Origin of the sequence: Bowmanella yangjiangensis, from assembly GCF_018531185.1 — a bacterium.
Lineage (GTDB): Bacteria > Pseudomonadota > Gammaproteobacteria > Enterobacterales > Alteromonadaceae > Bowmanella > Bowmanella yangjiangensis.
The window spans coordinates 56919-170713 of the sequence record NZ_JAHDJU010000004.1; the positions used below are offsets into that span (position 1 = coordinate 56919).

The window sequence follows — 113795 nt, forward strand, 5'->3', positions numbered from 1 at the left end:
TGGCAATTTGTCCTTTCGTACGTCGCTTGGGTTTATAAGGCAGATACAGGTCTTCCAGCTCGGTTTTATTGTCGGCTGCGAGTATCTTAGCTTGCAGTTCTGGAGTGAGTTTGTCCTGTTCACCAATAGATTTAAGAATCACCTGGCGACGGTCTTCTAAGTCTCGCAAGTAACCTAAACGTTGCTCTAGGGTACGCAACTGCGCGTCATCCAGCCCGTTTGTGGCTTCTTTACGATAACGGGCAATAAAGGGAACAGTGGCTCCGTCGTCAAGCAGGGTAACAGCGGCTTGGACTTGTTGAGGAGAGACGGAGAGTTCAGAGGCAATTTTTTCTATGATCATGGGGTGCCTTGGTGGCTGATGATAATGTTAAACAGGGCCTTTATAAGGGCTATGCTGGCAAAATTCCAGCCCGATGCCGGTAATTACTGACAAAAACCTTGTCAGTCCTGACCTGGATAGTGAATTTCCACAACAAACCATTGTTTGCGGCCTGTAGGGGTTTGTACCCAAACTTCGTCGTCCACTTCCTTTTTTAGCAGCGCACGGGCCATCGGTGAGTCGATGGAAATATAGTCTTTACGAGCGTAGATTTCATCCGGACCGACAATACGGAACTTGAGGGTCTCACCTTGTTCGTTTTCTACTTCAACCCAGGCACCAAAAAACACTTTGCCTTTTTGTTGTGGCGAATAATCCACCACCTTAATAATTTCCAGGCGCTTGCGCAGATACCTGACGCGTCGGTCAATTTCCCTTAACAACTTTTTGTTGTACTGGTAGTCGGCATTCTCGCTGCGATCTCCCAGACTGGCCGCCCAGGCCACTTTCTTGGTCACCTCAGGGCGTTTCTCGCGCCACAGATGATCTAGCTCCTGTTTTAGGTTGTCGAATCCTTCTCGGGTTATAAGATCTGTTTTCATAGGTAATTGAACCTGCATGGTTGAATGCCCGATATAGCCATATCTTCGAATGCTAGGAATTGTTCTATAACATTGTGCATTGCATCCGCGTGTTGTTATGACAAAAACGTTTCAAAAGGTCGGCGCAATTTGGCCTATTTCTTCTACACTAAAAGTTAGGTAACGGCAGGGGAATAGCGATTGTAGCTGCCCATACTGCTTGAGTTACCTGCCATGCATGTAGCCTATGCTACCGGGTGAAATGCCTAACAATCTTGTCATTGAAACTGAGCTGGGTAGCAAACAACGCGGAAAGAACGTAACCGGTGCAAGCCGGCCCATGTCACCCGTATAACGGGTATTGCGATGAGGGACCCAAGGTTCAGCAAGGAAATAGCTGATTAAGACAAGAAATGCCGGGTACGATTGTACCCGGCTTTTTCTTTATTGGGCTTCGCCTTCACCTTCGATACCCAGTAACTCTACCTCAAATACCAGGGTTGAGTTGGGCGTAATCGCACCGGTGGAACGCTTACCGTAAGCCAGTTCGGATGGGATGAAGAACTTGAACTTTGAACCCACTTTCATCAATTGAACACCTTCGGTCCAACCAGAAATAACGCGATTAAGCGGGAATACTGCGGGTTCACCACGTTTGTAGGAAGAATCGAACTCAGTGCCGTCTAACAGATTGCCCTGATAGTGCACACGAACGGTATCTTCTGCTTTGGGTGACGCGCCTTCGCCTTGAGTCAGCACTTCGTACTGAAGGCCTGACTCAGTCACAGTTACGCCTTCACGCTTAGCATTCTCGGCCAGAAAGGCTTTACCCGTTTCAATATTGCTGGCCGCCATTTCTTCTTGCTTGGCTTGTTGTTTTTCATTAACCAGCGCATCCAGTGCAGTCAGAACCGTTTGGATTTGCTGCTGCTCAAGCTTGGAGTCACCACCTAAGGCATCTTTAAAGCCTTGAATAACCAGCTCGCGGTCCAGCATGATGCTGACATCTTCCTGCATGTCCAGTTTTTGGCCGATGAACTGACCAACGGATACACCCAGTCCGTATGCTTGCTGCTGCTCTTGGCTTTCGAGCTTAACCTCTTGTGCGGTAGGCTGGGTTTGCTCTTGCTGACAGGCTGTCAGGGTTAAGGCCGACAATACGAGGGCGGCAATAGCGGTCTTTTTCATCAACTTCTCCAGTGAGTTTGTTATTTAATATCGCTCTGGTAGGTTTACTGATATCAGCAACCCCAGGTGCTTATGTTTGGAGCACCGTGGCGAATGTCCGAACTTTGAGGCGCAAGGAACCGGAAAGTTTCCTATTCGGCGAAAAGACATGGAATTTGCAGTCAGGATCTTTGCGCTCTCCCTGCTGCTATGGACAGTCAACGGGACAATGGGCTTATACTAAACCCTTAGTGGTAAAAGCGAAACCTAAGGATGTCATGCTTCAGAAAGTGTTTTTGTTACTACTGATAACAGTAACGTCAGCGTGCAGCATACCCGGTAGCACCCCAGATGCCGTTTACGAACATGCACCAGGAGGGGCATTGGCTGCGGCTATCTCGGTAGATAGCAGCCTAGCAGTGGTGTCTTCAGTGGAAAACGGCATTGCCGTATGGGACATGCATACACAAAAGCAGCGTTATCAGTGGCGTCATCAGGGCGAGGGCAACAACTTGGTGGCCAGCACTAGGATTGCTTTCGACAATAGCTATGTGGTGACTTCTGACCGCGACGCTTTTGCCCTGTGGAGTCTGAGCACCGGTGAACCAGAAGGATTCTGGCGCATAGACGAGTCGTCAATTCGGGATATTGCTGTGTCCAATCAGGGGCGGGGTATCCTGGTTGGGCGGGGCAACGGCAAGGTGATGTTTTTTGAACCGCAAAGCGGGCGACGATTGGAGTTCTTAGGTCATCAGGAAAAAATTAATAGTGTCGATCTGTCACCCAATGGCTTTTATGCGCTTACGGGGGGCAGTGATTTTATGGCGTATCTTTGGGATACCCGCAGTGGACAAGTGGTATACAGCTTCACTCACCCGAGCCGGGTAACTAAGGTGGCACTGGATTTCCAAGGACGCTATGCCTTTACGGCCGACAGTAAAAACAACGCGCGAATCTGGGATTTGCGCACAGGACAGCAGATCAGCAAATTGCATTATTTGCAGCGCCAGAAAATTTTTTCAGCTGCCAAATTCTCAGAAGATGGTAAGTACTTGCTAACAGGATCGCCTTCCAGAGGTTTGAGTTTGTGGGATGTGAAAAGTGGCGATGAAGTGAGCAGTTGGATGGTTACACCCAGACGGGGCAGCCAACCACAAAGCGCAGTAGTGTATGATGTGGCCTTTATGCCGGGGCGTCAGATCATGTCTCACAGTAGCAGTGGTCTGACGGAAATCTGGTCTTATTGATTTAGCTGAGGGTAGCCAGATGCAAAATGAAATATTGCAGTCTATAGAAGACCTGCAAACCAAGGTGGCGTTTCAGGACGACACCATAGAGAAGTTAAACCAAGCCCTGGCGGATCAGCAGAAGCAGCTGGATGCACTGCAGTTTCAAATGAAGCATGTGATAGACAGGCTCAGGCAGCAACAGGTATCAAACATTGCCAGTGAGTCGGAAGAAACGCCGCCCCCTCACTACTAAGTAAGGAAAATTGCGAAGGTAACCGCAGGAGCACACAATGCAGGAAAACAAACAGCTGGTATCAAGTCGTGGAGAACCCTTGGGGCGTGATCAGGACACCGGACGCAGTAAGGAACGGCGCCAGGAAAACAGCGAGTTTGTTTCTGTTATTGTTAAGCGCACCGACGAGACCTTCCGCCATCCGGACGATATTCTGGAAAAGGCGATAGGAGAGGGGTTAGAGCAGATCTCAAGGCCCACATTGTCTTTACTGTTATCGGCGGTCGCGGCAGGGATGATCTTGTGTTTTACCGTGCTGGCTGTTGCTGTCATGGCAACCTTAATGACAGAGGGTGAACATCCTTTCAGTCGGGTCATTCTGGCGGCCAGTTATCCGCTCGGTTTTGTGCTTTGTATCCTCAGTCGCACCCAGCTTTTTACCGAACATACCGCGACAGCGGTTTACCCTGTGTTAGACGGCAAAGCTAAGATAAATCGCCTGTTTCGTTTATGGGGCATTGTGATTTTAGGGAATTTGCTGGGAGGTTTATTTTCCACTGGCCTATTAATGGCTGCTGAACCCGTTATTCACGCCAGTGAGGGCTACTTAGTGCTGGCTCGTCATTTATTGGCCTATCCGGTCCAGACCCTATTTGTCAGCGCCATATTGGCCGGTTGGCTAATGGCCTTGGGGGCCTGGATTGTATTGTCTACCTATTCCACCCTGAGTCAGATTGTCAGCATTTACATTGTGACTTTTCTGATTGGGCTGGGCGGTTTCCATCATTCAATTGCAGGCTCCATTGAGCTATTTGTCGGCTATTTCTCGTCTGACAGCATTGGCTTCTGGCAACTGCCACCCGTTATTTTGACCGCTCTGGCGGGTAATCTGGTCGGAGGTAGCGTGTTCGTCGCTATGCTCAATTATGGCCATATCCGCCATTCGCAGCGGGCAGATAATAAAGCCAAGAAGTAATCAGCCCTGATTGTTTAGGGCTTAAATACGCCGATAACAGACTCATTACTGCGGGTGGCTGCGCTAACTTTGTCATCCGGCTGGCTTTGTTTATGCCCACACTGCACGCATTCCACGTGTTCCAGATTGTTCTGCATATACAGCATTAGGGTATCCACGGCCTTACACTGTGGACAAGTCGCGCCGGCGATAAAGCGTTTGCGGGTTTTTTCTGACATCGGATTAGCCCTGGACTGTTGGAGATGGATACCATTTCCCTGAATGGGGCGGGTATAATATCGCGGTTTATTTCACAGTTGTAGCCGAGCCCATGATTCAAATTACCAACCTTAGCCTGATGCGTGGCAGCAAAGAACTGCTGCAGGACGCCAACGCCACTATTTATCCAGGCCATAAGGTTGGGTTAGTAGGTGCCAATGGCTGCGGCAAGTCGAGTTTATTTGCCCTGTTCAAAGGCCAGTTACAGCCCGATCAGGGGGAGTGCGACCTTCCCCGGCAATGGCAAATTGCCTCGGTTGCTCAGGAAACGCCGGCCACAGATCGCAGTGCACTGGACTACGTGATTGATGGCGATCACCGGCTTCGCGCGATTCAGGCGCAATTGGCCGAGGCCGAGCATGCCCATGATGGTGAGCGTATTGCAGCGCTGCATTTGCAACTGGAGCAGGCGGGTGGGTATCAGGTGGAGTCCAAGGCGGCCATTATTCTCGCCGGTTTAGGCTTTTCTCAGCAGCAGATCAGTCTGCCGGTCAGGACCTTTTCCGGTGGCTGGCGCATGCGTCTCAATCTGGCGCAAGCGCTGCTGTGTCATTCCGACTTGCTGTTGCTGGATGAACCCACTAACCACCTGGATTTGGACGCGGTAATCTGGCTTGAGCGATTTCTGCAACGCTACCCTGGTACCCTTATCCTGATATCCCACGATAAGGCGTTTTTGGACGCGGTGGTGGAAGAAATAATCCATGTAGAACAGCAAACCCTGAATTTCTATAAAGGTAACTACAGTGCCTTTGAGGGGCTTAGAGCCGAGAAATTGCGCCAACAAGACTTGCAGTTCCAAAAGCAACAAGCGCAACGGGCGCACTTACAGTCTTTTATTGACCGTTTTAAAGCTAAGGCCAGCAAAGCCAAACAGGCACAAAGCCGGGTTAAGCAACTGGAAAAAATGGAACAGTTGGCACCAGCCCATTACCAAAGCGGCTTCTCTTTCGAATTTATGCCGCCACCCAAGCTACCCAATCCCTTGGTCAGTATGGACCAGGTGCAGGTGGGCTATGGCGATAAGATTATTCTGCAGAAGCTGCAACTCAATTTGGTGCCGGGCAGCCGGATTGGCTTACTGGGTCGTAACGGTGCCGGTAAGTCCACCTTGATCAAACTTTTGGCCGAAGAGAATAAGCCGATACAAGGGCAATATGTTACCTCCGCCGGTTTGCAAATTGGTTACTTTGCCCAGCATCAGTTGGAGTATCTGGATCCTGAAGCATCGGCGCTTACCCACGTGCAGCGGCTGGACAGGCTGGCTACCGAGCAGTCCCTGCGAGATTTTCTGGGCGGCTTTGGCTTTCGCGGCGACGAAGCCCTGAGCCCGGTAGCCCCTATGTCTGGTGGCGAGAAGGCGCGTCTGGTTTTGGCGTTGCTGGTTTACCAGAAGCCCAACCTGTTGTTGCTTGATGAACCTACCAACCACCTAGACCTGGACATGCGCCATGCCTTGAATATGGCGATTCAGGCCTTTGAAGGGGCTCTGGTATTGGTTTCCCACGACCGCTTCCTGCTGACCTCGGTATGTGATGAGTTTTATCTGGTCGACAGTGGCCAGGTGCAGCCTTTCTCCGGCGATTTAGATGACTACAAAAACTGGCTGAGCAGTACCGATCCAACCAAGACCGAGCAAGCCAAACCTCAGGAACCTAAGGTTGACCGTAAAGCGGTAAAGCGCCTGGAAGCCGAATTTCGTCAGCGTACACAGCCGCTGCGCAAAGCCATTGATGCGCAGGAGAAACGCATGGATAAGCTTAATAGCAGCCTGGCAGACATCGAAAACCAGATGTTGGATACGTCCTTATACGAAGATCAGCATAAAGCCAAACTTAAAACCTTGCTGGAGCAACAGGTAACAGTCAAACAAGAGCTTGAAGAACTGGAGCTGAGCTGGCTGGATAATCAGGAACAATTGGAAGGCATGCAACAAGAGTTTGAAGCCAGTGTGGCAGACTGAAGACTTCTGGCAGTTTAGCCTGGCCGTTTATAAAGAGGCAGAGCACCCGTGTCTGCAATTGCAGGACCGCTATGCCATGAATGTCAATCTGGTACTGCTATGCCTGTTTTTGCAGCACCGTGGTTTTGCTTTGTCAGACAAGAATCTCCAGGCGTTGGTCAGCAGTTTGGCTGATACAGAGTGTTTGCTGCAGCCCCTTAGAACCCTGCGCAGACAAACTAAAGCCTTTGACCTTGTAGCTTACCAGCATTTACTTAGTGGAGAACTGGCACTGGAAAAGCGCCAGCAAGCAGACTTGATTGCCTGCCTGAATACGCAAACATTGGCACAAGCTGACGGTAATAATCTTTACTTGTATGCGCTGTCATTGAACCCGGCTATGCCGCATCAACTAAAGACAATACTGAGCACACTGCAAACCGAGACAAAGTTTGACCAGGGTCAAAATGACAACAAGTTTCAGGATTTAAGCTAGTAGCCGAATAAAACGCTAGGAGGCTATCATGCTGGAACTCATTTTTAACGACCCCGTTGCCTGGGGATCATTGCTCGGGCTGGGCGTGGTGTTGGCTATCTGTTTTTACTACGTGTATTTGTTCATTCGTAACAGCGTAGACGGCAAGCCTCACTGATAAGCCTTGTCTTCGTCGCGGCTCTAGTGTCAAATCCCGTTGATTGACAAACGGAGCAGTAGAGTGAGCGGCACAGACTTTGGCCATATTGTAGAAAGCACGTTCAGGCCACCATGGTGGGCCAGAAGTCCCCATGTACAGACGATCTGGCCGAGGTTGCTGCAGAAACGCCGGGCTATCCAATTGCACTGGGAATCGTTGGAACTACCCGACGGTGACTTTGTCGAGCTGGCGTGGACACCGGAGCCCGAACGGCCTAAAGGTATAGTGGCTTGTTTCCATGGCTTGGAAGGGTCAGCTCGCTCTCATTACGCCAATGATATGCTGGCCGTTATGCACAGCCAAGGCTGGCGTGGTGTGATGATGCATTTTCGTGGTTGCGGTAATCATCCTAATCGCACAACCCGCGCCTACCATTCTGGTGACACCCAGGACGCGACCTTCTTTCTCGACACTCTGGCCAGTCGTTTTCCACATGTCCCCAAGGTCGGTATGGGCTTTTCCCTTGGCGCAAACATGTTATTGAAATTGCTGGGAGAGAAGATCAATCAGTCCTGGTTGAATGCGGCGGTTGCCATCTCGCCCCCTTTTCGTCTGGCTAATTGTGCACAAAGCATCAATCAGGGCTTTTCCAGACTCTATCAACGTTATCTGCTGGGCAGCATGTGTAAACGATTGCTGGAGAAAATGAACCGACTGGATTTCTCTGCGCTGTCACTGAGTGAGGAAAAAGTCAGAGGCTTTCAAAGCTTTCGCGATTTCGACCAACATGTGACTGCACCATTGCACGGGTTTGCGAATGCCGATGACTATTATCAGAAATGCAGCGCAGTTTCTTACCTGAATAAAATTTCAACGCCCACATTAGTGCTACATTCAGTGGACGATCCCTTTATGAACCCTGAGGTGGTGCCGCAAGCCCATGAGTTATCCCCCTTTGTGCGATTAGAATTAAGCCAGCAAGGTGGACACGTTGGGTTTATGCAAGGTACGCCTTGGCGGCCGGTTATCTGGACACATGAACGGGTGGTAAACTTTGTTCGCCCTTACTTAGAGGGCCAGGCATGATTATCCCTATTGATCAGCTCGAAGCGCAGACCTTGCATAATATTATCGAGGCGTTTGTGTTGCGGGAAGGAACGGATTACGGCAGTGAAGAAATATCGCTGGCGGAAAAAATCCAGCAAGTGCATCAACAACTGAAGTCAGGTGACGCACTGCTGGTGTATTCTGAACTGCATGAGTCGGTCAATATCGTCCCGGCTGCGCAGTTCAGTGCCGACTAGTTGGCGACGCTGAAAATGACGTTGAAGGTGACAGGAACGGTTTGATCAATACTGGCCAGGCCGGCCAGTTCCTGTAATTTCTTCACGCCATCCGTCAAACCAAACTGAACGGTATTCAGCAAAATTGGTTGAGTTGTGGTGGCCAAAAGCTGCTCGTTTGCCAAGCGAGTAACTTGCAAAGGAATCGACAGAATCTGCGACTTGGTGTTGAGCTCCAGCTGACCCTTGATCTCAAGAGCCATGGATTCGCCTACATCCAAATCCATCACGGTTTTAGGCACTTGCGCTGTCAGGGTCGCATTGGGAAAAAGCTTGAACATATGCTCGCGCATGCGCTCGTTACGAATGGGGATATTGGTCTCAACGGAGTTCAGCTCAATGTTGATATTCAGGCTACCGTCTTCGGCCAGCGTACCGGTGAATGCCGTGAAATGATGAGTTTCGGTAACCAGATTATTCTTGGTTGACAGGAAACTCAGGCTGGACGCGCTTTGATCCAGTTGCCAATCGGCCAGGGCGGCATGTGAACAGAGCAGCAGGGCTGCCAGGCTAAGACTTTTCATGATTTTCCTCTTGTTGATATTTTACGACTTCCTGCCAGTCGACACTGGGGTCTCCCAGCACCACAAAATCCGGGTTAGTCAGGCTGTTGCGTTTATTGTATGTGAGCGGCTCAAAGTTAGCCGCCAAAATTTTCCCACCGGCTTCAGTGACAATACACTGTGACGCGCCTGTATCCCATTCACCCGTGACACCAATGCGCAAGAACACATCGGCCTTACCTTCGGCGATAAAGCAGGCCTTAAGAGAACAGCTACCCAGCGGTAGGGCTTGGTAGGTGCGGCTGTTGCTTAGCCGTGACATCACCTTTTCCCGGGACTGCCTGCGGCTGATGGCAAGGACTACCACACCGTGCGCAGGATCATCCAGTTTGCGCACGCTAATACGCTTGTCTTCCTTGGGGGTTTCTTTAAACGCGCCATTGCCTTTGCTGGCGTAGTACATCGAGTCACCGGCAGGCCAGTAGATTACCCCGACTATGGGTTGGTTGTTCTCTACCAAGGCAATATTAACGGCAAAGTCACCACTACGAGCGACGAATTCCTGGGTACCATCTATGGGGTCAATCAGCCAGTACCTTGTCCAATGCTGTCGAGACTGCAAGTCACCGTTGTTTTGCTCTTCGGACATGATAGGGATGTCAGGGGTGTGCCGGGCCAGCGCGGCCTGAATAATGTCATTGGCCAGATAATCGGCGCTGGTTACCGGCGACTCGTCAGCCTTGCTGTAGTGCTGATAGTCACCGCTATCATAAATTTTTAAAATCTCACGACCAGCTTCTCGGGCCGCTTGTTTGGCTATTGCCAGGTATTGGCTAGTGTCCCCGTTTGGCATTACCTGTTCCTTAGCCACCTCTCTGTTAACAACAAGGCGGCAATACTGCGGGCTTCGGTGAAATCTTCGCGATCAAGTAAGCGATCCAGCTCTCGTATCGACCAGGGAACAACTTCCAAAGGTTCTGGTTCGTCGCCTTCCAGGCGTTTAGGGTATAAGTCTTGGGCAATCAGAATATCCATGCTGGCATTAAAAAAGGCCGGTGCCATACTGACGTTATGCAACTTGTGCAGTGTTTTGGCGCCGTAACCTATTTCTTCCATCAGTTCGCGATTGCCAGCTTGTAAGCTGTCTTCTCCAGGGTCGATCAGACCCTTGGGAAAGCCCAACTGGTAAGAATGTGTTCCCGCTGCATATTCTCTTACCAACAACAAAGTTTCGGCATCTAGAAAGGGCACCAGCATCACAGCGCCGCGTCCCGAGCCTTTCATACGCTCGAACTCACGCCGTGCACCGTTGGAAAACTCCAGATCCAGCTTTTCGATATGGAAGAGGCGGCTGCTTGCCACCAACTGCACCTCATGAATTTGAGGCAGGGCTTTGTCCGACGTGACTTTACTCATCTACCTGTCGCGTTAGAATAACTCGCCCTAACTATAACCCAATAAATGGCGGATAAAACAGCGGATTGCCGTGTAAATGCTAATTTGTTGCGATAACGGAGTGACTGGCTATGTTGCCTTGGAAGCAAATTGATACTGTATTGCTGGATATGGACGGCACACTGCTGGACCTGCATTTTGATAATCACTTCTGGCTGGAGTTGATTCCGGCCAAGTTGGCCGAGCGTGACGGAGTCAGCCTGGAGGCTGCCAAAGCCCGTATGCAAAAGGATTACGATGCAGTAACCGGCACTATTGCCTGGTACTGCCTGGACTACTGGGCTGAGCGTTTGCAGATGGATATTGTCAGTGCCAAGCGTGAAGTGCAGCACCTGATCAGTCTGCGCGATGACACTATTCCTTTTTTAGACGCCTTGCATCAAAGCGGCAGGCAGGTAGTGTTGGTGACCAACGCCCACCCCGGCAGTTTGTCACTAAAGGTGGAACGCACCCAGCTTGATCAACACATTGACCTGTTGATATCTACTCATGAATTTGGTGTGACCAAAGAATCCCAATCCTTATGGCAGCAATTGCAGGCACGCTTGGGCTTTGATCCCGCTCGTACTTTATTTGTGGATGACAGCCTGGTTATCCTGGAAGCCGCCCGCCAGTTTGGCATCGGTCATTTATTGGCGGTTAGCAATCCCGATTCTAAAAAACCGGTGCGGGATATTGACGAGTTTCCTGCCGTACAGGATTACCGCTATCTGCTTGAAGATATTCTGGCCAATCCTGTCTCAGTGTGAATGGGGGCGCAAGACAAGCGCCCCATTTATTTAGAAGCGAATTTGGTAGAAGCCCTGATTGTCCGGTTTACCGAAGAGCCGGGCAGCCTGGTGTACTTCGTCAGGTAAGTCAGCGGACGGTTTAAAGCGACCTTCTACTTTTACTTTGAAGTTTGCCGGTATTTTTGCCTGCGCGCTTAAACCAAAACTGTTGGGTTCTTTAATATCCAGCAGCAGAATTTGCTGCTGGCACCCCAACTCGGCGTCAAAGTTGCCCAATGGAATAAAGCCTTTGGTACCTGAAACCTGGGCATTCAGCCACTGCCCCTGGCCTTTTACGGCCTGACAACCGGCTTGCTGGTACGCCAGCTCATCCAGTCTGATCTTAAAGCGGCCACTGGCCTTAACCGGCAATGGCAGCGGTAGCTGGGCAATGATCAGGTCGGTAGGCAGATACAGGTCCAATCCATCACTGGCAATCTGGTCGCTGCTCAAACGAATATGCCCGTTGAGTGCAATCTGTTCTGCATCACGGTTGTTTCCGGCATCCAGCTGCAGGGAGAGTTTTCCAGTCAGTAAAGCCCAGGGATTGAGTTGCCAGGCAGCATTGTGAACAGGAATACCCTGATACATCACTAGGGCGGCCTTGCCATTCCAGATGCTGCCTTGCAGGCCTTGTATCTGCATTTGCTTGGGTAATGGCAAACGCGGAATAACCTGCGCGGCTGGCAGACTAACAATCAGCATTAACAGATATGCACAAAGCGCCAGTGCAATAATTTTAACGGGCTTCATGCTTATCCTTTACTTAACTGCAAGCGGCGAATGCGGATCTGACCCGGCTTGGCGGTTTCGGCAAAATCCGCATCCTGAATAACTATGCCCATTTGTTCCAGGCTTTGCAGCCAGGCCACCACTTGGTTGAATGGCGCTTCATCTACCCACACCTGTAGCTCATCACCTTGCGGCTGCATACGGGCGATGCTGATACTCAAGCGGCTGGCCGTTTGGTTGACCGCCTGGGGCAGGGAGCCGTTAAACTTAGCCCCCTGGCTGGCACTGCCCTTTAGCTGTTGCACGCGATTGGCATTCTTTTGTACCCAGCTAAGCAGCTCCTGCTGGCTGGCGACTGCGGCTTGATTACGCGCGATGGACTGATTCAGCGGCGACCAGACCAATAAATAAAACAACAAAATGGCCGTGACCAGCGCGGCTACTATTACCAGACGCTGCTCGCGCTCCGACAGGGCATTAAATCTTTCCAGCAATTGCTTCACCTTAGCTCCTCACCGACAGTGAACCGACCACTTTACTGTCGGTATTGTTGATAGCCCCTTGTTCAACGGTAAAACCCTGACCTTCTGCCAGGCGCCGGAACTGCTCAAGTGCTTCAAAATTGTCGGCCATGGCCTGCATACGTAATTCTGCTCGCTTACCATCAAATTTGAGCGTTTGCGGCAACACTTTGCTTTGTGCGAATGCGGGGCTTAGCTGTGACAGCATCACCAGCATGGAGGCACCGCCTCCGCCTTGCTGCAGCTCGTTGAGCTTCTGATTCATTTGCGAGCGGACATTAACGATGCGTTTTACTTCGGGAAAGGCACGTTTGAATTCTGCCTCTATCTGCGCATCAAGCTGCTCTCGCTGACTGGCCAGTTGGCTGGCCTGAATCCCTTTATCAATCAAGCTGGTGGACAGGGCAATACCGGCCAAAATAGCGGCCAGACGCCACTTTTGCCATTGCCCCTGCTGCTGGCGCTTGGGTTTAAATTCACCCTGTAACAGGTTCATCTGACTGGCCAGCGCCCCCTGTGCCAGCACTTTCATGGGCATTTCCAGCGGCTCAGCTTGTTGTAACAGGTTGGGTGAGTCTGGCAGCGTCAGGGACGAATAGTTGGCAATGGACAGTGGCTCACTTAACTGTTTGGCGTGATGCAGCAGCGCATCCAGCATCCAACTGGTTTCGCCTTGCAGGCCTTTCCACTGATCTTGGCGAATCAGTAACTGTTCGCCAATTTGCAGCAATGACCAGCCATTTTCCTGCACAGGTAGGGCCAGCACATCCGGTAGCAGCTTATGACAGCTGAGTCCGGCCTGTTGTAAGGTTGATAACCACTGTTGCAGGCTGTCGCGATTGACCACAGCGACTGCTTGTTGGTTGCCCTGGCGTGGGCCCATGGCAAAAAACTGGCTATCGATATCACTGCACAGTTCATCTTCCAGCATATAGGGAATGGCGGTCAGGGCTTTACGACTGGCCTTGGCCGGCATGGTTACCCAATGCAGCAGTACGTCGCTGGCTGGCACTAACACCGTCACGGGCCTGGACCCGGCACGGTCTTTCAGGCTGGTTAACTGTTCAGCATCAGAAAATTCGCCGGAGGCGATAATATCCTGTTCGGCATTAGACCAAACCAGCCATTGCACGGGCTCCTGAGGCGTTGCCCCCAGCCTGACGATCAGCTGTTCTGTCATTGAAATCCTCCAAATTGCCGACGTATTACGCTGGCCTCATTGCTGTTACCAATCTTAAGCAGAGAAGACATGGTGAAACTGGCGTTATTGTAGCGGCTTCGGGTCTGTAAAAGAAAATACCCTGTGCTGACATTGAACCAGGCCTTTTGTTCATCTTCCATATTCAGATTGGTGATCTCCGGCAAATTCAAAAAATCCTCAATACGTTCAAAGCCTGTGGGTTTGCGCGAGGAGATAATGCCTTTGGCGTCTTGTAGACTGATATTGTTGCCTAATAGCGCATGTAGCAAAGGGGCTTTTGATTCATCCAGGGTGTTAACGTTAACTTTGAGTTCCATTGAACCAGGAATAACGCACAACATGGGCAGTACTTTATTCAGCCACTTGGGGTTAGCGCCGTTGACCATGCGTAATTCACTAATGTCACTCATCAGGCCATTAGCCGGTAAGTAGGGAGGCTGCATGGCTTCATAATCACTGTCTTCGGCGCCAAAAGGGCTGAGATTATCGTCTTCATCCAGCCAATCCAGCACAGAATCGCTGAAAACATCCACGTCATAAGAGGGGATATCAAACTCTTCCGATTGCAGCAGGCGTTTAAATGCCTCAGCTAAGGGGCGCTTGTTGTTGCTGCTTTGTAGCGCGTTAACGTTGAAGCAGCTTTGCATATCGGACAATTTGGCTTCAATGCTACCGCCTTCCAGCGGAAACTGAATGTCGCTCGCGGCCCAGGGTTGGTTAAGGTTTATCACGCCATTAGCATTTTGCATCTGTTCGCTAATGGCTTTGATAGCGTATTGCTCAGCCCCCATGGCATTCCAATAAGCTTGATTGCTGTCTTTGATATTGCCGGCTCGTTTGGCCTGTAGCTGCAAGCGTGAACCCATTTGTGTGGCCAGTACGCTAACCAGTGCCACTATCATCAGCACCAGCACTAACGCCACGCCCTGCTGTTTAAATTGGGGCATTTGGGTTAACCCCCTCTGATGCAAGCAAGAACTCTCTGCGAATCAGGCCAAAGTCCAGGCTGTCAATTTCTACGGCTATGGCTCTGGGCAGCACCGAACCTATGTAATCATCCTGCCAGTCCAGATTGCGGCTATTGTTATCGTTACTGTTAACCAGAAACTGCACGCGAAAGTCCTGTACATCCTCGAGCAGCACCACCACTTTGGGCTCTGCACCTATAACATTGTCGGGACGTAGCGTGTACAAGCGCTGCAACTGACCTTCCTGTAATCGGTAACCTACCGCCTGTAAGGTACTCCTGGGTAACATCAACAGCGGGTTTTGCCAGCCGGTACGGACGAACGCCAGGCCGTCGGCTTCACTTTGTATCTGGTCGCGCCCACCACTGATCACTTTGCCGCTACTGTCTCCCTCAATTCGCACCGCTCTGGGAACCGCTTGTAAAATATCGCGCTCCATATACAGCATGGCGCGCTGCAGGGCTTCCAGTTTGGCAATACGCTGTTTGGACAAACTGTTAGAGTCGGTAGTCGTCGTTAGTACTGAATAGGACGCCAGGCCGATCATGGTAAAAATGGCCATGGCGATAAGGATTTCCAGTAAGGTGAAGCCTCTGAATGCCATTAATTTACCCTCTCGGGCTTGGTGAAATAGGTGCTGACCGAGGTAATGGCTTGAGAGGCCTGCTCGTCGAGTCGCACTTCTACTTCTATCTGACGCAGTTGCTTGTCAGCGGTTTCTTTAACGATTTGCTTCCAATACCAAGTGCGGTGGGCCATTTCCACATGACCGCGCTGGTTGTTTTGGGGGGGCCAGCGACCTTCCAGATGCACTTGGGTCAGACGGTTATTGGCAACCCAGGTGGCCAACGTGACTTCCTCTATCATGCCGATGTTGTGCAGGTGTTCGCCAGCGGCTTTCATGATGGCGGTACCTGCCATCGCGAAGATCAGCAAAGCTGCCATGACTTCCAAAAGTGTCATGCCGGAAACATAAAAAGGGCGGGCGCAGGTCTTGGTCATGGATTATCCAGCGCGTCGCTAACTCGCAGTGGTGGCATATCCATGGCGTCTACCTTGAAGGCCACGGGCTGTTCATTGCCAAAGGTCGGCTCAAACTGGAAAGTCAGACTAAAAGGGGTGATTTCACCGCTGGAAAGCAGCAAAACTTGTGGTGGCGGCAGCTTTTCTTCTTCCTCGCCGATTTCCACCCCATCTTCACTTACCGATAAGGTTTCGTCGAACAGCTGCTGGTCAAACAAACTTTCTTCATCCTGCCAAGGCAGGTTATCCAGTTCCAGCGCCAGACTGACATTCTCGTCCAGCTCGCGTTGCTCGAATATCTTGTCCTGCTCAATGCGTTGCCACTGCTGTTCATCATCAAGACGTACAAAATAGTAGCGGTCTTCCTCTATACGCAGCCCCAGCTCTTGTTGATTTAGCACGGCGAAATCAGAGGCCATATTGACCACAACAGCAAAACGCCGGGCTTGCTCTTCCAGTTGTTGCTCCGCGCTTTTACCCAATGCCGTAAAGGTTACCGTGCTGACAATCAGGCCCATCAGCAGCAACACCAGCATAACTTCGAGCAAAGTAAAACCCTGCATAAAGCGTGATGAGTGTGGGTGCGGGCCTGGCATCAATGCGTCCAATAGGCGGTGGGGCTGACCCGCCGCGATTAATTCAGGAAGTCGTTTAAGTTCCAGTTACCAATATCGTCATCAGTACCTGGCTGCATATCGGGTCCGGCACTGAAGACATCAAAGGTGCCCATTTCACCTGGGCTCAGCAGGTAATAGTCGTTACCCCAGGGATCCTGCGGTAAGCGATTGATAAAACCTTCAGCCGGAAAGTTGCGCGGAATAGGCTCGATAGTCGGTGCGCTGACCAGGGCTTCCAGTCCTTGCTCTGTGGTAGGTAGCAGATTGGTGCGTACTTTGTACATCTGAATGGCACTTTCCAACTGCTGAATATCAATGGCAGCTTTCTTCAGCTGCGCACTTTCCTGGTTACCCAGAATAGCCGGGGCAACCAAGGCCGCCATCATGCCTATTATCAGCAATACCACCATAACTTCGATAAGGCTGAAGCCGGACTGTCTGCGAGTGAGAGTTTTCATTACAAGTTCACCATATTATTTAGGGCCAAAATGGGTTGCAAAATGGCCATGACAATAAACATTACAATAGCGGCCATGCTGACGATCAGCAGGGGCTCAAAGACTTTAAGAGCAACACTAACCTGGGCTTCAAATTCTCTGTCCTGATTGTCAGCTGCCCGTCCCAGCATTTGTTGCAACTCGCCACTGCGTTCTCCCGAAGCAATCATGTGCATCATCATCGGTGGGAACATGCGGGTTTTTTCCAGCGCCGCACGCAGACTGGAACCTTCTTTTACCCGTTCTGCTGCATCGGCGATTTGGTTGCGAATATGCAGATTTTCCAGCACGCCACCGGCAATTCGCATACTTTCAAGCAAAGGCACGGCACTGGAGGTAAGAATACTCAGCGTGCGGGCAAAACGGGCAGTGTTGAGCCCGCGGGATACTTTACCCAGTACCGGCAGACGCAATATCAGTTGATGGTAACGCAGCTTGAGGGCAGGCTGTTGCAGTAGGCGCTGGGCGAGTATCGCCAGCAGCAGAATTACCACCCCGGCAATCAATACATAGTCACGCAGCCAGTCACTGATACCTATCATAATCTTGGTAATAGTCGGCAGGTCTTGGCCCATGCTGTCAAACTGGCCGACAATTTTTGGCACCACTTGGGTTAGCAGCGCGATCACCACCAACATGGCAATCACCAGCATCAGGCTTGGGTAGATCAGTGCCTGAACAACTTGACTGCGAGTTTGATTGCGTTTTTCTGTGTAGTCCGCCAAACGATTCAGTACGGTATCCAGATGGCCGGATTTTTCTCCCGCTGCCACCATGGCACGGTATAGTTGGTCGAACACCTGCGGGTATTCTGACATGGCGTCTGCCAGGCTATGGCCTTCCACTACCTTGCTGCGTACCGCCATCATCATATTTTTATGACGGGGCTTTTCGCATTGCTCGGCAACGGCCTGCAAGGCTTCTTCAATGGGCAGCGCAGACTCAACCAGCGTGGCAATCTGGCGGGTCAGCAAAGCCAGATCGGCGGCTGATATACCCTGGCGGAACAGCGTGACTTTGCCGCCTTTTGCCTGAGTGCGTTCTGATACCTGTTCCACTTCAATGGGAATCAGCTGCTGTTCTCGAAGCTGGGCACGCACCTGGCGGGCATTATCTGCCTCCATCACGCCGGATTTGTTACGTCCACCCTGGTCCAGGGCCTTATAAGCAAAGGCGCCCATTAACGCAGCCTGCTATTCAAATGGAAAGTGAAACGGTATCCGGTCATCATATTAATCTTCCCTGGTAACCCGCAACACTTCTTCCAATGAAGTCATACCGAGCAGCACCTTACTACAGCCATCATCACGAATGCTGGGTACGGACTGGCGTACATATTTTTCGATGGCTTGCTCACCGTGGCCATTGTGGATCATTTCGCGAATTTGCTCATCGACAATCAGCATTTCATGGATGCCGGTTCTACCGCGATACCCTGTCTGGTTACAGCTGGCGCAGCCTTTAGGAGCAAAGATTTTAAACTCGCTGACTTGCTGTGGAGCAATACCGAGAATCTGACACTCACGTTCAGACGGGGAATGCGCTACTTTGCAGTCTGGACACAAGGTTCTTACCAAACGCTGTGACAGCACCGCCAGCAAACTGGACGAGAGCAGGAAAGGCTCTATACCCATATCTTCCAGGCGGGTGATGGCACCGGCGGCAGTATTGGTGTGCAGGGTGGATAGTACCAAGTGGCCGGTTAAACTGGCCTGCACGCCAATCTGGGCGGTTTCCAGGTCACGAATTTCCCCGACCATCACCACATCCGGATCCTGACGCAAAATGGCGCGCAAGCCGCGGGCAAAGGTCATGTCCACACGGGGATTTACCTGGGTTTGACCGATACCCTCTAAGTCGTATTCAATGGGGTCTTCCACCGTCAGGATGTTACGGTCCTTGGTGTTGATTTCGGACAATCCAGCATACAAGGTGGTACTTTTACCTGACCCTGTAGGGCCGGTGACCAGAATAATGCCGTGTGGCTTGCGGATAAGCTCAGAGAAGTGAACCCGAATATGCTCGGTCATGCCCAAATCCTGCAAATCCAGATGGGCGGTATTCTTGTCCAGCAAACGTAATACCACCCGTTCACCGTGGCTGGACGGCATGGTACTGACCCGCACATCCACGGCTCGGCCAGCAATACGCAAGGTAATACGGCCATCCTGAGGCACGCGTTTTTCAGCGATATCCAGCTTGGCCATCACCTTGATACGTGAGACCAACATGGAGGCCATCTTGCGATTAGGGCGGAGGATTTCCCTTAACACACCATCAACCCGAAAACGCACCACCAACTGCTTCTCGAAGGTTTCAATATGAATGTCCGATGCACCTTCTTTGATAGCTTCGCCCAGCATGGCGTTGATCAGTTTGATGATTGGCGCATCGTCTTCGGAATCCAGTAAGTCCTCGGTTTCCGGCAATTCTTCGGCCAGTGCAAACAGGTCACCTTCGTTACCTATATCTTCCATCAATTGCTTGGCTTCAGAGGAGTCGCGCTGAAAGGCCTTGGTCAGCAGGTTTTCAAATTTTTCCGGGGCAATTTCATGTAGCTGAAATTCTCGCCCCAAAAAGCGCCTGACCTCAGCAAAGACCGCAAAAGAGGTCTCAGCGGTATGGTAAAGCAAAGCCGGTTGCTGGCCGGTATCCAGCAACACCTTATTGCGTTTGGCAAAGCCAAAGGCTAATTGCTTATGGCTTGGCGCCTGCTCGTCAGCCTGCATTTGCTCTGTGCTTTGCAGCCTATCCATTAGTCTTTCCCGTTACCTTGCTCGGCTTTACGCTTTTGCTCCATCACTTCATCGAAGGTCGGGGGCAAGCTAAGGGCGTCGTTCCATTCGGGTAATACCGGGGTATCGGTGTACGGCATCAAAGGTACACCTTCGGACTGGCGCTTCAGCTGTTCGGCGCGGATAAAGTTGTATTTGCGGTGGCTGATAGTATTCATAGTCACGCCGTCCTTAATAATGGTCGGACGCAAAAACACCATGAGGTTACGCTTACGTTTGGATGTAGAGGTGGATTTAAACAGGTTGCCCAGAATCGGGATGTCACCCAGTAGCGGTACCTTGGAGACACTTTCCTGCACATCTTCATCGATCAGACCGCCCAGCACTACTGTGCCGCCGTCTTCCACTAATACCGTGGTCTTCAGCTCGCGTTTATTGATGGAAATGTCTACCCCTGTGGTACCACTGACGCTGGATACTTCCTGTTCAATGGTCATTTGTACGCCGGAGCCTTCATTGATCTGTGGGGTGACCTTAAGCTTAATCCCCACTTCCTTGCGATCCACCGTGGTAAAGGGGTTATTGTTATTGGAACTAGCGGAAGAGCCGGTAATGATAGGTACTTCCTGACCCACGATAAAGAAGGCTTCTTCGTTATCCATGGTGGTGATATGCGGGGTCGCCAGCACATTGGAATTAGTGTCGGTGCTGACCGCCTGCACTATAGCGCCCCAACCGTCTTTAACTACGCCGTACATGGCACCGTTGAGACCGCCCAGCAGGCCGGCCAGGGCAGTAAGGTCGCCTTCAATAGTTTCTCTTGTTTCAACCGGCACACCATTGGCACTGGTGGTACTGCGAATAACTTCTCTGTCTTCAGCCTGACGCAGAGCTACACCCAGCGCACCTATAGGCACGGTGCCATTGGTAAACTGCTGGCCGCCGCCATTTTCGCTGATCCACTGCACCCCCAGTTGTGTGCCGTCACCCTCAAAGACCTCGACAATAATAGCTTCCACTTGTACCTGAGCACGGCGGATATCGAGCTGACGAATCACTTCTTCCAGCGAGCGCATCATGTCCGGCTCGGCGGTGATGACCAGGGCGTTGGAATCTGGATGTGACTCAATGCTGATATCGCGTTTGCCGCTGGTTCGTCTGGCATTTGGCTGAGCGGCGCCTTGTTCTTCAGACTGAATGCTGGCGCTGACGCCTTGCAGTACCTTAACTAAATCGTCGGCCTTGGCGTATTTCAGATAGATAACCCGGGTGTTGCCGCTGCTTTCCAGTTCTTTATCCAGTCGTTCAATCAGGTTGATCAGTCGCTGTCTGGCCTTGATATCACCACTGATAATGACGCTATTGGTTCTATCGTCGGCGACCACACGAGGTTCAAGCACATCCACACCGCCTTGCTTGGCACCTTGATTTTTATTGATGCTGTCGACGATCCGCACCATTTCGGAAGCCGAGGCATATCTAAGTTTGATGATATCCACTTCTTTATCGCCGGCTTTATCCACCCGTTCGATAATCTCAACTAAACGGTTAACCACCGCAGCCCGGCCAGTTAACAGCATAACGTTAGACTGATCGTAGGCGACCACGTTACCACCCCCTGCCTGGTCATTGAGCTGGCGGAGTAGGGGGGCGAGCTCTCGCACCGAGCCGTTATAAAGTGGCACTACGCGGGTGATCATTTCATCGCCGTCGAAGGAGGTACCCTCTATCACCGGAATGTTGGAGGATTTGGCATCTTTGTCGCGCACTACCTTCAATACCCCACTGGGCATCTCTACCACAGCAAAACCATATACCTGCAGGACATTGAGGAAGAACTGGTAGTATTGCTGTTCGGTCAGCAAGTCGTAGCTACGTACCGTAATTTTACCCCTTACATTAGGGTCGACAATGATGGTTTTCTTCAGATTCTTACCAACAATATTGATGAATTCATCAATCTCGGTGCCTTTGAAATTCGGCGAATACTCTGCTGCGCTAATAGATGACGCCGCACAAAACAAAGCCGCGCTGGCGGCGAGACTAAATTGGCTGAGCAGGCGACGGCTGAATAGCCTCATGGTGATTATCCTTATAATTCGCTGTCGTCGGATGGAAGATCCAAATACAAGGTCAGCAAATCGCCGTCCCTGTTTACTGTCAGCTGCAGTGATTCGGTTTCGCGCAACATGGACATGGCTTCCATCGATTGCTGGATATCAGTTAGATCCAGACCATTGATTTCTGTTACGACGTCATTAGCTTGCAGACCAGCGGCCTGGAACAATGCTGGCTTTTTGCCCGGGCTGACGCGATAGCCCTTCAATTCTCCGTCAACCATATGCTGGCTGATAGCTATGTAATCGGTAAAGTTGGCCGGGGATGACTGTAGTGCATGGGTCGCCTGCGCCGCTTCGCGGCTGAGTGAACGACGCTGTGCGGCCGGCGCTGGAGACGGGCCGGAGCTACGTTGGTTAGTGAGTTGTTTGCCTTTATTAAACTCAATGCCATCCAGCATCAGGGTTTCCATGCGCGGCCCATTCTTAATAATAATCCGGTCGGCAAACACCTCATTGACGGTAGCATTAGTGCCATCAATCTTTTCGCCAATACCGTAGGTGTTTTGTTTACCCTGATTTTCAATAATGGCGGCACCCTGTTCAGCATTATTACTTGCCACAACACCTGTCAGGGTTAAGTTCAAATTGGTTTGTGGCGCATCTTCCACCACAACCGGCTGATTGACCTGCGCTTGTGGTTTTCCAAATAAATCCAGACGTTGTATATCACTGATATTGACACGAGCGCGCTGATTGCCTGATTGGCTGGTTGCCATAGGCTGATTAGGTAAGGCATCCTGGTCGGGGCTTGGTAGCAAGCGCCAGGTAAGGTCGGCAGCAAAGGCCAGCAAATAAAGGCTGAGCAGAATCACCAGTGCTTGCGCGATACGGTGCTGGTGTCTTGTCAGACTTGACCAAGCTTGTTGAAAATTGTCAGATTTTAGCGTTATCACTTTGCTGCCATATTATCGGTCTGGTTTTGGTGGCTCGGTAGCCGGAGAAACGGCATGCTGAAGGGGAAACCTGACCTGTGCTAAACTATCCAGCCCATCATAGCCAGTCGCTAAAAGGGTCACAACTTTAATCCTGTAAAGTTACTAAAAAATTACATTCCCACACATATGAACACAGTTACCCAAAAAACTAACGAAAACACCGCGGTACGCCTTGACAAGTGGTTGTGGGCAGCCCGTTTTTTCAAAACTCGCGCATTAGCCAGGGAGATGGTTCAGGGCGGAAAAGTACAATATAACGGGCAGCGGAGCAAACCGAGTAAAGTAGTGGAGCTCGGTGCGACCCTAAAAGTTCCCCAAGGCCATGACATTAAAGAAGTGGTGGTACGGGAGATTCATGACAAGCGCAGGGCTGCGCCAGCGGCGCAGGCCATGTATGAAGAAACCTCTGAGAGTATTACAGCCCGCGCTGCCAATGCCGAAGCACGTCAGGCTGGTGCGCTTTATAGTCCGCGCCCAGAACATAAACCTGACAAGAAGCAACGCCGTGATATTATCAGGTTTAAACATCAATAGTTGCCCCCTGCCGTTATTTGACGGTATTAAATAGAGAAGCAAAGCATGTCTGACAACAATGACCATCTATACCGCTACCTGTTTGAAAAAGCACATGTCAGGGGCGAATTAGTTCGTTTGCAGAACAGTTATGCGGCAGTGTTGGCTGCGCAAGACTACCCGGCGCCGATTCGTCGTCTGATGGGGGAGTTAATGGCGGCCACCTCACTTTTGACCGCGACTTTGAAGTTTGAAGGGGATATTGCTGTGCAACTGCAAAGTGAAGGTCCCATCAAATATGCGGTCATCAATGGCACGCACCAGCAGGAATTAAGGGGCGTTGCGCGCTGGGACGGTGATGTACCAGAAGACTTCGCGGCCATGTTCCACAAAGGCGTCATGGCAATTACCATCACCCCTAAAGACGGCGAACGTTACCAGGGTATGGTGGCATTGGACAAAGACAGTCTGGCGGCGTGTCTGGAAAGCTATTTCAGTCAGTCCGAACAGTTAGCCACTCGGGTTATCTTAAAAACCCGTTTGGAAGCTGAAACACCTCTGGCCGCAGGTATGTTATTGCAAGTGTTGCCGGTTGCTGAATCTGCCCATGAAGAGTTTGAACATCTGACCCAGATTACCGACACCATTACCACTCAGGAGCTGATGGAATTACCGGTACGGGAGATATTACATCGTCTCTATCATCAGGAAGAGATTGAGCTGTTCACGCCGCAACCTGTGATGTTTAAATGCAGTTGCAGTCGCCAGCGTAGTGCGATGGCTCTGGCCTCGGTGGATAAGCAGGATTTACTTGAGATAGCTGCCAAAGATGGTGAAGTGACGATCAATTGTCAGTATTGCCACGCGGAATACCGCTTTGATGCCATCGACATCGAAGCCATCCACGCCGGACAGTTCGATCAACCTGCATCTCTAAGCTAACGCTGGCATTAATTTACGTTAAGAAGGCAGTTCAGTTTGACAGGGTTTGAGGTCAGTTAAACTTTACTGCCAACTGCCAACTGCCAACTGCCAACTGCCAACTGCCAACTGCCAACTGCCAACTGCCAACTGCCAACTGCCAACTGCCAACTGCCAACTGCCAACTGCCAACTGCCAACTGCCAACTGCCAACCGTTATAAAATTCCAGAAAATCGCTTTTCTTTACTCAGCTGTAGGCATAACTGAAAGTTATGGATCAAATTTATGAAAGTCTTTCAGGTTAGGCGAAAAAATATCCGTTTGCCCTACCGCTGAACTGCAGGTTTCCTGTATGATGCGCGCCAAAAATAATATTGAAAGAACATCTGAAAGCTTTACATCTGGAGTACCCGCAAATGACCTCTGTTCCCCCGAATCTTTTAGTGGATTTGACCTCTGCTGAGTTAATTGAGCAAGCCTTGTCACGTGGTGAAGGCCATCTGGCAGCTAATGGTGCCTTGGTGGTTGAAACTGGTGTGCGCACTGGTCGTTCACCTAAAGACCGTTTTATCGTCAAGGAAGCGTCTACCGAGCAAGAGATCGAATGGGGCGCAGTTAACCGTCCGTTTGATGCTGAGAAATTCGACGCACTGTGGGACAAGGTAGACGCTTATCTGGCGGGTAAAAATCACTTTATGTCGCATTTGGAGGTTGGTGCGGATCCAGCACATTACCTACCGCTACAAGTGCGTACAGAGACTGCCTGGCATCAGCTGTTTGCCCGCAACTTGTTTATTCGCCCCAAAAACTGGAACCATGCGGGTAAAGAAGCATGGCAGATCCTCAATGCACCAGGTTTTGTTTGTGAACCAGAGCGTGACGGTACCAATTCTGATGGCGTGGTGATCATTAACTTTGCTAAGCGCAAAGTGTTGTTGGCGGGTATGCGCTATGCCGGGGAAATGAAGAAATCCATGTTCTCGGTACAAAACTTCCTGTTACCTGCACAAGATGTTCTGCCTATGCACTGCAGTGCTAACGTTGGCGAACAAGGCGATGTAACACTGTTCTTTGGCTTGTCCGGTACAGGTAAAACCACCTTGTCAGCAGATCCCTCGCGTTTCCTGATTGGTGATGACGAACATGGTTGGGCGCCGGGTTCAGTATTCAATATCGAAGGCGGTTGTTATGCCAAGTGTATTGACCTTTCCCAAGCCAATGAGCCGGTTATTTGGGATGCCATTCGTTTCGGTACTGTTCTGGAAAACGTGGTATTGGATGAAAAACGGGCACCCGATTACAGAGACAGTAGCCTGACCCAAAACAGCCGTGCTGCTTATCCTCTGGAGCACGTCGAAAAACGTGAAGTGGCAAACCGTGCCGGTGAGCCGCGTGCCGTGGTCTTCCTGACTTGTGATGTGAGCGGTGTATTGCCTCCAGTGTCTGTGTTGTCTGAGCAGGCGGCGGCTTATCACTTCCTGTCAGGCTATACCGCCAAAGTTGGGTCTACTGAGATTGGCTCCACAGCGGCTATCGAGTCGACCTTCTCAACCTGCTTTGGCGCACCATTCTTCCCTCGTCCGGCTGGCGTATATGCCGAGCTGCTGATGAAGCGCGTACGTGAGTTTGGCGCCAAGGTTTATTTGGTGAATACCGGCTGGACCGGTGGCCCTTATGGTGTCGGTAGCCGTTTTGATATTCCTACTACCCGTGCGGTAGTCGATGCCATCGTGAACAACAAGCTTGAAGGTGTGGCCACAGAGCATCTGCCGCAGTTGAACCTGGATGTACCTGTGGCTGTACCCGGCGTCGACAGCAAGCTGCTGAACCCACGCAATACCTGGGCTGATCCAGCTAAGTACGACGAGTACGCTGCTAACCTGGCTAAAGAATTCAGCCAGAATTTTGCTAAGTACGAAGTGTCTGAGGAAATCCGTCAAGCCGGTCCGCAGGCCTAAGTCCAAGCGCACAAAAAAGGGTTGCCATGGCAACCCTTTTTTATGTCTGGCTAGCAGCGTTAATGATGTTGTAAGGCTTCGATGGGATCCAACTGCGAGGCCTTGATCGCCGGGTAAATACCAAATCCCAGGCCAATGGCGGTACAGATGCTAAATGACAGTAGAATGGCAGTCATAGACCAGCTAACTGCCCAGCCGCTGAACAACGCAATCACTTCCGACAGACCAATACCAAACAGAATTCCCAGTAGGCCGCCGACTATGGATATGGTCAGACTCTCCGCCACAAACTGGATGCGAATATCTTTACAGGTGGCGCCAATAGCCCGCAACAGACCTATCTCTGTGGTGCGTTCCAAAACGGTAGCCAGCATAATATTCATAATACCTATGCCTCCGACCAACAACGAGATACCGGCAACACAAGACATGACGATATTGAAGATCTGCTGGGTTTGCTTTTGCTGAGCCAGCAAGGCCGCCGGTACTACCATATCGAAATCGTCTATCTGGTTATGGCGCTGCTCCAGCAAACGGTTGATGGCTTTGGCGGCAACCAGCGGGTCGGTATCCTCACTGATCTCCAGTTTAAGACTTGTTAACTCACTATCCAGCTGCTCAGCAGGGAACTTACGCAGCGCCGTTTGCAGGGGGATAAATACCTGGTTTTGCTCACCCCCCAGCTTGATGCCCTGAAATTCTTCTTTGCTCAAGTAAGGTGCCTGCAGTACCCCTACAACTTTGAACCATAGATGGTTAATCTTGATGTTCTGCCCCAATGCATCCCCAAGAGGAAATAACTGAGCGGCAGTATTGGCACCCAGCAAGGTAACCTGATTGAGATGGCGTTCATCGTCCTCATTCAGCACCCGTCCCTCGGCAAGTGCCAGTTTGCTCAGGGTAAAATAGCTGGCACTAACACCAACGGCTTCGCCGTCACTGCGACCTGCGTGGCTGAATAATTCAAAAGTATCCAGAGTTTTCATGGCAGCAAAAGCGCTGACAAAAGGCAAACTGCTGGTGGCGACTTCGCCGTCGCGAAGGCTCAAGCCACGTGAATGCTTGCGCTGTTCCTGCAGGGTTTCCTGATCAAACTCTTGTGCGTTAATAATCAGATTGCGCAGGCCCATGCTGTCTATCATGCGCAGTGCTTCGCGTTCAGCTCCGGTACCAATATTCAGCATGGCAATCACTGCGCCGACGCCAAAGATCATACCCAGCAAGGTTAAAAAGGTCCGTAAGGTGTGCTGGCGCAATTCGTCCAGGGTATCGAGTAACAACAACAGATACTTCATGACTTGTCCTCGATATTGATGAGTGCCACTTCATCACCCTCTTCCAGGCCACTGAGGATTTGCGCATGGGACAAACTGGTGCGGCCGACTTGCACAGGTACGGCAGTAAAATCACTGCCCTCTTTACGAAACACCTGATAACTATTTTGCTGATTGAACAGACTTTGTAGCGGTACAACCAGGCTGTCGGGCTGGTTCAATACATTAATCCTTGCCTCTACCTTACGTCCTGGTACCAGTAGCTCGGGGTCTTGCTTGGCCAGGTTCACTGTGACTTCGTAGTACTTTTGCGGATCATTGCGCCGAATACTGGACGGCATGGGGGCTACGGCTTCTACCTCGCCCAGCAATTCTGTTTGTGGTCTGGCGACCAGATACAAACTTACCGATTGGCCTGCTGCCAAATCCAAGGCTTCGGACTCCAGCACAAACAGCTTAGCTTTTACCAGGCTCAGGTCTGGTAGGGTGGCGATTTTCGAGCCCGGCCACATAGTCTGACCGACGCTGGGCTTTTGCCCGGACCAGTCGGCGTAGTAAACCAGGGTGCCGTCATGGGGGGCGCGTACTTCCAACAGCTCAAGACTGCTGGTAAAGGAGCTCAGGCGTTGCTGGTGTTGGGATTTTTGCATGGATAGCAGTCCCAACTCACCGGCGGAACTTTGCTTGAAACTATCGTCTTTCCAATGCAGGTAACCTTGCTTGGCGGTGAGGTATTCTTTGTTTTGCAAGGATTCGAGAATTTCCAGTTTGGAGCGGATTTGCACGTCATCAATAGCAAATTGCTCGGCAAATTCCTTCTCTTCGCCAACCAGCTCAATGTCCTGACCTATGGCTTCGCCCTCGGTCGTGAGTTCGGCATCTTTCTCGTGGATATCCAGATTGCTCAGGGCAATTTTGTGCTCAAATTGCTGGGCTCTGACCGACAGGCTTTCGCCATCAAATCGGGCTATCACATCGCCTTTTTTTACCTGGCTGAATTCCGGTGCCAGCCACGCCAGGCTCTGCGGGCCGTTGCGGAAGGCCGGTGCAGTAAGAGCTTCGGATTTAGCGGCAAACAATTCGCCACTGGCGGGCACTATTACCGATAAGGTTTGGCGCTGCGCTTCATACAAGGGGATCTGATTACTTTCTTCGCTGCAGGCAACCAGCAGTAAACTCGTCAGACAAATCAGTGTTCTCATGGCAATACCCTCTCACCTTCGTCTAGCCCGGCCTTGATAACAGCACGTCCCTGGGTAAGTGAGCTTAACTGCACATCCCGTTCGGTACCGTCGGCTAACAAGACCCAGTGACGTTGACCATCGGTTTTAACCAGATGTTGGGGCAGGGTCAGGGCCTGATCAAACTGCTGGGCATGGATTTTCACCCGGGCCGTCATACCCGGACGCATGGTATTCAGGTCGACGTTATCCAGTGTTATAGCTGCATCAATGATGCGACGTTTGTCCTGGCGGGACATATTGCGAAACACCTGGCCAAGGGATTCAACTGTACCGCTTAAGGCTATGTCCTGACTGCCTGACAATAAAATATCGACTTTCTGGCCGGGTTTAACCTGACCGCTGTCGGCTTCACGTATCTGTGCAATCACTTGTAGCTGATCGGGCTTGGCGATTTCCATCACCGCCTGGCCAAAATTAACCGACTCGCCCACCACGGGTTTCTCGCCGTTCCAGTCGGCTTTGTACAGGGCTATACCGTCAAAAGGGGCATGCACTTGCAGTTTGTCGATGGACTGTTTGAGCTCCCGCACTTCCCCTTGTAGGCGCTCCACTTTGGCACTGGCAAGTTTAATGTTGCGCTGCTTGGATTGCTGGTGATGGGTAAGTTTTTCATTGGCCAGGTGCAAATCAATCTGGGCAATCTTGAAATCCAGTACGCTTTTTTGTCTTTCCAATTCCGAACGTGAGTTGTCAACGATCTCGGCACGGCGCTTGGCCTTGTCATAGTTCATTTGCATCTCGGCCAAACTTAGCTTCAGTTCTTCTTCATTGGCTTCTTGCTTTAGGGTTTGGTTCTCCAGCTCTTTCTTGGCGGTGGCCAGCTCAGCCTGCTTATCCAGCATACGATCCCGCACCTGCTTGTCGTCAAAGGCCAGTACCAGTTCACCCTGTTTGACCTGGGTGTTTTCGCCTGCCATTTGCTTAATCTGGAATTGCCACATGCGCTCCACGGCTGGAGGTGCCAGCAAAACACTTTGCAACGGCTTCAATTCTCCGCTGGCTTCAACTAGTGTTGTCAGGCTTTCACGTTTGGTCTGATGGGTGTTTTCTGTGCTGCAGGCACTTAATAAAGTAAAAAATACTACAAGCCAAATGCGGTACATTCTATTCATCTCCGTTAAGCTCCAACTGCGCGCTCATACCTGGCAGCAATTGCAGGTCATCCTTAATGTCGAATGCAAAAGTGCAGCGAAAATACGCATCATTACCCCATTCGCGGCGTTGTTCAGGTTGCTGAGAGATGTCTTCCAAGGTCGCACTGACCTGATATTCCGGATAGGCGTCAAAACGCAACATGGCGCTCTGCCCAGGTTTCAATTTTGCCTGGTCAGCCTCGTGAACCCAGGCTTCCACATACAATCCGGAGATAGCGGGAATTTCGGCAATCCGCCAACCCGGCTGGGCCGTCATGCCGGTAAACATTTTTTCACCCGTCCAGGGATGGTCGGCATAAATAACCGGGCCACTGCGCTCAGCCGTCTGACTCATCAGGGAAAGTTTATGGCGGTGATAAGCTAATTGTTTCTCGTGATTATCAATTTTCAGTTGTTGCTTGTTGATCGCTGTCTGGTGGCTGAGCTTGGCCTGAGCCAGCTTGTCTTGCGCTTTGGTTCTGGCAACCAGGGCCTTTTCCAGCTCCAGTTGGTATTTTTCAAAGTCAAATGCACTGTGGGTGCCTTTGGGTACTGATGCATCGAGCCGTGCTTTTTGTACCAATAGCTCCGCGCGCTCGAGCCCGGATTGGGCTTCAAGCACTTTTAACTCACCATCAGACTGCTGTCTGACCAACTCTTCTTTAGCAGTAACCAGACTGTTTTCTTCCTGATCAATACTGCTTTGAATACTGGCACCGTCAAACACCACCACAGGTTCGCCCACCTCGGCTACCTGGCCTTCTTTCATTAACCAGTCTACCTGGACTCGCCAGTTGTCGGTTCGCGGCGCATAAAAGGCCTGGCTTTCGGCGGCACGTACCTGACCACTGAGTAACAAGGGAGAGGCATGAATCTGCCCGGTCAAGAGCAGCAGTGCGAGAAATCTCAATTGCATTTGCTGTCCTCCACAACCAGGCCGTCTTTCATACGGATAACACGCTGTGCATGAGCCGCGATATCTTCTTCGTGGGTGACCATCACAATGGTCTGTCCTTGTTTATGCAATCCACACAACAGCGCCATAATTTCCTCTGAGGTGCGGGTGTCGAGGTTACCGGTCGGTTCATCGGCAAAAATGACTTTCGGGTTGTTGATCAGGGCTCTGGCAATGGCCACCCGTTGGCGTTGCCCCCCCGACATTTCGAAGGGTTTATGATGGCTGCGATGACCCAAACCGACTTTTTCCAGCATAGCTGCCGCGCGTTGTTGCGCCTCCTGTAACGGCACATCAGAATAACGCAAAGGCAGCATGACATTTTGTAAGGCCGACAGTCTGGGCAACAGGTGGAAGGTTTGGAATATGAAGCCGATTTGTTGGTTGCGGATACGAGATAACGACTCATCATCCATACTAGCAATATCCTGTCCAGCCAGGCGATAGTTGCCATTAGACGGTGAGTCCAGACAACCGAGAATATTCATCAGCGTCGACTTGCCAGATCCAGATGTGCCCATAATGGCGACAAACTCGTTTTCATCAATCTGCAATGACACTTCATTGAGGGCTACAACGCGGGTCTCACCGGTGCCGTAATGGCGACTTAATGCTTTTACTTCAATCATCCCTGTCACTTGCACGTTAGGCTGGATGGCTAGTCGCCAGTGTCTGGCGACTAGTATGGATAAGGAAGTCGACGCCTTGCAGCGTCGACCTAACCGCGTTTAGAGCTTATAAATTGCTTTTAGTTCAGGAACTTCGGCTAATTGCGAGCGAACTGAAGGGTCACCCACGACCACCAGTGTCATCTTCTCCAGCGGCAGATACTTAGCTGCTAATGCGGAGATTTGCTCTGGAGTCAGGGCATTCACGCTTTGCAGATAGGTTTCCAGGCGTGACAAGGGCAGGCCATGGCTCTTTAAGTTCCATAGCTGGTTGATGATGGCGGTACGCGAGGAGTTTTGCAGCACATAGATGCCCGACATGTAGTTTTTGAAACCATCCAGCTCCGCTGTGGCTGGCGCCTCAGTTTGTAGGCGTTTAATTTCTTTGATGATTTCGGCAATGGCTGGGCCGGTGGATTCCGCCGTCACATCGGCGGCTTCATACCAAATGGCAGCGCCAACCCTGGGTGACACACTGCTGCCTGGTGAGTAAGTGTAGCCTTTATCCTCGCGAATATTGCTGGTAATACGGCTACTAAAGGCACCGCCAAGCAAAGTATTCATAGCGGCCAGACCTATGTAGTCAGGATGTGAAGGGTCGACCACAGGTAAGCCGATGCGAATGGTAGACTGTGGCGCTTGCGGGCGGTCAATAAATACCAGGCTGGGGTCAGCTTGCATGACTGGCTTGTCCAAGGTTCTGGTTTGTCCTGCACGCATTGCAGCAAATGCCTGACGGATAGCTTGTTCAGCCTGCCCTTCATCAAATTGCCCGGATACATACAAGTGGCTGCGTTTGGCGACCAGATTGGTATCGATATAAGCGTTAACATCCTCAAGTGTCAGCGCTTGTACTTTGGCTTCATCAGCAAAAACCTTAGCGTAAGGGTGCTGTCCGTAAACCACTTGGTAGAAGGCTTCGGTTGCCTGGCTCTGCGCCTGAGATTTGCTGACCTTCAGGTCACGAACAAAGTTAGTCACGGCGCGTTCCAGGTCCCCTTGAGCAAACTTGGGATGCATAGCCAAGTCAGCCAGTAAGCGTGCCGCATCCGGAGCAAATTCACTCAGCACGTCCATTTGCAGGAAACTGCTGTTAGGCCCGACAGAGGTGTTAACCTGTCCGCCCATTTCTGCGGCTGCTTCGGCAATTTGCTTACCACTAAGGGTCTGTGTGCCTTCAGTTAGCAACTGATAGCTAATATCGGAGACCGCATCCTTACCATTATCATCAACGTTTCCCGTATCGGTAACCAGACGCAGCGTAACCTTCGGGGTTTTCCCGTAGTGAATAAAAGTCACGGTCAGGCCGTTATCCAACTGAATGTCGCGGGTTTGAGTCAGTTTGAAATCTTTGGCTTGGCCGCCACTTGGAGGGGCTTCCTTGGCGGCAGCCGGACCACTTAACAGAAGAGCGCACAGGGCGATAGCAATGTGTTTCATGGTTATTCTCCTTGTGGCTTCTGCGACGGGTCTTCACCCGGTGTCAGGGTAAGAATGGTGCGGTTGCCTGGACGCAGATATTCCTTAACTGTGGCTTTAATCAGCTCTGGGGTCACAGCCTTGAAGTTGGCTTCCAGGTCGTTGATGCGGGCCGGATTGTCGTCAAACAAGGCAAAGCTGGCGAGCAAATCCAATTTGCCGAAACCATAAAAACCATCGATGTTGTCAAACAAGTCTGAACGCAGTTTGACCAGCGCGCGTTGCACATCTTTCTCGTCAATCGGCTGCTCGGCCAGCCTGGCGATAACGGCATCCACCGCGGCCAGTAGTTCTTTCTCGCTGTGCTGTTCATCGTGAGTAAACGAACTCATCCACAACATGGGGCCGTTGTAATTAAACATGTTGCCGAGCAAGTAATTGATGCCACCGCCCACATCGCCGGTCATTTGCTTGTCTTTGACTAACTCCTGATGCAACAGGCTGTCATCACCTTGCACCAGCAACTGATCTATGATGCCCATAGCGTAATACTCAGGGGTATTGCGCGGCGGCATTTTGTAGGCAAATGCGAAGGCCGGCTTAGGTGCCAGGCGATCAAACTTGTTAAAGCGTTTCTCCTGTTCCTGACGCAACTCGGTCAGGTCTGGCTGGGCTGCTAATTCGGATGCCGGCAGATTACCAAAGTACTTGGTTATCATGGCCAGTGTTTCTTCCACATTAACGTCGCCAACTACCACTACAACGGCATTGTTGGGGGCGTAATACATATCGAAGAAAGCCTGCACGTCTTCCAGAGTGGCGGCGTCAAGATCGGCCAGGTCGCCGTAGAAGTTGTGAGCGTTATACCAGTTATTAAAGGCATACTGGGGCATATCCAGCCAGGGGAATCCACCATAGGGCTGGTTAAGCACGTTAACTTTCACTTCATTCTTGACCACCCCTTGCTGGTTGGTCAGGTTTTCCTGTGTGATGGCCAGGCCTTTCATACGATCGGCTTCCGCCCAAAGCATGGTTTCCAACTTATGGGCTGGCACGATCTCAAAATAGTTGGTGTAGTCAAAGCGGGTGGAGCCATTCAGTACACCACCGTTGTTTTGCACCAGACTGATAAACTCCATCTTGCCGAGGTTTTCAGAGCCTTGAAACATCATGTGTTCAAACAGGTGAGCAAAACCGGTTCTGTCTTTGGGTTCTATACGAAAACCGATGTTGTAGTAAACGCCGACGGTGGCGATGGGGGCGGTATCATCGGGTGAGATAACTACTTTAAGGCCGTTGTCCAATTTGCTGTAGTGGACCGGCACGTTGAAACTGACTGGACTTGATGCTTCCGGGGCCTGTTTGGCCAGCTTATCAGCCAGTGCCTCGGTGCCGGTATCGGCGGGCTTGGGGCTGCAGCCGAGCATCGTCAATGCCGCAGCCAGTGCGACGACTTTGTATGACATGTTATTTCCCTTGCTTTAGTTGTTGTTGTCACACCGGTGTGGCGGGTGCCTTCCCACTATAACCAGCCATAGAAGGCCTAGCAATTGGCGAGGTAGTTAACAGGGGGGAGGGCAGTGAAAAAATTGTAAAAAAATTTTTTCTTTAAGAATCAAAGCTTATTACTGTCCAACTTGCAGGGGAGGGTGACGGTAGCAATCAAGCCACCTTGAGCGTGATTGACCAGACTAATGCTGCCCAGGTGCATATCTACAATACGTTTGATAATGGCCAGGCCTAACCCTGAGCCCAGGCTGCCTCGGGCTTTATCGCCCTGGGTGAAAGGTTGGAACAAGTTCTCTATTTGATCCTCAGGGATACCCGGGCCATGGTCGCGAACACTGAAACTCACTAATTTACGCTTTTTGTCGTAGCTGGAAGTGATTTCTATGTGTGGGCTGCCATATCGAAAGGCGTTTTCTATAAGGTTATCCATCACCCGTTTTATTGCCACTTTGCGCAGCTTCATGTCCGGTAACTCTGCCAGGCTCAGTGTTATGTGATGATTTTCTTCAATGTTCCGAACGCGCACCACATCATCAATCAAACTGTTAAGGTTTACTTTTTCCAGCTTTTCCTGCCGGTCTTGTCGTACGTAGTTAATAAACTGGTCAATGATATCGTTCATGTCCTCAATATCATGATTTATGCCGTCACGGATCCACTCCTGGTCGTCGGGCAACATTTCAGTGGCCAATCTGATGCGGGTCAGCGGGGTACGAAGATCGTGAGATATACCGGCAGTCAATAAAGCGCGGTCATCTTCCAGTTGCTTGATACCCCGTGACATCTGGTTAAATGCCCGGGTTACCGCCATGATTTCGCTGGAACCCTCTTCTTTCAGCGGTGGGGGGAAATTACCTCTGGCTACTGCCATAGCCGCTTGTTGCAATGCTTGCAGTGGCTTATTCAAACGTCGCACAAAAAGCCATCCACCGGCCACGCTCAACACGCCTATCACCATCAGATAAATAGTCAGCGGGGAGATATCCGTTTCACCCAGCCCCTGCATGGGGATGGTTATCCATAAGTTGCGATCCTGCGGGGGATTTATCCAAAACAGGTAGGGAGCTCCCGGAGTAATACGTACATCGGCACTGCCCCCTAGTCGTTCCGACATCTGTCTCGACAAGGACAAATAGTGTCTGGCTTGCTCCAATCCTTGTTGGCGCGCTTCTGTCTCGCTCAGTATCTGAATGCCCGTCGCGGCAAAAAACTCTTCATGCAGGTTGGGATCCTGATGATCCAGGCCTTCCAGAAAGATAACATTCACCTGATTGGCCAGTAAGTGGTTGATCTGCTGATAGGTTGGACGAATAAAGTAATAGGTAACCGACAGGTAGGAGACAACCTGGTTGATAAGCAGAAGCAAACCAATCAGTAAGACAGTCTGACCGAAGGCGCTTTTGGGCAGTAGACGCATGATTAAGATACTAGATTAATTATTCTTCTTCTCACCGTCTGGCACGAACACGTAACCTAGCCCCCACACGGTTTGAATATAACGGGGATTAGCCGGATCTTCTTCCAACATGCGACGCAGTCGTGACACCTGCACGTCAATGCTTCGCTCTAAGGCACTGTAGTCACGTCCACGCGCGAGGTTCATGAGTTTATCCCGCGACAGCGGTGTTCTGGGATGAGTTACCAGCGACTTCAGCACGGCAAATTCACCACTGGTTAGAGTCATAGGCTGATCGCCAGATTTCATTTCGCGGGTGGCCAGATTCAAGCTGTATCTGCCAAATGTCACTATCTGTTCTTCTTGAGATGGTGCGCCCGGTGCTTCTGTGGTGCGGCGTCGTAGCACGGCTTTGATGCGCGCCAGCAGTTCCCTGGGATTGAAAGGCTTAGGCAGGTAGTCGTCGGCACCCATCTCCAAGCCGATAATACGATCAACTTCATCGCCTTTAGCGGTCAGCATAATAATGGGAATTTCATTTTCTTTCTGGCGTAAGCGTCGGCAAATCGATAAGCCGTCTTCACCAGGTAGCATCAGGTCCAACACCATCAGATGAAAGTTTTCCCGCTCTAATAAGCGGTCCATTTGTTCAGCATTGGCTGCGGTTCTGACCTGGTAACCTTGTTCTACCAGATAGCGCTCCAGCAGGCTGCGCAATCGCATATCATCATCTACTACCAGAACTTTCGGTGTTTCCTGTCCCATTTTTCTTTACCTAAGCAAGTCGGTCTGGTCAGCACATAGCGCAAAGCTAACTGGGCCAACCTGACGTAATAACTGTCACTATAAGGTAAAGCATAAATAAATTAAAAGCTTGCATGCACTACAGGGACAGTTGTTACAAAGTTTGTGCTCGCAATCAGGCTGGCGCCTGATGATGGCTTTAGGCAGAATAGTGGCATAGCAACAGAGATCGCCGCCAGGGCGGTCAGATTTGGAGTAAAACATGCAAGCATCGGTTAAGTGGCTGGACGGCTATCGTTTTGTTGGTACCTCTGACAGCGGTCACGCAGTGGTAATGGATGGTGACAAACAAAGCGCCGCCAGCCCCATGGAAATGGTAATGATGGCGGCGGGTAGCTGTGCATCTGTTGACGTGGTTAGCATTCTTAAAAAGGCTAAGCAGAAAGTCAGTGGTGTAGAAGTTAAGCTCAGTGGCGAGCGTGCTGACGCCGTGCCTGCGGTATTCACCAAATTGCATCTGCATTTTGTGGTTAGCGGCCAGGGCGTGAGTGAGAAGCATGTGGAGCGTGCGGTGAATTTGTCCGCCGAAAAATACTGCTCAGTGTCTATTATGCTGGGTAAGTCTGTTGAAGTGGGTCACAGCTTCGAAGTGGTGGAAGCAGAGTTCTGAGGAAGTAGGGCAGATGCAAAGACCTCGCATCTGCCTGCCTGATTTACTTTTCTGCCACCCAGTCCATTTGGAAACTGGCGCGGCGTTTTTTATCCATCAGCTCTTCAATCAGCGGGGATAGGATCAACTCCATGGCCAGGCCCATCTTGCCGCCGGGCACCACAATTGTGTTGATTCTTGACATAAAGGCGCCGTCAATCATCTGCAACAGATAGGGATAATTGACGTTTCTCATCTCGCGGCGGAACCTTACTACTACATAACTTTCATCATGGGATGGAATTTCTCTGGCGCTGAATGGATTAGATGTATCCACTGTGGGAACGCGCTGAAAATTCACGTGGGTACGTGAAAACTGTGGGGTAATGTACTGAAAGTAGTCGTCCATACTACGCACAATGCTGCTCATAACCGCTTCGCGGGAATGGCCTCGATCAGTAGTATCCCGCACTATTTTTTGAATCCACTCCAGATTCACTATGGGCACCATACCTACCAATAAATCCACATGTTTGGCAGCATCGGCCTCATCGGTGACAACCCCACCATGCAGTCCTTCATAGAACAGCAAATCGGTACTCTTGGGCAAGTCTTGCCAGGGGGTGAAAGTCCCCGGCATCTGGTTAAAAGGTACCGCATCGTCAAAGCTGTGCAGATAATGGCGGTATTTACCGGCACCGGTTTCGCCATATTCTTTAAACAGGCTTTCCAACAGCACAAAATCGTTGGCGCGGGGGCCGAAATAGCTGATATGTCGCCCCTGTTCTTGCGCTTTGCGAATCTCGACTTCCATTTCCGGGCGGGTAAAACGGTGAAAACTGTCACCTTCTACAAACGCCGCGTTCAATCCCAGGTTTCGGAATATATGACGTATGGCATTAGTGGTGGTGGTGGTGCCAGCGCCGGATGAACCCGTAATGGCAATAATAGGGTGCTTTGCAGACATGATTCTGTTGGTTTGGAAACCGAACGCTATTTATAAGCAAGCTGGCATAGAGGGTCAAGGAGTTCCATAGACATAAGGATATGTGCAGCCGAGCTTCTTTCTCTTGAAAATTCCCTGACCACCCCCAAATACGGACTAATCTCATAGCATCGTCCGAGGGGCGGCTACAAATTCTTAAGGAGTCCGAGTGACTACGATAGTTTCAGTAAGACGCAATAATCAGGTGGTTATCGCTGGTGACGGGCAGGTTTCGCTGGGTAATACCGTGATGAAAGGCAATGCGCGCAAGGTGCGTCGTCTTTACCACAATAAAGTGCTGGCCGGTTTTGCCGGTGGTACGGCAGATGCGTTCACCTTGTTTGAACGTTTCGAGTCCAAGTTGGAACTTCACCAGGGGCATCTGATGCGTGCAGCCGTGGAGCTGGCCAAAGACTGGCGTACCGACCGTATGCTGCGGAAACTTGAAGCCCTGTTGGCAGTCGCAGATGAAACCGCTTCGTTGATCATCACGGGTAATGGTGATGTCTTACAACCAGAGATGGACTTGATTGCTATCGGTTCAGGTGGCCCCTTTGCGCAAGCTGCAGCAACGGCGCTGCTACAGAATACCGAGCTGAGTGCCCGAGATATAGCTGAGAAAAGTCTGACCATTGCCGGTGATATCTGTGTGTTTACTAACCACAATCACACCATTGAGCAGTTGGACTACTGATTTACCGGCATAACGGCCTTGAAAAAGGTCTTTATACCTCCGCGCCTGTCGGCGTAAAGAATGTTTAGATTAAAAAGGTTTATCCATGTCGGAAATGACCCCCAGAGAGATAGTCCACGAGCTGGACCGCCATATTATCGGCCAACAAGGTGCCAAACGCGCCGTGGCTATTGCCTTGCGTAATCGCTGGCGTCGTATGCAGCTGAATGAAGAGCTGCGCCATGAAGTGACCCCCAAGAATATCCTAATGATAGGTCCAACCGGTGTGGGTAAGACCGAAATTGCCCGCCGTCTGGCAAAACTTGCTAATGCGCCCTTTATCAAAGTGGAAGCGACCAAGTTTACCGAGGTGGGCTATGTAGGTAAGGAAGTGGAAACCATTATCCGTGACCTGGCCGATATCGCAGTGAAGATGACCAAGGAACAGGAAATGTCCAAGGTTCGTTATCGCGCTGAAGAAGCTGCCGAAGAACGTATTCTGGATGCCTTGTTGCCGCGCCCCGAAAATGTCTGGGGTGAGCGAGAAGAAGGTCAGGATAAAGGCACGCGTCAGGCCTTCCGCAAGAAACTGCGCGAAGGGCAACTGGACGACAAAGAAATTGATATTGATGTCGCATTGCCGCAGATGGGCGTGGAAATCATGGCACCGCCGGGAATGGAAGAAATGACCAACCAGCTGCAGAGCATGTTCCAGAATTTGTCTGGCACCCAGAAAAAGAAGAAGAAGCTTAAGGTTAAAGAAGCATACAAGCTGCTGATTGAAGAAGAGGCGGCCCGCCTGGTGAATCAGGAGGATTTGAAAGAAAAGGCCTTATTTAATGTAGAGCAGCACGGCATAGTGTTTATCGACGAGATAGACAAGATTTGTAAGCGTGAGAATACCAGTGGTGCCGACGTGTCCCGCGAGGGTGTTCAGCGTGACTTGCTACCTTTGGTGGAAGGCTCAACGGTCAGCACTAAGCATGGCATGGTGAAAACCGACCATATCCTGTTTATTGCCTCTGGCGCATTTCAGATGGCTAAGCCATCTGATTTGATTCCTGAACTACAAGGGCGTTTGCCTATCCGCGTTGAGCTAAGTGCACTGACAGCCAATGACTTTATTCGCATCCTGACCGAGCCAAACGCCTCTTTGACCGAGCAATATGTAGAGCTGATGCGAACTGAAGGCGTGGATGTTGAATTCACCCAGGATGGTATCGAGCGCATTGCCCAGGCTGCATGGCAAGTTAATGAGCGAACTGAAAACATTGGCGCAAGACGTTTGCATACCGTGATGGAAAAGCTGATGGAGGAAATTTCCTTCTCAGCCTCCGAAAAGCAGGGTGAGAAGCTGCTGATTGATGCGGACTACGTTAAAGGCCATCTGGATAGTCTGGTGGAAGACGAAGATCTCAGTCGCTTTATTCTCTGATAAATAGGGCCTGCGGGCCCTTTTTTATTGGTGCCGTAATGTGACTCGTAAGTCGACCTTACGCCATACCCCCACAATAAATAGTGCATGCAGGTTAATTAACAGGATTAGCCCCCACTCTACGGCGTTTTCCAGTCGTTTGTATTGTGCTCCCAGCGCAGCATCTAGTGCCAGTGATATCAGGGCTAACACCAGTGTCAGGGTGCTGAGCATAAGTAAATGGCGGCCTTGGACCTGGGTTGCGGCCTTTCTTTGCAAGCTGGCTGAAAGCAGTAACTGGCAGATAAACGTCAGGCCAAGGTAGCTGATAACGCCAATACGTCTCAAAAGGTAAGGTATGTTGCCGTCATGACCAAGGCTCAGCGTATAGATTACCAAGGCCAGGCTAGCCAGACTGCCGAGCCAGCCGATCAAAACTGATGCTTCAGTTGTCTGGCTGTTTAGCCACCACTGATTTATCCACCAGAATAAGGCCAGCAAGACCATGGCGGTCAGCATTCCACCTTTGAACACAAAATAGGCCAAGCCATGCTGGCCTGTGGCACTAATACTGTGACAATCCAGCCAATATGGATTGCACCATTCCAGCTTGTTTTCGCTGAAGCTGAGCAGTAAACAAAGATGTATGGTGAATAGGGGTAGCAGGGCTATCAGCAAACCCAATGGGTAAAGCCGGTTTGTCGTCGGCTTAGACGCACACACGATTGCGACCAAGATCCTTGGCCTGATACAAACGATTGTCGGCTTCTACCAGCATGCTGTGCCCCAAGTCGCTGTCGAGTTTGTCGCTGATGCCAAAGCTGATGGTGACTTGTAGGTCTTTGGCCAGCTTTTCCCAAGGCCAGGCCTCAACCTTAGCACGCACACGGTCCACTAAGCCTTCGGCTTGATGTTTGTCGGTATGGGCCATCAGAATGACAAATTCTTCACCGCCGTAGCGCGCAAGAATATCGGCTTCGCGAATCTCTTCCTGCATCAGTGCTGCAACCTGCTTAAGTACGGCATCGCCAATTTGATGGGAATATCTGTCATTAATCTGTTTGAAGTTGTCGATATCGCCAAGTGCCAGGGCCAGGGTGTCCTGGTAGCGAATGGCCTGATGGTGGAGCATGCGAAACTGCTGATTGAAGTAGCGACGGTTATGCAGACCCGTCAGTTCATCGCGTAGGGACAACTCTTGTAAGGCTTCCGCCTGTGCTTTGATCGTCTCATTGGATGCTTTGAGCTCAGCGTAAGTATTGCTTAGCTCCTGGGCCATACGATTAAACTCTCTGGCCAGTAACGCTACTTCATCTTTTCCAGCCACTTGCACCCGCTGGTTGAGGTTACCTTTACTCATTTCTATGGCTGCGCGTGTCAATGCCCGCATATGCTTTACCAATTGGCTACCCATAGTCAAACTGAGTAGCAAGGTGACAGCTAAGCCTGCCGCAGCACCAATCAGCATACTGCGACTTTGAATCATCAGATAAGATTTATCCTGCTCGGTAAGGGGCATCTCGCCGCCACTTAGGGCATAGCCAACCAGTTCGCCGCCGGACCACAAGGGTGTAGCTTGCTGCAATTGTTCAGTAGTGAGCTGCTGGCCTAACTCATATTCAAAAAAAGGTAGAAAGATGTAGCCTTGTTGATCGGCTAACACAAAGCGAAAGTTATCTGCCAGAGAACTGGCTGGTGGGTTTGGATGCGGCGGACGTCTTCCTGGCGGTGGTAAATTACGTGCTGGACGACTGCTCAGATACTGATTAATCAGCAAAGCTGATTGCAAGCCTCCCCATTCACCATGTTCCTGACGAAATTCTTCAATGGCGCGCACAAAACGTTTGAAATGTACGTCCTTTGCTTCGCTGATAAAGCGTTGTTCCAGTAACCAGGGAGTAATAAGAGCCATAACACTAATAGCTGCCAAACTGGTGATCAGCATGGATAACGTCAACTTAGTGCGTAATGAATTCAGCAATGGCTTCTCCTGAAAATCCTTGTCCTGACGATGTTTGTCCCTTGGGCTTTCACCCCATCGCCCCTGGCTATGGCTGCTAGCTGGCATGATAGAACAATTTTCTGGCAAATACAGCGCAAAGGTCTCACCGCCCGTTTAATTCATCTTGTAAATGCATTTTTTTTTGGAAACTTTTGCCAATCGTGCTATATCGCAGCACAATTTAAGCAAGCACAAAGCCTTTGGCTTAAATCCAGGATAAACACATGATTACACTAGGCTGGAGGGAGTGGGGCGGTTTACCCCAACTGGGCATCGAACAAATTAAAATGAAAGTAGACACTGGCGCTAAAACGTCTTGTCTGCATGCCTTTGCGTTAACACCCTTTGAGCGGGATGGCGAGACGTGGATTCGCATCCATTTGCACCCCGTTCAGGACAATAACGACATTGAGCATGTCTGTGAAGCCAAGCTGATCGACAGGCGTAAGGTGCGTGATTCCGGTGGCCATGAAGAAGAACGCTTCGTGGTGGAAACTGAGCTGGAAATGGCAGGGCAGCGATTCCCCATAGAACTGACGCTGACCAACCGTGACTCCATGCGTTTTCGTATGCTACTGGGGCGACAGGCCATGTGTTCACGCTTCCTGGTTGATCCCCAGGCTTCATATTTGCTCGGCCAGCCACAAAGCTGAAGATCATCACAGGGAACATCATCTCATTCATTTGAAAAAGGAACTCGTGGCTGCCACACTGATGCCTTTGTCGGGCTAGGCGCCTGTTCCTGGTGATTGGGATTTAAACAGCATTTAAGGTCCGGGCCTGTGACCATGCGCAGGTACGGATCATATTCACTTTACAAGGTTTCGTACCATGAGAATCGCCGTTCTTTCGCGTAACAACAGTCTGTATTCCACCAGGCGCCTAAAAGAAGCCGGTGAAGCAAGGGGGCACGAGGTGCACGTTATCGACCCCCTGAAATGCTACATGAACATCAATATGCAAAGTTCCTCAGTACATATCAAAGGCAAGGAGCTGCCAGAATTTGATGCCATCATTCCACGCATCGGTGCTTCCATCACTTTCTATGGAACGGCGGTGTTACGCCAGTTTGAAATGATGGGTGTATACCCGGTCAACGAATCAGTTGCTATCAGCCGCAGCCGTGACAAGCTGCGTTCTTTGCAATTGCTTTCGCGCAAAGGTATCGGCCTGCCTATAACCGGTTTTGCTAACCAGGCCAGTAATATCCCTGACCTAATTGAAATGGTGGGCGGTGCACCGCTGGTTATCAAGTTGCTCGAAGGTACACAAGGTATAGGTGTGGTGCTGGCAGAGACTCGTAAGGCTGCCGAGAGTGTTATCGAAGCCTTTATGGGTCTCAAAGCCGACATTATGGTGCAGGAATACATCAAAGAAGCGGGCGGTGCCGACATTCGTTGCTTTGTGATTGGCGATAAAGTCATTGCTGCAATGAAGCGTCAGGCTAAGCCGGGTGAGTTTCGCTCCAATCTGCACCGGGGTGGAAGTGCTTCTATAATTCGTCTGACGCCAGAGGAGCGCAGTACTGCGGTTCGTGCCGCCAGAACTATGGGCTTGAATGTGGCCGGTGTTGATATTCTGCGCTCCAATCATGGCCCTGTGGTGATGGAAGTGAACTCTTCTCCTGGTTTGGAAGGTATAGAAACAGCCACGGGTAAGAATGTCGCTGACAAAATTATCGAGTTTATTGAAAAGAACGCCAAAGCTCACGCCACTCGTACCCGAGGTAAGGGTTAATGGCCAGACAGGCGGCATTTGAGCTGGCTGAGCAACGCATTCCCGCTGGCACGCAGCGGGCGATTAAGTTACCGGCTGCCCGTTTATATAACGATACCCCCATGGATCTGCATGTGGAAGTGTTACACGGGCTTAAACCCGGGCCAACGCTTTTAGTCTGTGCAGCTATTCATGGGGATGAGTTGAACGGCATAGATATCTGCCGCCGTCTGATTAAGAAAGTTAACCCCAAGCGTCTCAATGGCACCCTGATGGTGGTGCCCATAGTGAATGTCTTTGGCTTTATCCAGCAAACTCGCTATTTGCCGGATAGGCGCGATCTAAACCGCTGTTTTCCCGGTTCTCAGCGCGGTGCACTAGGTAGCAGGCTGGCGCATTTGTTTTATAGCCAATTATTGCAGCGAGCTACCCATCTGATTGATTTACACACCGGGGCGATTCATCGAAGTAATTTGCCACAAGTGCGCACCGATATTCAGGATCCCATTGCCCTGCAAATGGCCGAGGAGTTTCATGCACCGCTGATTCTGCATGCCAGAGAAAGAGATGGTTCGCTGCGCTCTTGTGCCTCTGAACTTGGGGTCCATTCTATTTTGTATGAGGCAGGTGAGGCGCTGCGTTTCGATGAGGCATCCATCCGAACTGGGTTGAATGGCATTCTCAATGTGATGAAGTATTTAGGTATGTCGACCCGTCGCGGCAGCCGTAAGAAGTTTGAACCCATGGTGGGCAACAGCAGCCAATGGGTGCGCAACGAGATGGATGGCCTGATTATTACTAAGGTGCGATTAGGCGAGTTGGTTAGCAAGAACCAGGTATTGGCCTATTCCACTAGCCCTTATGGTGATACTGAGGTTGCGATACGTTCCCCCCATGACGGTGTGATTATTGGTATGTCTAATATCCCTATTGCCAATGAGGGGGAGGCACTATTCCATGTTGCCAAGTTTGATCCTGACCTGATTGACCAGGCTGGCGAAATAGTTGATGCCTTTATCGAAGATTTTGAGCCTCGGGTGTTATAAGTAGTCAGGTAAATTTTCTCGCCAGTTTAGCGGCAGGTTCAGTTTGATAACTATTTAAGCGCTGCTGCAACCGTTCTGGAAAACTGACCTGCTGCCAAAGCTGTGCGCAAATTGAGTGGGTGTCGTGCCATTTTCCTGCCAGCAACCAGTCGACTAATAATTGCGGATCGCTTGGAAAAGCAATTGGCTCGGCAGGGGGCAATTCCAACCAACTTTCCACCTCTTCGACATCCAGACTGGACATACTTTGGCATAAGCCCAATTGTTCCAGGGTCAGTATGTTTGATAGTTGTTCAAATTGACCGTGCAGTGGTTTGAGAAGCAACTTCTTGCCCAGTTTCAGACACTCGCTGGACAATTCAAAACCACCATTGGCAATGACACCGCTGGCTACGCGTAAGGCCTGATGAAAGCCTTGCTTGCTGGTGCGTCGCCATTTGATATGGCCCTGCTCACTGTCTTCGTTAAGATCAGGGTGGAAGCAGACAAAATTCACCTCGCTGAGAGGATCGAGAAATTGCGCGATGTCCTGCAAAGATTCAAACGGCAGATAAACCAATACATGCTCCGCCCCTGAGTCAGGTATATATTCGTCTTCAATAAAGGGCGGCATGATGGCATGGCCAAAATGGTGCCAATGCACTCCCAACTGCACATCAGAGGGGGCGAAGTATTTGAGTACCTGACGATTCATCCAATTATCACCCTGTGTGGGTATGGGATAACGAAAGGCATCCTGGTGACTGATGGAAATACAGGGTACTTTCTGACGTCGCGCTGCCCAGGCGCTGATAGGTTCAAAATCGTTGATGACCAGATCGTAACCGTTGAGATCCAAGGACATCACATCCCGAATAAAGCGAGCCGGGCGGAAAGCTTTGATGGTTTGCCATATATCAACCGCACCCTGCTGATGGACAAAGGTAAAACCATGGCGGGTTTGATATTGTCCAAACACCTGCATATCAAAATAGCGATCCTGCTCCCGCCCGGAAAACAAGTAATCAACCTGGACATCATCTCGTTGGTTAAAGGCTTTCGCCATCACTCGGGCTCGGGTGGTATGTCCGTTACCTGTGCCTTGCACACCATAAAGTATTTTCATGTTGGCTTCCTTTTTTCTGACGGCAGTAAGCCAAGGAACAAATTGTACTTGTGCATTAATCTCTCAGGCAGGTTAATTCGCAAAACAGCGTGAATCAATTCTAGGCTAGCAAAGACAAGCTAAACACGGAGATGGTCATGCCCAGGCAAATACCGGCGAGTATGTCACTGGGGTAATGAACTCCCAGCAATACCCGAGACAAGCCGATAGTGCTGGCCCAGGCATACACAGGCAATGCAAAGAGCGGGTAATAGTGAGCAATTAGAGACGCCATCAAAAAAGCCGCAGCTGTATGACCGGATGGCAGACTGAACTTATCTGATGGAGATATGTGTGCATTAAAATTGCGCAGCAAATCGCAAGGCCGGGTGCGTTTGAACAGCTTTTTCAATACCACGTAAATGGGTAATTCAAGCGCATAAGCAAGCAACGCCGTATATAAAAACAAATCACCATGAGTAGGTTCGAAGAACCACAGCACTAAACCTAGCAGCAGATATAAGTGTCCGTCTCCGGTGCGGGATATCCAGCGAATCGGCGCACAGTTTCTGCCGGCCGTTTTATTGAACAGCCAGTAGAATAGTTGGGTGTCAGCGCGGGCAAATAAGTTCATAACCATAAACCTTGCTCATTTGCCAGCCAATCCTAAGAACCATATGTGAATAAAAGGTGACATTTGCAAGAAGACTTGATGACATAAGCCAAAGCTGGCCATTTTAGCCTTTCCACCCCTTACTGTTCCATCCCGCCGCTTTCGGATGGACAGCCCCGAAACAGTCTTAGTATACTGGGCTGCAACCCACTCAATGCAGATGGAACCCTCATGGAATACAACACTTCTGAGCTATGTGACCTGTTCGCCGATAATGTCGACGTAGTAGAGCCCATGTTCGTTAATTACGGTGGTCGCCGTTCATATGGCGGAGCCATTACCACTATCAAGTGTTTCGAGGACAAAGGGCTGATTGAAAAAGTCCTGCAGCAGCCTGGCAAAGGTAAAGTGCTGCTGGTGGATGGCGGTGGCTCGCTGCGTCGTGCGCTAATTGATGCCAATACCGCTCAGCTGGCCCTGGAAAACGAATGGGAAGGCATCGTTTGTTACGGCAGTGTGCGTGATGTCGACACCCTGGAAGATCTGGATATCGGTGTGCATGCATTGGCATCTATGCCGGTTTCAGCGGATTACGAGCAAATCGGTGAAGTGGATATCGCAGTTAATTTTGGCGGTGTGACCTTTTTGCCAGAAGATCATCTGTATGCCGATAGCACCGGCATCATCCTCTCTCCTGAGCCACTGGACATAGAATAATTCGACCATGCCTGTTCGCTATCTGAGTGCTGAGAGTATCGCTCAACTGACTCATGCCAGACCGGGAGAAGCCAAGCTTGGTCAGGTGGTTCGTAGCATGGATGACTTGGCAGATTATGACCAGGCTAACGCCGCTGGTTGCCGATTTGCACTGATTGGTGTGCCCGAGCAAATCGGGCCAATGGCTAATTGCGGTAAAGGCGGTGCCCATCAAGGTTGGCAGGCATTTTTGTCCATTTTTTTGAACCTACAGGCCAATACCTATCTGCCCGGCGATGATATTTTGCTGGTGGGTGAATTGGATTGCTGCGATTTACCCGTAAGCGAAGATATCGCCACATTAAGAGCCCAGTGCGAAGAGGTGGATAAACGCCTGGTTGCAGCGCTCAAACCGATTTTTGCTGCGGGTCTTATTCCCATACTCATAGGGGGTGGGCACAACAATGCTTACGGTTTGATTCGCGCCTGTAGTGAAACGCGTGGTGAACCGCTGGCGGTGGCCAATCTTGATCCACACAGTGATTTTCGCCGCATGGAAGGTCGACACAGTGGCAATCCTTTTCGCTATGCCCATCACCAAGGCTATTTATCGCATTACACGGTATTAGGATTGCATGAGCAGAAGAACTCCCGTGACGCTCTGGATGCGCTGCAAGCTTTGGGATTCCCCTGGTTCAGTATCCAGCAGTTACGTTGGCGTCGGGAACTTAGTATTGAACAGGCTCTGTCGCAGGTAGGCGATTATCTGCAAACCTCAGGGCAACCTGTTGGACTGGAGCTGGATCTGGATGCGATTAGCGAGCTTCCCACCAGTGCGGTCACCTTTGCCGGTATGTCTTTGGATGATGCGTTATATTACGTGCATCGTCTGGCGTTACTACCGCGCTTGCAGTATCTGCACCTGGCGGAAGGCGCGCCGCAACGTCATCCTGCCGGTCTGGAGGCGGGAAGTCGTGTGGTAGGTCAGGCCTTGAGTGAATTGGTTTGTACCTTTATCAAAGCCCGCTACCGCGCCTGATTTTTCTCTTCAGCGGTTATGCTGGCCGCCGCACCTTAAAAAATGCCGCATAGAGCACCGGCACCACGCCTAGAGTAAGAATGGTGCCGATACCCAACCCAAAAGCAATTACACTGGCCATACCGTGAAACAGCGGGTCTTTGCCGATAATCAGCGGCAGCAAACCCATAATGGTGGTAATAGTGGTCATGGCGATGGGACGCAGGCGGGTCAAACTGGCATCCACTATGGCCTGATAGTCCGACTTGCCCTCGGCCTTCTCAATCTCAATCCGGTCAATCAGTACAATGGCATTGTTGATCACTATACCTGCCAGACTGTACAGACCCAATGTGACCATAAAGCCAAAGGGAGCGCTGGTGACAAACAAACCCAGCACAGCGCCAATAAAGGCCAGAGGAATGGTCAATACAATCACCAACGAACGACGGAACGAATTAAACTGCATCACCAGCAGAATCAGGATCAGCCCCAGCACCATGGGCATATTGGCTTTCAGGGCCTTTTGCGCATCGGCCGACTCGGTAATGACGCCGTCATACTCAATATGGTGGTTAATCGGCAAATCGCCCGCCAGTGCCTGTAATTTCGGGTCAACAATACGTTTTAGGTCTTCCGCGGCCATGTGAATATTGCGGGCTTCGATGCTCACCGTACGGAACATATCTTCCCGATGAATAATAGAATACTGATTGACCGGGGCGAAGTCGGCCACCTGAAATAGCGGTACGGCCAAGCCGGTTTTTTCCGAAAACACATTCAGGGTGCGCAGTCTGTCCAGATTGCTACGCTCGGCATCGGCGGCTCGCAGCATCACCGGGATAATATCGTCACCTTCGCGAAACTCTGTGACGACGGCGCCGGAAAAATAGCCCTGTAATGCCGTGGCGATATCGCTTGAGGTTAGACCGGCACGCCTCGCCCGGTGCTGGTCTACCTGCACTTCAATCTTAATAATACGGTTTTCCCAGTTGCTGCGTACGTCAATGGTATTGGGGATGTCGCTGAGCAAGGCCATGATTTGTTCGGCCTTGGCATAAATGATGTCTTCATCCGGCCCTTTTACCTGAATCTTGATAATGCTGGAGTCCGATGGGCCAAGGAACATCTTTTTAACCCGCGCCGACACATTCGGAAAGGCCATCTCCAGGGCTTTGTCCATTTCAAGTGTGAAGCTCGACAGATCTACGCCCTCATGTACATTGAGCACGATAAAGCCTTTGTTTTCCGCAGGATCTTCAGGGTTGAGGGACAACACAAACCGGGGCCCACTGAAACCTACATAACCAGAATAACTGTCTATAACGGATTGATATTGCTCTTGTTCCAGCCAGGTAAAGATCTCCCGCATCTGTCGGTCGGTTTCCCGTGAGGAGGTGCCCTTAGGTAAATCAATGTTCACCAGAATCTGGGTGCGGTCTGAATCAGGGAAAAATTGCTTTGGCACCAATTTCATACTGATAATCGCCAGAATTAGCAGGGCAAACATACTGGCCATAAACACCAGTTTGTGTGCCATTACCCAATGCAGAAAGTACTCATAACGGAGCATCCATTTACTCTTCTCTGCTACCGTCCGGTTTAGTGGCACTTTGACAAAAAAGTAGCACAGGGTCGGAGTCACGCAGAGGGCCAGTATCCAACTGCTGAGCAAGGTGATCAGAATGACCAGAGAGATAGAGCGGGTGTATTCGCCGGCGACATGATCGGCCAGCATCAGCGGCAGGAAGAAAAAAACCGTAGTGGCGGACGAGCTAAGCAGCGGCAGGGCCAATTCCTTACCGCCCTGGCACATGGCATCAAAGCGGGCCACGCCTTCTTCCAGGCGGCGTTTGAAGTCTTCGGCGATAACTATGCCGTTATCTACCAGCAAGCCTAGGGCAATAATCAGGGTGGCCAGACTCATTCTTTCCAGTTTAATCCCGGAAAATTGCATTACCGACAGTGTAATTAGCATCACAAAGGGCACAATAGTGCCAACGATAAGGCCTGTGCGGACACCCAAAAATAGAACCACTACTACCAGCACAATGGCTAGGGTTTGCAGTACGTTAATTGACACGCCATGCACGGTCTTTTCCACCTGCTCGGCCTGATAGGTGGCAATATCCAGTTCATAGCCAATCGGCAAACTGGCTTCCAGAGCATGAATACGCTCCAGCATGCGCGGCGCATAGTCGAGGATGTTGTAGCCAGGTAGCATGGAGATGGCAAAGAAAATGGCAGGGGTACCGTTAAAGTAAGCCAGCTTATCCGGTGGGTCGATGTAGCCACGCTGGAGTTCCACAATGTCGGTCAGGGCAATGTAGTCCTCGGTGCCTGGAATGCTCAGATGGGTATTGGCAATATCCTCCAACGAACTGAAGTTACCCGAAGGTTCGATCACAAAGCTGCTGCGACCGGTATCCACCTGGCCACCGGGGCTGATTATGTTTTGATTTTGCAGCTCGGCAATTAAGGCGCGCGGGGAGATGCCCAGCTGGGAGAGCTTGGCATTGGAGACCTGTAGGTAAACCCGTTCTTCCTGATGACCAAGAATCTCCACCTTCTTGGTGCCTTCTTCGCCGTACAAGGTGTCACGGATATGTTTGGCTGCATCGTACATTTCGCCCATGCCAAACCCATCGGCGGTCAGTGCCAGGGTAATAACCGACACGTCACCGAATTCATCATTGATGTGTGAAGGGTAGGTACCATCTGGCAGATGGCGCTGCGCTTGCTGAACCTTATTACGCAAATCCTGCCAGATATTGTCCAGATTGAAGTACCTGTCGTAAATCTTTACGTGAATAATTGACAGGCCAGTGGATGACGACGAGCTGAGTTTTTTCACCTCCGGAATTTTGCGGATTTCTTCCTCGAGTCGTTTGGTGATCAGCTGTTCAACCCGTTCCGGTGCCATACCCGGATACGCTGTGCTGACAATGGCCTCACGAATGGTGATGGTCGGGTCTTCCTGTGCCGGTAGGGTAAAATAGGCCATCAGGCCGTTTATCAGCAGCAGCACCAACACCATCATCACGGATTTGCGATAGGTAAAGGAAACAGACGTCAGGTTCATACCATAAGCCTCAGTTGAACTGACGAATTTGCTTGTCCAGCAGGCTGACCTGCTGACCATCCCGCAAGAAAGCTACCCCGGCGGTGGCAACGATTTCGCCTTCCTTAACCCCCTTGGAAATATACACCTCGTTATTGATGATATTTTCCGTTTGCACGATGCGCTTGAAGACTTTTTGTTGGGTAGGGTCATACACAAACAGATAAACTTGTTTTCCGGTGTCAGCAGCAATGGCCGACACCGGTACCCTCAGGCTGGGGCCGGTGAATCCGCTGCGGCCGCTGCCAAGAAAGGTAATATCTACCTCAGCAGTCATACCGGCACGTAGTCGGCTATCGTGTTCATTAAGCAGAATGACAGTGGGAAATGCGTTGGCGGCTTCGGCTCTGGTGCCTATTTCACTGACCTTGCCGGATAAGGTCAGGCCGGGTAATACCGGAAAACGTACCGGCAGCGACATACCATTGTGTAGCTCTTGAATTATGGTTTCCGGTACCATCAGTCTGACTTCCAAACCGTGTTCGCCTTCAATTTCAAACACGGTTTGTCCGGCACTGATCTGTTGAGAGGGTTCAATTAGACGCTTGGTAATTATGCCGTCGTAGGGGGCAAGCAACACACTGTCGTGGAGGTTTTTCCGGGCGATATCCAACTGGGCCTGGGCAACACCAACGGCACTGCGGGTGGACTCAAATGCCGCTTTAGCGTTGTCGAAACCTGACTTGGATACTACACCTTGCTCCACTAGTTCAGCATAACGTCTGTACTCATTTTCCGCTTCGGTCAGGTTTGCGTTGGCCTGCTCGAGGGTAGCCTGTGCCGATTGACGGCTGAGGTTAAAACTGCGTTGATTCAGTCTGGCCAGTTCCTGGCCTTGTTTAACGCTTTCGCCCAGATTGACCTGCACGGCTTCTATCTTGCCGCTTACTTCAAAACTCAGACTGGCTGCTTCTACGGGTGCCATAGTGCCGGACAATCTGCGCACTTGCTCTAGGGGAGAGGCGGATACCTCGGTCCAGGCAATTGGACGAATTAAGCTGTGCTCGCTTTTGTCATTATCTTTACAAGCAAACAGAGTTAACAGGGGCAACAGTAAAACAAAAAATCGCAGCATAGCGGCATCCTATAGTCCAATGCGTGCAAATGATAAAGAATCTTAATTAAATCTAAATGAATTTCGGGTCAGTAAGAAATTTAGTCTTATTTTGCTCACCTAGCCAAGGATGGAGAATGTAGAGCGAATCAGGAGATAAAGTCGAGGAGCACCATAGCGTCAGGAACGCTATGGAACAGCTTTAGCTTATAGTTTTCAGCCCGTTCATCCTTGAACATCGCCGACGAATATTCCCTATAACGTCGGCATACCATCCATCCCTGGATATAAAAAACCCGCACTAGGCGGGTTTTTCTGATTAGTCGGCGCTTCTGGAAGCACGCTTACGGTCATTTTCCGTCAGCAGTTTCTTACGCAGACGGATATGGTTGGGGGTTACTTCAACCAGCTCGTCGTCGTCGATAAATTCCAGTGCCCTTTCCAGCGTCATGCGTACTGGTGGCGTCAGGGTCAGCGCTTCATCGGTACCAGCGGCACGGATGTTGGTCAGCTGCTTACCTTTCAGACAGTTAACTGTCAGGTCGTTATCGCGGCTGTGAATACCGATGATCTGGCCTTCGTACACTTCCACACCATGACCGATAAACAAACGACCACGTTCCTGCAGGTTAAACAGGGCATAGGCCAGGGCCTTACCTTTACCGTTGGAGATCAGTACACCGTTGTTACGCTGACCGATACGACCACCGGCATGCGGGCCATATTCCAGGAAGGTGTGATACATCAGACCAGTACCTGAGGTCAGGGTCATAAAGTCGGTCTGGAAGCCGATCAAACCGCGGCTGGGTACCACGAAGTCGATACGTACACGGCCTTTACCATCGGGGTTCATGTCGCGCATTTCAGCTTTGCGCAAACCCAGTTGCTCCATAATGGAACCCTGGTTTTCTTCCTCGATATCTACAGTCAGCGTCTCGTAGGGCTCAAGTAGCTGCTCGCCTTCCTTACGCAGAATAACTTCGGGGCGAGATACGGCCAGCTCATAGCCTTCACGACGCATGTTCTCGATCAAAACGCCCAAGTGCAGTTCGCCACGACCAGATACACGGAACTTGTCCGGGTCAGCGGTTTCTTCCACACGCAGGGCAACGTTGTGCTTCAGCTCGGTTTGCAGTCTTTCCAGAATCTGGCGTGAGGTAACAAATTTACCGTCCTGACCGGCAAACGGTGAGGTGTTGACCTGGAAGGTCATGGTTACCGTTGGCTCATCTACCGTCAGAGGTGGCAGGGCTTCAACCGTATCGGCGGCACAGATAGTGTCAGAGATCTTAAGCTCACCTAAGCCACTGATAGCGACAATGTCACCGGCACTGGCGGTCTCAGTTTCATAACGGTCCAGACCCAGATAACCGAATACCTGGCCAACTTTGCCGTTACGCTTCTTACCATCAGCACCCACTACAGTGACTTGCTGGTTAACTTTAACCTGACCGCGCTTGATACGGCCAATACCGATAATGCCCAGGTAGCTGGAGTAATCCAACTGGGAAATCTGCATCTGCAAAGCGCCTTCTGGGTCGGCTTTGGGCGGAGATACTTTGTCAACGATGGCCTGATACAGTGCTTCCATGTCTGTAGCTTGCTCGTTCTCATCCAAGCTTGCCCAGCCTTGTAAGGCAGACGCATACACAACAGGGAAATCCAGCTGCTCGTCGGTCGCACCCAGGTTATCAAACAGGTCAAAAACCTGATCCATAACCCAGTCAGGGCGCGCACCAGGACGGTCAATCTTGTTGATAACCAGAATCGGGTTTAGTCCGTGGGCGAAAGCCTTTTGGGTTACAAAGCGCGTTTGCGGCATGGGGCCGTCAACGGCGTCAACCAGCAATAAAACTGAATCGGCCATAGACAGAACTCGCTCAACTTCACCACCAAAGTCGGCGTGTCCAGGGGTGTCCAGGATGTTGATACGGTAGTCTTTCCAATTAATGGCAGTGTTTTTCGCCAGAATAGTGATGCCACGCTCTTTTTCCAGGGCGTTGGAATCCATGACGCGTTCGTCAGTGCCCTTGCGGTTGTCCAGCGTACCGGATTGTTGCAAAAGTTTGTCAACCAGGGTGGTTTTCCCGTGGTCAACGTGGGCAATAATGGCAATGTTCCTCAATTTATCCAGTGAGGTTTGTTGTGAACTCATCTGATTCTCTCTTGGTGGCGTGGAGCGGATGTGGTCATCCTATACGGGCAGTGTCCTCTGAGTTTATTTCATCCAGACGACACTAGCTGGGTTTTTAAGCCGGTTTTGCCGGTTTTTTCACCCAATGCCTTTTTTCAGGCGGCGGATTGTACAGTTTTCTCAAGGATTTTGCGATGACACATTGAGATTTTTCGCTAGCCAACTGGATTTGAGCTACTTTTAGGTGCATCTTGCTGGAGTGCTCTGCGCACATTTGGTGCGTCAATGCACCAAGTTGGTGCTTTTGATGCGCTAAGTTGGCTCGATTTCATGGCAATATGCCTCAAAGGCTGCATAACTACTGAGGGCTGCAACTTGGCATGAAACTGGCTTTTGTTGCATCAACAAAGTTCGACTTATCCGCAGACTACTGAATCTGCGTTTTGAATATCAACCTGGAGGACATAATGTCAGTAGAAAAGGCACTGGACCTGATCAAAGAAAGTGAAGCCAAGTTTGTTGACCTGCGTTTTACCGATACCAAAGGAAAAGAGCAGCACGTTACTATTCCTGCTGCCCTGGTGGACGAGGAGTTCTTCGAAGAAGGTAAGATGTTCGACGGCTCATCTATTGCCGGTTGGAAAGGCATTAATGACTCCGACATGGTGTTGATGCCGGATGCTGCCAGCGCAGTATTAGATCCTTTCGCTGAAGAAACACAAATCAACATCCGCTGCGACATTTATGAGCCAGCTACCATGCAAGGCTATGATCGTGACCCACGCTCTATTGCCCGTCGTGCGGAAGAATACCTGAAATCTACTGGCATCGGTGACACCGTTCTGATGGGTCCTGAGCCAGAGTTCTTCATGTTTGACGATATCCGTTTCCACACTGACATGGCCGGTTCTTTCTATGAAATCGACTCTATGGAAGCCAAGTGGAACTCAGGTGTTGAGTTTGAAGGCGGTAACAAAGGTCACCGTCCTGGCGTGAAAGGCGGTTATTTCCCTGTTCCTCCTGTCGACTCTGCACATGATATCCGTGCAGCCATGTGTTTGGTCATGGAAGAAATGGGTCTGTCTATCGAAGCGCACCACCATGAAGTGGCAACCGCTGGTCAGAACGAAATCGCCTGTCGTTTCAATACCATGGTGTTGAAAGCTGACGAAGTGCAAATCTACAAGTACGTAGTACACAACGTTGCTGACGCTTACGGCAAAACCGCTACCTTTATGCCTAAGCCACTGGTAGGTGACAATGGTTCTGGTATGCACGTACACCAGTCAATTGCTAAAGATGGCAAGAACATCTTCGCCGGCGACAAGTACGCAGGTCTGTCTGAAGAAGCGCTGTTCTACATTGGCGGTATCATCAAGCACGCCCGCGCACTGAATGCGTTCACTAACCCAACTACCAACTCTTACAAGCGTTTGGTACCAGGATATGAAGCGCCTGTTATGCTGGCTTACTCTGCACGTAACCGCAGTGCGTCTATCCGTATCCCTCACGTACCAAGCGTGAAAGGTCGTCGTATCGAAGTGCGTTTCCCTGACCCGGCTGCGAACCCTTACCTGTCCTTTGCGGCTATGCTGATGGCCGGCTTGGACGGTATCAAGAACAAGATCCACCCTGGCGACGCCATGGACAAAGACTTGTACGATCTGCCGCCAGAAGAAGCGAAAGACATCCCAACCGTCGCTCACAGCCTGGAGATGGCCTTGGATGCGCTGGACGCTGACCGTGACTTCCTGAAAGAAGGCGGCGTAATGTCTGACGACATGATCGATGCTTATATCGCTATCAAGCGCCTGGAAGTGGAAAAGCTGGCCATGACCACGCACCCGGTAGAGTTCGATATGTACTACAGCGTGTAAGTCTTACTTACCATAACAAGCCCGCCTTTGTGCGGGCTTTTTTGTTGCCGCTGCTCGGGCTAAACTGGAGAAGTATGCTCTAGATGAATGGCAACTATTTTGGGGATCTAATGAGACTAAGCTGGCTATTCACCATATTTGCCCTGTCGGCACAAAGTGCCACTTTGTATAAAGTGGTGCAAGCTGACGGTACCGTTGTGTATACCGACCGACCTGTTGCGGGTGCGGTACCCGTTGCACTGCCAAATGCCAACACTTCACAGTCCCTTGCGCCGAAACAGGTCACCAAACCCACTGCCCCATCTAAACCGGATGTAAATTACAACATCAGTATCCTATCCCCCGCTCATGAGGAGACCATTCGTAACAATCAGGGTGAAGTTAAGGTCAGCGCCAGCATTGAGCCAAAGGCGGTCGGTCTGTTCCAGTTGGTCTTAAACGGCCAAGTTTTGGCAACTGGGGCCTCACCGCAATTTGTTGTGCAGGGGGTGCCGCGTGGTGAACATCAACTTGAAGTTCGTTTAGTGTCGAAATCGGGCAAGATCCTTGCATCATCTCCTACCAGAGTCTTTTACCTGCACCAGGCGTCTGTCTTGAACCGGTCAGGTTAAGGCATCCAAATCACGCTGCGGCCACTAACGCATTAAAATAATGCGTGTCTTTGATGTTTTGCACTATATTGGTGCATGAGCAGAAAATCGGCCGACGCAGATAAAAAATGAGGTATGGGTGACAACAGCATTTCCAGAAGGCTTGATCAGCCAATTATCGCTGGCACTGGTGTTGCTGGATAGCGAGCTTAAAGTCAGATATGCCAATCCGGCGGCTGAATCTTTTTTAGAGCAGAGCTTAAACCAGCTACAAGGGCAAGAGCTGCGTAAGTTGTTTTTGCAATCCAGTATCGAAACACAGCGTTTGGTCAATGCGCTGCGCGATCGGGACAGCTTCTCCGACAGTGAAGTTCAGGTAATCTTTGCTGATGGACGTCATTCACTGGCGGATGTCACGGTTTCCAGTATTGAGCAGCAGGGCCAACCCATGTTGTTACTGGAAATCAAAAAAATTGATCATCTTCGCCGCATCAGTCAGGAAAATCAGCAATGGGCACAGCAGCAAGCTGCCCGGGAGCTGGTGCGTGGTCTGGCCCATGAGATTAAAAACCCACTTGGTGGACTGCGCGGTGCCGCTCAACTGTTAGAGAAGCAGCTCGATGATCCTGAGCTGCGGGAATTTACCGGTCTGATTATTGAGCAAGCAGACCGTTTACGAAATTTGGTGGACAGGCTACTAGGCCCCAATAAGCCGCCCAATTTCCAATGGCATAACCTGCACAAAGTGCTGGAAAAAATCCGAACCCTGTTGAGCCTTGATGAAATTGCCGATGTGCAATTGGTCAGGGATTACGACCCCAGTATCCCTGAACTATGGATAGACGAAGAGAAGATCCAGCAAGCGGTGCTGAACATCGCCCGCAATGCGGTGCAGGTGCTGGAAGGCAAAGGGGTTATACGTTTTATCACCCGCATAGAACGGCAGGTGACCATCCACGGTAAACGCTATCCTCTGTGCGCACAAATTAAGATTATTGATAACGGCCCGGGCATTCCCGAACGGCTGAAAGACACCTTATTCTACCCTATGGTGACCGGCAAACAAGATGGTACAGGGTTGGGGTTATCTATTGCCCAGAACCTGATTGACCATCACCGCGGCAAGATTGAAGTGGAAAGCTGGCCAGGTCATACCGAATTTACCATTTATCTGCCTATTGATAAGAAGGAGCCAAACCTATGAGCGCTGCACCGGTTTGGATTGTAGATGACGACAGTTCGATTCGTTGGGTACTACAAAAGGCCCTGCAAACTGCAGATATTCAGTGTTACTGCTTCGACAACCCGCAAGACTTATTGCGCCAGCTTGAAGCCGGACAACAGCCAGAGGTGATAGTATCAGACATCCGCATGCCGCAAATGGACGGTATGCAGTTGCTTGAAGAAGTGCATCGCCAGTTCGCCAATCTGCCGGTCATTATCATGACCGCGCATTCGGATTTGGACAGCGCGGTTAATGCTTATCAGGGCGGCGCCTTTGAGTACCTGCCCAAACCTTTTGATATCGATGAGGCGGTGAATCTGGTTAAGCGTGCTTTGGCGCACTCCAGAGAACAGCTGCGGTTGCAGCAACGGCAGGCGCCGCGACTGGAAACCGAGATTATCGGTGAAGCCCCGGCCATGCAGGAAGTGTTCAGGGCCATAGGGCGATTATCCCGCTCCAGTATCAGTGTGCTGATTAACGGTGAGTCTGGAACGGGAAAAGAGCTGGTTGCCAAGGCTTTGCATCGTCACAGCCCTAGAGCCAAGGCACCATTTATCGCGCTGAATATGGCAGCTATTCCCACAGATTTGATTGAATCAGAACTCTTTGGTCATGAGAAGGGCGCTTTTACTGGTGCACAAAATGCCAGACAAGGGCGCTTTGAACAGGCAGACGGCGGTACACTGTTTTTAGACGAGATTGGCGATATGCCGCTGGATGTGCAAACCCGCTTGCTGAGGGTATTGGCTGACGGCCAGTTCTATCGGGTGGGTGGACATAATCCGGTGTCGGTAGATGTGCGTATTATCGCGGCGACTCACCAGAATCTGGAGCAACGTGTTGCTCAGGGTAAGTTTAGGGAAGACTTGTTCCACCGCCTGAACGTAATACGTATCCATATACCCAGGCTGGCGGAGCGAAGAGAGGATATTGCCCCCTTGGCCGAGCATTTTTTGCTTAAGGCTGCCAAAGAGCTGGAAGTGGAGGCTAAAACCCTCGGCAAGGATACCGCTAAGATCCTGGCCAATTTGCCCTGGCCGGGTAATGTGCGACAACTGGAAAACCTATGCCGTTGGCTAACGGTGATGGCCAGCGGCAAAGAAGTTATCCCCGCCGATTTGCCGCCGGAGCTGCATCAGCAGCCGCTAATCGCCGAAGCCAGTGTTTCTGCCAATGGTGACTGGCAAAGCTTGCTGGCATCCTGGGCCGACAAACAGTTGCAATCGGGGCAGCAGAACATTCTCAATGATGCCGCTGTCAGCTTTGAACGTATTTTGCTGGAAAGAGCCTTGCATTACACCCATGGCCACAAACAGGAAGCGGCACGTAAATTGGGATGGGGACGCAATACCTTAACCCGCAAACTTAAAGAGCTGGGCATCGACTAGTCAAAGTAACGCGGCCTGCTATTCAGGCCGCTTTAATAAGGGGGTTAATCCTCAATGGGTTCCCAAACGCCAGCATTGATCAGCGGCAAAATGGCCTGGCATAACTGCATTAAGGTCTCGCCTGTCATCGATGAGGGTTTTACCCAACTGGCATGAGCCAGCATGGGCTCAAGGTGGGGCAGTAGGTTCTTATTCAGTTGGATATTCAGCTCGCCAAGGTGTAACTGAACCTGCGGGCTGTCACTTTCTAACCATATTCCTTTGAAGTCCAATCGACGCTGCAAGGCGTTGCCGTTTTGCAGGTACTCAAATACCTCGTCCAGTGCGACTTCGGCATCCTCAATAGATTCTTCTTGCGGCCCGCGGCTTAGAAAGCTGCCAAGCCATTGGGTAAATGCTGGCCCTTGCAAACTGGCTTGCAGCAACTCTCGGATTCTTTCCACTTCGCTGCCAAGCACTTCGCCACTAAGAGTTCGCGACTTCAGGTCTGGGTCTTGGTAGCGCTGAGTAAGCCCTTCCTGCTGTAAGGCAAAGTCGGCCAGTGAGGATAGTAAGTCCTGCTGATTGGGGGCGCGAAAGCCAACGGAATAGTTCAGGCTTGGCTCTATCGCCTCGCCACAGTGTGGAAAACCGGGAGGAATATACAAAATGTCGCCGGGCTCCAATACCGCATCAATAATAGGTTCGAAGGGCTCTACTTGACCAAGCATGGGATGCGGACGGTGCTCTGTGTACTGACCTTTGTTACCCACCTGCCAGTGACGACGCCCCTTACCCTGGATAATAAACACATCATATTGATCCAGATGCGGACCAACCCCGGCACCGGGTACGGAGTAGCTCACCATCAGGTCGTCTATGCGCCAGCGCGGAATAAAATTAAAGGCATTTAGCAGTTCGGTGGCTTCGTCCAGGTATAGGTCAACACCCTGCACCAATAAGCTCCATTGCCCATGACAATGAGGTGCAAAGTCGTCAAACGGGCCTTGCGCAACCTGCCAGTTGTTGCCGTTTCTGGATACGATGCGGGCGTCTATGTCGGGTTCCTGAGCCAGCCCCGCCAAGTCGTGCTCATCGAGCAAATCAACAAAACCGGGGAAACCGCCACGAATCAGCAGCGGCTGTTTTTGCCAATGTTGTTGTAAGAACTGTTGTGGATTAAATGCGTTAAGTTGGTACATAAATCTCTGCACTATGAGCGGTTGGGCAAGTGAATGGCGCCACTATACCTCTTTTAGTCGGCCAGGTTTGTGAAACCTTGCTGTTGCCATTGTGCTAGCAGAAATTGCCACACCGCCTGTGCGGCTTTGCTGCGTTGGCCCAGGCAAAGCAAATGGATCGGGCTGCTGTCGGGGTGTTGCCATTCGGTTAACACCGGCACAAGCTTCCCTTCCCGGCATTCTGTGGCAATAAACATGGGGTCAACCATCACAATGCCCAGGCCGGCACAAGCCATATCCACCAGTACCCGGCTGTTGTCTGTTTGTATGGCGGGTTTCACCTCAATAGTTTCGGTATGGCCTGTTGGGTGCTGAAACGGCCAGAAGTTAAAACGGTAGGTGCTGCCCGCGAATACCAGGCATTCATGCTGTTCCAATTCTGCCGGGCTTAAAGGTGTGCCGTGCATCGCGAGGTAGTCTGGCGACGCAAACCATCCCCAGCGTTTGGTGCCTATCTGGCGGGCTATCAATGAAGAATCTGGGAGCTGACCTATGCGTATGGCGATATCGACTTTTTGTTCAAGCAAGTCGACGGTACGGTCATCCAGACTCAGTTCCAATTCAATCTCTGGGTAGGTCTGCCGCAGCGCAGCGAGCAAGGGCACCAGAAAACGCTGTCCCATCAAAACACTGGCACTGATCTTCACTTTACCTTTGGGTGAATCCAGTGCTTCTTCCTTCAAGCTGTGCAGGTTAGTAAGCACAGCATGCAACTCACCAGTGCCACTTAGCAGATTACGGCCGATGTCGGTCAGGTGCAGATGCCGGGTAGAGCGTTTTAGTAAAGGCTGACCAACAAATTCCTCTAATTGACGAATCTTCTTACTTACCGATGAGCGTGGCAGGTTCAGTTCATTTGCCGCCGCCTGAAAACTGCCGTGCTCAGCCACCAGATGAAATACATGCAATAGCGGCAAATTTAGGTAAGACATAATTTAATTGTTTCTACTTTGGCATCATTCTGTGTCCATATTGGTGCCTTATTGGCGTCAAAGCAAGTTGGTAATCTAGCTAGCGTTGAATCACTCCATCGCAAAGGAATCACTAATGAGCACTAAGACCATATTAATTACTGGTGGCACCGCTGGCATCGGACTGGCGCTGGCAAAACACCTGCTGGCGCAGGGTAACCGGGTGATTATCACTGGCCGCAACCGTTCCAGAATTGATGAAGCTTGCTCTGCCCTTGGGTGTACAGGTTATGTGGCAGACAGTGCTGATATTGCGCAACTGAAGGCCCTGGCAGACGGCTTGCAAAAAGACGGCGTGAAGCTGGACGGTTTGGTGTTAAATGCCGGTGTATTTCACCCGCAAAGCCTGCTAAACAGCTCGGCAGAGGACTTTGATCTGACCATGGCGATAAACACCAAGGGGCCATTTATTACTTTGCAGAAATTGCTGCCGGTACTGAATAACCCTGCCAGTGTGGTATTTGTTTCCAGCGTTGCGGTCACCCGAGCCTTCGCCGGGGCGGCAGTGTATTCCGCCAGTAAAGCCGCCTTTGAGGCTATTGCCAGAGTGGCCAACCTTGAGCTGGCACCTTTGGGCATTCGCATTAACTCGGTACGCCCTGGTGTTACGGCAACCGAAATTCAGGGTAAAGCCGGGATGACAGAAGAACAGCAAAGTGCATTTTTCGCCACCTTGGAAAGTACCCCTTTAGGCCGTGTTATGACCCCGGCTGACCAACTTGGCGCCATTGAATTCTTGCTGTCAGAGCATTCACTAGCCATGCGAAATGCTGTACTTGAGGTGGACGGCGGTTATTTGCTGTGAGGCAAATGCCTAACCACGTGTAGCCAGCACAGCGCCCAAAAACCCTATAGCCTTTGAGCAGACTTTTAGATACCCGTGCGGCGAATACGTTTAACGTTGTAGTTGATCAGATGCCTAAGCATATAGCGGTACAGCAGCTTTTTCAGGCCGCGTAAGTTACTGCCGTGTTTGGCATAAAATTCATCCGGCTGGGTGAACAGGCCGAAGTCGTCGGCAATGCCTTCGGCCTGAATATAGGTATTTCCGCCGTTAAACTCATTTTGTGGTTTTTGCAGGCAAGTCACCGCAATGCCATAGCCGCTAAAACCTCCGCAGTCACCATAGGCCTGCTGCACCCGGCGTAAAAACGGCTGGTCGATAATAAAGCCTTCAATATCCAGCCACTTGTCGGCCAGTTGCACTTCTACCCAGCTGTGCAAAATGCGTTTGGGCGCCAGTGGCATTAAAAAGGCCGGAATCGCCCCACGTTGCAGCGCATTAAAAATACTAAAGCCATGCAGGCGGCAAGGAATGCCAAGGGCCCTGAGCAGCGCCATAAATAGGGTGCTCTTGGTATTGCACTGACCGTAACCGTCGGCCAGCACCTGACTGGCGGGAATACTGTCATCGGCGTTATAGCCAAACAGGATGTCGTCGCGTACAAAGTTGTACACGGCGGCGATTGCGTCCTGAGTGGGCAGGGCACGCCAATGTTTGTCGGATATCAGTTGTTGAATACTGTTGTGGCTGAAATCGAGCAGGCTGGTTTCCTGCAAATAGGCTGTGGTCATTTGTGCCTCCGTCTTGAATTGAAGGCAGAATAGCCCCTATGTCGGCGTATAAATTGAATAAACTGGCTAACCTTGATTTTGAAAGCTCTGCAGTAATTGTTTGCTGGTCATGCCAAAAGTAGCCTTAACAGTACGACTTAAATGGGCACTGTCGCTAAAACCCGCTAGATGGGCTGCTTGGGTAGACGACATTCCTTTCCGAATCGCTTGCATGGCACAAATCAGTCGTCGCCACAGCAGGTAGGGCCGCCAGGCCATGCCCAATTCAGCTTTTACCAGGTGTAAAAAACGGCTTTCAGACAGTGCCAGCCAATCAGCTACCTGACTGGCGCGCCATTGCTCCGGTTTTAAGCATTCACCACCAAAGCAAGCGTCCAGCTTGGCCAATAATTTTTGTAACCTTGGATCCTGGCAAAGATAGGGGTTGTATTGCAAAGCCTCTGTTAGTTTTGGGTAAATATGTAGTTGTTGCAATAGAGTTAGCCAATTGCTTGCATCAATTATCGGCGGGAGCGTTGTGGGAAGCTGGCTGATCGCTTCACCCAGCAGACTTTGGGGCTCTGCCAAAATCACCCAGCCGTTTGGCATGACCAACTTATGGGGGATCTTGGGGGCGATCACCGCCCCGGCAGATAACGGCTGACCATCAAGCAAGCTGGCTTCACTGGGCAGACAGAGTTGCCATAACGGGTGATGGTGGGTGATGGCATCAATCGCCTGACCGTAAGCCACCACCATACCAGGGGCAAACTGTACGATGCTTTGCGGCTTCTCTGTAAGTAACATAAACCCCTGGGGCGGATCAGTATCAGCTAGGTATGCTTAATGACTTTATTACGCAAATAAGCAGATTTTATTCTGGTCAAGATCACGAAAATAAGCTGAAAACCGCCCTGACCTGACGGCGGGCTCACCTTCGCTCTGGCCACCCAATGTCAGAGCTTTTTGGTGTAACCGCTCCACTTCCTGCTTAGAGCCTAGATTCAGACCAAGCATAGTGCCATTGCCGTTAGTGGCCGGTTCGCCGTTAAAAGGCTCGGCGACGGCAAACATAAAATCGCCGTTTGTCCATAATGTCATGCGCCCCATTGCCTGGCCTTTGTGGACGCCGGTATCTTGAAAAAAGGCATCATAAAAGCCAATGGCTTTAGACATATCGTTGGTGCCAAAGACAAAGTAATTCATTTTCATAGTGCAGTTCCTTTGTTGAGCAGGGCAATGGAAGAAAGAGGAGTTAACCCTGAAACACATAGCCTTAGCGTTTGGCTAGAACCGCCATTTATATTTCTCTTTTAGTTTTTTGTACAACATAAAGTCATCAGAAAGCGAGTATTGATCCCACCCCTGGCCAAACACCCCAACATAAACACACATGATAAGTAGCAAAGAAAACAGGCCAATTGGAAATGCTTTCTCTTTCCACGGAGTGTCTAGAAGTAAGAATATGCCAATGGCAAAAAGGCAGAATATTGCTCCGAGTAAACACACTGCGCGGCGAAATAACAACCAAGTTGTAGCGACTACACGCTGAGCTTTTGTGACTTCGCGTCTTCGATAAGGTGATACATACCAGCAGAAACCGAGCATGCACACCACTGCGGCTAAATATATCCATATTTCCATATCTTAGCTCTTACCCTGTCTCGCTGGGTCAATCCGCTGTGCTATAGACAAACATCATAGTAATTGCTGACGCCATCGAGTACATAAAGGCCCCCTCCATAGAACCCGTGCCGACTTGGGTTTGCCACATCTGGAAGAATGCCGCCCCAAAGGTCATAAAAAGCCCAAACCAGACCAGTAATGCAAGCGCCGCTGCGATCACGCCGCTGGTTTTGGCGGCATGAAATTGCTCAGCGGAGCCTGTTCGAGCTGCCAGCATGCTCAGCGCACCTTTGATACCAAAGAAGCCAACCGCTGACTCGCCGAGAATCACCAGCCACAGGGCACACCAATGCAGCATGGGATGGGTTACAGAGAAAAACATACTGTCTGGGTAAACCTCATGCCCCTGATTTGATAGCACATAACCTAGTGCAGCGTGGGCTGGGCCCAGATTTGCGATGTTTTGCACTGCGTATATCAACGCGTGCAGACCAATAAAAAGAACCAGCAAGATTTTAAGCATTCTAAGCATCAGTTCCCCCAACCATGCTCTAACTGATTCCAACAGTTAAGCAGTTTCCTGGACAATTGCTTTCTTTCGCGCCCTTCTTTTGAGAATAAACGGGGCAAGATCAGACCCTGCATCGCAAGCTATGGGGGAGATAGGGTCTTGGGGGATGAGTGTTTTTGAATTTTACCCGGGAATAGGCAGGTTATGGGCTCTTAAAAAACTCAGTTTGTCCCAGTACCCGCGCTGAAAGGTGATTAAACCCTTTTCCACTTTAAAAAAGCCACAGCCTCGTAGCCCGATGGGGTCTTTCCACTCCAGGATGGCCCAGTCGCCATCTTCGAAAATATTCTCGACTATGCAGACCATCTTGGCATTGGCAAACTCGTTCCTGAACATAGCGCGGATGGCCTCTTTACCTTCGACAGGCGCATTGGCTACCTGATGGTTAATAGCGTCACTGGCATAGAATTCGGCAATCTTATCTGCATTGCCTTGGTTAAAAATATCAACCCACGCACTTATCAGCTGTTTTGGTGTCATCATGTGGCTCCTTTTCCGTTAGGCTTATCACTTGCCGTGCAAGCAAGCCCGCCATAGCTAGGCGGCTAATCTGCAAGTTAGTTTTAAAGCGGTTTACTCGACTGGTTTGGGCAATAAATATCGCGGCTTTTGCCGTCATTAAAGGTTTGGCGCCTGGCTATTGTCCCTCCCAGCTTCTCAACCAATGCGCGGGCCGCAACATTTTCATCATTCATGTAGGTTTCTACAGTGTTCCATTTAAATTCATTGTACGCATGTAAAATTACCGCTTGGGATGCTTCGGTTGCTATGCCTTTCCCTCGTGCTTCGGGCAATATCCACCAGGTCAGTTCTCTCGGCCAATCTCTTCCCTGCCAATAGCCACAGGTTCCAAGTAATCGGTTATCAGACTTTAATTGCACAACCCAAATACCAAAACCCAGCAAATGCCAGGAACCAAGATCTGCCTTTAATCTAGCCCACACTTGTTCTATGCCCAAAGGGCCTCCATACATGGAAGACGCTTCTGCATCCATATAAAATTCCTCATACATAGCGATACTATGCACGCTGGGCGGGATTAGCCTGAGTCTGGTTGTTTCTATTGTTGGAATCATGTTGCTACTGCATTTTCCTGAAGAATATGGATTTCCCAATCTGTTATTAAGAAAGCCTGATGGTAAATAACATTGCTTATCTGGCTTTTGCTGCTTGCCGAATTTCGCATGCCCGGGTGTGACCTTTTTGAGCCGGGTGACGCACCGCATGCCGGATTAACCATTTCAACTCTTTGGATGCCCCAGTGCTTAACCAACTCTCGCATAACGAAAATACTGTGTCGGGATGATCTTTGGCAATATCGCCAAGGTGGTTTGCTACGCTGCGGCGCACATACAGCGACTCGTCATCTTTGAGTAATTCGAGAATCGGCAGGGTCGGGCTGGGGTCGGCGATAAATGCGGGTATGCGTTTCCCCCAGGGCAGCTTAGGCCGCGTTCCTTCGGTGCAAAGCCGCCTTATATGTGGGTTAGGATGGGTGACCCATTCTAGGATTTTCGTCAGCGTACGCCCTTGTTGCCCAATTAAATAAGGACGAATAGCAAATTCGGCAGTAAATCGGGTGGTTAGCGCCTGCATGGCGTCCATCGACAAATCAAAAGGGTCGTGGCCGCCGTTATACTGCGTATCTTGTCCGAACTCTGATATAAAAAAACTATGTGGAAGATAGAAAAAACCAGCCAGCCCAGAAGAGTCGGTGTCTGTCTTTTCCGGGGTTAATGAGCCACAAAGGATCGTGATCGCGTCTGTATAGTTTTGTGGCAAAAACTCTTTCAGTGCCAGGGCAATGTGTTGAGCGCGTTGCATAAGCTCCAATGGCTCCAGACCCGATTGCGCAAAATCGCAAAAGGCTTTGACCGCAAAATCCCGGTGAACATACTGAATATTCTGCGCCAGGCATTGAATGGCCTGCGGATTAAGTAAAACTTTTAGCGGCGTACCTTTTTGAATGGACGCAGGCGCATCGGGAATAAGAGGCGGGCGTAATGTCATTGAATTAACCGAATCCTTAACTCATCTTTCACAGGCAGAGGCTGAACCCCGCTCTTTAACCGCCACATATTTTGCAACTGTAGGAGGGGAGTTCAGCGGAGGTATAAGGGAGCCTTACTTATGGGGATCATTTTCCAATTGTCTTCTTTCCGATGCCAGTTTGACTGCCCTGAACATGCACCACAATACAACAGGAACACTGACGATAAACATACCATTGACGATGGTTTCATCTTTTAGAAACGCAAATACAGGTTCGCTGTCGTTGGCAAACTTGGCATAAAGCCCCAGGCCGATCATGACCATAGGAATGGCATCAATTATGCCCAGCATCATAAATTCTTTCTCTATTTCTCTAATCCGTTGTTCTTTTGTCAATTGTCTTACTCCATCAAGGTTAATTGGTGTCTAAATATTCATTTATCCTGATTGATTGCATTAAATTTTTAAGAGTTTTTTCTTCTCAATATTTTAATGATACGGTTAATTGTAATTTCAGATAAATTCCATTCATATCCGTTAAAATCAGTTGTGTTTATAAACTGAACTACTATCGCATCCAGATCTTTGTCGTATTTTGCGAGACTCTGGTAGCCGACAACCAAGCCCCCATGCTCGTAAACGTAAGGATAGATTTCCGCTTCTCCTTCTTCAAATACTGAGCCATCGTTTAAGGCTCGCAAGAAGATGCCCACATCCTCTGCTGTTGCTAGCATTCCATACTCACGAACTTTGAAATCTTCCTCATATCCGACGTAATACCCACTCATTACATCATCCAGGTTAACTTCGTTTAGTGAAAAATATGTGTTATTCAGTTCTAGGGGGAACAATATTTTTTCTTTAATATATTGATGGTGGCTATATCCTAATACCTTATCCATAATATTTCGAAGTAGTAAATAATTCGTATTGGAATATTGATAACCTTTGTCGGGCTCAAAACTGGGAGGTAAGTCGAGCGCAAAATCAAGGGCTGTATGACTATTTTCCTGTTCGTTTTGCCAATAAGCAGGATTATCTGTGAAATTGGGAATACCTGACCTATGCTGTACCATCATTTTCAAGGTGATTTTTTCTGAATTTACGATTCTACCTTTAAGTTCTGGAAGGTAGTCGGTAAGCGTTGCGTCTAGTGATAATCGCTTTTCTTTGACCATTTTAGTTACAGCAACAGCTGTATATAACTTGCTAATACTGGCAATTTTAAATAAAGAATTTGAGTCGGCTGATTTTCTGTTTTTTCGATCTTTCCAGCCACCGGTGTAGAATGCTGGAGGTTTCCCTGCTTCGTCCACATAAACAATCATGCCATCAAAACCCTGTCCAATGGCCTCATCTACTTGCTCTTGAACTGTATCGGGTAATGGCAAAATCCAAGCCTTTACTAAAATCCATGGCACGAAAAAGAGTGAAATGATAGTTCCAACAAGCAATGTGATTCTGATGATTAGTATTCTTCGTTTCATCGTTATTTCTATTAGATCCGTGGGATGGTTCTCATAACGAATGATTTGGACTCCCCCTTTACCGGGGTTATGCCACGCTAACTTGGCAATCATTGAGGAGAACTGTCCATGTCTGATTTCAACTATGTTTATGGCATTGATTTAGCCAAACTGAGTTTCAGTATCCACGGCGAAGACCACCAGCGCAAGGCTGGAGTGTCTTAACTTCCCTGTTGGATATGACTCGCGGTTCCTCGCGCGCCAGTCACTTTTACAACAGTGCTGCCCTGCGGGTCAGCTAAAGCTGTTCAAGCTAGTTCCAGACCGCCCCACTAATGGAAATTAAATATGTTTCACCACAAAGGACGCGAAGTGCACGAAGTACAATACCGGTTTTCCACTCTTCGTGTTCTTCTGATCTTCGTGGTAGAGAAATAAATACTTGTGAATGCAGGGGAGCGAAGCGGCTCGGGCCGCTTAGGGGAAAATCTTTGGCTCAGTTGGCCATATCAATGAACCTGACTGATTCTACCAACACCTAAAAGCAGCAGGAAAGCCCCTTAACAAAGCTGATTGTCATAATAAATACCATGCTAGAAAACGAGGAGATATGGCGTGAAAATATCGATTAATTTATTGACTTGGGACCACAGTCACTTGTTAGCTTTCATTCTCAAAACTTCGTCCAATTTTTTTCTAGCCAGAAGGGATAATATATAGGGAACGCTAAATTTTGTGGAGGAGGAATGTACGGTAATACATCTGACAGTAGAGCCCCTATCCTTGCTAACTCAATGTCTTCTTGAGACATAAAACCTTTAACCATCCAATGATTTTGCGAATCTAACCACGATATGCCGCTGGGATATTTAATGGTCAGCTTATTGTCTGCCACTAACGACTTAAATCTTTCATGATACTCAATCCTCAATCCAAACACATGGATACCTCCAATAAGCCCGCTCAGTAAATAGGCAGCTAGAAAGATAAACCAGATAGTAGAAAGAAATTCCAATTCATATCCCTGAAAGCTAACGCTAAGCTTTGGGGCGCAGGCACGTAGGGCATAATAGCGAAGCGGCCCTGCGTGTTTGCGTCCCAGCGAACGAAGTGAGTGACAATAGCGTTTTGTTATGTGTTTTCACGCTATCTAATCTGACAATCTGATACTTTCCACATTTTCAATTGCTCCGTCCCACATACCAAGGTGACCGAAGTTCAAAGCGTTAAAAGTGCCTTCAATTTGAACAGTGCGAGAATCATATTGAGCATATTTTTTAAAATCTCCTACCTGTACCCAAATTTGATGCTCGCCATACTTTAAGCCGGTGACCTCAAACTGCATGCGAAGTTTACCGATTACTCGCACTAGCTTACCGTTGAAGCGCTCAGGTGTTATCGCAAGCTGGGTAATCGATACAATACAATATTCTTTCTCGCCACCTTGACACTTAGGCATACACTTAGTGCCCATACGGCCGTCTTTTGTATGCTCTGGAATATCCGCTTTAGCCTGAATGCAAATAAATAACGCTAGAGCCAGCGGAAAAAATAGCCTCATAATTCACCTAGACACATAACGCCCGCCACAAACGCGAGCAACGTGTTGCGAGTCGAGCCGCGAAGCGGTGATGTTCCCCCGATAAATCGGACACGCTTTGTTATTAAGCGGCATGTTCAAACTGTACCGGAGAAAGATAATTCAGACTACTGTGTAATCGCTTCCGGTTATAGAACGTGCCAATGTAATGTTTCACTTTTGCTTCCAACTGTGCCTTATTGGCAAAGTGACTCTGGTGAATCAGCTCGGCTTTCAGGCTCTTAAAAAAGGACTCGACTTCAGCATTATCGGTGCAACGACCAGGGCGATGCAGCCTTTGCTTGTTAACCGCCATTTAACTTATCAATAAATGTTTGACCTAAAGGGTCGGACTTATCCAAAAACTTGTAGTTTAGTAAATGATCCAAACCATTGAAGTTTAGGTGTTGACATTGACCATCCTGTCTCTTGTTCATTCTTTCGCAAATCAACTTTGCCATTTGGGGCGATGGCCATATTTCATCGTTCTCGCCAGTCATGAGCACAACGTTACCTTTGATATTTTCAACCAAGATATCCGCTTCTCCATTCTCTGAACGATTTTCCAATGATTGAGTATATAAATCCAACAATCCGCTAACAGCTCCTGACGGCTTAAACTCAACATGAGTTAGTTCTTGTCCTTGTTCTGTCCAGCTAGACGCTGGTACTTTTGTCCAGTCCTTTAAAATTCCAGCCCACACAACTGAACTAGGTGCTATGGCAATAATTTGCTGTATTTTTTCGTCGCGAGAGGCAAGCAATAGTGCTAATTCCGCACCTTTTGACCAACCTACGATGATTAATTTACCTGAATCAACATTTTTCTGTGCTTGCAGCCAAGACTTAGCACTATCAAAATATTCAAGCGGGATTTTTTCTAGCTCTTGCGGTAAGCCTTTAGCATTGAAATAAGCTAAGGCTAAAGTTGGGTAACCTGCATCAACAACAGCCTTCGCTAGTTTCTCAGGTATACCTCCCTCGGCACCACCTAAAACTAAAACACCAACGCTTTTTTCCAGCGATGACGGTGGATAATACTTACCTACAAACTTTTCGTTTTTGACATCCAGAATACCTTCTGAAGCACAAGAACCAAAAGCGATACAAGACAAAATCAGCAGGCTGGCTTTAGTAACTTTTTCCAACATCATTTAAATTTTTTCCTATGGTGCAGCAATACTAGAAATACGGCTAACGCCCGCATTTTCGGCTGGTTTGGAGCGCAACGGAAAACAAGTCCAACAACATGCGCTTGTTATGCATTTTCTCGATCTCCGTGACTTGGCGGAGTTGATACCACCAAGAATTCGAGAGGCTGCTCGTGTTGATTACTTAAAGTATGTGGTACGCCAGCCGGTACGAGGAAACCTTGGTTTGGCTTTAGTTCGTGAATTGCACCCGCAACTTCGAGACTCGCTACGCCACTAAGCACGTAAAAGAACTGCTCAGCTTTGTTGTGAAGGTGGCGTACTTCTGAGGAACCACTAGGCACTCGCTCTTGAATCACACTCAAATTCGTAGACGCTGCCAAGTGCCAGCCATCGCAGTTGCCACCCCAGACATAATGTTTTCCGGTTTCAGTTGATGCTACGGACATGGACTACCTTTGTTACACAACGCAAAGCTTTGGGGCGACAATAGCGCCTTGTTAGAGCTCTTCATACCGCCTGTCGTTCTAAAATAACCACCATAGAGTCCGATTCACCAAACCCCGATGCAGGAATCACTATTTGCTTTAATTGCCAGCCTTGTTGACCTTCCGCGTTTAATAGTGATTCGACGTCTGGAGTGCCAGATTTAAAGAATCGAAGCTTGAAAGGTAGCTCTACTGTTTTATATTCATATTTACTCACTGTCTCGATTTCCTCATATTCTAAACTGGTAATATCAATGTTAAACGTAGCTGCCAATGCCTTTTTAGTTTCCAAAGAAGCATTTGCTTCACTTTCTACCCTTTGAATGGTTCTTTGGCTTAACCCAGACGCAATAGCTAACTGCTCTTGCGTCCATGCTTTAAGCATTCTGTTTTGAATAACTAAAGCAGCATTAATTTTCACTTTTGATTCCTGTTTCCACCGAATACTAAAGATAATCGAATATTTTTTGTACCTTTCATACGACAAACCGCCGACAGTTAACCGCCAAAATAACGACTGACGTTAACGAGAGCTCTAACGCCGCCACAAACGCGAGCAACGTGTTGCGAGTCGAGCGCCCAACGGGCGCGTTTTGGGTGGCGCTTGTTAGAAGCCATGTTACTTGAAACCTAAATAAATCACGAAGCAAAGCATGCCGAAAGGTATGAGTAAAAAATTTATAACTGTTTCAAACTCTTTTTTAATTAGTGCATGTATTCCAATAAGCAAATGCACAAATGAGATAATGATGCATATAAAGCCAGAAACGATCAGTAACGCTGTATATTCGATATCTGGAAAAAACAAATACGCCGTGATAGCTGGTGGCAAAAGTAAAACTAAGCCCGAAGCATGGATTGAAGAGTCATTTATCAATTGAACGTACTTTTTCACGAGACTCATTCAATGGCCTTCTAACGCCTTACTAATGGGCGCATAAATGCTTGGCTAAAATTAGCGACGAAGGAGCACAAGCCAAGCGTTTTGCGTCCTTTTGAGTAACTTTTTTGCTAGTTTCTACATTGAGCTTCAAATTCTGATTTCTTTAATGTAGCAAGTTTTAGGCTTACCATTGAATTCATGAATGCGATTCCAAGACCTGCTAGATACCAAGGTGTAAATATAGGGTTAGACGCTGTTTGTAATATTACTCCCCACGATTCTATTACCAAACCTTCAATATTGTCTAAAGATATTGCGGGGAAATTACCCCCCTTTGTCATAGCGTAAGAAGCAAAAGCTAAAAATATATAAGTGAATACTATATTGAACGTAATTGATGGAATGCTTATGAAGGATAGACCCGGCCACGACCAATTAGACTTCAGTTTGTGGATTAACGATGCAAGTATTAACGCCATGATTAAAGCGATGGCTAAATAAGCTTGGTGAATAGGATTTTCAATGGGTCTAAAACCAAATAAGATCATCATCACTATGTGGTAAGCAAACATAAGCTTAAAATCCAAAGACATATTCTTAGGATCATTATCTTTATTTTGCTCATCCAGTTTTCTTTTTATTGATTCGAACATCCATACTCCGAAAAATAGCTAACGAATGATATGGACTCCCCCTTTACCGGGGTTATGCCACGCTTACTTGGCAATCATTGAGGAGAACTGTCCATGTCTGATTTCAACTATGTTTATGGCATTGATTTAGCCAAACTGAGTTTCAGTATCCACGGCGAAGAGCGCCAGCGCAAGACAGGAATTTTAAGCTTTGCCCTGAGTGCCTTACTGGCCACGCTGGTGCTTTGGTGGATTGGCTTGTTTGCCTTAAAAGTCGGGTGGCAGCGGAAGTTCCAGGCAAATACCGTATCTCATCGTCTGGTGTTATCGGTGGTCAGACTCGGTAAAGAAGTCAGGAAACGCGCCAACTACCCCATTCCTGAACAACGATTGCACTGGGCACTGCAGGAATATTCCCGACTTGTACATTCGTTGGGGAGACCTGAATTATGAGGGGATCCCCCAGCGCCCGCGTAATAGGCGCGAGCTTGCGAGCGTCCTAATTGACGCGTTTGTTATACGGCTATTCATCAATAATGAATTCTTCGATAGCTTTCTTTACTGTTTTTGGGCCCACTCCACTAATTTTTGCAAGGGTGTCACAGTCCAAGGAGCCCTCTTTAACTCTATACTTAAAAATTTCTTTAGCTATATTTCGACTTACACCCAACAAAGCCTCAAGCTCGTCAATCGTTGCAGAATTGATGTCGGGCTTACCGTTTGTAGTGGCTTCGTCATCCAAGTGTTCAAGAATATCGGCTATCACAAGATAGGTATGAAAGACTGCTTTTGTCGCTTCTAACTGCCCAAGCTCAGCGTGTACACCCTTGTTGGCCAATTTATTGATTTTTTCTAACCATCCACCAAGGAAATCTACATGCGCTTTTGCAAGTGCTTTATTACTATCCGACTCGATAGCAGTGTCCATAAAAGCCCATATTCTATTTATATATTGCCCCTGACCTAGAACCCTTCCACCGGTCTTTTCTTTAGATGCAGGGTATAACTGATCAGCCAGACCTTCGAGAAGTCTTCTGCAGGTTGTTAAAGCTTGCGACCACTCTTCTTCCTTTGCTGAAGATACAGATTTAAATGCAAGCATTAATTGCTCTGCAAGAATAGGATCTAAATCCAGTAACTTATCGTCAACCTCATTTTTTAGTATGTCAAAACAATTACTAACAGTTCCTGAAAACTTTAGATCGTTAAACATCCTAGAGGCAATATCGTGTGCTTTTGTACGCACATAATTTAGATGCCTATTTAAGGCGTTTTTATAGTGAGTTCCATCATTGCCACGCTTAGTGCGCACAAGGTCGGCATACCGTTCCTCAACAAAGCCAATATTTACGTAGCCACCACCACTTTCAGAAGCTTTTGCATTAAGCTCTTCGATTGAGTAATGAAGCTCTTCTTTTAAACCAATCTCATCAATTTTAGATTGATATTCCGCCAGCTCATCACGTAGCTCTTTAGAGTCATCGTCTTGAATTGCTAGGAGTGTATCTAAATATTTTCTAAGTATAGATGTATACCTCTGTTCTCCTAGCTGAATCGAACACCATTTATGGATGTCTGTATTATCCATTATTACTGAAGCTCTAGAAATCTTCTGGATAGCAGATAAAACTGCTCCCTTAGGCGATTCGAGATCTTTTAGCGCTTCCTCAAGTAGACGAAGTGATTCTTTTTGTTGTTTCATATTTCCCTATTCGTATAACGCCTCAATCAGCCGCCGCGTCAACGGTCGGCTGCATTGATTTGTTAGGCTTTTGTAGTATGTGTGTTTTCCGCTTGAAGGCATAACTGAAGCCGCAGCCATATATGAACATCATAAAAGCAAACGCAACAGAAATGACAGCAAAGCCTTTTGCATTCACGTCATCTGTCGGATGCAAATAAGCAAACAAAGACATGGCGAGCATTGCCCCGGTAGCCGCTGAACCGAACACATAGATAGTCTTGGGCATTTCACAAAGAACTTCATTCACATAGTACTCTACGTATTTGTTTTCAAATATCCTTCCTAGTGCAGAAAACAAACCGATTACCACAAGAATAGCTAAAAATGTTAAACCCAGCTCTGCAAGTGATCCGTCATTGATTTTTTGCTCTGAGAACTTTACGAGCCTTTCTTCACTATTTAAGAAGTTAGATGTAAAAACAGCGACCATGAAGAATACAGAAACCTGAGATATGAATATCACAAACTCACTAAAAACAAACTTTCCAAGGCTTTGTTTGTATTGTTCTACTTTTTCCAACTTTAACTCTCCGTCCCTTTTGGAAGGCTAACGCTTTAAACAGCGGAAAACGCGAGCGTAGCGAGTGGTTTTCCGATGATTTAACTTGTTAGGCATATCAATTACTCACCGGATAAATACCATTATACATATAGTTCACTTTACTCAAATTATCCGGCCGCGATACTTGGAGGTTAACAGTGACATTTGTACCGTTAAATTCTATGTAACCTTCATTCCAATTTTGTGATTTAGTTTTTTCATAGCCACTAATAACCACGATCGATTTTGCATCTACCTTTCCGCTAATACTATTAGTCAAGATAGTTTCCGTATCTTGGTGTGGTACAGAAAACAAAAACTGGATGAAACTATGTGAATGTGAAGCTTCTTTAGAAATTAGCGCCACTTGGTATTTGTATGAAACACCGTCGAAAAAGTAACCTTCAGAAATTCCAGCACTGACAGGTCCTGTTGGCAGAAAAGCGCAACTCTGAGTCAATAAAGCAAAAAGTAATATCCAAATTTTCAAATTAACTCCGTGTATGCCTAACGCTTTAAACAGCGGAAAACGCGAGCGCAGCGAGTGGTTTTCCGATGATTTAACTTGTTAACTGCCATTACTTATTATTACCGGATCTTTACGATCATAAACAAATTGAACAGCAACTGCCGAAAGAACAAGCGCAAGTGCTACTCCCACACAAACGCGCGACGCTCGTTTGTACCTATTTTCGTTATCTCTTTTGTCGTAGTGGTCTGCGATTGTGATAAATAAATTAATGGCACCAACCACTGCTGCTGAGATGAACAAGAACAGTGCAGTTCCTTCGAATATGATGCCGTTAGATGACCCTCTTCCAGGTAAATGGAACGATTGCTCGGCGTAGCCTAGATAAGCAATAACAAGCAGACCAATACCCCAGATAAGGTTAAATAGTCTTTCTGCTACTGGAATGTGATTAGGTTGATATTTATCCATGTTCCCTTTGGCAGTTAACGCTGCCAGCACGGGCCGGAGCACGCAGTGCGGAGGTCCAGCCCCGAAGGGGCGATTGTGCCTGGCCTTGTTATGAATTTACCCACGAATAACTCTCCGGCCACTCTTCTTGATCGCAGTAAGATGAAGTAAATTCGCGACCCTTTGATATTACGACACTACTGCACTTAAGAGTGCAGCTTATAAAGTGTTTCGTGGGATCGGCCCAACTTTCACTTTGTAACTTTTGCCCAACTTGGCGCTTGGTTGAGAACTCCACTTTGAGTTCAGCGACATCTATGTCACCGATAGATAATTTATTGTCCTCAAGGTCGCCGACCATCCAATTGTGGATGCCAGAAACTATTTTTAGAGGTTCTATTGATTTATCGTTGTGCTTGCATTCTTGGCGGAGCACGTCGATAGATAACACCCCAGACCCAAGTTCTGCCAGTGTTTTATAGTCGAACATCAGCTCCCAGCCGCAAAACATTTGGCCGAAATTCTGTGCTACATGTTTAAGTCGCTTGATGCTCATGATTATTCATAACGCTTTAAACAGCGGAAAACGCGAGCGTAGCGAGTGGTTTTCCGATGATTTAACTTGTTAGAGGTTGCTCGTGACATACAGCACCAAAAGTAGAGATAAAATCCCCAAAACAAACCAGTTTCCAAATTTTTTAGCTTCCAAAGACTGCTGCTCTGTAATTAATACAATTGGTAAGATTGCTAATTCCCAAACAGAACAAGCTACCCAAATTACGGGAAACAATAACAAATAATACGGATTGCTAAATATGTTGAATAGGTAAAAACATAACCCTGCTCCGACAAACTTTACGACTGTTGGCCAGGCGCTTTGCCACCCAAATCGATACTTCGAATGAACACAACTTAATACATCACAAAACTTGCATTTAGAAGGTGTGTCTGACCCTGACCATAATTTTGACCAAAAACCGATTCCCTTTTTACCGCAACTCGGGCAGGAAAACATTGCAACCTCTAACAGTTTAATAGACGGAACTGTTCCGTGTTTAAACACGGATAAGTTCCGTACTTTTGCATGGTCATTTTTTAGCATGCTCTGCGGCCCTTGCCTAGCATGAGTTTGGAGGTTGCACCAAATTGGTGCCGGGAAAAAGCGGACGTGTTCCGTACCATTGCTGTTATACGGATCCTTGTCTATAACTGTATAAATGAACAGTTGTTTTTGAGGCGTTATATGGCTAATTCTCCATTTCTTCGCCATATCGCGGAGGAGATGTACGCTCGGCGTTATGCCAAGCGCACTATTGAAACTTATGTGAAGTGGGTTAGCAGTTATATCCATTTTCATCAGAAGCGTCATCCTGCCACTATGGGTGATAATGAGGTGGAACACTATCTGAATCATTTGGTTAATGAGCTTGATGTAGCAGCAGGTACACAAGCCAACGCATTGAACGCACTGGTTTTCCTGTATAAGGAAATTATTGGTCGACCGCTGGCTGTGCAGCTTAATTTTGTGCGTAGTCAACGTCAGCAGAAACTGCCGGTTGTGTTAAATCCTGATGAGGTGAAGCGGTTGCTGGAGCGGGTAACTATCAAACAAAAGTTGCCAGCTTCTCTGCTTTATTCCAGTGGTTTACGTTTGATGGAGTGCGTGCGTTTACGGGTTCAGGATATCGACTTCGACTATAAGTCAGTGCGGATCTGGAACGGTAAAGGTGGTAAACACAGAGTCGTTACCCTGGCTCCTGAGTTACTGCCCAGCTTACGTAGTCAGATATCTTTGGTTGAACAATATTTGCAGGCCGATTTGTCGAATCCCCATTATTGCGGTGTATGGATGCCCCATCGTTTGCGAATAAAGTACCCTTGCTCGAAGAGCCAGTTGGGTTGGCAATATCTGTTCCCAGCTCAGCAATTATCTAAAGATCCAGAGTCAGGTGAGCTACGCAGACACCATATGGATGAAACAAGTCTGCAGAAGGCTGTGCGCCGCGCCAGCCGCCAAGCCAATATTCAGAAACATGTTACACCACATACCCTGAGACATTCGTTCGCCACCCACCTATTACAAGCGGGGGCCGATATTCGCACTGTGCAGGATCAGCTTGGTCATGCGGACTTGCGCACCACACAAATTTATACCCATATCCTACGGCGAGGCGGCAACAGCGTAATTAGCCCTTTTTCTCGTTTATAAGCTGAACGGAGGCCGAGAGGGATTTTTTCGTAAAATCGGTGCAACCTTTAGAGACTTTTTTGTTTACCAAGTTTTTCAGAGTTAAAAACACTAAATACCAGTCTCACCACGAAGCTCTGAAGGGCACGAAGAAGAGAGGATGTTGGTTAGCCAATTTCAGCGAATTTAACCCACTGATTTTAAGCTTTATTTTCGTCCAGCCCTTCGTGACCTTTGTGTTCTTTGTGGTTAGCTCACATTCTCTTTGCGCAATGAGAGCGACACCAAACCCGCTATCTATGTCCGCCCTTAACTGGTTTTCCCGCCTGCCACAAGCGCGTCAGAGGATGGCCACCTATCTGATAAGCAAGTTGATTGGGGTGGCTGATATCGAATAGCTGCATATCCGCTTGCATACCCACTTTAAGCATGCCGACTGTGTTTTGCAGCCCCAGCGCTTTCGCGGCATGTTGGGTTACCCCTCGCAGGGCTTCCTCGGGCGTCAGGGCAAACAAGGTACAGGCCATATTTAGCATCAGCGGCAGATTCAAAATAGGCGAGGTGCCGGGGTTAAAGTCAGTGGCAACGGCCATAGGCACCTGATACTGGCGTAGCAGGTCGATGGGCGGTTTTTGGGTTTCTCTCAAATAGTAAAATGCGCCGGGCAGCAGGGTGGCCACCGTACCGCTTTGGGCAATGGCCTTTACGCCCGCTTCATCTAAAAACTCAATATGGTCAACCGATAAGGCTTGATAATCGGCTGCCAGCTGACTGCCGCCCAGATTGGAAAGCTGCTCGGCATGCAGTTTTACCGGCAGGCCCACTTGTTTGGCGGTTTCGAATACCTGCCGGGTTTGCGCCAGGGTAAAACCGATATTTTCGCAAAATACATCCACGGCATCGGCCAATTGCTGCTCGGCCACCAGGGGCAGCATATGCTGACACACCAGGTCGATATAGCCCTGGGCATCATCCTGATATTCCGCCGGTAGGGCGTGGGCACCGAGGAAGGTGGTTTTTATTGTCAGAGGCAGGTGTTTTTCAATCTGTCTGGCGACCCGCAGTAGCTTGAGCTCGCTGTCTACATCCAGGCCATAGCCGGATTTAACTTCTATGCAGGTAACACCCTGTGCCAGCAGTACCTCGGCGCGTTTTAGCGCCAGGGTCAGTAGCTGGGCTTCACTGGCCTCGCGGGTGGCGCTGACGGTACGGCGTATGCCGCCGCCTTGCTTGGCGATATCGGTATAACTCACCCCGTGCAGACGCTGCTCAAATTCCTCGGCACGGTTACCGGCAAATACCAAATGGGTATGACAATCAATAAAACCCGGTAGCAGCCATTGCCCCTGTCCGTCCACGGCGTGGCTAACGTCGCCAAGCTTGGGTAAGTCCTGCTGCTTACCCAGCCACTGGATATGGCCGCCTGCCACCAATAGTGCGCCTTGTTCAATAATGCCATAGGGCCCAAGGGCAGGATCAAAGGTGGCCAGATTGATATTGGTAATTAACAGGTCTGCGTTATGGGTGTCCGACATGGCAAGTTTCCTTCACGGGCTGTGCTTGACTATTATCTTGTATAGACAAGTTGTTTGTGTCAATTTATAAAACGATGTTAATCGACAGTTAACCAATATTAGGGGATAGCGTTTGGCTGACAGCAAGTATCAGCAGATTAAGTCGCATATTTTGCAGCGTATTGAAACCGGACGTTGGCAGGAAGGCGATGCCGTGCCATCTGAAAACCAGCTGGCCGGTGAATTTGGCGTTAGCCGTATGACCGCCAGACGTGCTTTGCAGGAGCTGGCAGAGCAGGGCGTGTTGCAACGTACTCAAGGCGCTGCGACCTGCGTGGCACCGCTCAAAAGCCAGTCATCCATGCTGCAAATTCGCAATATTGCCGACGAGATCCGTGAGCGTCAGCATAACCATCGAGCGCAAGTCATCGAGTTGGCAGAAATTCAGGCAGATAAAGCCCTGGCTGCTCATCTTGCTTTGCCGGTGGGCAGTCAGCTGTATTACAGCCTTATCTGCCATTGGCAAGATGATGAGCCGTTGCAGCTTGAACAGCGTTTTGTTAATCCGGCCCTTGCCCCTGATTACCTTGAACAGGACTTTAGCGCCCTGACGCCCCATGAATACCTGTGCACGGCAGCACCGCTTACCGAAGCTGAGCATAAGGTCGAGGCGATGTTGGCTGATGCTTTGTCTGTTCAGTATCTGCAATTACAGGTCGGCGCACCTTGCCTGCGCTTACACCGAACTACCTGGAGCCGGGATGGTGTGGTCAGCCACGCCTTACTGACGCATCCGGGGGAAAAATATCAGCTTGGCGGCCATTTAACTTTTGTGCCAAGCGAACGAATCAACAGGAGATAACCATGAGCAACCGACATGATCCATCGCGGGTGATCCGCGCGCCCCATGGCAGCCAACTAAGCTGCAAGCACTGGCAGGCCGAGGCCGCCCTGCGCATGTTGATGAACAATCTCGACCCAGACGTGGCCGAACGCCCGGAAGATCTGGTGGTGTACGGCGGTATTGGCCGGGCTGCGCGTGATTGGCAGTGTTTCGATAAAATTGTTGAAGTATTGCAGCGCCTGGAACTGGACGAGTCTTTGCTGGTGCAGTCAGGTAAACCTGTCGGGGTATTTAAAACTCACGAAGACGCGCCTCGGGTGCTCATTGCCAACTCCAATCTGGTGCCACACTGGGCCACCTGGGAGCATTTTAACGAGTTGGATAAGCAAGGTCTGATGATGTACGGCCAGATGACCGCCGGTAGCTGGATTTACATCGGCAGTCAGGGCATAGTGCAGGGTACCTACGAAACCTTTGGTGCTGTGGCAAGACAGCACTTCAGCGGTGAAGCAAAAGGGAAGTGGGTACTTACTGGGGGGCTTGGTGGCATGGGCGGTGCGCAGCCGCTAGCGGCCACCATGGCCGGTTTTTCTATGCTGGCAGTGGATGTGGATGAAACTCGTATCGATTTTCGCCTGCGCACCCGTTACCTGGATAAAAAGGCCGCGACCTTGGATGAAGCCCTGGCCATGATTAACGCCTCAGACAGCCCGGTATCAGTAGGCTTGCTGGGCAATGCTGCTGATGTGTTTGCCGAACTGGTAGAGCGCAATATCACCCCGGATGTGGTGACCGATCAAACCTCTGCACATGACCCGTTAAATGGTTATCTGCCGCAGGGCTGGACTATGGAACAGGCGGCGAGCATGCGCCAACAGGATGAAGCCGCGGTAGTTAAAGCGGCGAAGCAGTCTATGGCCGTGCAGGTGCGCGCCATGCTGACCTTGCAGGAGCGCGGCGCAGCCACCTTGGACTATGGCAACAATATCCGCCAGATGGCCTTTGAAGAAGGGGTGGTCAATGCCTTTGATTTCCCTGGCTTTGTACCGGCGTATATCCGTCCGCTGTTCTGTGAAGGTATCGGACCGTTCCGCTGGGCAGCGCTGTCTGGTGACCCGGAAGATATCTATAAAACCGACCAGAAGGTCAAAGAATTGATCCCCGATAACGCGCATTTGCATAACTGGCTGGATATGGCCCGTGAGCGCATTCAGTTCCAGGGTTTGCCCGCCCGTATTTGCTGGATTGGGTTGAAAGACCGAGCTCGTGTGGCCCTGGCCTTTAATGAGATGGTGAAAAACGGTGAGCTTAAAGCGCCTGTGGTGATTGGTCGTGACCATCTGGACTCAGGCTCGGTTGCCAGCCCTAACCGTGAAACTGAGAGCATGCTGGACGGTTCGGATGCGGTATCCGACTGGCCACTGCTGAATGCATTACTGTCCACCGCAGGTGGCGCCACCTGGGTCAGTTTGCATCATGGCGGCGGTGTGGGCATGGGCTTTTCCCAGCATGCCGGTGTAGTGATTTTATGTGACGGTACTGACGCGGCTGCCAAGCGGGTGGGCCGGGTATTGTGGAATGATCCGGCAACCGGCGTAATGCGCCATGCTGACGCGGGATATGACGTTGCTAAACGCTGTGCCAAAGAGCACGGCCTGGATCTACCTATGCTGGAGAGCAAATAATGGCCACGCTAAAACTCCAACCCGGAAAACTGACCTTAGCGCAGCTTCGCGCCGCCAGCCGCGAGTCGATGACCATTGAACTGGAAGAACAGGCCAAGCCTGTGATTAATGCCTCGGCGGCCACAGTGAAAAAAATCCTCGATGAAGGTCGGGTGGTTTACGGTATCAACACCGGATTTGGCTTGCTGGCTAATACCAGAATCAAACCCGAAGAGCTGGAACTGCTGCAACGTAGTATCGTACTTTCCCATGCGGCTGGTACCGGCCAGTTAATGGATGACAGCACAGTACGGCTGATGATGTTGCTGAAAATCAATAGCCTGGCCCGCGGTTTCTCCGGTATCCGCTTACAGGTGATAGAAAACCTGATCGCCTTGTTAAATGCCGAAGTGTACCCCTGCGTACCGAAAAAAGGTTCGGTAGGCGCCAGTGGCGATTTAGCCCCATTGGCACATATGAGTATGCCGTTGATGGGCGAAGGCCATGTGCGCCACAAAGGCGAGAAACTGACCGGCGCTGAAGGTCTGAAAATAGCCGGGCTAGAGCCGGTAACTTTCGCGCCGAAAGAGGGCCTGGCGTTGTTAAACGGTACCCAAGCCTCCACCGCTTTTGCCCTGGAAGGCTTGTTCTATGCAGAAGATCTGCTGGCAGCGGCCACAGTTGGTGGCGCTATGTGTGTGGAAGCGGCGCTGGGTAGCCGTGCGCCATTTGATGCGCGTATTCATGAAGCCCGTGGTCAGCGTGGCCAGATTGATATGGCTGCTGCGTACCGTGACTTGCTCGGCGACAGCTCACAAATCGGCGAGTCCCATCATGATTGTGAAAAGGTCCAGGATCCTTACTCACTGCGCTGTCAACCGCAGGTCATGGGCGCGTGTTTAACTCAGATGCGCCAGGCCGCAGAGGTGTTGTTAATTGAGGCCAATGGCGTCACCGATAATCCACTGGTGTTTGGCGATGACATTATCTCCGGCGGTAACTTCCATGCTGAACCGGTGGCGATGGCTGCAGACAACCTGGCGCTGGCCATTGCCGAAATCGGTGCCTTGTCTGAGCGTCGTATGGCGCTGTTGATTGACAGCGGCTTGTCTAAGCTGCCGCCCTTTTTGGTCAATAACGGCGGGGTAAACTCCGGCTTTATGCTGGCCCAGGTCACTGCGGCGGCACTGGCATCGGAAAATAAAACCTTTGCTCATCCAGCCTCGGTGGACAGTTTGCCAACCTCGGCAAATCAGGAAGACCATGTGTCTATGGCTACCTTTGCCGGTCGTCGTCTGGCGGATATGGCTGAGAATACCCGCGGTATTCTGGCGGTAGAGCTACTGGCTGCCGCTCAGGGCATGGATTTTCGCCGTCCATTGCTGTCCAGTCCAAAGGTAGAGCAGGGCTATGGCCTGGTGCGGGAGCGCGTGGCTTTTTATGATCACGACCGCTACTTCTCACCGGATATCGAGGCTATTGCTGCACAAATCGGCGAAGGTGCTTACAACTATCTGGTTGAAGCACTGTTGGTTAGCCGCGCCGCCTGATTGTGGTTGTAGATACTAATAAAAAGGCCTGATGATTCAGGCCTTTTGTTGTCAGTCTTAAACCACCTCCTATGGAGGTGGTGATCGTCCAGTCGGGGCTGTGCCCGTAGAGTGCTCATGCTAGATACTGACTTTTGTTTGTTACCAGCAAATAAAAGGAGTAAATAGCATGAGCCGATATGAATCCGCCTCACACGTATTCTATCGTTGTCAGTATCACATCGTGTGGACGCCGAAGTATAGATACAAGATTTTGAAAGGTCAGGTAGGCAAAGAGCTTTACCGAAGTATCTATGTCTTTTGCAGCATGAAAAAGTGTGTGGTGGTTGAACTGAATGTTCAAGTTGACCATGTTCACTTGGTGGTGAGAACGCCACCGAGTTTAAGCGTGTCAGAGTTGATGGGGACATTAAAAGGTCGAACAGCCATCAGATTGTTCAACAAATTCCCTTATCTGCGGAAGAAGAAATTGTGGGGAAACCATTTTTGGCAAAGAGGATACTTTGTCGATTCGGTAGGTGCTAACGAAGACATCATTCGCCGTTATGTGAAGTATCAGGATAAACAAGCCAAAGAGGAAGAGGAGCGTCAACAGCGCTTAGCACTTTCTTGAGTAGAAAGGCACCCTTCTAGGGTGCCCTTAAGCAAAGCCACCTGCTATGCAGGTGGATTTTTACTATTTTGGGATAGAGACTACCTTACGTCCTGCCAGTAGGTATAAGTACTTACCATGTTCTTTGCTGTTTGAGCTGGAGGAAGAAGTGGAATTAAAATTCTGTCGCCAGAAAGGCTGCTTACTCAGTGCATCTAACGCAATACGCAACGAATCTGTATCTTTTAAACCGCGGATCTCGCAGACCGATTGGCTGCAACGGACATTTTCTATCTCGTACAAATGAGACAGTTCATGCATTTGCAGAAAATCTGCAATGTTTTGCTTCAGCATATAAACCTCGTCTTGATCCTGAGGCTCATTGATCAACGTCAGATATTGCTCGGCAATATGACCGTCCAGCCTTTCTACAAATGATTTGAAGGGTTCTGGCAAGTTATCTTGCTCAACATCTTCATTGGTCACTTGTATAGTTTCCGCCAGTGCCTTTTGATAGGCCTTACTGTTCAGTATTTTTCGCAACTGCACTCGCTGTTTGTCGATGGTGCGCTGTTGCGCTTGCAGCTGTTTTTCCAGGTCGACACTGAGAGCCGAGCTGTGATCTTGTTCTAGTTGCTGACTGGAGGGGGGAGCAGCTATGGGTGCTTTGGCCACGTCCTGAATAACGGGCGTGATGACCGGTGAAGGTGCTGAGACTACATTAGGTGCACTACCCGAAGGCTCGGCTGAACGTGAAGCGGCCAGGTAACCAAAGACAAAGCTACCTATGCAGGCCACTATCCATAGCAAGTTACGCATTATTCATCCTTGAAGCGGCTCGCCTTATGGCACGCCGCAGCAAATGTGCTTGGCCAGCATTATTGCCGGCCAGGGATATTACAGAATATCCAGCAACTCTACGTCAAAAATCAGGGTGCTGAAAGGCTTAATGGCTGCGCCAGCACCTTGCTCGCCGTAGGCAAGTTGATAAGGTACATACAAACGCCATTTGGCACCAACCTGCATGAGTTGCAGGGCTTCGGTCCAGCCTTTAATCACGCCACCTACCGGGAATTCGGCAGGCTGACCGCGCTCGTAGGAGCTGTCGAATACTGTACCGTCAATCAGGGTACCGTGATAGTGCGTGCGCACGGTAGAAGCGGCAACTGGCTTGTCACCGTTACCTTCGCTCAGTACTTCATATTGCAGACCTGAGTCGGTAACGACTACACCGTCGCGCTTGGCGTTATCTGCCAGGAAGTTTTCACCTTCGGCGATAACGGCCTTAGATTGCTCGGCTTTAGCAGCCTGCATTTTCTGATGGATGGCGTTGAACGCGGTGCGCAGATCGTCGTTGCTAACGGCGCTGGGCAGTTGGTGGAAAGCCGTCGCCAAACCATCTTGCACGGCATCAATATCCAGGCCGTCGAAAGGGTTTGAGGCCAGCTGCTCGCCCATTTGCAAGCCGATACCATAGCTGGCTTGCAGCTCAGGGGTGTTATAGGTCTTAGACATGATAAGTCCTTGGTCAGGGCTGAACTCTCAGCCAATTAGAAGATTTGCCGAAGCAACCAGGGCGGCGATCCTAACACTCGTACAGATGATGTACAGCCCCTGGCCAGAAATGGCACGCTGAATAGGCAAAAGGCCTTGCTTAGGGCAAAGGCCTTTTCTATTAGACTAACGCAGCTACCTGTTATTAATGTTTAGCCGCGTAGTCCTCAACCTGACGCCATACGCGCAACAGGTTGCCGGATAGGATCTTACGGATATCGGCTTCGCTGTAGCCTCTGTCCAGTAAACCCTGAACCAGGTTAGGGTAAGTAGATACGTCTTTCAGATCGATTGGCAGTGAGTCACCTACACCGTCATAGTCGGAACCGATACCAATATGATCGATTCCGACTAAATCACGCACGTGGTCGATATGGTCCAACACGATTTCCAAAGTAGCAAAGGGATAAGGGTTGTTTTGACGATACTGTTTGTCAAAGGATTCACGGTCTTTTGCCTGCGCTTCTTTCATCGCATCGCTGCGCTTTTTACCCCATGCCTGCGCCTGGTTGGAGACAAAGCTGGAGCCGAAGTTGATCATCACCACACCGCCGTTTTTAGCCAGGGCTTTAATCATGTCATCATTCATATTGCGCTCGAATCCCGGCGTGAATTTACGCAGCGACGAGTGAGAAGCAATCACCGGCGCTTTGGTAAGTTCAATCACCTGATAAAAAGCATCATCTGAGACGTGGGAAATATCGATCATCATGCCGATGTTGTTCATCTCGGTAACCAACTGTTTACCGAAGTCGCTCAGGCCGTGCCATTTACGGCGTAAATCGTAAGAGGAGTCAGAAATATGGTTGGCTTGAGAGTGGGCCAGGGTAATGTAACGTACACCTCGTTTGTAGAAATGCTGCAGGTTATCCATGCTGCCTTCCAGGGGCGTACCGTTCTCCATGCCCATCGGCAGGGCAATTTTGCCGGCCTTGAACGCGGCTTCTACATCAGCCACAGAGTGGGCAATGGCAAACTTTTCGGGCGCACGACCAACTATGGCTTCTACGCTGTCGATCAGGCGGTTAGCTAAAAGTACGCTGCCACCGGACTCTTCGTAGCTGGCGGGAATATAAATCGACATAAAAGGGGCATTCAGACCACCCTCTACAGCGCGCGGATAATCAAAATCACCTTTGGGTGTGGCCACGGTGACATCTTCCCATTCATCATTGATACGATATGGAACGTCGATGTGACCGTCGACCAGAATGGTCTCTTTTGCCAGGCGCTTGGCTTGCTCAGAGGGCACAATGGCCAATGCGCTGGTGGACGCCAGAATGGCGGCAATAGTCAGGGCAATTTTGCTTTTCACGTATTTATTCCTGTTGTTATAAGTGTCAGTGCAACGAATTTAATTCAGACCCAGATCACGAGTCATGTTCTCGTTTCTGTCCCGGTGTACGATGACATTATCCTCGATACGAATACCGCCAAATGGTCTGAATAGCTCGACGCGGTCCCAGTTGATGTACTTGGATTGCTCGCTCCCTTTGAGGTCCGCCAGCAGACTGTCTATAAAATACAGTCCTGGTTCGACAGTAAAGACCTGGCGCGCCTCAACGAGACGGGTTGCACGCAGAAACGGATGTTCTGCGGGCGGTGGTGCTGGTGTGCCTCTGTCATCGGCCATCAGCCCCCCCATATCATGGACCTGTAAGCCTAAATGGTGGCCAATGCCGTGGGGGAAAAAAGTACGGGTAATGCCTTGCTGCAGGATATCCTCAGCAGACAGGTTGACCAGGCCAAAATGCTTTAGCAGTGCGGCGATTTTCTGATGTGCGGCAAAGTGCAAATCCGGGTAAGGAATGCCTGGCTTGAGCATGTCCACCAGGTCTAAAGTCACCTGATCCATGGCAATCACCAGCTCGGCAAACTCATTCTGTTGTCTGGCGTAAGTACGGGTAATGTCCGCGGCATAGCCATGAAACTGGGCGCCAGCGTCAATTAAAAACGAGCGATGTTCAGTAGGCTTTTGCACTTCCACCGTCATATTGTGCAATATCGCGGCATTCTCATTTAAGGCAACGATGTTGCCATAAGGCACTTCATTAATGCCCTGACGCACGGCAGACAGATAAGCCTGGTTAATATCGAATTCACTTAGTTCATCGAAAAAAGCGGCTTTGGCGGCCTCATGACCTTGCACCGCGATGCGGTTAGCTTCTCGCAGGCAGGCCAGCTCATAATCGGTTTTATAAGCACGGTGGAAGTGAAAATAGTGCAGCACACGGTCGGGATTTACCAGTTCAAAGCCCAGCGCCTTGGCCACCTCAATATATTCACCAATATAAGCGTAGCGGCGTTTGTCATAAGGCAGATGCTTCTCCACCTGATTAGCCTGCGCCAGCAAGACAATATCAAACTGCTCGGCCCAGAAGTCACTCGGTGGGGGCGGTACTTTGTGCCAGAAGTCCTTGGGGCGATAGAAAATCAGCTTTGGCTTGTCGACACCGTTAACTACTAACCAGCAATTGGGGTTATCCAGCACCGGCACCCAGGCTTTAAACTGCGGGTTAACGGCAAAAGGGTAGTCCATGTCATCCAGAAAACGACGTTTAGCCTGCCCGGAATGGATGATCAGACCGTCGATTCCTTCGCGCTGGATAGCTTCCAACGTGCGAGACTGAAGCTCTGCTATATGCTGTGGATAGAGGGATGCTAATGGCTGCATTAAGGTGCTCCGGAAGCGGATTATTTTTGCCCGTACACTAGCATACTCAGGGCTGAACTACTAATCCGCCCGGCACCGTTAAAACGCCGTTCGTGCCTGGTTATTGCGCCGTCATGGAGGCCGAAATTTTCATATTGGCCAGATCTTCAAACAAATTCTGTTCCTGGCCCAAGCGCTGCTTGTAAATCTGTTTGTATGCCATAACCGCTTTGACGTAATTACGGGTTTCCTTGTAAGGGATGGTTTCCACCCACACATCCATGGGCACGTCATCTTTGGGTAGCCAGCGTTTTACCCGGCTCATTCCGGCATTGTAGGCGGCGGTCGCCAGCACCGGGTTATCCTGCATTTTATCCATCAGATAACGCAGGTACTGGGTACCGTATTCCACATTCTTTTCGGGATCGAACAGCACCTGGTTTGAGACCTTTTTCTTGGCCAGATCGCGAGCGGTGCGCGGCATAATTTGCATTAGTCCTTTGGCGCCAACACCAGAGTTGGCATCCACCATAAACGAGCTTTCTCTTCTGGCGATGGCGAAAGCCCAGGCCGGATCAACATGGTGCTTGCTGGCACTTTGCATCAGCGGCTGGTCAAAGGCTAGTGGGAAGCGGCGTTTAACGTCGTCCAAATAGCCAAGGCGAGAGAAGGCAAAGATAGCCTGGTCATGCCAACCCCAGCGATCTGCCAGAACCGCGGCTGCGAGTCCTTGCTGGTAGGTCAGGTTGCCTTGTAACTGAATCCATTCGCGGCGTGCTGCCGTATAGCGTTTCAACGCCAATAATTCCTTGGCTCGCTTGGCTGCAGGAAGGTTTTCAACATGAAGCAACTCCTCATCGGAAATCTTCAGTGGCGTATCGGCCAGATTCGGTGACTTGGCCAGCTTACCGGCGGCTAAAAAGCCGTAGTAGTGACGAACGTTGGATAAGGTGTCATATTGGCGCTTGGCATTGACCGGGTCATTCAGATGCTCATAGCTACGGGCGAGCCAATAGCGGCTGGAGTAATCCTCCTCCAGTGCAGCAGGAGCCGAATTCACAACATCTGCCACATGCTGCCAGTCCTGATGACGCAAGACATGGGTTAGGTGCCAACGGAAAATGTCTTCATTGCCATCGCCTCGGTTGGCCCGTTCCAGCCAGAATTCAGCCTGCGGGTGATCTTCTACCGCCAGGGCCACAGCGAATCCGGCGGCTACGGCTTGCTCTTCAACGGCATCAAAACTGTACTTCTCTGCAGCCCGCTGCCAGGTTTTCATCGCCAGGGCTTTATCTCGCCATACCAATCGCTTCAACGAATAGACAATAACCTGGCGTTCTTCGGCAGGGTACTTGTTGGGAAACTTAGTTAGCTGAGCCACTGAAGCTGGGTTGCGTCTGGCGTTTAGCCACAAATCACCCAGATACTGTTGGGACGCAGGTAACAAAGATTTCAGATAAGGAATTAAGGTATGGTCGCCACCATCGGCGGCCATCACTAAACGTTCCAGCACTAAAGGTGCGGTGCGATGGCCGGCATCGCTCCATTGCTTGAAGACTTTGTCACAAGCTTTGTCCTGCGATTTACCCACTAACCACAGCTCGGGTACCAAGGCGAAAGCTTGCTGACGCAGGTCTGGCTGAGCAAGGCGGTAGGCGGCATTCGTGCAGCGCAGTGTATCGTCACCGGTATCCCGGTAGTAGGTTAGAAAACGATGCTGATCGTTACGTTTCATCAAATAACGCAACCACTTCTCCCTCACTTCTCTGTCCAGTGGGGTATCGGCATAGTCTTTCAGAAAGGCGGCAATTTGTTGCTCACGGCTCAGCTTCAGGCCCGAAAGCAACGCGGTTTGTTCTAAATAGGGAAGCAGCGGGTAATCGCCTAGTTGCTTAACGGCATCCAGATAAGTTTCGCTGTCTGGGTAATAACTCCACTTTTCTGCGTCGATAAACTGCGCGCGCTGTCGTTCCAGCTTATCGTCAGCTAAAAGAGACAGAGGAATCAGTGCCAGTAGAGCAACTAATTTTCGCATTGTAGAGACGACCACCATAACCAGCCTCCTGAGCGAGCGGGGACCCTTTAGATTAATGATAGTCAACGCAGAATCAAGTATGGGAGAAGACTAATTGGTGTTTAATTTGTGTGTTTTTTGTACTCCAGGCTGTCGCCTGCCGCTAGTTGATTGACTTTATTTGGTTTTTTACAAAGTTGATAAATTATTTAAACGTTTGTTTGAATTTCGGTTGAAATTTAATACGCCATCAACAAGAATTGAGCCACCCTACATTTGCGTTCCGACCAATTCGGGCGCTGCACCATCAGTATAGATGGCCAAAGGAGAGCAACATGATATATCAAGGTAACAGCCTGTCTGCGTCCTTGTTGGATGATGGCATTGCCGAGGTGGTCTTTGATGCCGCCGGGTCGGTGAATAAGTTTGATCAACAAACTGTCTCTGAACTCAATGAATTATGCGCTGCGCTGGAAGGCAATGCGGCGGTGAAAGGCGCCCTGGTGCGTTCCAACAAAGGTGCCTTTATTGTTGGTGCCGACATTACCGAATTTAACGGTTTGTTCGCCTTACCTGAGCAAGAGGTGCTGAGCTGGGTAGCCAAAACTTCGCAGGTATTCGACCGTTTTGAAGACCTGCCTTTCCCGACAATCGCTGCGGTGAATGGTTTTGCCTTGGGCGGTGGTTGTGAAATGACCCTGGCCTGTGATTTTCGTGTCGTCGACAACACGGCCCGAATTGGCCTGCCTGAAGTTAAGCTCGGTTTGATGCCGGGCTTTGGTGGCACGGTGCGCTTACCGCGCATTATCGGTGCAGATAATGCACTTGAGTGGATGACCAGTGGTCGTGACAAGAAGCCTGAACAAGCATTGGCTGATGGTGCCATTGATGCTGTGGTTGGCGCAGACAAACTGCGTGATGCGGCAATTAATATGCTTAAGCAAGCTATTGCTGGTCGTCTGGACTGGCAAAAACGCCGTGACCAGAAAAAGTCACCATTGAGCCTTAATGCCAATGAATCCATGATGAGCTTTGCTACGGCTAAGGCTATGGTCACTGCGGTGGCGGGGCGTCATTATCCGGCTCCGCATATGATGGTAGATACTGTGGCCAAAGCCGCAGGATTAGATCGTGCAGGTGCCCTTAAGCTGGAAAATGAAGGCTTTGTGGCATTAGCCAAAACCGAAGCTGCGACCGCGCAAATCGGCATCTTTATGGCCGACCAGTTGGTGAAAAGCAAAGGTAAGAAGCAAGCGAAGTCCGCCAGCAAGGATATCAAACAAGCCGCGGTGTTGGGCGCAGGCATAATGGGCGGTGGTATTGCCTACCAGTCGGCTGTGAAAGGTACCCCAACGGTGATGAAAGACATTCGTCAGGATGCCTTACAACTGGGCCTGAACGAAGCGGCAAAAATCCTCGGTAAAGGTATGGAGCGCGGTAAGGTAGACGGTAAGACCATGGCCGCAACCCTAAATAATATCGTTCCCAGCCTGGAATACAGTGCGATTAAGGACGCCGATATCGTTATTGAAGCTGTGGTAGAAAATCCCAAGGTCAAAGCGGCAGTATTAAAAGAAACCGAACAGGCTGTGAGTGCAGATGCGATCATCTGTTCCAATACCTCAACAATTTCCATTAACAGCCTGGCTACCAGCCTGGATAAGCCTGAGCGTTTCTGCGGTATGCACTTCTTTAACCCCGTGCATAAAATGCCGCTGGTGGAGATTATTCGAGGTGAAAAAACCACCGACGATACTATTGCAGCGGTGGTAGCCTTTTCACTGAAGATGGGTAAAACCCCCATAGTGGTTAATGACTGCCCGGGATTCCTGGTTAACCGTGTGTTGTTCCCTTATTTCGCCGGCTTCAGCCAACTGCTGCTGGACGGTGCGGACTTTGTTGCCGTTGATAAGGTCATGGAAAAAATCTTTGGTTGGCCTATGGGTCCGGCTTACTTGCTGGACGTAGTGGGTATGGATACGGCGGATCATGCTGCGGGTGTGATGGCCGAGGGCATTCCTGAGCGTATGCAGCGTATTGGTAATGATCCCATTCAGAGCCTTTACCAGGCCGGGCGTCTGGGCCAGAAGAATGGCAAAGGTTTCTATGACTTCTCGGTAGACAAGCGCGGTAAGCCTAGCAAAGCCGCCGCCGCAGAAGCCTACAGGCTGATTAATATCGAGCATCGTGAATTTGATGCAGAAGAAGTCATTGCCCGCCTGATGATCCCGATGGCCAATGAAGCGGTGCGTTGTCTGGAAGAGGGCATTGTTGCCAGTGCTGCCGAAGCGGATATGGCGCTCTTGTACGGTCTTGGTTTCCCTCCTTTCCGTGGCGGTATCTTCCGTTATATGGAAAGTATGGGATTGGCAAACTTTGTGGCTTTGGCCGACAAGTATGCTGCCCTTGGGCCTATTTATCAGATCACCGACGGATTGCGCGAGATGGCAGCATCCGGCAAGTCCTATTTCGCTTAAGGTTGGGAGAACATCATGAAAGACGTGGTAATAGTCGATTGCATCCGCACCCCCATGGGTCGTTCCAAGGGTGGCGTATTTCGCAATGTGCGCGCCGAAACATTGTCTGCACAGTTGATGACCCAATTGCTTGAGCGCAATAGTGCGTTAGATCCAAGCGAAATTGACGACATCATTTGGGGTTGCGTACAGCAGACCAAGGAGCAGGGTTTCAACATTGCCCGTAATGCCCAGCTGCTGACAAATATTCCTCGCTCTGTACCGGCGGTCACAGTGAACCGCTTGTGTGGCTCTTCCATGCAGGCTTTGCATGATGCGGCTTGCGGCATCATGGCTGGAAAGGGCGACGTGTACATCATAGGTGGTGTGGAACACATGGGTCATGTACCCATGAACTTTAATATCGATTTCCACCCAGGCCTGGCGAAATACACCGCTAAGGCCTCCGGCAATATGGGCATGACTGCCGAATTACTGGGCCGCCAAAATGGCATCACCCGTGAAATGCAGGATGTATTTGGCGCCCGTTCACATCAGCGCGCACATCAGGCAGCGATGGAAGGGCGCTGGGCATCAGAAATCGCCGCCATTGAAGGCCACGATGCTGATGGCGTACTGACGCTGGTAGATTATGATGAGGTTGTGCGCCCGGATACCACGGTAGAGACGCTGGCGGGATTACGCCCGGTGTTTGACCCGGTTAACGGTACCGTTACCGCCGGTACGGCATCGGCCATTTCCGATGGCGCCTCAGCCATGCTGGTGATGTCCGCTGATAAAGCCAAAGCGCTGGGTCTGAAACCTCGCGCCAAATTGCGCTCGATGGGGGTAGCTGGCTGTGATGCGGCGATTATGGGCTACGGGCCTGTACCTGCCACCAAAAAGGCACTAAAAGCCGCTGGTATGAGTATGGATGATATTGAGATTGCGGAGTTCAATGAAGCTTTTGCTGCGCAAGCGCTGTCCTGTATCAAACAGTTAGGCTGGCTGGAAAGCTACGACGAAAAAGTTAATCTTAATGGCGGCGCCATTGCGCTGGGGCATCCATTAGGCTGCTCAGGTGCGCGTATTTCCACTACTCTTATCAATCTGATGGAGGCTAACGACAAGTCTGTTGGTCTCGCCACCATGTGTATTGGTTTAGGGCAGGGTATCGCTACCGTTTTTGAACGAGTCTAATCTTTTTAAGTTAGACACCCATGGATAACAAACGCCGCATCAAGCGGCGTTTTTTCTACTCACTCAACAACTGGTGTAGCCAGGCGCGGGCAAACTTACTGTCGCGTTCTATGGTTTTGCTGGATAGACCCAAAAGCTCGCCGATCTCATCATTGGTCATGCCTGCAAAAAACTGCAATTCAATGATTTCAGCCTTGCGAGGGTCCTGACTGGCGAGTTGAGTGAGGGCATCGTCCAACTCCAACACCTCCATTTGCGATGTTGAATTTGCCAGCATGGATTCATGCAGTGTCAGGCGCTGACCATTTTCTCCGCGCTTCTGGCGGGCGTTTTGCCTGGCATGGTCGACCAAAATACGTCGTAAAGTACGGGCGGCCAGTGAGAAAAAGTGGCGCCGGTCATTGCAACTGAGATTAGCATCGGCCAGTCGCAAAAAGGCCTCATTGACTAGTGCCGTGGCTTGCAGGGTGTGGCCTTTTCGTTCTTTAGCCATTTCCTTACAGGCCAGCCTATGCAGTTCCTGGTAGATTAATTCAGTGACTTGAGCGAAGGCATTCGAATCGCCTGACTGCCAGCGGTCCAGTTGTTGTGTAAAAGAGGCGGAGGTAATCATATAAGCCTTATTCTGCCAGTCAGGTTCAGTAACAAAGACTTAAAGGACTATAAACGAGTCAGGCTGGTTCGCAAGAGGTCTTGCATGTGCTTGTTCTGGGTAATTTTAATTGAAAATAAAAAAATATCGTTAATTCATGTCTGAATTTTCTCCCCAATAGCGCTTTTAGGTGTGATGGCAATTTAACGGCCATCAAGGAATCGTTATCAGGAGAACAGAACATGAAAGCATATCGTGCATTATTGACCGGTCTGTGCGCCGGGACGTTAAGCGTTACTTTGAGTGTCCAATGTCTGGCGGCGAATGAAGTACCTATAGAGCCGAATGCTGTTCAAATTCAGATGTCGGACGAATTGGATCAGCAATTACGCTTGTTTGGCCTACAAGGTAAACCAAGCAGTATGTTGCAAGGTTGGAAAGACGTTATGTTGGAGCTTGAAGTACCAGGGGGGGCGGAAAACACCCCAGTGCAAGACGAAGCTCTGGTTAAGTGGCTGGCTGAACCTTGGTTACTGACCCAGCACATCACTTCTGTGCAAGAGTCACTGCTGGCTAAACATCGTCAGCATTCATTAAGTGAAGAAACCAAGATGGTTTTACAGCGCCTGACATCTATTATGCTGCTGGAACGTAAACTGGCGGAGCCGGGCAGTGAAGCAACAGGGGTACTTTTTACCCGCCGTTTGGATACCTTACACGATGAGCATGCCTATAAAAATGTGACACTGTATCGCTCACTGCGCAATTTAATTGCAATTTGGCAGCGTACACCAGAAGTGTCGTCCAGCCTGTTTGCCCGAGGCACCCCTGCCGTACAGGAGGTCAGGGAGGAACTGCTGAGTGGCAATCTGGATGAAGCGGGGATCGCACTGTACTCGCTGGCAAAGGTGAATGCTGAGATGGTGCTGGCCAGACAACATAACCAAAATGCAGCGTATTAATTGCTTAAAACTAGAGATATAGAAATGAAAAAGCCGCATTTGTATGCGGCTTTGTCTTATCAGGCGCCGTATGGATGGCGCAGAACTATTGTCTCAACCCGATCCGGGCCAGTAGAGACGATATCAACCGGCACATGCGTCAGTTCTTCAATACGCTTGATATAGTCGCGTGCGGCTTGCGGCAGCGCATCCAACGTCGTGGCACCGAAGGTATTTTCGCTCCAGCCGGGCATTTCTTCATATACCGGGGTGACTTTCTCGTATCCGTCAGCAGCCATGGGCGGTACGTCACGCACCGTACCGTCTGGGAACTTGTAGCCCACACAGATTTTCAGGGTTTCCAAACCGTCCAGCACATCCAGCTTGGTCAGACAGAAACCGCTGATGCTGTTGATTTGCACAGCGCGCTTCATAGCTACGGCGTCAAACCAACCGGTGCGACGCTTACGACCGGTAGTGGCACCGAATTCATGGCCTTTAGTACCTAGGTGATTGCCAATTTCGCAGTTCAGCTCGGTAGGGAAAGGACCAGAACCAACACGAGTAGTGTAGGCTTTTACGATACCCAGTACATAATCCAGATTTAACGGGCCGAAACCGGCACCTGTGGCTACGCCACCGGCGGTGGTGTTGGAAGACGTTACATAAGGATAAGTACCGTGATCGATATCCAACAATGTACCCTGTGCGCCTTCAAACATGATGGCGTCGCCATTCAGGCGCGCTTTGTCGAGCATATCCGGCACATCAACCACCATGGCTTTAATCACATCAGCGATAGCCATAGTCTGCTCCAATACTTCCTGATAGTTCACTGGCTCAACTTTGTAGTATTGGGTCAGTGCGAAGTTATGGAACTCAACAATTTCTTTCAGACGAGCAGCGAAAGTCTCGGCGCAGAACAGATCGCCAACGCGCAGGCAGCGACGTGCAATCTTATCTTCATAAGCAGGACCAATACCGCGGCCGGTGGTACCTATAGGGTTATTACCACGAGCTTTCTCGCGGGCTAAATCCAAGGCGACGTGGTAAGGCAAAATCAGGGGACAGGCTTCGCTGATAACCAAGCGTTCTTTTACTGGTACGCCGCGTTCTTCCAGCATCTTGATTTCTTTCATCAAGGCTTCAGGGCTTAGTACTACACCGTTACCAATTACACAGGTGACGTTGTCACGCAGTACGCCTGAAGGGATCAGGTGCAAGACTGTCTTCTCGCCGTTGATGACCAGAGTGTGACCAGCATTGTGACCACCTTGGTAACGTACAACGAATTTGGCCTTGTCTGTTAACAGATCAACGACCTTACCTTTACCCTCATCACCCCATTGGGTGCCGAGCACTACAACGTTTTTTGCCATGGATTAAAAAGAGGTCAGAAAATTAGGCGGGGATTCTATCAAATTTCGACCAGTCAGATCATCTGTTTTCCGGGAAATACCCTAACAGGAGTGTTAATTCCTTGCTGCCATGGGAAATTTCCGGTCAACTCAGGAGAAAATACAGTGCCACCAGACCGATAGTGACCATAGTTCCACCCATTGTGCGCAACTGTTGCGGCGCCTGGCTGGCAAGCTGATGCATAAAATTCTGCCAGCGATTAGGGAATAGTAAGGGCCCGATACCTTCCACTATTAATACCAAGGCCAGTGCTATCCATAAGGTGTCGGTCATGGCGCTTCCTTCAGGCAGCTAAGATCATATTCTGCCGCATTGTGGTAGATGGCAAAGCCAAAGCGTAATCTGTCGCCTCTGGCATCGGTCATCACTCCATGGTTGTTCAGTTGCTTGTGCAATTGTTGAACCTTGTCTGCATTCTGCAATTTAAAGGTCAGGAAATGGCCATGATGAGATAGCTGGTGTGCCAGTAGGTTGTTTCTGTTCAGTTCCGGGTGCTGTAGTGTATCCAGATGCTGCAAAAATGCTTGTTGCAGGCCTTGAACATAAGCGTGGATAGTAGCTACATCTAATCCTTGTTGCTGATACAACTGCTGCACGGCGGCCAAACGATACAAAGGGGAAAAATCCATGGTGGCACCCGCAAAGCGCATACCGTTGGTGGCGTAGTTTACTTGGCCTGTCTTGGCCTGGTCGAGTTCGCCGAATTCGGCAAACCAGCCTGTATAGGCGGGACGCAACTGACAAATAGGCGGAACGTGCAGGAAGCAACAGCCTTCTCCTCCCTGCGCATATTTGTAGCCACCGGCCAGATAAAAGACACGTCCGGCGATGGCCGACAAGTCGGTTGGAATAGCCATAAAGCCATGATAACCATCGATCACAACAATGCTATCAGCGGATGCTTTCGCGACCAGGCTTTCCAAGTCCTTTACTGCAAGACCTGAATTAAAAAATACCTGGCTGAAGAAAATAAGGTCCCAGTCATCTGATTGGATCGCCTCGGCAAAGCGTTCTTCAAAGTTAGTAAAGGGCAGGGTTTCAATACGACAAAGGCTGAGATTGTCGAACTCGTCCAGGCGGCTGATTTGCCGGTTAAAACTATGAAACTCACTATCGGTTGTGAGGATCTTCAGCGGCTTTTGCCAGTCCAGGCAACTGAGGATGCGGTATAGCAATTCATGGGTGTTGGGAGCAAAGGCCAGTTGTTCTGGCATGCCGGTATTTAGGGTGCCAGCAATAGATTGCTGTACTTGGGGCAGTTTCTCACTGAACAAATGCTGCCATTTGTCGTCCACCAGTGCCGCCGTGTCATCCCAGTATTGCAGCATGGCATCACGGGTGACATCTGGCCAGTAGTGATGACTGTGGCAGGCAAAATGCTGTTTACCCTTATTGGCATCGAGAAAGCGGCGGTACAGATGTTGGTACAAGGTTGGCCTCTTGCTAATAGCAAAAGGGCCCCTGGGGGCCCTTTATCAGTTTTGTTTACCTTTAGTGTTATTCATGTAGCGGAAGAAATCGCTGTCCGGCTCAAGAATCAACACGTCTTGCTTGCTATTGAAGCTCTTACGGTAGGCATCCATGCTGCGCAGGAAGGCGTAAAACTCTGCGTTTTTGGTGTATGTATCCGCATAAATCTTGGCTGCTTCCGCATCACCTTCACCTCGTAGTTTTCTGGCGTTACGCTCTGCATCTGCCAGCATAACTGTTACCCTGGCATCAATGTCAGCACGGATAATTTCTGCCTGCTCACGACCCTGAGAACGGTGCTCCTTCGCTACGGCAGCACGCTCGGCACGCATACGCTCGAAGATAGAGTTACTGATTTCCAATGGCAGGTTAATCTGCTTAACCCGCACATCGACAATCTCAATACCCAGTTCAACGGCGCTTTCAGCCGATTGTTTCATGGCTTTGTTCATCAGCTCTGAACGCTCGCCTGACACAATCTCGGAAATAGTGCGGCTACCAAACTCGGTGCGCAATCCGTTGTTAACCTTCTGCTTTAACAGCGTCTCGGCCTGGTCCTTGAATCCACCTGTGGCCAGATAATAAGTAGCAAAGTCCTTGATGCGCCATTTCACATAGGAATCAACGATCAGGTCTTTTTTCTCTGCTGTTACGAATCGGTTTGCGCCGTCATCCAGGGTCTGCACCTTGGAAGTCAGCTGTTTTACCGTGTCGATAAAAGGTAACTTCAGATAGATACCCGGCTCGTAAACGATGGTTTGTCCGGTCTCGGCGTCACGGCGGACCTTACCAAACTGAATGACAATGCCGCGGTAACCTTCTTCAATCACAAATACCGAACCGAAGCCGAGAATTACGAGCACGATAATCAGTGCAATACTAAAATTTTTCATGCCTTACTCCCTCCCGGTGCGGAATCTGTCTGATCTGGAACCTGTGCTACTCGAGTTGCCGTTGGCAGACTGGTTTTGCGTGTTGGTTCGCAGGCCTTCCAGGGTATTAGAGGACACAGGGGCCGGGGTGGCGCTGTTCTGACGCTCCAGAATTTTATCCAGCGGCAGATACATCATGTTACCGCTACCTTTATTGTCCACCATGATCTTGCTGGTGTTACCGTAAACCTCTTCCAGAGTCTCCAGATAAAGACGCTGACGGGTTACTTCCGGTGCCGCAACATACTGTGGCAGTAATTCTTCAAAGCGTGCTACTTCACCGCGGGCTTCCAGGGTGACACGTTGCTTATAAGCGGTGGCTTCCTGTTCCATCCGGTTAACCTGACCACGCGCTCTGGGTTCGATTTCCCTGGCATAGGCTTCGGCCTCACGGATATAACGCTGTTCGTCTTCCTGAGCGGCAATCGCATCGTCAAATGCTGCTTTCACTTCTTCAGGTGGACGAGCGTCTTTGAAGTTGACGTCCAGAATTTCAATACCCATGCTGTAAGGAGCAATAATACCGTTTAGTTCGTCACGCACTTCCTGACGGGCCACTTCACGGCCGCGAGTCAATACTTCATCCATTTTGGAATGGCCAACCACATAGCGAATGGCTGCATCCAAGGCATGACGCAAACTTTCATCAGGATCTACAACCGCAAAGGTATATTTGAAGGGATCCATCACTCGGTATTGAATTTCCATATCGACGCGTACCACGTTCTCGTCTTCGGTCAGCATAAAGCCCGAAGACGGCATGGAACGCACCGATTGTACGTTGACCGGATAAACGGTATCCACAAAGGTGGGTTTCCAGCGTAAACCTGGTTCCTGGAAACTGTGGAACTTACCAAAGCGCAGCACAACACCACGTTCTGCTTCTTTAAGGGTATAGAAACCACTGATAAACCAAACGGCGATTAAAATGCCGACGATTAAACCCAGACCGAGACCACCGACACCTTTACCGGAAGACTTATTGCCACCGCTAAAGCCACCGAGTTTGTCGAAGAACTTCTTGAAAACCTCGTCCAGATCAGGAGGACCCTGATCGCGGCTGCCGCGATTTTTCCAGGGATCGTTATTGTTGCCTCCAGGCTCATTCCAAGCCATGTGTTTCTCCGTATTGATAGAAAAATAATTCAGACGTTAATGTTTGTGGACAACAAAGCTGGTCAGCTCATGGCTGACATTCTTTTCCAAGCGATGCCAGTCTTTAGCCGGCATCCTGACATCCACTACCCAATCGCCGTCTTCGGCATAAGACTCCGCCGAAATGCAATGCAGGTTATATAAAGCGCCACGTAATTTCCCCTCTCTGGGAGGAATTCGCAGTTGGTACTGTACCATGCTGCGCCCCAGGCAGTCAGTCAACGCCTGGAACAACAGTTCAATACCTAAACCTTGCTGAGCTGACAACCATACCCTGATAGGACGACCTTCTTCATCCCTATCTATGCGAGGAGTCATGCCTTCTAGCAAGTCGATTTTGTTACAAATCGTCAATTGCGGAACGTCGCCAGCATCGATCTCTTCCAGCACCTGGTTGACCTGATCGATATTGTCTTTATATTGCTCATCGGCGTAATCCACCACATGTAGCAATAAATCCGCTTCCTGAGTTTCCTGCAAGGTTGCCTTAAAAGCCGCAACCAGATCATGGGGGAGGTGGCGGATAAAACCAACCGTATCGGCCAATATAGCCGGGCCCACATCTTGTAATTGTATCTTACGTAAAGTCGGATCAAGCGTAGCAAATAGCTGATCAGCGGCATACACACCAGCCGCAGTCAGGGTGTTGAACAAGGTAGACTTTCCGGCGTTGGTATAACCAACCAAAGACACGGTCGGAATCTCTGCGCGGGTTCTGGCCCGGCGGCCCTGTTCACGCTGTTTCTGTACCTTTTCCAGACGCCTCAAAATGTGGTCGATTCTGGCTCGCAGTAAACGACGGTCTGTTTCCAGCTGGGTTTCACCCGGACCGCGCAAGCCTATACCACCTTTTTGCCTTTCCAGGTGAGTCCAGCCTCGGATCAGGCGGGTAGAGATATGTCTCAACTGCGCAAGCTCTACCTGCAACTTACCTTCGTGAGTGCGAGCCCGCTGGGCAAAAATATCCAGAATCAATCCAGTGCGATCCAATACACGGCACTTACAAAGCTTTTCCAGATTGCGCTCTTGTGAGGGGGACAGGGCGTGATTAAAGATCACCACATCGGCACCAGATACTTGTACCTGTTGCGCGATCTCTTCGGCTTTGCCGCTACCGACAAAATATTTGGCACTGGGACTGGAACGGGAACCTTTAACCAGACCAACAGCGTTAACTCCTGCAGACGAAACCAGCATCTGCAACTCGTGCAAATCTTCTCTGCTGCTTTCGTCGGGGAAGTCTATATGTACCAGTACAGCCTGCTCACCTGCTTCATAACGGTCAAACAAGCGTCATCTCCAAAAGGAATGATTAGTCCTCGTCATTATCTTGGTTTGACGGAGGATTAGCAATCATAGGAATTGGACGAGCTGGCACTACAGTTGAGATTGCATGCTTATACACCATCTGGCTGACAGTATTTTTCAACAGAATCACAAACTGGTCGAAAGATTCGACCTGTCCCTGCAACTTGATGCCATTGACCAGGTAAATAGATACCGGTACACGTTCTTTTCTCAATGCATTTAAAAAGGGATCTTGCAGTGATTGGCCTTTCGCCATTTTCATTATCCTTTTATTTTTATTATCTCAGTGCCTCAAGCACAAATGAGACACCTCGCCAGCTTTTCGATTATACAGTTTTTGTACTGCCTGTATAGCTACAGGCCGTTAAGGTTCGGGGCTTTACAGCTTTTCCGCGACCAGTGACAAATTGTCTTTTGCAAAAGTATCCAACCAGTGAATATTTTGCCAGCCACGCAACCAAGTCAACTGGCGTTTAGCTAATTGTCGGGTCGCTACTATAGCGCGATAACGCATCTCTTGATGGTCATACCTGCTATCCAAATACTCCCACATCTGACGATAGCCAACACATCGCATTGAAGGCAAGTTTAGATGCAGATCTGCTCTAGCGTAAAATTTTTTTACTTCGTCTTCAAAGCCTTGCGCCAGCATCTGATCAAAACGCAAGGCAATACGATTATGTAACACGTCTCGGTCTTGCGGCGCTATAGCAAATTGGAATACCTGATAAGGTAATGGGGGCGTTTTTTCCTGAGTCAAGTCGGTGAGACTTTGACCGGTAAGATAGATCACCTCCAGAGCGCGGGTTAGGCGCTGGGGGTCATTAGGGTGAATGCGAGCAGCAGACACAGGATCTTTTTGCTTAAGTTCATCATGCAGTGCCTGCCAGCCCTCAGTGGCTGCGCGTTGCTCTATTTCGGCACGTACTGTTGCATCAGACGAGGGAAGCGGGGAAATGCCCTCCAGCAAGACCTTGAAATACATCATGGTGCCACCCACCAATAAAGGAATTTTTCCTTTGGCCTGGATGTCGGCCATTTCACGTAGCGCATCCTGGCGAAAATCGGCGGCAGAGTAGGCCTGTGAGGCGTCCAATATGTCGATTAATCTATGTGGTGCCTGACGTAACTCGTCTGCTGAGGGTTTGGCGGTGCCGATATCCATATCACGATAAATCATCGCCGAGTCAACACTGATAATTTCGCAGGGATAGTGCTGAACTAACTGCATGGCTAAATCCGTTTTTCCTGAGGCTGTTGGCCCCATCAAAAATATTGCCGGAGGCAGGTTAGTTTGCATAGGTTTGAATCCATTGTTCCAAAGGCAGGGGTCTGGCTTTATTGTTGAGTAAGTCCTCCAGCAAGGCCTGCTGTTCACACCACTGCCACCATTGCTTGACTTGCTCTTCGGAATACACTTGCTGCTTATTGGCCACCTTGTCTAACAGACATTCAATTTCCGCTCCATGCGGACAATCCAGTATCAAAGGTAGCAGTTCGGGCCAGTTTAGCTGGCGCAGTCCGGCTGGCACCTGTTTGAGCATCAACTTATGTCTGTCATAACTAAGCACAAAACCTAGGGGAACTAGCGCGGCTTGTTTAGTTTCCAGGTCAATATCTGGCAAGCTTTGCAAACTGAGAGCCACCGGCATCAGCAAGGGTTGGCTGACGGCTGACGCCAGACTGTGTTTTATCTTCAGTTTATGGAGTTCTTTCACCGGTAAAAGACAGCAAACCTGATTGTGATTGAGCAGCAAATAGCGTTGTTGAACGAATAACCAGGGATAAAGGCTGCCGCTGGCCTGAGGAGCTTGTGTCGGTGTTTGCATCAACTGCTGATAATGTTGAGCGCCGCGACTGGAGACACCGCCACCCTGGTAGTGGCCTAGCGATTCGGTCACCTTGCTTTGTAAGGGTTTGATGTAATTGTGGTTTGGCTCCGCTGCTGGAATCTGTCTGATTGGCGCTGAGGTACTATCTTCCAGGGCAATTTCAGCAGTAGCCTGGTTTAGTGCATCCTGCAGGGCCCGAAAAATAAAATCATGTACCAATCTTGCCTGATGGAACCGGACTTCATGCTTGGCCGGATGCACATTCACATCGACTTCCCTGGCATCCAGTTGAAGATAAAGTACATAGGCGGCATGCCCTTCAGGAGGCAGTAATCCTTCAAAGGCTTGTCGAATTGCGTGATGAATTAGCTTGTCACGCATCATTCTGCCATTTACGTAAAAATACTGATGATCTGGCGTGTTACTGCTCTGAACGGCCAACCAGCCGTGTAAATGCAGCCCCTGATACTGGCTTTGAATGTTCAGAGCATGTTCGCCAAATCCTGCACTGCATACCAGCGCCACGCGCTTTTGCCTGGTGGCCTCAGTATTGGCTTTGGGATAATGACGCAGCAACTTACCGTTATGCTTCAGACTAAAGGCGACATCAAAGCGCGATAGGGCGATGCGCTTCAAGGTTTCATCAATGTGTTGAAATTCGGTTTTTTCACTGCGCAGAAATTTACGTCTGGCCGGTGTATTAAAGAACAAGTCCAGCACTTCTACACTGGTACCATCAGGGTGTGCCGTCGGCTGTAACTGCACGGCCATGTCCCGCCCTTCGGCTTTTGCTTGCCAAGCTTCAGACTGGGTCGCAGGTTTGGAGGTCAGGGTTAGGCGCGCTACCGAGCTGATACTGGCGAGGGCTTCACCGCGAAAACCCAGGCTCATGATTTGCTCTAAGTCATCCAAGCAACTTATTTTGCTGGTGGCATGACGACTAAGGGCTAACTCAAGTTCATCACGGGCAATACCGCTACCATTATCTCGGATCAGAATTCGTTTGTGACCGCCACGGTCAATTTCCAACTCAATTTTATCAGCACCGGCGTCCAGGCTGTTTTCAACCAGCTCTTTAATCACTGATGCAGGGCGTTCTACTACCTCACCGGCGGCAATTTGGTTGGCGAGGCGGGCAGGTAATATCTGTATTGGCAAGGTGTTCTACTGCTAGTTAGGTATGGTCAGGACTTGTCCGATGCGAACCATATCCGAGTTCAGGTTGTTGGCGGCCTTTAGCTGACTGACCGGCACGTTGTAGCGTTGGGCCAGCAAGGACAACGACTCTCCTGGTGAAACCTTGTGGGTGCGATTGTCGCGCTTGTTCTTAGCCCACAAGGTACCGTCAGGCGGCATACGCTTAAAGTAGCGCTGCACCGCAACATACATGGCTTCTGCTAAATCTTCGCGAAACTTTGCCCAGTTTAAGTTCTTTTCTTCGGCTTTATTGGAAATGAAGCCGGTTTCTACCAGGATGGAGGGAATATCTGGTGAGGTTAGCACCGCCAGACTGGCCGCCTGCGGTACTGATTTATGTAACTTGGTGATTTGCTTCATTTCCTTCAGCACTTCACGGCTGACTTCATAGCTGGTGGAAATGGAGTGGTCCATGGACATATCCAGTAGAGCCTGGGTCAGGTAGCGCTCACTTGCGGTATCCTGAATAACCTCGGCGGCACCACCAAGCAGTTCGGAATGTTTTTCGCTGTTTTCCAGCCAGCGACCCAGTTCAGAATTAGCGCGGCGCATTGACAATACCCACACAGATGCGCCACTGGGCTGTGGGGTGGTATAAGCATCGGCGTGAATAGATACGAACAGGTCGGCTTTGCGCTGTCTGGCCATATCGGCACGTTTATTGGGGTGTATGTAATAATCACCGGTACGGATCATGGCCGCTTTCATACCAGGGGTTTTGTTAATCCTGTCTGCCAGCATTTTAGCCACGCTCAGCGTAACGTTCTTTTCATAACTGCCGGAATAACCAATTGAACCGGGGTCTTCTCCTCCGTGCCCGGCGTCAATAGCGACAACGATATCGCGGTTCTCACTCTGATCACTGCGCTTAACATTTGCCGACACGCTGTCGCTTTTTCCTCCGATATCTATAACCAGACGGTTTCCATAGGGGGCTGTGGGAGGCAAGGCAAATATTTGTGTGTCGACGGCTTCTGTGAGATCAAAGACAACGCGAATAGCGTTTTTGTCTTTTGCATTACTGTAGCGAAGTCGTTTGATTAACTTGCTGTCGTTCTGGATTTTTGAAAAATCCAGGCTTTTGCGGGTATTGGCCAGATCAATGACTAACCTGGTTGGGTTTTGCAGGGGGAAATACGTGAACTCAGGGGCGTCCTGCATATCGAATACCACCCGGGTATTCGAAGGCGAAGGCCAGATACGAACACCATCTACCTGATTTTGTGCGACTACCAGCGAACTGAAAAACGCCAGTAATAAGGTCAGCCAAAAATAAATTCTCTTATGTGCCATGCGCTCTATTATAGTTTTGCAAGCAATGCTTCTCCTCGTTCAGACAAGGCAAGCAGCTCAAAGGTTCGGCCAGGGTCACTAAACGCTATGTTAATCTGCAAATCCGCCGGGGCCAAGAGTTGCCCTCCTTTTTGCGGCCATTCGATTAAACATAGACAGTCGGGTTCAAAATAATCTCGGATACCAATAAATTCCAATTCTTCGGGATCGCTGAGGCGATACAGATCAAAGTGGAATATCCGCCAGTCGCCCACCTGATATGGCTCAACCAAGGTATAAGTCGGGCTTTTCACTCTACCGCTGTAGCCTAACGCCTGGATAAAGCTGCGACAAAAACTGGTTTTGCCAGCGCCCAAATCACCGTGCAAATAAATCACCGTGGCACTGTCACAAGCCTTGGCCAGCTTGGCTGCCAACTCAGCGGTGGCCTGCTCATCATTTACATCTACGCGTATCGTCATTCAGCGATTAACCAGTTTTCGTATAAAGGGCAACAAATCACTGGCCATCATACCACGTTCTCCGCTCTGTTGTGCAGCCTGGTCTGCCGCCGCGCTATGCAGGCTGGCGCCATACACGGTGGCTTCATCGTTACTTAACCCCTGAGCCACCAAACTGATAATTACCCCACTAAGCAGGTCACCCATCCCCGGGCTGGCCATGCCGGGGTTGCCGTTGGTTAGTACTACATGTTGTTGCTGCGTTGCAATCAGCGTACCTGCGCCTTTGAGTAGTACCGTGGCTTTATATTTCTGCTGAAGTTTGCCGAGTGCCTGGTAACGGTTATCTTCAATATCTGTTATCTGGCAGCCAAGCAACCTGGCTGCTTCCCCTGGGTGCGGAGTAAGTATGCAGTGGCTGGGTAATGCTCGTGACGAAGCAGCCAGTAAATTCAGGGCATCAGCGTCCAGCAACAGAGGCTTAGGCTGCGTTGCTACATAGTCCAGCACTTGACTGAATAACAAACTTGCCCAGGTATCCTGACCGAGACCCGGACCTAGAACAATACAGCTGGCCCACCCCAATAATTCCTTGAGGTCGTCGCTGTCCGCCAGCATCAGTTCAGGTAATCCCTGGCTGACCAACTGGCGATTTTCTGGATGACAACAGGTTTTGACTAATCCAGCACCGGCTCTAAGTGCCGCTTCGCTGGTCAGGCGTATAGCCCCTGGCATGCCGCGATTACCACCAAGACAGAGCACACGGCCAGCGCTACCTTTATGACTGTTTAGGGCACGGCGAGGCAATAGGGGCAGATAATTAAAATCCAGCAATTGCGCGCAAGGTGTTGCCAGTGATTGAAAAGTGTCGGCAATACCTAAATCATCGAAGATCAACTCGCCGCTTTGTTGTTTGCCTTGACCTGTTACTAAACCACGCTTGATGCCAACAAAAGTTATGGTTTGGTCTGCGCAGACTGCTGCGCCTGCCGACGCACCGGTATCAGCGATTAACCCAGAGGGAATATCCAGACTAAGCACGGGGATGTCGGCGTTGCGCAACGTCTCAATGACTTCTGCATAGGGCGATCTGAGCTGCCCTCGCGTACCTGTACCTAACAATGCATCGACAATCACCTCTGCATCCGCAAGGGATTGTGGCCAGCGGGTGGTTGTTCCTCCTTCGGCTACCCATCTGTTGCAGGCTTCGGTGGTATCCTGGCTGAACCTGGATACATCTCCCAGCAGTACCAAGTGAACATGCAGGCCGGCTTGTTTGGCCAAACGTGCCACAACAAATCCGTCACCGGCATTATTCCCCTGACCGCATAGCACCAGGATCCTCTTTGCGTCAGGATAATATTGTTTGAGTGCCTTAAAAGCGGCGGCGCCAGCCCTTTCCATCAGCTCATACATGCTGACTGCGGCCAGCTTGGCAGCCTGGGCTTCATGGTTTCGTACCTGGTCTGCGCAAAACACTTTGTGTGCTAGACTGGCAGGCAATTTTAAGACGAACTGTTTCAATGGCCGAACTCTGCGAAAAGGTCTTAGTGGACCTGACTGAACATATCAAGAGCTGGGGAAGAGCGCTAGGCTTTCAACAGGTGGGTATCTGCGATGTGGATCTGAGTCGTCATGAAGCACATCTGCAGGCCTGGCTGGATAAGGGCATGCATGGTGAGATGCAGTTTATGGCCGAACATGGCATGAAGCGGGCCCGTCCCGATGAGTTGCTGCCCGGTACCTTGCGAGTGGTTAGCGTGCGCATGGACTACCTCCCCCCTGATGCTGGCTTTGCCCGCAATTTGAAAAATCGTGAGCAAGCCTATATCAGTCGCTATGCCCTCGGACGCGACTACCATAAGTTACTCAGGCAGCGGTTGAAGAAGCTAGGTGAGATGATTCAGCAAAAAATCAGCGAGTTTGATCTGAGTTATCGTCCCTTTGTGGATTCTGCGCCGGTATTGGAACATGCAGTAGCTGAGAAAGCCGGTCTGGGCTGGACAGGCAAGCACTCACTGACCATTAACCGACAGGCAGGCTCGTGGTTTTTCTTAGGCGAGCTGTTTATCAACTTGCCACTGCCGGTTGATCAACCTGTGGAAGAGGGCTGTGGTAGTTGCACGGCCTGTATCACTATTTGTCCGACTGGCGCCATTGTTGCCCCTTATGTGGTGGATGCCAGGCGCTGTATTTCCTATCTGACCATTGAACAAAAAGGGGCGATACCGGAAGAATTCAGACCCCTGCTGGGTAACCGCATCTACGGCTGTGATGATTGCCAACTGGTCTGCCCCTGGAATCGATACGCACAGCTCACCGATGAAGCCGACTTTCATCCTCGTCAGCAGTTGCAAGGTAAAACCTTGCTGGAGCTATTTTGCTGGGATGAGGCGACTTTTTTGAAAAATACCGAAGGCTCGCCCATACGTCGTATCGGGCATGAACGTTGGTTGCGCAATATTGCGGTGGGATTGGGGAATGCCCCCTATTCGCCAGATATAGTTGATGCATTGCAGCGTCAGCGGGACGCCAATACTGAAATGGTAAAAGAGCACATAGATTGGGCGCTGGCTCAGCAGGCTGGTAAAAAGCCTGGTCAACCTGACAGACAAACGCTGCGATTAATTCGCAGTGTGGAAAAAGGGCTGCCCAGAGACGCTTGATGTGCCCTTGCCTTCAAAGGTCGGTAGTCAAGACTGCCGACCTTTAATAAGCTTCTTTAGGCTTTATGGTATTGCTGACTGTAGCGATGTACGGCGTCAACGAATACCTTGGCATGCTCTGGTGGTACGTCCGGGTGAATACCATGGCCCAGGTTAAATACATGACCGCTACCTTCACCAAAACCGGCCAGAATGGATTGCACTTCTTGTTCGATTCTGGCGGGTGGTGCATAGAGCATCGAAGGATCCATATTTCCCTGTAGCGCCACTTTGTCACCAATTCTGGCTTTGGCGTCGGCGATATTAATTGTCCAGTCCAGTCCCACAGCATCACAGCCTGTTGCTGCAATAGCCTCCAGCCACATACCACCATTTTTGGTGAATAACGTTACTGGTACACGGCGCTCTTCGTTTTCACGGGTCAGGCCGTCGACAATTTTGTGCATATAACGCAAAGAGAACTCTTCATAATCACGCGGAGACAACACGCCACCCCAGGTATCAAATATCATGACGGATTGGGCGCCAGCGGCGATTTGTGCGTTCAAATACAGGATGACCGAATCTGCCAGTTTATCCAGCAACAGGTGCAGGGCGGCAGGTTCGGCAAAGGCCATCTTCTTGATGATGTTGAAGCTCTTGGTCGAGCCGCCTTCCACCATATAAGTCGCCAAGGTCCAAGGGCTACCAGAGAATCCAATTAAAGGCACCTGGCCGTTCAGGCCTTTACGGATAGTGCGTACGGCGTCCATCACATAACCCAGTTCTACTTCCGGATCAGGGACTGGCAATGCTTGAATCGCCGCCATATCGCGCAATGGGCGTTCAAACTTGGGTCCTTCGCCGGTTTCAAAATACAGACCCAGACCCATGGCATCCGGAATCGTCAGAATATCGGAGAACAGGATGGCGGCGTCCAAATCAAAACGGCGCAGAGGTTGCAAAGTCACTTCGCAGGCCAATTCAGGGTTTTTACACAGTGACATAAAATCCCCCGCCTGCGCACGGGTTGCGCGGTACTCGGGCAAATAACGGCCGGCCTGGCGCATCATCCATACAGGAGTGATATCCACAGGCTGCTTAAGTAAAGCCCTCAAATACCTGTCATTTTGTAGTGGTTGCATGTGCTGCTCCTGTCTGATGCGCTAAAAAACCCGCGCATTCTACCAGCTAATACGACATCGATACACCAAGCAATCCTTGCGATGAATCAACGTTTGAAGCTTTAAATGAAATGCTATTCGTCCTATTTGAGGCATGAAAGCTTGCACTGCTTCGATATTCTTTGCTATAAAACCTCTGCGCTAGTGAAATCAAAATAAAAGAAGCCCGGTTACGGGACCTCCACGCTAAAATATTTAAGCCTTACCGTTTTCGGTAAGGCTTTTTTATTTTCGTTCTACCGATCTGCACATCAATTGCAATGCAGTTTTTTGTTTTGTGCTATCACCGATTGGTTGAAGAAGAAAAATCATATAGCTTTTAAAGCTGCTCTCAGGACTTTTACCTACCTTAGCTTTTCCATATCAACACAACAGGACGCCGATTTTGTCTTGTTGACTGCCGATTTTCTTATAGTGCTTTGGAGGCTGCTCGCACTATTATTTTAACACTCTATTAACGAGTCTTTGGTTGGCTGGTTCAGTCTTCCAAGTTCTGTCAGATGAGCGACAACCCGTTTGTCAGCCACAATTTAGCTGGTCTAGAACTTTCAGGCTGGCAAATCTGAATCTAAAAAAACTGTGCATCCTGTGCAGGATGAGGAAAAAGGAAAGCGCATGGTAAATCGTTCCGTTCTATCTGTAATGCTACTCGCGTCTTGTGTCTTTACCGTCGGTGCAGCCGATAATCAGCTTTCAGAGAAGGAAAAAGCAGAGGGGTGGCAATTGCTGTTTGATGGGCAGGACTTATCACAGTGGCGTAATTTCAAGCGCGATACATTGAGTGATAAGTGGCAGGCAAAAGACGGTGTCTTGCAACTATCCGGCGCTGGTGGTGGCGATATCCTGACCAAAAAGACCTATGAAAATTTCGAGCTTCAGGTGGACTGGAAAATTTCCGCGGGGGGGAACAGCGGTATTTTTGTGTTGGTAGATGAAACCGGGAATGCTATTTACTCCCATGCGCCTGAAATTCAGATCCTGGATGATGCGCGCCATTCAGACAATAAGATTGATTCTCACCGTTCCGGCTCACTCTACGATTTACTGGCAGCGCCCGTATCGGCGCAAAAGCCAGCGGAAAACTGGAATCACGTGGTAATCAGATTGGAACAAGGCCATTTGCAGGTATGGCAAAACGATGTGGTTACAACCAGTATCGTGATTGGCAGCAGCAGTTGGAACACGCTAATGGCCGCCAGTAAGTTTGCCAACTGGGACGGATTTGCAAAGCAGCATAGTGGCCATATCGGTCTGCAAGATCATGGAGACCCCGTTTATTTTAAGAATATTAAGATAAAGGAGTTATGAGTATGAGGGACAATCGCCACGAAGTAATTGTGGTGGGCTCTGGTGCGGGCGGCGCCATGGCTGCTTATACTCTGACCAAATCCGGGCATAAGGTACTGATGCTAGAAGCTGGCAGAGACTACGACCCGAAAACTGAAACACCGATGTTTAAGCGAAACGGTGATGCGCCACTAATGGGAGCTGCCACAAGCGACAAGCATTTTGGATTTTACGACGCCACAGTCGATGGCGGTTGGCAAGTTCCGGATGAGCCATACAGCGTTGCAGAGGGTGATGATTTTTACTGGTGGCGAGCCAGAATGCTGGGGGGGAGAACCAATCATTGGGGACGTTTCTCTTTACGCTTCAGTGAGCATGACTTTAAAGGTAAGAGTCGGGATGGGTTAGGTGCCGACTGGCCATTTGACTATGCCGAACTGGCCCCCTGGTATGATAAAACCGAAGAATTGGTCGGTGTTTGTGGCACCAACACTGGGTTGGACGATATGCCACCTTCAGCCGAAGGCGTATTGCAGCCACCTCCGCAACCGCGCGTGCCAGAGTTGTTGATTGCCGCCGCGGCTAAAAAACAAGGTATTCCCATGGTGCCAATGCACCGAGCGGTGTTGACCCGTCCCAAAGATGACCGTGCGGCCTGTTTCTGGGCTACACCTTGTGGCCACGGTTGTTCAATCGGCGCCGCCTTTCAAAGTACCACCTCGTTACTACCTATGGCCAAAGCAACGGGGAAT

At 49.9% G+C, this 113795-nt stretch carries 116 protein-coding genes and 2 pseudogenes (2 of these 118 cut by a window edge); 37 read left to right on the forward strand and 81 right to left on the reverse strand.

The features are described 5' to 3' along the window. From KJY73_RS19790 to fkpA, 3 genes are all read right to left on the reverse strand, one after another. Positions 1-343 carry the 5' end (the start) of a Tex family protein gene (locus KJY73_RS19790; protein WP_214345381.1) on the reverse strand. It extends 1973 nt beyond the left edge of the window, so the window shows 343 of its 2316 coding nt (coding positions 1-343); its start codon is at positions 341-343; the stop codon falls past the left edge of the window. Between the two features lie 101 nt (positions 344-444). After that, positions 445-924 (reverse strand): transcription elongation factor GreB, encoded by a 480-nt coding sequence (gene greB / locus KJY73_RS19795; RefSeq protein WP_214345382.1) that lies wholly within the window; start codon positions 922-924, stop codon positions 445-447. A 423-nt stretch (positions 925-1347) separates the two neighbouring features. Continuing rightward, positions 1348-2091 (reverse strand): FKBP-type peptidyl-prolyl cis-trans isomerase, encoded by a 744-nt coding sequence (gene fkpA, locus KJY73_RS19800; protein WP_214345383.1) that lies wholly within the window; start codon positions 2089-2091, stop codon positions 1348-1350. Positions 2092-2348: 257 nt separating this feature from the next. On the opposite strand from fkpA, the gene KJY73_RS19805 reads away from it, so the two are divergent. From KJY73_RS19805 to KJY73_RS19815, 3 genes are read left to right on the forward strand one after another with little or no spacing between them, the layout of a single operon-like run. Continuing rightward, on the forward strand, positions 2349-3317 hold the full coding sequence (locus KJY73_RS19805) for a WD40 repeat domain-containing protein (protein ID WP_214345384.1): 969 nt from the start codon (positions 2349-2351) through the stop codon (positions 3315-3317). Positions 3318-3336: 19 nt separating this feature from the next. Continuing rightward, positions 3337-3552, forward strand: coding sequence for a SlyX family protein (locus KJY73_RS19810; RefSeq protein WP_214345385.1), 216 nt, complete (start codon positions 3337-3339; stop codon positions 3550-3552). 37 nt (positions 3553-3589) lie between these two features. Then, positions 3590-4507: a formate/nitrite transporter family protein gene (locus tag KJY73_RS19815; protein ID WP_206592978.1), complete on the forward strand. Its 918-nt coding sequence runs from the start codon at positions 3590-3592 to the stop codon at positions 4505-4507. A gap of 14 nt (positions 4508-4521) precedes the next feature. On the opposite strand, the gene KJY73_RS19820 is transcribed toward KJY73_RS19815, so the two are convergent. Then, a complete protein-coding gene (locus KJY73_RS19820) occupies positions 4522-4725 on the reverse strand; it encodes a YheV family putative zinc ribbon protein (protein WP_206592979.1) in 204 nt (67 codons plus the stop codon). 92 nt (positions 4726-4817) lie between these two features. On the opposite strand from KJY73_RS19820, the gene KJY73_RS19825 reads away from it, so the two are divergent. The 5 genes from KJY73_RS19825 to KJY73_RS19840 all read left to right on the forward strand — a co-directional run bounded on the left by KJY73_RS19825 (position 4818) and on the right by KJY73_RS19840 (position 8646). After that, positions 4818-6728, forward strand: coding sequence for an ATP-binding cassette domain-containing protein (locus KJY73_RS19825; protein WP_214345386.1), 1911 nt, complete (start codon positions 4818-4820; stop codon positions 6726-6728). Further along, positions 6715-7203, forward strand: coding sequence for a TIGR02444 family protein (locus KJY73_RS19830; protein ID WP_214345387.1), 489 nt, complete (start codon positions 6715-6717; stop codon positions 7201-7203). Before KJY73_RS19825 ends, KJY73_RS19830 begins: the two co-directional genes overlap by 14 nt. Positions 7204-7231: 28 nt before the next feature. Beyond that, a complete protein-coding gene (locus KJY73_RS21965) occupies positions 7232-7360 on the forward strand; it encodes a hypothetical protein (RefSeq protein WP_269813811.1) in 129 nt (42 codons plus the stop codon). 63 nt (positions 7361-7423) lie between these two features. Next, positions 7424-8428, forward strand: coding sequence for a hydrolase (locus KJY73_RS19835; protein WP_332874241.1), 1005 nt, complete (start codon positions 7424-7426; stop codon positions 8426-8428). Then, positions 8425-8646, forward strand: a complete 222-nt coding sequence (locus tag KJY73_RS19840) for a YheU family protein (protein ID WP_214345388.1) — start codon at positions 8425-8427, stop codon at positions 8644-8646. Before KJY73_RS19835 ends, KJY73_RS19840 begins: the two co-directional genes overlap by 4 nt. Here the strand turns inward: KJY73_RS19840 and KJY73_RS19845 are convergent. The 3 genes from KJY73_RS19845 to nudE are packed head-to-tail and all read right to left on the reverse strand — an operon-like array spanning position 8643 to position 10604. Further along, positions 8643-9209, reverse strand: coding sequence for a YceI family protein (locus KJY73_RS19845; protein ID WP_214345389.1), 567 nt, complete (start codon positions 9207-9209; stop codon positions 8643-8645). The genes KJY73_RS19840 and KJY73_RS19845 overlap by 4 nt on opposite strands. Then, the gene (cysQ, locus tag KJY73_RS19850; RefSeq protein WP_214345390.1) at positions 9196-10041 is read right to left on the reverse strand and encodes a 3'(2'),5'-bisphosphate nucleotidase CysQ; all 846 of its coding nucleotides are present in this window, start codon (positions 10039-10041) and stop codon (positions 9196-9198) included. Before cysQ ends, KJY73_RS19845 begins: the two co-directional genes overlap by 14 nt. After that, positions 10041-10604 carry an ADP compounds hydrolase NudE gene (nudE, locus tag KJY73_RS19855; RefSeq protein ID WP_214345391.1) on the reverse strand — a complete coding sequence of 188 codons (564 nt, stop codon included), beginning with the start codon at positions 10602-10604 and terminating at the stop codon, positions 10041-10043. Before nudE ends, cysQ begins: the two co-directional genes overlap by 1 nt. Positions 10605-10708: 104 nt before the next feature. On the opposite strand from nudE, the gene yrfG reads away from it, so the two are divergent. Then, positions 10709-11392, forward strand: a complete 684-nt coding sequence (gene yrfG, locus KJY73_RS19860) for a GMP/IMP nucleotidase (RefSeq protein ID WP_206593193.1) — start codon at positions 10709-10711, stop codon at positions 11390-11392. 30 nt (positions 11393-11422) lie between these two features. Here the strand turns inward: yrfG and KJY73_RS19865 are convergent, their stop codons facing one another. From KJY73_RS19865 to gspC, 12 genes are read right to left on the reverse strand one after another with little or no spacing between them, the layout of a single operon-like run. After that, positions 11423-12166, reverse strand: coding sequence for a type II secretion system protein N (locus KJY73_RS19865; protein ID WP_214345392.1), 744 nt, complete (start codon positions 12164-12166; stop codon positions 11423-11425). Positions 12167-12168: 2 nt separating this feature from the next. After that, entirely contained in the window at positions 12169-12648 is a 480-nt protein-coding gene (gene gspM, locus KJY73_RS19870; protein WP_214345393.1) for a type II secretion system protein GspM, read from the reverse strand. Position 12649: 1 nt separating this feature from the next. Then, positions 12650-13846, reverse strand: coding sequence for a type II secretion system protein GspL (gspL, locus tag KJY73_RS19875; protein ID WP_214345394.1), 1197 nt, complete (start codon positions 13844-13846; stop codon positions 12650-12652). Beyond that, positions 13843-14814 carry a type II secretion system minor pseudopilin GspK gene (gspK, locus tag KJY73_RS19880; RefSeq protein ID WP_214345395.1) on the reverse strand — a complete coding sequence of 324 codons (972 nt, stop codon included), beginning with the start codon at positions 14812-14814 and terminating at the stop codon, positions 13843-13845. The genes gspL and gspK overlap by 4 nt, the downstream gene beginning before the upstream one ends. Continuing rightward, entirely contained in the window at positions 14801-15439 is a 639-nt protein-coding gene (gene gspJ, locus KJY73_RS19885; RefSeq protein WP_214345396.1) for a type II secretion system minor pseudopilin GspJ, read from the reverse strand. The genes gspK and gspJ overlap by 14 nt, the downstream gene beginning before the upstream one ends. After that, on the reverse strand, positions 15439-15837 hold the full coding sequence (gspI, locus tag KJY73_RS19890; RefSeq protein ID WP_232848792.1) for a type II secretion system minor pseudopilin GspI: 399 nt from the start codon (positions 15835-15837) through the stop codon (positions 15439-15441). The genes gspJ and gspI overlap by 1 nt, the downstream gene beginning before the upstream one ends. Further along, positions 15834-16454, reverse strand: a complete 621-nt coding sequence (gspH, locus tag KJY73_RS19895) for a type II secretion system minor pseudopilin GspH (RefSeq protein WP_214345397.1) — start codon at positions 16452-16454, stop codon at positions 15834-15836. The genes gspI and gspH overlap by 4 nt, the downstream gene beginning before the upstream one ends. A 38-nt stretch (positions 16455-16492) precedes the next feature. After that, positions 16493-16933 carry a type II secretion system major pseudopilin GspG gene (gene gspG / locus KJY73_RS19900; RefSeq protein ID WP_206592992.1) on the reverse strand — a complete coding sequence of 147 codons (441 nt, stop codon included), beginning with the start codon at positions 16931-16933 and terminating at the stop codon, positions 16493-16495. Further along, complete coding sequence (gene gspF / locus KJY73_RS19905; RefSeq protein ID WP_214345398.1) at positions 16933-18153, reverse strand: type II secretion system inner membrane protein GspF; 1221 nt, start codon at positions 18151-18153, stop codon at positions 16933-16935. Before gspF ends, gspG begins: the two co-directional genes overlap by 1 nt. Before the next feature lie 51 nt (positions 18154-18204). Then, positions 18205-19728: a type II secretion system ATPase GspE gene (gene gspE, locus KJY73_RS19910; RefSeq protein ID WP_269813812.1), complete on the reverse strand. Its 1524-nt coding sequence runs from the start codon at positions 19726-19728 to the stop codon at positions 18205-18207. Then, the gene (gene gspD / locus KJY73_RS19915; RefSeq protein ID WP_214345399.1) at positions 19728-21788 is read right to left on the reverse strand and encodes a type II secretion system secretin GspD; all 2061 of its coding nucleotides are present in this window, start codon (positions 21786-21788) and stop codon (positions 19728-19730) included. The genes gspE and gspD overlap by 1 nt, the downstream gene beginning before the upstream one ends. An 11-nt stretch (positions 21789-21799) precedes the next feature. Next, positions 21800-22720, reverse strand: coding sequence for a type II secretion system protein GspC (gene gspC, locus KJY73_RS19920; protein ID WP_332874242.1), 921 nt, complete (start codon positions 22718-22720; stop codon positions 21800-21802). Positions 22721-22888: 168 nt separating this feature from the next. On the opposite strand from gspC, the gene hslR reads away from it, so the two are divergent. After that, the gene (gene hslR / locus KJY73_RS19925; RefSeq protein WP_214345400.1) at positions 22889-23296 is read left to right on the forward strand and encodes a ribosome-associated heat shock protein Hsp15; all 408 of its coding nucleotides are present in this window, start codon (positions 22889-22891) and stop codon (positions 23294-23296) included. A gap of 45 nt (positions 23297-23341) precedes the next feature. Continuing rightward, positions 23342-24217, forward strand: coding sequence for an Hsp33 family molecular chaperone HslO (gene hslO / locus KJY73_RS19930; RefSeq protein ID WP_214345401.1), 876 nt, complete (start codon positions 23342-23344; stop codon positions 24215-24217). A gap of 63 nt (positions 24218-24280) precedes the next feature. Here the strand turns inward: hslO and KJY73_RS21970 are convergent, their stop codons facing one another. Continuing rightward, on the reverse strand, positions 24281-24409 hold the full coding sequence (locus tag KJY73_RS21970; RefSeq protein ID WP_269813813.1) for a hypothetical protein: 129 nt from the start codon (positions 24407-24409) through the stop codon (positions 24281-24283). A gap of 204 nt (positions 24410-24613) precedes the next feature. On the opposite strand from KJY73_RS21970, the gene KJY73_RS19935 reads away from it, so the two are divergent. Continuing rightward, the gene (locus tag KJY73_RS19935) at positions 24614-26155 is read left to right on the forward strand and encodes a phosphoenolpyruvate carboxykinase (RefSeq protein WP_214345402.1); all 1542 of its coding nucleotides are present in this window, start codon (positions 24614-24616) and stop codon (positions 26153-26155) included. Between the two features lie 59 nt (positions 26156-26214). Here KJY73_RS19935 and KJY73_RS19940 read toward each other — a convergent pair whose 3' ends face one another. From KJY73_RS19940 to ompR, 9 genes are all read right to left on the reverse strand, one after another. Beyond that, positions 26215-27450 carry an ABC transporter permease gene (locus tag KJY73_RS19940; RefSeq protein WP_214345403.1) on the reverse strand — a complete coding sequence of 412 codons (1236 nt, stop codon included), beginning with the start codon at positions 27448-27450 and terminating at the stop codon, positions 26215-26217. Beyond that, the gene (locus KJY73_RS19945; RefSeq protein ID WP_214345404.1) at positions 27447-28631 is read right to left on the reverse strand and encodes an efflux RND transporter periplasmic adaptor subunit; all 1185 of its coding nucleotides are present in this window, start codon (positions 28629-28631) and stop codon (positions 27447-27449) included. The genes KJY73_RS19940 and KJY73_RS19945 overlap by 4 nt, the downstream gene beginning before the upstream one ends. Further along, on the reverse strand, positions 28628-29785 hold the full coding sequence (locus KJY73_RS19950; RefSeq protein WP_214345405.1) for an efflux RND transporter periplasmic adaptor subunit: 1158 nt from the start codon (positions 29783-29785) through the stop codon (positions 28628-28630). Before KJY73_RS19950 ends, KJY73_RS19945 begins: the two co-directional genes overlap by 4 nt. Continuing rightward, complete coding sequence (locus KJY73_RS19955) at positions 29778-30722, reverse strand: HlyD family secretion protein (protein WP_214345406.1); 945 nt, start codon at positions 30720-30722, stop codon at positions 29778-29780. The genes KJY73_RS19950 and KJY73_RS19955 overlap by 8 nt, the downstream gene beginning before the upstream one ends. After that, positions 30713-31390, reverse strand: a complete 678-nt coding sequence (locus KJY73_RS19960) for an ABC transporter ATP-binding protein (protein ID WP_206593001.1) — start codon at positions 31388-31390, stop codon at positions 30713-30715. The genes KJY73_RS19955 and KJY73_RS19960 overlap by 10 nt, the downstream gene beginning before the upstream one ends. Positions 31391-31489: 99 nt before the next feature. Next, positions 31490-32869 (reverse strand): M16 family metallopeptidase, encoded by a 1380-nt coding sequence (locus KJY73_RS19965; RefSeq protein ID WP_214345407.1) that lies wholly within the window; start codon positions 32867-32869, stop codon positions 31490-31492. Between the two features lie 2 nt (positions 32870-32871). Continuing rightward, the gene (locus KJY73_RS19970) at positions 32872-34314 is read right to left on the reverse strand and encodes a M16 family metallopeptidase (protein WP_206593003.1); all 1443 of its coding nucleotides are present in this window, start codon (positions 34312-34314) and stop codon (positions 32872-32874) included. Between the two features lie 149 nt (positions 34315-34463). Then, positions 34464-35774, reverse strand: a complete 1311-nt coding sequence (gene envZ, locus KJY73_RS19975) for a two-component system sensor histidine kinase EnvZ (protein WP_214345408.1) — start codon at positions 35772-35774, stop codon at positions 34464-34466. A 15-nt stretch (positions 35775-35789) separates the two neighbouring features. Further along, the gene (ompR, locus tag KJY73_RS19980) at positions 35790-36518 is read right to left on the reverse strand and encodes an osmolarity response regulator transcription factor OmpR (RefSeq protein WP_214345409.1); all 729 of its coding nucleotides are present in this window, start codon (positions 36516-36518) and stop codon (positions 35790-35792) included. Positions 36519-36759: 241 nt separating this feature from the next. Between ompR and KJY73_RS19985 the strand changes: the two genes are divergently transcribed. Next, positions 36760-37167, forward strand: a complete 408-nt coding sequence (locus KJY73_RS19985) for an OsmC family protein (protein ID WP_206593006.1) — start codon at positions 36760-36762, stop codon at positions 37165-37167. Between the two features lie 43 nt (positions 37168-37210). Here KJY73_RS19985 and KJY73_RS19990 read toward each other — a convergent pair whose 3' ends face one another. After that, positions 37211-38113, reverse strand: a complete 903-nt coding sequence (locus tag KJY73_RS19990; protein ID WP_206593007.1) for a phosphoribulokinase — start codon at positions 38111-38113, stop codon at positions 37211-37213. A 187-nt stretch (positions 38114-38300) separates the two neighbouring features. On the opposite strand from KJY73_RS19990, the gene hslV reads away from it, so the two are divergent. Then, positions 38301-38825: an ATP-dependent protease subunit HslV gene (gene hslV / locus KJY73_RS19995; RefSeq protein ID WP_206593008.1), complete on the forward strand. Its 525-nt coding sequence runs from the start codon at positions 38301-38303 to the stop codon at positions 38823-38825. Between the two features lie 85 nt (positions 38826-38910). Continuing rightward, positions 38911-40239, forward strand: coding sequence for an HslU--HslV peptidase ATPase subunit (gene hslU / locus KJY73_RS20000; protein WP_214345410.1), 1329 nt, complete (start codon positions 38911-38913; stop codon positions 40237-40239). Between the two features lie 24 nt (positions 40240-40263). Here hslU and KJY73_RS20005 read toward each other — a convergent pair whose 3' ends face one another. Next, positions 40264-40941 (reverse strand): hypothetical protein, encoded by a 678-nt coding sequence (locus KJY73_RS20005; protein ID WP_214345411.1) that lies wholly within the window; start codon positions 40939-40941, stop codon positions 40264-40266. Then, positions 40928-42286, reverse strand: coding sequence for a diguanylate cyclase (locus KJY73_RS20010; RefSeq protein WP_214345412.1), 1359 nt, complete (start codon positions 42284-42286; stop codon positions 40928-40930). The genes KJY73_RS20005 and KJY73_RS20010 overlap by 14 nt, the downstream gene beginning before the upstream one ends. A gap of 158 nt (positions 42287-42444) precedes the next feature. Here KJY73_RS20010 and KJY73_RS20015 point away from each other — a divergent pair, with 158 nt between their 5' ends. The 3 genes from KJY73_RS20015 (at position 42445) to KJY73_RS20025 (ending at position 44982) form a co-directional block, all read left to right on the forward strand. Further along, the gene (locus KJY73_RS20015; protein ID WP_214345413.1) at positions 42445-42873 is read left to right on the forward strand and encodes an ATP-dependent zinc protease family protein; all 429 of its coding nucleotides are present in this window, start codon (positions 42445-42447) and stop codon (positions 42871-42873) included. A 178-nt stretch (positions 42874-43051) separates the two neighbouring features. Beyond that, on the forward strand, positions 43052-43957 hold the full coding sequence (rimK, locus tag KJY73_RS20020) for a 30S ribosomal protein S6--L-glutamate ligase (protein ID WP_206593013.1): 906 nt from the start codon (positions 43052-43054) through the stop codon (positions 43955-43957). After that, the gene (locus tag KJY73_RS20025) at positions 43957-44982 is read left to right on the forward strand and encodes a succinylglutamate desuccinylase/aspartoacylase family protein (protein WP_214345414.1); all 1026 of its coding nucleotides are present in this window, start codon (positions 43957-43959) and stop codon (positions 44980-44982) included. Before rimK ends, KJY73_RS20025 begins: the two co-directional genes overlap by 1 nt. 4 nt (positions 44983-44986) lie before the next feature. On the opposite strand, the gene KJY73_RS20030 is transcribed toward KJY73_RS20025, so the two are convergent. Beyond that, entirely contained in the window at positions 44987-46087 is a 1101-nt protein-coding gene (locus KJY73_RS20030; protein WP_214345415.1) for an MJ1255/VC2487 family glycosyltransferase, read from the reverse strand. Positions 46088-46187: 100 nt separating this feature from the next. After that, positions 46188-46700, reverse strand: coding sequence for a phosphatase PAP2 family protein (locus KJY73_RS20035; protein WP_408611406.1), 513 nt, complete (start codon positions 46698-46700; stop codon positions 46188-46190). Positions 46701-46910: 210 nt separating this feature from the next. Between KJY73_RS20035 and rraA the strand changes: the two genes are divergently transcribed. Both rraA and KJY73_RS20045 read left to right on the forward strand, forming a co-directional pair. Beyond that, positions 46911-47396, forward strand: coding sequence for a ribonuclease E activity regulator RraA (gene rraA, locus KJY73_RS20040; protein WP_206593017.1), 486 nt, complete (start codon positions 46911-46913; stop codon positions 47394-47396). A gap of 7 nt (positions 47397-47403) precedes the next feature. Then, entirely contained in the window at positions 47404-48414 is a 1011-nt protein-coding gene (locus KJY73_RS20045) for a formimidoylglutamase (RefSeq protein ID WP_214345417.1), read from the forward strand. Positions 48415-48430: 16 nt separating this feature from the next. On the opposite strand, the gene KJY73_RS20050 is transcribed toward KJY73_RS20045, so the two are convergent. From KJY73_RS20050 to typA, 3 genes are all read right to left on the reverse strand, one after another. Continuing rightward, complete coding sequence (locus tag KJY73_RS20050) at positions 48431-51475, reverse strand: efflux RND transporter permease subunit (RefSeq protein ID WP_214345418.1); 3045 nt, start codon at positions 51473-51475, stop codon at positions 48431-48433. Positions 51476-51485: 10 nt separating this feature from the next. Continuing rightward, complete coding sequence (locus KJY73_RS20055) at positions 51486-52589, reverse strand: efflux RND transporter periplasmic adaptor subunit (protein ID WP_214345419.1); 1104 nt, start codon at positions 52587-52589, stop codon at positions 51486-51488. Positions 52590-52887: 298 nt separating this feature from the next. Further along, a complete protein-coding gene (typA, locus tag KJY73_RS20060; RefSeq protein ID WP_206593021.1) occupies positions 52888-54723 on the reverse strand; it encodes a translational GTPase TypA in 1836 nt (611 codons plus the stop codon). 446 nt (positions 54724-55169) lie between these two features. On the opposite strand from typA, the gene glnA reads away from it, so the two are divergent. From glnA to glnG, 4 genes are all read left to right on the forward strand, one after another. Then, positions 55170-56579, forward strand: coding sequence for a glutamate--ammonia ligase (glnA, locus tag KJY73_RS20065; RefSeq protein WP_214345420.1), 1410 nt, complete (start codon positions 55170-55172; stop codon positions 56577-56579). A 110-nt stretch (positions 56580-56689) separates the two neighbouring features. Then, positions 56690-57190, forward strand: a complete 501-nt coding sequence (locus tag KJY73_RS20070) for a DUF4124 domain-containing protein (RefSeq protein WP_214345421.1) — start codon at positions 56690-56692, stop codon at positions 57188-57190. A 118-nt stretch (positions 57191-57308) separates the two neighbouring features. Beyond that, positions 57309-58373, forward strand: coding sequence for a nitrogen regulation protein NR(II) (glnL, locus tag KJY73_RS20075; protein WP_214345422.1), 1065 nt, complete (start codon positions 57309-57311; stop codon positions 58371-58373). Further along, a complete protein-coding gene (gene glnG / locus KJY73_RS20080; RefSeq protein ID WP_214345423.1) occupies positions 58370-59782 on the forward strand; it encodes a nitrogen regulation protein NR(I) in 1413 nt (470 codons plus the stop codon). Before glnL ends, glnG begins: the two co-directional genes overlap by 4 nt. Positions 59783-59826: 44 nt before the next feature. On the opposite strand, the gene KJY73_RS20085 is transcribed toward glnG, so the two are convergent. Beyond that, the gene (locus KJY73_RS20085; protein WP_214345424.1) at positions 59827-60963 is read right to left on the reverse strand and encodes a cupin domain-containing protein; all 1137 of its coding nucleotides are present in this window, start codon (positions 60961-60963) and stop codon (positions 59827-59829) included. Between the two features lie 53 nt (positions 60964-61016). Next, a complete protein-coding gene (locus KJY73_RS20090) occupies positions 61017-61934 on the reverse strand; it encodes a LysR family transcriptional regulator (protein WP_214345425.1) in 918 nt (305 codons plus the stop codon). 115 nt (positions 61935-62049) lie between these two features. On the opposite strand from KJY73_RS20090, the gene KJY73_RS20095 reads away from it, so the two are divergent. Next, complete coding sequence (locus tag KJY73_RS20095; protein WP_214345426.1) at positions 62050-62778, forward strand: SDR family oxidoreductase; 729 nt, start codon at positions 62050-62052, stop codon at positions 62776-62778. 65 nt (positions 62779-62843) lie between these two features. Here the strand turns inward: KJY73_RS20095 and KJY73_RS20100 are convergent, their stop codons facing one another. The 16 genes and pseudogenes from KJY73_RS20100 to KJY73_RS20175 form a co-directional block, all read right to left on the reverse strand. Further along, positions 62844-63548 (reverse strand): transglutaminase-like domain-containing protein, encoded by a 705-nt coding sequence (locus KJY73_RS20100; RefSeq protein ID WP_214345427.1) that lies wholly within the window; start codon positions 63546-63548, stop codon positions 62844-62846. Positions 63549-63614: 66 nt separating this feature from the next. Beyond that, the gene (locus KJY73_RS20105; protein ID WP_214345428.1) at positions 63615-64334 is read right to left on the reverse strand and encodes a helix-turn-helix transcriptional regulator; all 720 of its coding nucleotides are present in this window, start codon (positions 64332-64334) and stop codon (positions 63615-63617) included. A 48-nt stretch (positions 64335-64382) separates the two neighbouring features. Continuing rightward, positions 64383-64739 carry a VOC family protein gene (locus KJY73_RS20110; protein WP_214345429.1) on the reverse strand — a complete coding sequence of 119 codons (357 nt, stop codon included), beginning with the start codon at positions 64737-64739 and terminating at the stop codon, positions 64383-64385. Positions 64740-64814: 75 nt separating this feature from the next. Next, entirely contained in the window at positions 64815-65171 is a 357-nt protein-coding gene (locus tag KJY73_RS20115; RefSeq protein WP_214345430.1) for a hypothetical protein, read from the reverse strand. A gap of 28 nt (positions 65172-65199) precedes the next feature. Continuing rightward, a complete protein-coding gene (locus tag KJY73_RS20120; RefSeq protein ID WP_214345431.1) occupies positions 65200-65685 on the reverse strand; it encodes a DUF2165 family protein in 486 nt (161 codons plus the stop codon). Positions 65686-65847: 162 nt separating this feature from the next. Beyond that, the gene (locus KJY73_RS20125; protein ID WP_214345432.1) at positions 65848-66204 is read right to left on the reverse strand and encodes a nuclear transport factor 2 family protein; all 357 of its coding nucleotides are present in this window, start codon (positions 66202-66204) and stop codon (positions 65848-65850) included. Between the two features lie 83 nt (positions 66205-66287). After that, positions 66288-66800 (reverse strand): GNAT family N-acetyltransferase, encoded by a 513-nt coding sequence (locus KJY73_RS20130; protein WP_214345433.1) that lies wholly within the window; start codon positions 66798-66800, stop codon positions 66288-66290. Positions 66801-66876: 76 nt separating this feature from the next. After that, positions 66877-67734: a DNA alkylation repair protein gene (locus KJY73_RS20135; protein WP_214345434.1), complete on the reverse strand. Its 858-nt coding sequence runs from the start codon at positions 67732-67734 to the stop codon at positions 66877-66879. A 114-nt stretch (positions 67735-67848) separates the two neighbouring features. Next, entirely contained in the window at positions 67849-68112 is a 264-nt protein-coding gene (locus KJY73_RS20140) for an ATP synthase subunit c family protein (protein WP_214345435.1), read from the reverse strand. 68 nt (positions 68113-68180) lie between these two features. Beyond that, positions 68181-69209 (reverse strand): serine hydrolase domain-containing protein, encoded by a 1029-nt coding sequence (locus tag KJY73_RS20145; protein ID WP_332874243.1) that lies wholly within the window; start codon positions 69207-69209, stop codon positions 68181-68183. Between the two features lie 1123 nt (positions 69210-70332). Beyond that, a complete protein-coding gene (locus KJY73_RS20150) occupies positions 70333-70743 on the reverse strand; it encodes a hypothetical protein (protein ID WP_214345436.1) in 411 nt (136 codons plus the stop codon). A 103-nt stretch (positions 70744-70846) separates the two neighbouring features. Continuing rightward, positions 70847-71056: pseudogene (locus KJY73_RS20155) on the reverse strand (IS3 family transposase); the annotation flags it as partial. Between the two features lie 10 nt (positions 71057-71066). After that, positions 71067-71915, reverse strand: coding sequence for an acyl-CoA thioester hydrolase/BAAT C-terminal domain-containing protein (locus KJY73_RS20160; RefSeq protein ID WP_232848794.1), 849 nt, complete (start codon positions 71913-71915; stop codon positions 71067-71069). Between the two features lie 104 nt (positions 71916-72019). Continuing rightward, entirely contained in the window at positions 72020-72361 is a 342-nt protein-coding gene (locus KJY73_RS20165; protein WP_214345438.1) for a cupin domain-containing protein, read from the reverse strand. A 61-nt stretch (positions 72362-72422) separates the two neighbouring features. Then, positions 72423-72821 (reverse strand): DUF4177 domain-containing protein, encoded by a 399-nt coding sequence (locus tag KJY73_RS20170; RefSeq protein WP_206593708.1) that lies wholly within the window; start codon positions 72819-72821, stop codon positions 72423-72425. A gap of 590 nt (positions 72822-73411) precedes the next feature. After that, positions 73412-73936, reverse strand: a complete 525-nt coding sequence (locus tag KJY73_RS20175) for a hypothetical protein (protein ID WP_214345439.1) — start codon at positions 73934-73936, stop codon at positions 73412-73414. A gap of 195 nt (positions 73937-74131) precedes the next feature. On the opposite strand from KJY73_RS20175, the pseudogene KJY73_RS20180 reads away from it, so the two are divergent. After that, positions 74132-74368: pseudogene (locus KJY73_RS20180) on the forward strand (IS4 family transposase); the annotation flags it as partial. Between the two features lie 70 nt (positions 74369-74438). Here KJY73_RS20180 and KJY73_RS20185 read toward each other — a convergent pair. The 6 genes from KJY73_RS20185 to KJY73_RS20210 form a co-directional block, all read right to left on the reverse strand. After that, a complete protein-coding gene (locus tag KJY73_RS20185; RefSeq protein WP_214345441.1) occupies positions 74439-75617 on the reverse strand; it encodes a ComEA family DNA-binding protein in 1179 nt (392 codons plus the stop codon). Between the two features lie 22 nt (positions 75618-75639). Next, positions 75640-76179, reverse strand: coding sequence for a hypothetical protein (locus KJY73_RS20190; protein ID WP_214345442.1), 540 nt, complete (start codon positions 76177-76179; stop codon positions 75640-75642). A 97-nt stretch (positions 76180-76276) separates the two neighbouring features. After that, positions 76277-76690 (reverse strand): hypothetical protein, encoded by a 414-nt coding sequence (locus tag KJY73_RS20195; RefSeq protein ID WP_214345443.1) that lies wholly within the window; start codon positions 76688-76690, stop codon positions 76277-76279. A 78-nt stretch (positions 76691-76768) separates the two neighbouring features. Next, the gene (locus KJY73_RS20200) at positions 76769-77140 is read right to left on the reverse strand and encodes a hypothetical protein (RefSeq protein WP_214345444.1); all 372 of its coding nucleotides are present in this window, start codon (positions 77138-77140) and stop codon (positions 76769-76771) included. An 88-nt stretch (positions 77141-77228) separates the two neighbouring features. Further along, positions 77229-77675 carry a hypothetical protein gene (locus KJY73_RS20205; RefSeq protein ID WP_214345445.1) on the reverse strand — a complete coding sequence of 149 codons (447 nt, stop codon included), beginning with the start codon at positions 77673-77675 and terminating at the stop codon, positions 77229-77231. Between the two features lie 69 nt (positions 77676-77744). After that, positions 77745-78221 (reverse strand): hypothetical protein, encoded by a 477-nt coding sequence (locus KJY73_RS20210; protein ID WP_214345446.1) that lies wholly within the window; start codon positions 78219-78221, stop codon positions 77745-77747. 141 nt (positions 78222-78362) lie between these two features. Between KJY73_RS20210 and KJY73_RS20215 the strand changes: the two genes are divergently transcribed. Next, positions 78363-79328, forward strand: a complete 966-nt coding sequence (locus KJY73_RS20215) for an integron integrase (protein ID WP_214345447.1) — start codon at positions 78363-78365, stop codon at positions 79326-79328. 272 nt (positions 79329-79600) lie between these two features. Here KJY73_RS20215 and hutI read toward each other — a convergent pair whose 3' ends face one another. Then, positions 79601-80842: an imidazolonepropionase gene (gene hutI / locus KJY73_RS20220; RefSeq protein ID WP_214345448.1), complete on the reverse strand. Its 1242-nt coding sequence runs from the start codon at positions 80840-80842 to the stop codon at positions 79601-79603. Between the two features lie 112 nt (positions 80843-80954). Here hutI and hutC point away from each other — a divergent pair, with 112 nt between their 5' ends. The 4 genes from hutC (at position 80955) to tnpA (ending at position 85492) form a co-directional block, all read left to right on the forward strand. Further along, positions 80955-81683, forward strand: a complete 729-nt coding sequence (gene hutC, locus KJY73_RS20225) for a histidine utilization repressor (RefSeq protein WP_214345449.1) — start codon at positions 80955-80957, stop codon at positions 81681-81683. Between the two features lie 2 nt (positions 81684-81685). Beyond that, positions 81686-83350 carry a urocanate hydratase gene (gene hutU, locus KJY73_RS20230; RefSeq protein ID WP_214345450.1) on the forward strand — a complete coding sequence of 555 codons (1665 nt, stop codon included), beginning with the start codon at positions 81686-81688 and terminating at the stop codon, positions 83348-83350. Beyond that, on the forward strand, positions 83350-84879 hold the full coding sequence (gene hutH, locus KJY73_RS20235) for a histidine ammonia-lyase (protein ID WP_214345451.1): 1530 nt from the start codon (positions 83350-83352) through the stop codon (positions 84877-84879). Before hutU ends, hutH begins: the two co-directional genes overlap by 1 nt. 169 nt (positions 84880-85048) lie before the next feature. After that, positions 85049-85492 (forward strand): IS200/IS605 family transposase, encoded by a 444-nt coding sequence (tnpA, locus tag KJY73_RS20240; RefSeq protein WP_214345452.1) that lies wholly within the window; start codon positions 85049-85051, stop codon positions 85490-85492. A gap of 63 nt (positions 85493-85555) precedes the next feature. Here the strand turns inward: tnpA and KJY73_RS20245 are convergent, their stop codons facing one another. The 5 genes from KJY73_RS20245 to KJY73_RS20265 form a co-directional block, all read right to left on the reverse strand. Beyond that, positions 85556-86290, reverse strand: coding sequence for a hypothetical protein (locus KJY73_RS20245; RefSeq protein WP_214345453.1), 735 nt, complete (start codon positions 86288-86290; stop codon positions 85556-85558). A gap of 78 nt (positions 86291-86368) precedes the next feature. Next, positions 86369-86986, reverse strand: coding sequence for an FKBP-type peptidyl-prolyl cis-trans isomerase (locus tag KJY73_RS20250; RefSeq protein WP_214345454.1), 618 nt, complete (start codon positions 86984-86986; stop codon positions 86369-86371). A 184-nt stretch (positions 86987-87170) separates the two neighbouring features. Beyond that, positions 87171-88340 (reverse strand): dipeptidase, encoded by a 1170-nt coding sequence (locus KJY73_RS20255; protein ID WP_214345455.1) that lies wholly within the window; start codon positions 88338-88340, stop codon positions 87171-87173. A 39-nt stretch (positions 88341-88379) separates the two neighbouring features. Then, on the reverse strand, positions 88380-89699 hold the full coding sequence (gene pepQ / locus KJY73_RS20260) for a Xaa-Pro dipeptidase (protein WP_214345456.1): 1320 nt from the start codon (positions 89697-89699) through the stop codon (positions 88380-88382). Between the two features lie 100 nt (positions 89700-89799). After that, positions 89800-91731, reverse strand: coding sequence for a lytic transglycosylase domain-containing protein (locus KJY73_RS20265; RefSeq protein WP_232848795.1), 1932 nt, complete (start codon positions 91729-91731; stop codon positions 89800-89802). 296 nt (positions 91732-92027) lie between these two features. Here KJY73_RS20265 and fadB point away from each other — a divergent pair, with 296 nt between their 5' ends. After that, complete coding sequence (gene fadB / locus KJY73_RS20270) at positions 92028-94169, forward strand: fatty acid oxidation complex subunit alpha FadB (protein ID WP_214345457.1); 2142 nt, start codon at positions 92028-92030, stop codon at positions 94167-94169. 15 nt (positions 94170-94184) lie between these two features. Further along, a complete protein-coding gene (gene fadA, locus KJY73_RS20275) occupies positions 94185-95348 on the forward strand; it encodes an acetyl-CoA C-acyltransferase FadA (protein ID WP_214345458.1) in 1164 nt (387 codons plus the stop codon). A 55-nt stretch (positions 95349-95403) separates the two neighbouring features. On the opposite strand, the gene KJY73_RS20280 is transcribed toward fadA, so the two are convergent. Further along, positions 95404-95961, reverse strand: a complete 558-nt coding sequence (locus tag KJY73_RS20280; protein ID WP_214345459.1) for a sigma-70 family RNA polymerase sigma factor — start codon at positions 95959-95961, stop codon at positions 95404-95406. Between the two features lie 221 nt (positions 95962-96182). Here KJY73_RS20280 and KJY73_RS20285 point away from each other — a divergent pair, with 221 nt between their 5' ends. Further along, positions 96183-96902 (forward strand): hypothetical protein, encoded by a 720-nt coding sequence (locus KJY73_RS20285; protein WP_214345460.1) that lies wholly within the window; start codon positions 96183-96185, stop codon positions 96900-96902. A 59-nt stretch (positions 96903-96961) separates the two neighbouring features. On the opposite strand, the gene KJY73_RS20290 is transcribed toward KJY73_RS20285, so the two are convergent. From KJY73_RS20290 to KJY73_RS20345, 12 genes are all read right to left on the reverse strand, one after another. Then, entirely contained in the window at positions 96962-98260 is a 1299-nt protein-coding gene (locus KJY73_RS20290; protein WP_214345461.1) for an adenylosuccinate synthase, read from the reverse strand. A gap of 124 nt (positions 98261-98384) precedes the next feature. Beyond that, positions 98385-98573 carry a DUF2065 domain-containing protein gene (locus tag KJY73_RS20295; protein WP_206593058.1) on the reverse strand — a complete coding sequence of 63 codons (189 nt, stop codon included), beginning with the start codon at positions 98571-98573 and terminating at the stop codon, positions 98385-98387. Then, positions 98570-99730, reverse strand: a complete 1161-nt coding sequence (locus KJY73_RS20300; RefSeq protein ID WP_214345462.1) for an aminotransferase class V-fold PLP-dependent enzyme — start codon at positions 99728-99730, stop codon at positions 98570-98572. The genes KJY73_RS20295 and KJY73_RS20300 overlap by 4 nt, the downstream gene beginning before the upstream one ends. A 45-nt stretch (positions 99731-99775) precedes the next feature. Next, entirely contained in the window at positions 99776-100663 is an 888-nt protein-coding gene (hflC, locus tag KJY73_RS20305; RefSeq protein ID WP_214345463.1) for a protease modulator HflC, read from the reverse strand. A 3-nt stretch (positions 100664-100666) separates the two neighbouring features. Continuing rightward, positions 100667-101818, reverse strand: coding sequence for an FtsH protease activity modulator HflK (gene hflK, locus KJY73_RS20310; protein ID WP_214345464.1), 1152 nt, complete (start codon positions 101816-101818; stop codon positions 100667-100669). Between the two features lie 36 nt (positions 101819-101854). Further along, positions 101855-103147, reverse strand: coding sequence for a ribosome rescue GTPase HflX (gene hflX / locus KJY73_RS20315; RefSeq protein ID WP_214345465.1), 1293 nt, complete (start codon positions 103145-103147; stop codon positions 101855-101857). 22 nt (positions 103148-103169) lie between these two features. Beyond that, positions 103170-103421, reverse strand: coding sequence for an RNA chaperone Hfq (gene hfq, locus KJY73_RS20320; protein ID WP_206593063.1), 252 nt, complete (start codon positions 103419-103421; stop codon positions 103170-103172). Positions 103422-103544: 123 nt separating this feature from the next. Beyond that, a complete protein-coding gene (gene miaA, locus KJY73_RS20325) occupies positions 103545-104465 on the reverse strand; it encodes a tRNA (adenosine(37)-N6)-dimethylallyltransferase MiaA (RefSeq protein ID WP_214345466.1) in 921 nt (306 codons plus the stop codon). Further along, positions 104455-106155 (reverse strand): DNA mismatch repair endonuclease MutL, encoded by a 1701-nt coding sequence (mutL, locus tag KJY73_RS20330; RefSeq protein WP_214345467.1) that lies wholly within the window; start codon positions 106153-106155, stop codon positions 104455-104457. Before mutL ends, miaA begins: the two co-directional genes overlap by 11 nt. 12 nt (positions 106156-106167) lie before the next feature. Beyond that, positions 106168-107487 (reverse strand): N-acetylmuramoyl-L-alanine amidase, encoded by a 1320-nt coding sequence (locus KJY73_RS20335; protein WP_206593066.1) that lies wholly within the window; start codon positions 107485-107487, stop codon positions 106168-106170. An 8-nt stretch (positions 107488-107495) separates the two neighbouring features. Continuing rightward, entirely contained in the window at positions 107496-107948 is a 453-nt protein-coding gene (gene tsaE / locus KJY73_RS20340) for a tRNA (adenosine(37)-N6)-threonylcarbamoyltransferase complex ATPase subunit type 1 TsaE (RefSeq protein ID WP_214345468.1), read from the reverse strand. Further along, complete coding sequence (locus KJY73_RS20345) at positions 107949-109451, reverse strand: NAD(P)H-hydrate dehydratase (RefSeq protein WP_232848796.1); 1503 nt, start codon at positions 109449-109451, stop codon at positions 107949-107951. It lies immediately after the preceding gene. Between KJY73_RS20345 and queG the strand changes: the two genes are divergently transcribed. Continuing rightward, complete coding sequence (queG, locus tag KJY73_RS20350; RefSeq protein WP_214345469.1) at positions 109451-110593, forward strand: tRNA epoxyqueuosine(34) reductase QueG; 1143 nt, start codon at positions 109451-109453, stop codon at positions 110591-110593. The genes KJY73_RS20345 and queG overlap by 1 nt on opposite strands. A gap of 56 nt (positions 110594-110649) precedes the next feature. Here queG and hemE read toward each other — a convergent pair whose 3' ends face one another. Further along, positions 110650-111717, reverse strand: a complete 1068-nt coding sequence (gene hemE / locus KJY73_RS20355; RefSeq protein WP_214345470.1) for a uroporphyrinogen decarboxylase — start codon at positions 111715-111717, stop codon at positions 110650-110652. 654 nt (positions 111718-112371) lie between these two features. Between hemE and KJY73_RS20360 the strand changes: the two genes are divergently transcribed. Both KJY73_RS20360 and KJY73_RS20365 read left to right on the forward strand, forming a co-directional pair. Then, entirely contained in the window at positions 112372-113064 is a 693-nt protein-coding gene (locus tag KJY73_RS20360) for a 3-keto-disaccharide hydrolase (protein WP_214345471.1), read from the forward strand. A 2-nt stretch (positions 113065-113066) separates the two neighbouring features. Beyond that, positions 113067-113795, forward strand: the 5' end (the start) of a protein-coding gene (locus KJY73_RS20365; RefSeq protein ID WP_214345472.1) for a GMC family oxidoreductase. The gene runs 951 nt beyond the window's last position; only the first 729 of its 1680 coding nucleotides appear in the window; its start codon is at positions 113067-113069; its stop codon lies beyond the right edge, outside the window.

Bases quoted from the DNA above. Each gene is read 5' to 3' on its own strand.
- miaA (WP_214345466.1), bottom strand. From the start codon at position 104,465: ATGCAAACTAACCTGCCTCCGGCAATATTTTTGATGGGGCCAACAGCC.
- KJY73_RS20025 (WP_214345414.1), top strand. From the start codon at position 43,957: ATGGCCAGACAGGCGGCATTTGAGCTGGCTGAGCAACGCATTCCCGCT.
- KJY73_RS19840 (WP_214345388.1), top strand. From the start codon at position 8,425: ATGATTATCCCTATTGATCAGCTCGAAGCGCAGACCTTGCATAATATT.
- KJY73_RS19970 (WP_206593003.1), bottom strand. From the start codon at position 34,314: ATGTCATACAAAGTCGTCGCACTGGCTGCGGCATTGACGATGCTCGGC.
- KJY73_RS20150 (WP_214345436.1), bottom strand. From the start codon at position 70,743: ATGAGGCTATTTTTTCCGCTGGCTCTAGCGTTATTTATTTGCATTCAG.
- tnpA (WP_214345452.1), top strand. From the start codon at position 85,049: ATGAGCCGATATGAATCCGCCTCACACGTATTCTATCGTTGTCAGTAT.
- KJY73_RS19940 (WP_214345403.1), bottom strand. From the start codon at position 27,450: ATGAAGTATCTGTTGTTGTTACTCGATACCCTGGACGAATTGCGCCAG.
- gspL (WP_214345394.1), bottom strand. From the start codon at position 13,846: ATGACAGAACAGCTGATCGTCAGGCTGGGGGCAACGCCTCAGGAGCCC.
- KJY73_RS20165 (WP_214345438.1), bottom strand. From the start codon at position 72,361: ATGTCCGTAGCATCAACTGAAACCGGAAAACATTATGTCTGGGGTGGC.
- KJY73_RS20245 (WP_214345453.1), bottom strand. From the start codon at position 86,290: ATGCGTAACTTGCTATGGATAGTGGCCTGCATAGGTAGCTTTGTCTTT.
- KJY73_RS20125 (WP_214345432.1), bottom strand. From the start codon at position 66,204: ATGACACCAAAACAGCTGATAAGTGCGTGGGTTGATATTTTTAACCAA.
- gspH (WP_214345397.1), bottom strand. From the start codon at position 16,454: ATGCCAGGCCCGCACCCACACTCATCACGCTTTATGCAGGGTTTTACT.
- gspK (WP_214345395.1), bottom strand. From the start codon at position 14,814: ATGCCCCAATTTAAACAGCAGGGCGTGGCGTTAGTGCTGGTGCTGATG.
- KJY73_RS19810 (WP_214345385.1), top strand. From the start codon at position 3,337: ATGCAAAATGAAATATTGCAGTCTATAGAAGACCTGCAAACCAAGGTG.
- KJY73_RS19960 (WP_206593001.1), bottom strand. From the start codon at position 31,390: ATGATTGAAGTAAAAGCATTAAGTCGCCATTACGGCACCGGTGAGACC.
- KJY73_RS20015 (WP_214345413.1), top strand. From the start codon at position 42,445: ATGATTACACTAGGCTGGAGGGAGTGGGGCGGTTTACCCCAACTGGGC.
- KJY73_RS20050 (WP_214345418.1), bottom strand. From the start codon at position 51,475: ATGAACCTGACGTCTGTTTCCTTTACCTATCGCAAATCCGTGATGATG.
- typA (WP_206593021.1), bottom strand. From the start codon at position 54,723: ATGAGTTCACAACAAACCTCACTGGATAAATTGAGGAACATTGCCATT.
- gspG (WP_206592992.1), bottom strand. From the start codon at position 16,933: ATGAAAACTCTCACTCGCAGACAGTCCGGCTTCAGCCTTATCGAAGTT.
- KJY73_RS20120 (WP_214345431.1), bottom strand. From the start codon at position 65,685: ATGCTTAGAATGCTTAAAATCTTGCTGGTTCTTTTTATTGGTCTGCAC.
- KJY73_RS20185 (WP_214345441.1), bottom strand. From the start codon at position 75,617: ATGAAACAACAAAAAGAATCACTTCGTCTACTTGAGGAAGCGCTAAAA.
- gspD (WP_214345399.1), bottom strand. From the start codon at position 21,788: ATGAGGCTATTCAGCCGTCGCCTGCTCAGCCAATTTAGTCTCGCCGCC.
- KJY73_RS19985 (WP_206593006.1), top strand. From the start codon at position 36,760: ATGCAAGCATCGGTTAAGTGGCTGGACGGCTATCGTTTTGTTGGTACC.
- KJY73_RS20175 (WP_214345439.1), bottom strand. From the start codon at position 73,936: ATGTTCGAATCAATAAAAAGAAAACTGGATGAGCAAAATAAAGATAAT.
- gspJ (WP_214345396.1), bottom strand. From the start codon at position 15,439: ATGGCATTCAGAGGCTTCACCTTACTGGAAATCCTTATCGCCATGGCC.
- KJY73_RS20095 (WP_214345426.1), top strand. From the start codon at position 62,050: ATGAGCACTAAGACCATATTAATTACTGGTGGCACCGCTGGCATCGGA.
- KJY73_RS20360 (WP_214345471.1), top strand. From the start codon at position 112,372: ATGGTAAATCGTTCCGTTCTATCTGTAATGCTACTCGCGTCTTGTGTC.
- KJY73_RS20070 (WP_214345421.1), top strand. From the start codon at position 56,690: ATGAGACTAAGCTGGCTATTCACCATATTTGCCCTGTCGGCACAAAGT.
- KJY73_RS19945 (WP_214345404.1), bottom strand. From the start codon at position 28,631: ATGAGAACACTGATTTGTCTGACGAGTTTACTGCTGGTTGCCTGCAGC.
- hslU (WP_214345410.1), top strand. From the start codon at position 38,911: ATGTCGGAAATGACCCCCAGAGAGATAGTCCACGAGCTGGACCGCCAT.
- hutH (WP_214345451.1), top strand. From the start codon at position 83,350: ATGGCCACGCTAAAACTCCAACCCGGAAAACTGACCTTAGCGCAGCTT.
- KJY73_RS20055 (WP_214345419.1), bottom strand. From the start codon at position 52,589: ATGCTGCGATTTTTTGTTTTACTGTTGCCCCTGTTAACTCTGTTTGCT.
- KJY73_RS19950 (WP_214345405.1), bottom strand. From the start codon at position 29,785: ATGAATAGAATGTACCGCATTTGGCTTGTAGTATTTTTTACTTTATTA.
- hutU (WP_214345450.1), top strand. From the start codon at position 81,686: ATGAGCAACCGACATGATCCATCGCGGGTGATCCGCGCGCCCCATGGC.
- hutI (WP_214345448.1), bottom strand. From the start codon at position 80,842: ATGTCGGACACCCATAACGCAGACCTGTTAATTACCAATATCAATCTG.
- KJY73_RS19990 (WP_206593007.1), bottom strand. From the start codon at position 38,113: ATGTCTGCAAAGCACCCTATTATTGCCATTACGGGTTCATCCGGCGCT.
- hslO (WP_214345401.1), top strand. From the start codon at position 23,342: ATGTCTGACAACAATGACCATCTATACCGCTACCTGTTTGAAAAAGCA.
- hflK (WP_214345464.1), bottom strand. From the start codon at position 101,818: ATGGCTTGGAATGAGCCTGGAGGCAACAATAACGATCCCTGGAAAAAT.
- KJY73_RS19865 (WP_214345392.1), bottom strand. From the start codon at position 12,166: ATGAAGCCCGTTAAAATTATTGCACTGGCGCTTTGTGCATATCTGTTA.
- KJY73_RS20285 (WP_214345460.1), top strand. From the start codon at position 96,183: ATGAAAGCATATCGTGCATTATTGACCGGTCTGTGCGCCGGGACGTTA.
- ompR (WP_214345409.1), bottom strand. From the start codon at position 36,518: ATGGGACAGGAAACACCGAAAGTTCTGGTAGTAGATGATGATATGCGA.
- glnA (WP_214345420.1), top strand. From the start codon at position 55,170: ATGTCAGTAGAAAAGGCACTGGACCTGATCAAAGAAAGTGAAGCCAAG.
- pepQ (WP_214345456.1), bottom strand. From the start codon at position 89,699: ATGCAGCCATTAGCATCCCTCTATCCACAGCATATAGCAGAGCTTCAG.
- hslR (WP_214345400.1), top strand. From the start codon at position 22,889: ATGAACACAGTTACCCAAAAAACTAACGAAAACACCGCGGTACGCCTT.
- KJY73_RS20210 (WP_214345446.1), bottom strand. From the start codon at position 78,221: ATGCTAAAAAATGACCATGCAAAAGTACGGAACTTATCCGTGTTTAAA.
- KJY73_RS19825 (WP_214345386.1), top strand. From the start codon at position 4,818: ATGATTCAAATTACCAACCTTAGCCTGATGCGTGGCAGCAAAGAACTG.
- KJY73_RS20105 (WP_214345428.1), bottom strand. From the start codon at position 64,334: ATGTTACTTACAGAGAAGCCGCAAAGCATCGTACAGTTTGCCCCTGGT.
- rraA (WP_206593017.1), top strand. From the start codon at position 46,911: ATGGAATACAACACTTCTGAGCTATGTGACCTGTTCGCCGATAATGTC.
- tsaE (WP_214345468.1), bottom strand. From the start codon at position 107,948: ATGACGATACGCGTAGATGTAAATGATGAGCAGGCCACCGCTGAGTTG.
- KJY73_RS20130 (WP_214345433.1), bottom strand. From the start codon at position 66,800: ATGATTCCAACAATAGAAACAACCAGACTCAGGCTAATCCCGCCCAGC.
- KJY73_RS19935 (WP_214345402.1), top strand. From the start codon at position 24,614: ATGACCTCTGTTCCCCCGAATCTTTTAGTGGATTTGACCTCTGCTGAG.
- KJY73_RS20085 (WP_214345424.1), bottom strand. From the start codon at position 60,963: ATGTACCAACTTAACGCATTTAATCCACAACAGTTCTTACAACAACAT.
- KJY73_RS19815 (WP_206592978.1), top strand. From the start codon at position 3,590: ATGCAGGAAAACAAACAGCTGGTATCAAGTCGTGGAGAACCCTTGGGG.
- KJY73_RS20265 (WP_232848795.1), bottom strand. From the start codon at position 91,731: ATGGTGGTCGTCTCTACAATGCGAAAATTAGTTGCTCTACTGGCACTG.
- envZ (WP_214345408.1), bottom strand. From the start codon at position 35,774: ATGCGTCTACTGCCCAAAAGCGCCTTCGGTCAGACTGTCTTACTGATT.
- KJY73_RS20280 (WP_214345459.1), bottom strand. From the start codon at position 95,961: ATGATTACCTCCGCCTCTTTTACACAACAACTGGACCGCTGGCAGTCA.
- KJY73_RS20010 (WP_214345412.1), bottom strand. From the start codon at position 42,286: ATGCCAGCTAGCAGCCATAGCCAGGGGCGATGGGGTGAAAGCCCAAGG.
- KJY73_RS20100 (WP_214345427.1), bottom strand. From the start codon at position 63,548: ATGACCACAGCCTATTTGCAGGAAACCAGCCTGCTCGATTTCAGCCAC.
- KJY73_RS19845 (WP_214345389.1), bottom strand. From the start codon at position 9,209: ATGAAAAGTCTTAGCCTGGCAGCCCTGCTGCTCTGTTCACATGCCGCC.
- KJY73_RS20250 (WP_214345454.1), bottom strand. From the start codon at position 86,986: ATGTCTAAGACCTATAACACCCCTGAGCTGCAAGCCAGCTATGGTATC.
- KJY73_RS19955 (WP_214345406.1), bottom strand. From the start codon at position 30,722: ATGCAATTGAGATTTCTCGCACTGCTGCTCTTGACCGGGCAGATTCAT.
- KJY73_RS20035 (WP_408611406.1), bottom strand. From the start codon at position 46,700: ATGAACTTATTTGCCCGCGCTGACACCCAACTATTCTACTGGCTGTTC.
- cysQ (WP_214345390.1), bottom strand. From the start codon at position 10,041: ATGCCAAACGGGGACACTAGCCAATACCTGGCAATAGCCAAACAAGCG.
- greB (WP_214345382.1), bottom strand. From the start codon at position 924: ATGAAAACAGATCTTATAACCCGAGAAGGATTCGACAACCTAAAACAG.
- KJY73_RS20205 (WP_214345445.1), bottom strand. From the start codon at position 77,675: ATGAGCATCAAGCGACTTAAACATGTAGCACAGAATTTCGGCCAAATG.
- glnG (WP_214345423.1), top strand. From the start codon at position 58,370: ATGAGCGCTGCACCGGTTTGGATTGTAGATGACGACAGTTCGATTCGT.
- KJY73_RS21965 (WP_269813811.1), top strand. From the start codon at position 7,232: ATGCTGGAACTCATTTTTAACGACCCCGTTGCCTGGGGATCATTGCTC.
- hemE (WP_214345470.1), bottom strand. From the start codon at position 111,717: ATGCAACCACTACAAAATGACAGGTATTTGAGGGCTTTACTTAAGCAG.
- gspE (WP_269813812.1), bottom strand. From the start codon at position 19,728: ATGGATAGGCTGCAAAGCACAGAGCAAATGCAGGCTGACGAGCAGGCG.
- rimK (WP_206593013.1), top strand. From the start codon at position 43,052: ATGAGAATCGCCGTTCTTTCGCGTAACAACAGTCTGTATTCCACCAGG.
- KJY73_RS20135 (WP_214345434.1), bottom strand. From the start codon at position 67,734: ATGACATTACGCCCGCCTCTTATTCCCGATGCGCCTGCGTCCATTCAA.
- gspF (WP_214345398.1), bottom strand. From the start codon at position 18,153: ATGGGCGCCTTTGCTTATAAGGCCCTGGACCAGGGTGGACGTAACAAA.
- KJY73_RS19965 (WP_214345407.1), bottom strand. From the start codon at position 32,869: ATGAAACACATTGCTATCGCCCTGTGCGCTCTTCTGTTAAGTGGTCCG.
- KJY73_RS20295 (WP_206593058.1), bottom strand. From the start codon at position 98,573: ATGACCGACACCTTATGGATAGCACTGGCCTTGGTATTAATAGTGGAA.
- fkpA (WP_214345383.1), bottom strand. From the start codon at position 2,091: ATGAAAAAGACCGCTATTGCCGCCCTCGTATTGTCGGCCTTAACCCTG.
- KJY73_RS20290 (WP_214345461.1), bottom strand. From the start codon at position 98,260: ATGGCAAAAAACGTTGTAGTGCTCGGCACCCAATGGGGTGATGAGGGT.
- KJY73_RS20090 (WP_214345425.1), bottom strand. From the start codon at position 61,934: ATGTCTTACCTAAATTTGCCGCTATTGCATGTATTTCATCTGGTGGCT.
- KJY73_RS20160 (WP_232848794.1), bottom strand. From the start codon at position 71,915: ATGATGTTGGAAAAAGTTACTAAAGCCAGCCTGCTGATTTTGTCTTGT.
- queG (WP_214345469.1), top strand. From the start codon at position 109,451: ATGGCCGAACTCTGCGAAAAGGTCTTAGTGGACCTGACTGAACATATC.
- KJY73_RS20115 (WP_214345430.1), bottom strand. From the start codon at position 65,171: ATGGAAATATGGATATATTTAGCCGCAGTGGTGTGCATGCTCGGTTTC.
- KJY73_RS20200 (WP_214345444.1), bottom strand. From the start codon at position 77,140: ATGGATAAATATCAACCTAATCACATTCCAGTAGCAGAAAGACTATTT.
- KJY73_RS19820 (WP_206592979.1), bottom strand. From the start codon at position 4,725: ATGTCAGAAAAAACCCGCAAACGCTTTATCGCCGGCGCGACTTGTCCA.
- hflC (WP_214345463.1), bottom strand. From the start codon at position 100,663: ATGAAAAATTTTAGTATTGCACTGATTATCGTGCTCGTAATTCTCGGC.
- hfq (WP_206593063.1), bottom strand. From the start codon at position 103,421: ATGGCGAAAGGCCAATCACTGCAAGATCCCTTTTTAAATGCATTGAGA.
- KJY73_RS20215 (WP_214345447.1), top strand. From the start codon at position 78,363: ATGGCTAATTCTCCATTTCTTCGCCATATCGCGGAGGAGATGTACGCT.
- fadA (WP_214345458.1), top strand. From the start codon at position 94,185: ATGAAAGACGTGGTAATAGTCGATTGCATCCGCACCCCCATGGGTCGT.
- KJY73_RS20045 (WP_214345417.1), top strand. From the start codon at position 47,404: ATGCCTGTTCGCTATCTGAGTGCTGAGAGTATCGCTCAACTGACTCAT.
- KJY73_RS19805 (WP_214345384.1), top strand. From the start codon at position 2,349: ATGCTTCAGAAAGTGTTTTTGTTACTACTGATAACAGTAACGTCAGCG.
- nudE (WP_214345391.1), bottom strand. From the start codon at position 10,604: ATGAGTAAAGTCACGTCGGACAAAGCCCTGCCTCAAATTCATGAGGTG.
- KJY73_RS20030 (WP_214345415.1), bottom strand. From the start codon at position 46,087: ATGAAAATACTTTATGGTGTGCAAGGCACAGGTAACGGACATACCACC.
- gspI (WP_232848792.1), bottom strand. From the start codon at position 15,837: ATGACCAAGACCTGCGCCCGCCCTTTTTATGTTTCCGGCATGACACTT.
- KJY73_RS20110 (WP_214345429.1), bottom strand. From the start codon at position 64,739: ATGAAAATGAATTACTTTGTCTTTGGCACCAACGATATGTCTAAAGCC.
- KJY73_RS20335 (WP_206593066.1), bottom strand. From the start codon at position 107,487: ATGGCACATAAGAGAATTTATTTTTGGCTGACCTTATTACTGGCGTTT.
- fadB (WP_214345457.1), top strand. From the start codon at position 92,028: ATGATATATCAAGGTAACAGCCTGTCTGCGTCCTTGTTGGATGATGGC.